The organism is Vibrio rotiferianus, from assembly GCF_002214395.1.
In the GTDB taxonomy this organism is placed as follows: Bacteria; Pseudomonadota; Gammaproteobacteria; order Enterobacterales; family Vibrionaceae; genus Vibrio; species Vibrio rotiferianus.
This window is the reverse complement of record NZ_CP018311.1, coordinates 514,604-629,946: the sequence shown is the minus strand read 5'-3', so window position 1 is coordinate 629,946 and position 115,343 is coordinate 514,604. Positions and strand designations below refer to the sequence as shown.

111 protein-coding genes (2 of these 111 running past the window's edge) are annotated in these 115,343 nt (G+C 44.9%); 68 read left to right on the top strand and 43 right to left on the bottom strand.

Going from position 1 to position 115,343, the window contains the following annotated elements; translation table 11 throughout:
- Positions 1-179, top strand: partial view of a pyrimidine 5'-nucleotidase gene (gene yjjG, locus BSZ04_RS03040; protein ID WP_088879496.1) — the 3' portion only. The gene continues 496 nt to the left of window position 1, outside the view; 179 of the gene's 675 nt are visible here — the last part of the coding sequence; its start codon lies off the left edge, out of view; the stop codon is at positions 177-179.
- A gap of 84 nt (positions 180-263) precedes the next feature.
- On the opposite strand, the gene BSZ04_RS03035 is transcribed toward yjjG, so the two are convergent.
- On the bottom strand, positions 264-755 hold the full coding sequence (locus BSZ04_RS03035) for a hypothetical protein (protein ID WP_071234110.1): 492 nt from the start codon (positions 753-755) through the stop codon (positions 264-266).
- A gap of 259 nt (positions 756-1,014) precedes the next feature.
- Between BSZ04_RS03035 and BSZ04_RS03030 the strand changes: the two genes are divergently transcribed.
- The gene (locus BSZ04_RS03030; RefSeq protein WP_088879495.1) at positions 1,015-1,554 is read left to right on the top strand and encodes an NUDIX domain-containing protein; all 540 of its coding nucleotides are present in this window, start codon (positions 1,015-1,017) and stop codon (positions 1,552-1,554) included.
- Positions 1,555-1,621: 67 nt separating this feature from the next.
- On the opposite strand, the gene BSZ04_RS03025 is transcribed toward BSZ04_RS03030, so the two are convergent.
- Together BSZ04_RS03025 and BSZ04_RS03020 are read right to left on the bottom strand one after the other, a co-directional pair.
- Positions 1,622-1,960, bottom strand: a complete 339-nt coding sequence (locus BSZ04_RS03025) for a hypothetical protein (protein WP_088879494.1) — start codon at positions 1,958-1,960, stop codon at positions 1,622-1,624.
- Between the two features lie 149 nt (positions 1,961-2,109).
- Positions 2,110-3,366, bottom strand: a complete 1,257-nt coding sequence (locus BSZ04_RS03020; RefSeq protein WP_088880229.1) for an SGNH/GDSL hydrolase family protein — start codon at positions 3,364-3,366, stop codon at positions 2,110-2,112.
- A 434-nt stretch (positions 3,367-3,800) separates the two neighbouring features.
- Between BSZ04_RS03020 and BSZ04_RS03010 the strand changes: the two genes are divergently transcribed.
- Positions 3,801-6,176, top strand: coding sequence for a S8 family serine peptidase (locus tag BSZ04_RS03010; RefSeq protein WP_088879492.1), 2,376 nt, complete (start codon positions 3,801-3,803; stop codon positions 6,174-6,176).
- Between the two features lie 9 nt (positions 6,177-6,185).
- Positions 6,186-6,548, top strand: coding sequence for an ATPase (locus BSZ04_RS03005; protein ID WP_088879491.1), 363 nt, complete (start codon positions 6,186-6,188; stop codon positions 6,546-6,548).
- Between the two features lie 85 nt (positions 6,549-6,633).
- Here the strand turns inward: BSZ04_RS03005 and phnX are convergent, their stop codons facing one another.
- From phnX to phnW, 3 genes are all read right to left on the bottom strand, one after another.
- On the bottom strand, positions 6,634-7,449 hold the full coding sequence (gene phnX / locus BSZ04_RS03000) for a phosphonoacetaldehyde hydrolase (protein WP_088879490.1): 816 nt from the start codon (positions 7,447-7,449) through the stop codon (positions 6,634-6,636).
- Positions 7,450-7,538: 89 nt separating this feature from the next.
- A complete protein-coding gene (locus BSZ04_RS02995; RefSeq protein ID WP_088879489.1) occupies positions 7,539-8,918 on the bottom strand; it encodes an aspartate aminotransferase family protein in 1,380 nt (459 codons plus the stop codon).
- A 26-nt stretch (positions 8,919-8,944) separates the two neighbouring features.
- Positions 8,945-10,048: a 2-aminoethylphosphonate--pyruvate transaminase gene (phnW, locus tag BSZ04_RS02990; RefSeq protein WP_088879488.1), complete on the bottom strand. Its 1,104-nt coding sequence runs from the start codon at positions 10,046-10,048 to the stop codon at positions 8,945-8,947.
- 266 nt (positions 10,049-10,314) lie between these two features.
- Here phnW and BSZ04_RS02985 point away from each other — a divergent pair, with 266 nt between their 5' ends.
- From BSZ04_RS02985 to BSZ04_RS02960, 6 genes are all read left to right on the top strand, one after another.
- Entirely contained in the window at positions 10,315-11,325 is a 1,011-nt protein-coding gene (locus tag BSZ04_RS02985) for a putative 2-aminoethylphosphonate ABC transporter substrate-binding protein (protein ID WP_088879487.1), read from the top strand.
- A gap of 188 nt (positions 11,326-11,513) precedes the next feature.
- Positions 11,514-12,551 (top strand): IS110 family RNA-guided transposase, encoded by a 1,038-nt coding sequence (locus tag BSZ04_RS02980; protein WP_088879486.1) that lies wholly within the window; start codon positions 11,514-11,516, stop codon positions 12,549-12,551.
- A 1,547-nt stretch (positions 12,552-14,098) separates the two neighbouring features.
- Positions 14,099-15,205 carry a putative 2-aminoethylphosphonate ABC transporter ATP-binding protein gene (locus tag BSZ04_RS02975; RefSeq protein WP_088879485.1) on the top strand — a complete coding sequence of 369 codons (1,107 nt, stop codon included), beginning with the start codon at positions 14,099-14,101 and terminating at the stop codon, positions 15,203-15,205.
- An 8-nt stretch (positions 15,206-15,213) separates the two neighbouring features.
- Positions 15,214-16,938, top strand: a complete 1,725-nt coding sequence (locus BSZ04_RS02970; protein WP_088879484.1) for a putative 2-aminoethylphosphonate ABC transporter permease subunit — start codon at positions 15,214-15,216, stop codon at positions 16,936-16,938.
- Positions 16,939-16,947: 9 nt separating this feature from the next.
- Entirely contained in the window at positions 16,948-17,652 is a 705-nt protein-coding gene (phnR, locus tag BSZ04_RS02965; RefSeq protein WP_005442366.1) for a phosphonate utilization transcriptional regulator PhnR, read from the top strand.
- 66 nt (positions 17,653-17,718) lie between these two features.
- Positions 17,719-18,624: an EamA family transporter gene (locus tag BSZ04_RS02960; RefSeq protein ID WP_088879483.1), complete on the top strand. Its 906-nt coding sequence runs from the start codon at positions 17,719-17,721 to the stop codon at positions 18,622-18,624.
- 92 nt (positions 18,625-18,716) lie between these two features.
- Here the strand turns inward: BSZ04_RS02960 and BSZ04_RS02955 are convergent, their stop codons facing one another.
- Complete coding sequence (locus BSZ04_RS02955) at positions 18,717-19,268, bottom strand: outer membrane beta-barrel protein (RefSeq protein ID WP_088879482.1); 552 nt, start codon at positions 19,266-19,268, stop codon at positions 18,717-18,719.
- A 20-nt stretch (positions 19,269-19,288) separates the two neighbouring features.
- Entirely contained in the window at positions 19,289-20,197 is a 909-nt protein-coding gene (locus BSZ04_RS02950; RefSeq protein ID WP_088879481.1) for a VirK/YbjX family protein, read from the bottom strand.
- A gap of 435 nt (positions 20,198-20,632) precedes the next feature.
- Between BSZ04_RS02950 and BSZ04_RS02945 the strand changes: the two genes are divergently transcribed.
- The 4 genes from BSZ04_RS02945 (at position 20,633) to BSZ04_RS02930 (ending at position 25,294) form a co-directional block, all read left to right on the top strand.
- A complete protein-coding gene (locus BSZ04_RS02945) occupies positions 20,633-20,992 on the top strand; it encodes a DUF3316 domain-containing protein (protein WP_088879480.1) in 360 nt (119 codons plus the stop codon).
- Positions 20,993-21,483: 491 nt separating this feature from the next.
- Positions 21,484-22,608 (top strand): M14 family metallopeptidase, encoded by a 1,125-nt coding sequence (locus BSZ04_RS02940; protein ID WP_162531024.1) that lies wholly within the window; start codon positions 21,484-21,486, stop codon positions 22,606-22,608.
- A 613-nt stretch (positions 22,609-23,221) separates the two neighbouring features.
- Positions 23,222-24,199 carry an outer membrane beta-barrel protein gene (locus tag BSZ04_RS02935; RefSeq protein WP_088879478.1) on the top strand — a complete coding sequence of 326 codons (978 nt, stop codon included), beginning with the start codon at positions 23,222-23,224 and terminating at the stop codon, positions 24,197-24,199.
- 309 nt (positions 24,200-24,508) lie between these two features.
- Entirely contained in the window at positions 24,509-25,294 is a 786-nt protein-coding gene (locus BSZ04_RS02930) for a phosphotransferase enzyme family protein (protein ID WP_088879477.1), read from the top strand.
- Here BSZ04_RS02930 and BSZ04_RS02925 read toward each other — a convergent pair.
- A complete protein-coding gene (locus BSZ04_RS02925; protein WP_088879476.1) occupies positions 25,291-26,181 on the bottom strand; it encodes a LysR family transcriptional regulator in 891 nt (296 codons plus the stop codon). The two genes, BSZ04_RS02930 and BSZ04_RS02925, sit on opposite strands and share 4 nt — an antisense overlap.
- A gap of 207 nt (positions 26,182-26,388) precedes the next feature.
- On the opposite strand from BSZ04_RS02925, the gene BSZ04_RS02920 reads away from it, so the two are divergent.
- Both BSZ04_RS02920 and BSZ04_RS02915 read left to right on the top strand, forming a co-directional pair.
- Complete coding sequence (locus BSZ04_RS02920; protein ID WP_088879475.1) at positions 26,389-26,625, top strand: VPA0252 family protein; 237 nt, start codon at positions 26,389-26,391, stop codon at positions 26,623-26,625.
- Positions 26,626-26,853: 228 nt separating this feature from the next.
- On the top strand, positions 26,854-28,125 hold the full coding sequence (locus BSZ04_RS02915; RefSeq protein WP_088879474.1) for an Nramp family divalent metal transporter: 1,272 nt from the start codon (positions 26,854-26,856) through the stop codon (positions 28,123-28,125).
- Positions 28,126-28,209: 84 nt separating this feature from the next.
- Here BSZ04_RS02915 and BSZ04_RS02910 read toward each other — a convergent pair whose 3' ends face one another.
- Together BSZ04_RS02910 and BSZ04_RS02905 are read right to left on the bottom strand one after the other, a co-directional pair.
- The gene (locus tag BSZ04_RS02910) at positions 28,210-29,694 is read right to left on the bottom strand and encodes a peptide MFS transporter (RefSeq protein ID WP_088879473.1); all 1,485 of its coding nucleotides are present in this window, start codon (positions 29,692-29,694) and stop codon (positions 28,210-28,212) included.
- Positions 29,695-30,068: 374 nt separating this feature from the next.
- Positions 30,069-31,439 (bottom strand): L-serine ammonia-lyase, encoded by a 1,371-nt coding sequence (locus BSZ04_RS02905; protein ID WP_088879472.1) that lies wholly within the window; start codon positions 31,437-31,439, stop codon positions 30,069-30,071.
- Between the two features lie 144 nt (positions 31,440-31,583).
- Here BSZ04_RS02905 and BSZ04_RS02900 point away from each other — a divergent pair, with 144 nt between their 5' ends.
- Positions 31,584-32,420, top strand: coding sequence for a YdcF family protein (locus BSZ04_RS02900; protein WP_088879471.1), 837 nt, complete (start codon positions 31,584-31,586; stop codon positions 32,418-32,420).
- 15 nt (positions 32,421-32,435) lie between these two features.
- On the opposite strand, the gene BSZ04_RS02895 is transcribed toward BSZ04_RS02900, so the two are convergent.
- Both BSZ04_RS02895 and BSZ04_RS02890 read right to left on the bottom strand, forming a co-directional pair.
- Positions 32,436-33,113, bottom strand: a complete 678-nt coding sequence (locus tag BSZ04_RS02895) for a hypothetical protein (RefSeq protein WP_088879470.1) — start codon at positions 33,111-33,113, stop codon at positions 32,436-32,438.
- Positions 33,114-33,372: 259 nt separating this feature from the next.
- Positions 33,373-33,633: a putative hemolysin gene (locus BSZ04_RS02890; RefSeq protein WP_088879469.1), complete on the bottom strand. Its 261-nt coding sequence runs from the start codon at positions 33,631-33,633 to the stop codon at positions 33,373-33,375.
- 225 nt (positions 33,634-33,858) lie between these two features.
- On the opposite strand from BSZ04_RS02890, the gene BSZ04_RS02885 reads away from it, so the two are divergent.
- On the top strand, positions 33,859-34,377 hold the full coding sequence (locus BSZ04_RS02885; protein WP_088879468.1) for an NUDIX hydrolase: 519 nt from the start codon (positions 33,859-33,861) through the stop codon (positions 34,375-34,377).
- Positions 34,378-34,728: 351 nt separating this feature from the next.
- On the opposite strand, the gene BSZ04_RS02880 is transcribed toward BSZ04_RS02885, so the two are convergent.
- From BSZ04_RS02880 to flgA, 4 genes are all read right to left on the bottom strand, one after another.
- Positions 34,729-35,472: a lytic transglycosylase domain-containing protein gene (locus BSZ04_RS02880; protein WP_231896290.1), complete on the bottom strand. Its 744-nt coding sequence runs from the start codon at positions 35,470-35,472 to the stop codon at positions 34,729-34,731.
- Positions 35,453-35,890: a flagellar export chaperone FlgN gene (gene flgN, locus BSZ04_RS02875; RefSeq protein WP_088879467.1), complete on the bottom strand. Its 438-nt coding sequence runs from the start codon at positions 35,888-35,890 to the stop codon at positions 35,453-35,455. The genes BSZ04_RS02880 and flgN overlap by 20 nt, the downstream gene beginning before the upstream one ends.
- A gap of 22 nt (positions 35,891-35,912) precedes the next feature.
- Positions 35,913-36,194, bottom strand: coding sequence for a flagellar biosynthesis anti-sigma factor FlgM (flgM, locus tag BSZ04_RS02870; RefSeq protein ID WP_088880227.1), 282 nt, complete (start codon positions 36,192-36,194; stop codon positions 35,913-35,915).
- A gap of 163 nt (positions 36,195-36,357) precedes the next feature.
- The gene (gene flgA, locus BSZ04_RS02865) at positions 36,358-37,155 is read right to left on the bottom strand and encodes a flagellar basal body P-ring formation chaperone FlgA (protein ID WP_167381298.1); all 798 of its coding nucleotides are present in this window, start codon (positions 37,153-37,155) and stop codon (positions 36,358-36,360) included.
- A 78-nt stretch (positions 37,156-37,233) separates the two neighbouring features.
- Here flgA and flgB point away from each other — a divergent pair, with 78 nt between their 5' ends.
- Genes flgB through BSZ04_RS02805 form a run of 12 tightly spaced genes read left to right on the top strand, consistent with a single transcriptional unit; the run spans position 37,234 to position 47,291 of the window.
- Complete coding sequence (flgB, locus tag BSZ04_RS02860; RefSeq protein WP_088879466.1) at positions 37,234-37,596, top strand: flagellar basal body rod protein FlgB; 363 nt, start codon at positions 37,234-37,236, stop codon at positions 37,594-37,596.
- Positions 37,597-37,598: 2 nt separating this feature from the next.
- Positions 37,599-38,033: a flagellar basal body rod protein FlgC gene (flgC, locus tag BSZ04_RS02855; protein ID WP_010450822.1), complete on the top strand. Its 435-nt coding sequence runs from the start codon at positions 37,599-37,601 to the stop codon at positions 38,031-38,033.
- A complete protein-coding gene (gene flgD, locus BSZ04_RS02850) occupies positions 38,033-38,716 on the top strand; it encodes a flagellar hook assembly protein FlgD (protein WP_088879465.1) in 684 nt (227 codons plus the stop codon). The genes flgC and flgD overlap by 1 nt, the downstream gene beginning before the upstream one ends.
- A gap of 26 nt (positions 38,717-38,742) precedes the next feature.
- A complete protein-coding gene (gene flgE / locus BSZ04_RS02845) occupies positions 38,743-40,002 on the top strand; it encodes a flagellar hook protein FlgE (RefSeq protein ID WP_088879464.1) in 1,260 nt (419 codons plus the stop codon).
- A gap of 11 nt (positions 40,003-40,013) precedes the next feature.
- Positions 40,014-40,745 carry a flagellar basal-body rod protein FlgF gene (gene flgF, locus BSZ04_RS02840; RefSeq protein WP_088879463.1) on the top strand — a complete coding sequence of 244 codons (732 nt, stop codon included), beginning with the start codon at positions 40,014-40,016 and terminating at the stop codon, positions 40,743-40,745.
- Positions 40,746-40,769: 24 nt separating this feature from the next.
- Positions 40,770-41,555, top strand: coding sequence for a flagellar basal-body rod protein FlgG (gene flgG / locus BSZ04_RS02835; protein ID WP_088879462.1), 786 nt, complete (start codon positions 40,770-40,772; stop codon positions 41,553-41,555).
- An 11-nt stretch (positions 41,556-41,566) separates the two neighbouring features.
- Positions 41,567-42,256 carry a flagellar basal body L-ring protein FlgH gene (flgH, locus tag BSZ04_RS02830; protein ID WP_010450834.1) on the top strand — a complete coding sequence of 230 codons (690 nt, stop codon included), beginning with the start codon at positions 41,567-41,569 and terminating at the stop codon, positions 42,254-42,256.
- Positions 42,256-43,377, top strand: a complete 1,122-nt coding sequence (locus BSZ04_RS02825; RefSeq protein WP_162531023.1) for a flagellar basal body P-ring protein FlgI — start codon at positions 42,256-42,258, stop codon at positions 43,375-43,377. The genes flgH and BSZ04_RS02825 overlap by 1 nt, the downstream gene beginning before the upstream one ends.
- An 11-nt stretch (positions 43,378-43,388) precedes the next feature.
- The gene (locus tag BSZ04_RS02820) at positions 43,389-43,946 is read left to right on the top strand and encodes a rod-binding protein (RefSeq protein ID WP_088879460.1); all 558 of its coding nucleotides are present in this window, start codon (positions 43,389-43,391) and stop codon (positions 43,944-43,946) included.
- Positions 43,947-45,320 carry a flagellar hook-associated protein FlgK gene (gene flgK, locus BSZ04_RS02815; RefSeq protein WP_088879459.1) on the top strand — a complete coding sequence of 458 codons (1,374 nt, stop codon included), beginning with the start codon at positions 43,947-43,949 and terminating at the stop codon, positions 45,318-45,320.
- A gap of 13 nt (positions 45,321-45,333) precedes the next feature.
- Complete coding sequence (gene flgL / locus BSZ04_RS02810) at positions 45,334-46,233, top strand: flagellar hook-associated protein FlgL (RefSeq protein ID WP_088879458.1); 900 nt, start codon at positions 45,334-45,336, stop codon at positions 46,231-46,233.
- 17 nt (positions 46,234-46,250) lie between these two features.
- Positions 46,251-47,291 carry a flagellin gene (locus tag BSZ04_RS02805; RefSeq protein WP_088879457.1) on the top strand — a complete coding sequence of 347 codons (1,041 nt, stop codon included), beginning with the start codon at positions 46,251-46,253 and terminating at the stop codon, positions 47,289-47,291.
- Positions 47,292-47,527: 236 nt separating this feature from the next.
- Here BSZ04_RS02805 and BSZ04_RS02800 read toward each other — a convergent pair whose 3' ends face one another.
- Complete coding sequence (locus BSZ04_RS02800; RefSeq protein ID WP_088880225.1) at positions 47,528-50,209, bottom strand: DUF2339 domain-containing protein; 2,682 nt, start codon at positions 50,207-50,209, stop codon at positions 47,528-47,530.
- 272 nt (positions 50,210-50,481) lie between these two features.
- Here BSZ04_RS02800 and BSZ04_RS02795 point away from each other — a divergent pair, with 272 nt between their 5' ends.
- From BSZ04_RS02795 to BSZ04_RS02750, 10 genes are all read left to right on the top strand, one after another.
- Entirely contained in the window at positions 50,482-52,275 is a 1,794-nt protein-coding gene (locus BSZ04_RS02795; RefSeq protein ID WP_088879456.1) for a cation:proton antiporter, read from the top strand.
- Between the two features lie 249 nt (positions 52,276-52,524).
- Positions 52,525-53,544, top strand: a complete 1,020-nt coding sequence (fni, locus tag BSZ04_RS02790) for a type 2 isopentenyl-diphosphate Delta-isomerase (protein ID WP_088879455.1) — start codon at positions 52,525-52,527, stop codon at positions 53,542-53,544.
- Between the two features lie 162 nt (positions 53,545-53,706).
- Positions 53,707-53,970, top strand: a complete 264-nt coding sequence (locus BSZ04_RS02785; RefSeq protein WP_088879454.1) for a DUF3012 domain-containing protein — start codon at positions 53,707-53,709, stop codon at positions 53,968-53,970.
- 168 nt (positions 53,971-54,138) lie between these two features.
- Positions 54,139-54,540, top strand: coding sequence for a GFA family protein (locus tag BSZ04_RS02780; protein ID WP_071234138.1), 402 nt, complete (start codon positions 54,139-54,141; stop codon positions 54,538-54,540).
- A gap of 141 nt (positions 54,541-54,681) precedes the next feature.
- On the top strand, positions 54,682-55,395 hold the full coding sequence (locus tag BSZ04_RS02775) for a class I SAM-dependent methyltransferase (RefSeq protein ID WP_088879453.1): 714 nt from the start codon (positions 54,682-54,684) through the stop codon (positions 55,393-55,395).
- 299 nt (positions 55,396-55,694) lie between these two features.
- Entirely contained in the window at positions 55,695-55,940 is a 246-nt protein-coding gene (locus tag BSZ04_RS02770; RefSeq protein WP_088879452.1) for a hypothetical protein, read from the top strand.
- 141 nt (positions 55,941-56,081) lie between these two features.
- Complete coding sequence (locus tag BSZ04_RS02765) at positions 56,082-56,534, top strand: hypothetical protein (protein WP_088879451.1); 453 nt, start codon at positions 56,082-56,084, stop codon at positions 56,532-56,534.
- 185 nt (positions 56,535-56,719) lie between these two features.
- On the top strand, positions 56,720-57,142 hold the full coding sequence (locus BSZ04_RS02760) for a hypothetical protein (protein WP_088879450.1): 423 nt from the start codon (positions 56,720-56,722) through the stop codon (positions 57,140-57,142).
- A 194-nt stretch (positions 57,143-57,336) separates the two neighbouring features.
- On the top strand, positions 57,337-57,552 hold the full coding sequence (locus tag BSZ04_RS02755; RefSeq protein ID WP_088879449.1) for a TIGR02450 family Trp-rich protein: 216 nt from the start codon (positions 57,337-57,339) through the stop codon (positions 57,550-57,552).
- 123 nt (positions 57,553-57,675) lie between these two features.
- Positions 57,676-58,053 carry a PH domain-containing protein gene (locus tag BSZ04_RS02750; protein ID WP_088879448.1) on the top strand — a complete coding sequence of 126 codons (378 nt, stop codon included), beginning with the start codon at positions 57,676-57,678 and terminating at the stop codon, positions 58,051-58,053.
- A 338-nt stretch (positions 58,054-58,391) separates the two neighbouring features.
- Here BSZ04_RS02750 and BSZ04_RS25170 read toward each other — a convergent pair whose 3' ends face one another.
- The 18 genes from BSZ04_RS25170 to BSZ04_RS02660 all read right to left on the bottom strand — a co-directional run bounded on the left by BSZ04_RS25170 (position 58,392) and on the right by BSZ04_RS02660 (position 73,576).
- Positions 58,392-58,679 carry a hypothetical protein gene (locus BSZ04_RS25170; protein WP_088879447.1) on the bottom strand — a complete coding sequence of 96 codons (288 nt, stop codon included), beginning with the start codon at positions 58,677-58,679 and terminating at the stop codon, positions 58,392-58,394.
- A gap of 117 nt (positions 58,680-58,796) precedes the next feature.
- Entirely contained in the window at positions 58,797-59,789 is a 993-nt protein-coding gene (locus BSZ04_RS02740; protein WP_088879446.1) for a flagellar motor protein MotB, read from the bottom strand.
- On the bottom strand, positions 59,789-60,646 hold the full coding sequence (gene motA, locus BSZ04_RS02735; RefSeq protein WP_088879445.1) for a flagellar motor stator protein MotA: 858 nt from the start codon (positions 60,644-60,646) through the stop codon (positions 59,789-59,791). Before motA ends, BSZ04_RS02740 begins: the two co-directional genes overlap by 1 nt.
- Before the next feature lie 10 nt (positions 60,647-60,656).
- Positions 60,657-61,385, bottom strand: a complete 729-nt coding sequence (locus BSZ04_RS02730; RefSeq protein ID WP_088879444.1) for a FliA/WhiG family RNA polymerase sigma factor — start codon at positions 61,383-61,385, stop codon at positions 60,657-60,659.
- 12 nt (positions 61,386-61,397) lie between these two features.
- Positions 61,398-61,895: a flagellar basal body-associated FliL family protein gene (locus BSZ04_RS02725; RefSeq protein ID WP_088879443.1), complete on the bottom strand. Its 498-nt coding sequence runs from the start codon at positions 61,893-61,895 to the stop codon at positions 61,398-61,400.
- A 21-nt stretch (positions 61,896-61,916) separates the two neighbouring features.
- Complete coding sequence (locus BSZ04_RS02720) at positions 61,917-63,107, bottom strand: flagellar hook-length control protein FliK (RefSeq protein ID WP_231896289.1); 1,191 nt, start codon at positions 63,105-63,107, stop codon at positions 61,917-61,919.
- Complete coding sequence (locus tag BSZ04_RS02715; RefSeq protein ID WP_143693981.1) at positions 63,104-63,391, bottom strand: LafD; 288 nt, start codon at positions 63,389-63,391, stop codon at positions 63,104-63,106. Before BSZ04_RS02715 ends, BSZ04_RS02720 begins: the two co-directional genes overlap by 4 nt.
- Before the next feature lie 16 nt (positions 63,392-63,407).
- Positions 63,408-63,794 (bottom strand): flagellar export chaperone FliS, encoded by a 387-nt coding sequence (gene fliS, locus BSZ04_RS02710; protein WP_088879441.1) that lies wholly within the window; start codon positions 63,792-63,794, stop codon positions 63,408-63,410.
- A 22-nt stretch (positions 63,795-63,816) separates the two neighbouring features.
- The gene (fliD, locus tag BSZ04_RS02705; protein ID WP_088879440.1) at positions 63,817-65,154 is read right to left on the bottom strand and encodes a flagellar filament capping protein FliD; all 1,338 of its coding nucleotides are present in this window, start codon (positions 65,152-65,154) and stop codon (positions 63,817-63,819) included.
- Between the two features lie 318 nt (positions 65,155-65,472).
- Entirely contained in the window at positions 65,473-66,384 is a 912-nt protein-coding gene (lafA, locus tag BSZ04_RS02700) for a lateral flagellin LafA (RefSeq protein WP_088879439.1), read from the bottom strand.
- Between the two features lie 148 nt (positions 66,385-66,532).
- Entirely contained in the window at positions 66,533-67,330 is a 798-nt protein-coding gene (locus BSZ04_RS02695) for an EAL domain-containing protein (RefSeq protein ID WP_088879438.1), read from the bottom strand.
- Positions 67,323-69,413: a flagellar biosynthesis protein FlhA gene (gene flhA / locus BSZ04_RS02690; protein WP_088879437.1), complete on the bottom strand. Its 2,091-nt coding sequence runs from the start codon at positions 69,411-69,413 to the stop codon at positions 67,323-67,325. The genes BSZ04_RS02695 and flhA overlap by 8 nt, the downstream gene beginning before the upstream one ends.
- A gap of 31 nt (positions 69,414-69,444) precedes the next feature.
- Complete coding sequence (flhB, locus tag BSZ04_RS02685) at positions 69,445-70,572, bottom strand: flagellar biosynthesis protein FlhB (protein ID WP_088879436.1); 1,128 nt, start codon at positions 70,570-70,572, stop codon at positions 69,445-69,447.
- Entirely contained in the window at positions 70,569-71,345 is a 777-nt protein-coding gene (gene fliR / locus BSZ04_RS02680; RefSeq protein WP_088879435.1) for a flagellar biosynthetic protein FliR, read from the bottom strand. Before fliR ends, flhB begins: the two co-directional genes overlap by 4 nt.
- Entirely contained in the window at positions 71,345-71,614 is a 270-nt protein-coding gene (fliQ, locus tag BSZ04_RS02675; protein WP_010450901.1) for a flagellar biosynthesis protein FliQ, read from the bottom strand. The genes fliR and fliQ overlap by 1 nt, the downstream gene beginning before the upstream one ends.
- A gap of 16 nt (positions 71,615-71,630) precedes the next feature.
- Entirely contained in the window at positions 71,631-72,332 is a 702-nt protein-coding gene (fliP, locus tag BSZ04_RS02670) for a flagellar type III secretion system pore protein FliP (RefSeq protein ID WP_086026586.1), read from the bottom strand.
- Positions 72,333-72,410: 78 nt separating this feature from the next.
- Complete coding sequence (gene fliN, locus BSZ04_RS02665; RefSeq protein ID WP_038883746.1) at positions 72,411-72,779, bottom strand: flagellar motor switch protein FliN; 369 nt, start codon at positions 72,777-72,779, stop codon at positions 72,411-72,413.
- Positions 72,779-73,576 (bottom strand): FliM/FliN family flagellar motor switch protein, encoded by a 798-nt coding sequence (locus BSZ04_RS02660; protein ID WP_088879433.1) that lies wholly within the window; start codon positions 73,574-73,576, stop codon positions 72,779-72,781. Before BSZ04_RS02660 ends, fliN begins: the two co-directional genes overlap by 1 nt.
- 491 nt (positions 73,577-74,067) lie before the next feature.
- On the opposite strand from BSZ04_RS02660, the gene BSZ04_RS02655 reads away from it, so the two are divergent.
- From BSZ04_RS02655 to fliJ, 8 genes are read left to right on the top strand one after another with little or no spacing between them, the layout of a single operon-like run.
- Positions 74,068-74,994, top strand: coding sequence for a MotY family protein (locus tag BSZ04_RS02655; RefSeq protein ID WP_231896288.1), 927 nt, complete (start codon positions 74,068-74,070; stop codon positions 74,992-74,994).
- A complete protein-coding gene (locus BSZ04_RS02650; protein ID WP_162531045.1) occupies positions 74,994-76,325 on the top strand; it encodes a sigma-54 dependent transcriptional regulator in 1,332 nt (443 codons plus the stop codon). Before BSZ04_RS02655 ends, BSZ04_RS02650 begins: the two co-directional genes overlap by 1 nt.
- A gap of 12 nt (positions 76,326-76,337) precedes the next feature.
- On the top strand, positions 76,338-76,697 hold the full coding sequence (gene fliE / locus BSZ04_RS02645) for a flagellar hook-basal body complex protein FliE (RefSeq protein ID WP_010450913.1): 360 nt from the start codon (positions 76,338-76,340) through the stop codon (positions 76,695-76,697).
- Positions 76,698-76,700: 3 nt separating this feature from the next.
- Entirely contained in the window at positions 76,701-78,461 is a 1,761-nt protein-coding gene (gene fliF, locus BSZ04_RS02640) for a flagellar basal-body MS-ring/collar protein FliF (protein WP_088879430.1), read from the top strand.
- Positions 78,424-79,443: a flagellar motor switch protein FliG gene (locus BSZ04_RS02635; protein WP_045390968.1), complete on the top strand. Its 1,020-nt coding sequence runs from the start codon at positions 78,424-78,426 to the stop codon at positions 79,441-79,443. Before fliF ends, BSZ04_RS02635 begins: the two co-directional genes overlap by 38 nt.
- 40 nt (positions 79,444-79,483) lie before the next feature.
- Entirely contained in the window at positions 79,484-80,212 is a 729-nt protein-coding gene (fliH, locus tag BSZ04_RS02630) for a flagellar assembly protein FliH (protein ID WP_088880223.1), read from the top strand.
- A 4-nt stretch (positions 80,213-80,216) separates the two neighbouring features.
- Positions 80,217-81,551: a flagellar protein export ATPase FliI gene (gene fliI, locus BSZ04_RS02625; RefSeq protein WP_374982173.1), complete on the top strand. Its 1,335-nt coding sequence runs from the start codon at positions 80,217-80,219 to the stop codon at positions 81,549-81,551.
- Between the two features lie 10 nt (positions 81,552-81,561).
- Complete coding sequence (gene fliJ / locus BSZ04_RS02620; protein ID WP_010450924.1) at positions 81,562-82,002, top strand: flagellar export protein FliJ; 441 nt, start codon at positions 81,562-81,564, stop codon at positions 82,000-82,002.
- A 31-nt stretch (positions 82,003-82,033) separates the two neighbouring features.
- Here the strand turns inward: fliJ and BSZ04_RS02615 are convergent, their stop codons facing one another.
- From BSZ04_RS02615 to BSZ04_RS02605, 3 genes are all read right to left on the bottom strand, one after another.
- A complete protein-coding gene (locus BSZ04_RS02615; RefSeq protein ID WP_088879429.1) occupies positions 82,034-84,232 on the bottom strand; it encodes an EAL domain-containing protein in 2,199 nt (732 codons plus the stop codon).
- Between the two features lie 121 nt (positions 84,233-84,353).
- Positions 84,354-85,403 (bottom strand): S1 family peptidase, encoded by a 1,050-nt coding sequence (locus tag BSZ04_RS02610; RefSeq protein ID WP_088879428.1) that lies wholly within the window; start codon positions 85,401-85,403, stop codon positions 84,354-84,356.
- Positions 85,404-85,489: 86 nt separating this feature from the next.
- The gene (locus BSZ04_RS02605) at positions 85,490-86,386 is read right to left on the bottom strand and encodes a LysR substrate-binding domain-containing protein (protein WP_038882911.1); all 897 of its coding nucleotides are present in this window, start codon (positions 86,384-86,386) and stop codon (positions 85,490-85,492) included.
- 145 nt (positions 86,387-86,531) lie between these two features.
- Between BSZ04_RS02605 and BSZ04_RS02600 the strand changes: the two genes are divergently transcribed.
- The 4 genes from BSZ04_RS02600 (at position 86,532) to BSZ04_RS02585 (ending at position 89,334) form a co-directional block, all read left to right on the top strand.
- Positions 86,532-87,455: a DMT family transporter gene (locus BSZ04_RS02600; RefSeq protein ID WP_088879427.1), complete on the top strand. Its 924-nt coding sequence runs from the start codon at positions 86,532-86,534 to the stop codon at positions 87,453-87,455.
- A gap of 108 nt (positions 87,456-87,563) precedes the next feature.
- A complete protein-coding gene (locus tag BSZ04_RS02595; protein ID WP_038882910.1) occupies positions 87,564-88,004 on the top strand; it encodes an SRPBCC family protein in 441 nt (146 codons plus the stop codon).
- A gap of 87 nt (positions 88,005-88,091) precedes the next feature.
- A complete protein-coding gene (locus BSZ04_RS02590) occupies positions 88,092-88,844 on the top strand; it encodes a phosphatase (protein ID WP_088879426.1) in 753 nt (250 codons plus the stop codon).
- Between the two features lie 100 nt (positions 88,845-88,944).
- Entirely contained in the window at positions 88,945-89,334 is a 390-nt protein-coding gene (locus tag BSZ04_RS02585) for a cytochrome b562 (RefSeq protein ID WP_010450937.1), read from the top strand.
- A 98-nt stretch (positions 89,335-89,432) separates the two neighbouring features.
- Here the strand turns inward: BSZ04_RS02585 and BSZ04_RS02580 are convergent, their stop codons facing one another.
- The gene (locus BSZ04_RS02580) at positions 89,433-90,338 is read right to left on the bottom strand and encodes a LysR family transcriptional regulator (RefSeq protein ID WP_010450938.1); all 906 of its coding nucleotides are present in this window, start codon (positions 90,336-90,338) and stop codon (positions 89,433-89,435) included.
- Between the two features lie 120 nt (positions 90,339-90,458).
- Here BSZ04_RS02580 and BSZ04_RS02575 point away from each other — a divergent pair, with 120 nt between their 5' ends.
- Together BSZ04_RS02575 and BSZ04_RS02570 are read left to right on the top strand one after the other, a co-directional pair.
- Positions 90,459-92,477 (top strand): alkyl/aryl-sulfatase, encoded by a 2,019-nt coding sequence (locus BSZ04_RS02575; protein WP_088879425.1) that lies wholly within the window; start codon positions 90,459-90,461, stop codon positions 92,475-92,477.
- 170 nt (positions 92,478-92,647) lie between these two features.
- Positions 92,648-93,013 carry a hypothetical protein gene (locus BSZ04_RS02570; protein ID WP_088879424.1) on the top strand — a complete coding sequence of 122 codons (366 nt, stop codon included), beginning with the start codon at positions 92,648-92,650 and terminating at the stop codon, positions 93,011-93,013.
- Here the strand turns inward: BSZ04_RS02570 and gloA2 are convergent.
- From gloA2 to BSZ04_RS02555, 3 genes are all read right to left on the bottom strand, one after another.
- Positions 92,993-93,376, bottom strand: a complete 384-nt coding sequence (gene gloA2 / locus BSZ04_RS02565; RefSeq protein WP_010450942.1) for an SMU1112c/YaeR family gloxylase I-like metalloprotein — start codon at positions 93,374-93,376, stop codon at positions 92,993-92,995. The two genes, BSZ04_RS02570 and gloA2, sit on opposite strands and share 21 nt — an antisense overlap.
- Positions 93,369-94,298 (bottom strand): LysR family transcriptional regulator, encoded by a 930-nt coding sequence (locus BSZ04_RS02560; protein ID WP_010450944.1) that lies wholly within the window; start codon positions 94,296-94,298, stop codon positions 93,369-93,371. The genes gloA2 and BSZ04_RS02560 overlap by 8 nt, the downstream gene beginning before the upstream one ends.
- A 77-nt stretch (positions 94,299-94,375) precedes the next feature.
- Positions 94,376-94,849, bottom strand: coding sequence for a hypothetical protein (locus tag BSZ04_RS02555; RefSeq protein ID WP_088879423.1), 474 nt, complete (start codon positions 94,847-94,849; stop codon positions 94,376-94,378).
- A 287-nt stretch (positions 94,850-95,136) separates the two neighbouring features.
- Here BSZ04_RS02555 and BSZ04_RS02550 point away from each other — a divergent pair, with 287 nt between their 5' ends.
- From BSZ04_RS02550 to BSZ04_RS02485, 14 genes are all read left to right on the top strand, one after another.
- Positions 95,137-95,820, top strand: a complete 684-nt coding sequence (locus tag BSZ04_RS02550; protein ID WP_088879422.1) for a spondin domain-containing protein — start codon at positions 95,137-95,139, stop codon at positions 95,818-95,820.
- A 9-nt stretch (positions 95,821-95,829) separates the two neighbouring features.
- The gene (locus BSZ04_RS02545; protein ID WP_088879421.1) at positions 95,830-96,525 is read left to right on the top strand and encodes a spondin domain-containing protein; all 696 of its coding nucleotides are present in this window, start codon (positions 95,830-95,832) and stop codon (positions 96,523-96,525) included.
- A 145-nt stretch (positions 96,526-96,670) separates the two neighbouring features.
- Positions 96,671-97,402 (top strand): response regulator transcription factor, encoded by a 732-nt coding sequence (locus BSZ04_RS02540; RefSeq protein ID WP_162531022.1) that lies wholly within the window; start codon positions 96,671-96,673, stop codon positions 97,400-97,402.
- Between the two features lie 40 nt (positions 97,403-97,442).
- Positions 97,443-99,020 carry a sensor histidine kinase gene (locus tag BSZ04_RS02535; protein ID WP_088879420.1) on the top strand — a complete coding sequence of 526 codons (1,578 nt, stop codon included), beginning with the start codon at positions 97,443-97,445 and terminating at the stop codon, positions 99,018-99,020.
- Positions 99,021-99,552: 532 nt separating this feature from the next.
- On the top strand, positions 99,553-100,953 hold the full coding sequence (locus BSZ04_RS02530; protein ID WP_088879419.1) for an aminotransferase class V-fold PLP-dependent enzyme: 1,401 nt from the start codon (positions 99,553-99,555) through the stop codon (positions 100,951-100,953).
- A gap of 61 nt (positions 100,954-101,014) precedes the next feature.
- Positions 101,015-101,947 carry a transporter substrate-binding domain-containing protein gene (locus BSZ04_RS02525; RefSeq protein WP_088879418.1) on the top strand — a complete coding sequence of 311 codons (933 nt, stop codon included), beginning with the start codon at positions 101,015-101,017 and terminating at the stop codon, positions 101,945-101,947.
- Positions 101,944-104,265 carry a putative bifunctional diguanylate cyclase/phosphodiesterase gene (locus tag BSZ04_RS02520; protein ID WP_088879417.1) on the top strand — a complete coding sequence of 774 codons (2,322 nt, stop codon included), beginning with the start codon at positions 101,944-101,946 and terminating at the stop codon, positions 104,263-104,265. The genes BSZ04_RS02525 and BSZ04_RS02520 overlap by 4 nt, the downstream gene beginning before the upstream one ends.
- Positions 104,266-104,478: 213 nt before the next feature.
- The gene (locus tag BSZ04_RS02515; protein ID WP_088879416.1) at positions 104,479-105,672 is read left to right on the top strand and encodes a glycine C-acetyltransferase; all 1,194 of its coding nucleotides are present in this window, start codon (positions 104,479-104,481) and stop codon (positions 105,670-105,672) included.
- 140 nt (positions 105,673-105,812) lie between these two features.
- On the top strand, positions 105,813-106,844 hold the full coding sequence (tdh, locus tag BSZ04_RS02510; protein WP_088879415.1) for an L-threonine 3-dehydrogenase: 1,032 nt from the start codon (positions 105,813-105,815) through the stop codon (positions 106,842-106,844).
- 393 nt (positions 106,845-107,237) lie between these two features.
- Complete coding sequence (locus BSZ04_RS02505; protein ID WP_161493752.1) at positions 107,238-113,885, top strand: alpha-amylase; 6,648 nt, start codon at positions 107,238-107,240, stop codon at positions 113,883-113,885.
- Positions 113,886-114,119: 234 nt separating this feature from the next.
- Positions 114,120-114,332, top strand: a complete 213-nt coding sequence (locus BSZ04_RS25430; protein WP_088879413.1) for a S26 family signal peptidase — start codon at positions 114,120-114,122, stop codon at positions 114,330-114,332.
- A 73-nt stretch (positions 114,333-114,405) separates the two neighbouring features.
- Positions 114,406-114,822, top strand: coding sequence for an ASCH domain-containing protein (locus BSZ04_RS02495; protein ID WP_088879412.1), 417 nt, complete (start codon positions 114,406-114,408; stop codon positions 114,820-114,822).
- Positions 114,823-114,919: 97 nt separating this feature from the next.
- Complete coding sequence (locus BSZ04_RS02490; RefSeq protein ID WP_088879411.1) at positions 114,920-115,297, top strand: energy transducer TonB; 378 nt, start codon at positions 114,920-114,922, stop codon at positions 115,295-115,297.
- 2 nt (positions 115,298-115,299) lie between these two features.
- On the top strand, positions 115,300-115,343 hold the start of the coding sequence (locus BSZ04_RS02485; RefSeq protein WP_088879410.1) for a DUF6434 domain-containing protein. The gene runs 196 nt beyond the window's last position; only the first 44 of its 240 coding nucleotides appear in the window; its start codon is at positions 115,300-115,302; its stop codon lies off the right edge, out of view.

The following is a 115,343-nucleotide window of genomic DNA, read 5'->3' as shown; positions in this document are numbered from 1 at the left end:
CATGTAAGATGCGTGTATTAATGGTGGGTGACAACCTACATTCTGATATCTTAGGTGGCAATAACTTTGGTATTGAAACGTGTTGGTTAAATACTACAGGCGCAAGTGTGGATGAGCGTATTGCGCCTAGCTACACGGTGGAATCATTGAACGAGCTTAAGAACATTCTTGTGGCTTAAGTGAACAAATAAACGAAAAAAGCGCTGATTTCTCAGCGCTTTTTGTTTTTATCGATGCTGTTTTGTATTCATCGTTCTTGCTTATTAGCTAGCGTTGTTTTCAGCTAATTCACGTTGTGCTTGTTGCTCTTTCTCACCAAGCTTGAAGTAAATCTTACCGACGATGACTTCCGAAATCAGGATGGTAAACACCACCGCAAAGAAGGCGACGACACCGTTCCAAGGACCACTAAAGTCAACCTTGTCACCAAACAGGATGTTAATCGCTTCTAGCATCACGAACTTCGAACCGACTAGGATAACGTACGTAGAAAGACCTCGGTAAATCTTAGGTGCTGTACCCGGCTTCGATTTAAAGTACTCTGCAATTTTGTGTTCCGCTTTGATAGACAGCTTCAAGAGCAACTGAAGCAGCAGTGCCGCAGCAAAAGAAATCGTAAACGAATCAATGGTTACGAAATCCCAATATTCGTCATAGAAGTTCAGTACCGTAAGGTCTACCAATACCGCCAAGGTATAGCCAACAAATAGACGTTGTGGAGTGTTGAAACCGTAGACTTTATCCGATGCGCTCATAAGAACCCTCAATCAATAGTGAACTAGTTTGCAAAGCCATGCTCTGCGTCGATGGGTTAACTATATGAGTTCCTCGAATTGAAAACTTGCCATTTCGCGCCATCGTAATCATTGCGATGAATGATTGTTTTGATGGGATATATTGAATTCCAATAAGCGCGTTGAATTTGAAAATCGTCTACAAACTGACACGCAAACAGCGTTAGAATGGCTTCTAATCCAATAACTAATTTCGAAGAATCAAGCAGTAAGGACTCTCATGGCAGACATCAAGCAGCTCGACAGCAAAGTGGTGTATCAAAACAAATGGATGACGGTACGTGAAGATAAAATCCAACGTCCTAGCGGAGCCGAAGGTATTTACGGTGTGGTCGACAAGCCAGACTGTGCAGCGATTCTGGCGATCGATAACGGCGTGATTCACTTAGTACAGCAGTTTCGTTACACCGTAGGGCAACGTTGTTGGGAGATCCCACAAGGGGCATGGGAATCAAATCCAGATACGGATCATCTTGAGTTAGCAAGAGGTGAGCTTCGAGAAGAGACGGGTATGCAAGCCAATAAGATGGAGTACGTCGGTGCGCAGTTCATCGCTTACGGATTCTTAAACCAGACTTGCCATGTTTATTTCGCTAGTGAGCTGTCTGAAGTGGGTAATCAGCTAGACAGTGAAGAAGAAGACTTGATCACGCGCTCATTCTCAGTTGAAGCGTTCGAGCAAATGATGATCGACGGTGAGATTAAAGACTGTGTGACCATCGCAGCATATGGGTTAGCTAAACTAAAAGGTTTAGTGTAAGAAGGAGCCGCCTGCTGAATACACCCTTATCTTAAATGCTGCTGACTTAGGTTCTGCTTTGATAAAGCTACCAAATCATCATTGCAAGGTTAATGAAAAGGGACGGTAAACCTGCGATAAAAAAGATAAATCCAAGCTGATAGTTTTTGTTTAAATCTGTCTCCAAATGCTGTCGAGCTACCATTGAATGCACTTTATCAGTGAACTCATCATCGAATTCCGAATGGCGGGAGTACATGCCTCCTTCCCAAGTAAACTTCGCTAGTGTCCAAATAACTACAAGGACGAAGAATAGAAAATCACTTAAATGGGTGGATTGAAATTGAGGTATGTAGTGAGATAGCGCAAAAACCACTGCAGCAGCGATGATATTAATTAGCGCCACAATTTGTAATAACCTTAACACGCAGGCTCCTTGTTCTTCTTATCTTTGTTAAACAACGCATTGGCACAATCTATAGACAATATCGCATTGCATTTTAGTTCATTGCGTTTGTTACGCTTGTTGTGAATGTTGGGGAGCCTCTCTAATAAGAGAGGCTCCAATTAAGTAGTTTAGAACGGGTGATTAGATAACTGATTGCTGTGTTCTAGCATTTGTTCTGCTACGTAACGATGTGTCGCCGTGGTTGGGTGAGTCACATCCCAGAACACAAACTTGTCTGAGCCAGAAGAGGCACACTCCGAGCGCAATGCATGATGATATAAGTAATCTGCTGATGAAGATCGGTTGATGTCTTGGCAAGCTTGGCTTGCATTCACAAAGCCATGTTGCTCTGGATTTGCGGTCAGGCTTTCAAACAGCGCGTGCGTATCGTACAAGGTAATGTTGTAACCTTGCGCCGTATAGTATGCCGCTTGTGCTTTAATGAACTCGTTCATTTCTACGATCTTTGCACGGATCTTGTCGATTTCTTCTTGAGTCGAGTACGTAAATTGTGGTGCACGAGTGGCGTCTGGCAGTGTCATCAACAATAAGTTCTTCGCACCAGCATCGGTCAGTTTGATTAAGGCTTCAGCGTAGTCTGATTTCACTTCTGGAACGCTACGGTTGTAGTTCATAAAGTCATTCAAACCAAATTCAAGCGTAAACAAGGTATTGGCTGGCTTGTAGTTTTTTGCCAGTTTTGCATACGCCAAATAAGAGGAAACCTGTTCACCGACCCCTGTCAGTGCGATGTATTGGTTTTCACCGGCAGCACCACCAACCGCCCAGTTGTATAGCGGTAAGTTCTTCGCTTTAGCAATGTATTCCGTCCACACGAAACCGTTTGAGAAGTGCCCTAAGAACCAGCTATTCGGGTTTGGGAAGCGCCATTGTGAAGCATTAAAGATATTGCCTGTATCCGACAAACTGTCACCCAACGCAACCACTTTGTTGATTTGATCTGGTTGCATTACAGGATCGTTGCTCCAGATAGTGTGGTTGTATGAGAACCGGTTATCTGCTGCAAAGAAGGTGATGTCAGCGTTTTCATTCGCGAGATCAAGGGTTTGTTCACAGCGTTGCTTGATGATGCTTTGCGGTGTGTCAGTGTAGAACATGTTCTTGAAAGAAACTGAACTCCACCAGTAGCCATCGATTGTAAAGTAACTGCCGTCTGGATTTTCTGCCCACTCCCAATCGGTCGCGGGCTCGTCAAGTGAATAACTTGTTCGGTACCAACAACGAACATAAGTATACGTTTGGTGGCCTTGAGCACTAGCAACTTGTGCAGCGGTGACCATTTCTGGAGACAAAGAAGGTTCTGCAGCATGGGCAGCAGCGAAAGGGAGTAATGCACTTAATAATGTGATTGTTTTTTTCATGATTGACTCTTCTGTAATGATTATCGTCATGATTTAAGTGAGAATATATCTCATCTACTACCCCATTTTGAGTAAAAGAACTAATTAGTCAAATATCTAAATATTCAAAATGTTGATTTTGGTACCACAATCTAGTTTCAATAGATTTAGTAAATGGGTGGGTTTTATAAAATATAGAATAATTACTCACCAACATTAATTTAACATTCACTTTTTCGTTAATAAGTAATTGCTTTATAAGTTTTTTGTTGTCTTTTTGTATGTTAACTAAATATGTTGTTTTGATGATCTTTTGTTCATTGTTGTGCATTCATAAAACAAATTGTTTGGCATTTTTAATCGATAATCTATAGCTGAGTAGCTCGTGTTAATGACGTGTAATTGATTTTTCATGAGCATAGAGTGAATAAAAATCAGCTCAAAAAGGAATAGAGCAAATGCACTACACAACAACTAAATTAAATGGCTTGTTTTCATTGTCTGCCGTTGCAGTGGCACTGACATTGTCGATGTCAGCGCATGCGGCTCCTCTGACGGGGTTCGACGAATCTAACTTGCCGACTAAATACATCGTCAAATTTAAAGAAGATACGTCCAGTCCTTCAGCATTAGGTGGAAACTCATTCTGGGGGCCGCGCATCGCGCAAGAGTCGGTTTTAGATCAGCTCAAAGCGCGTAAAGTGGAAAAGCTAGGAAACCGCGCAATCTACAGTGTGGAGATGGAAGACTCGGAGTTGGGGCAATTACGTAACCGAAGTGATGTGGAATACGTTGAAATTGACCCTCCGCGTTATCTGTTAAGCGAGACTATCCCATGGGGCTACGAGGCGGTTAACGCTCAGCTTCTGGATGACTCAAATGCAGGTAATCGCACCGTGTGTATCATCGACTCGGGTTACGATTTGGCGCACAACGATCTGAGTGGCAACCGAGTGTCGGGTACAAACGATAGCGGTACAGGCTCTTGGAGTGTTCCGGGGAATAACAACGCTCACGGTACACACGTAGCAGGTACGATTGCTGCGATTGCTAACACGGAAGGCATCAAAGGCGTCATGCCAAACCAAAACGTGAATTTGCACATCGTAAAGGTGTTCAATGAAGCGGGTTGGGGCTACTCATCCAGCTTGGTGAAAGCGGTACAAACTTGTGCTGACAACGGTGCGAACGTGGTCAACATGAGTCTTGGTGGTAGCCAATCGAGTGTGACGGAGAAAAACGCGTTGCAAACCATTTACGACCAAGGCGTGCTGCTGATTGCCGCTGCGGGTAACGATGGTAACACTGCGCACAGCTACCCAGCATCTTACGATTCGGTAATGTCCGTTGCGGCGGTGGATGATAAGCGTGATCACGCGGCGTTCTCTCAAGCGACAGACCAAGTTGAAATCGCAGGTCCGGGTGTAGCAATTCTGTCTACGGTGACAGTTGGCGAAGGTAAGCTTTCAGACATTCGCTTGAACGGTGTTAGCCAGTTCGATCGTGGCATCGTTCCTCACAACCGCTTGATCCAATCGGGTGGCAGTTACGGTCCTGATCCAGTTGCAGGTTCTATCACTGCCACACTAGCAAGCTGTGACGTATCCGGTAGCAGCTTCAGTTGTGGCGATATGTCGGGCAAGATCTGTTTGACCGAGCGTGTGGGCAACCAATCATCTGGTAATTACCCAGAAATCGATGCAGTTCAAGCGTGTTACAACGCAGGTGCGAGTGCAGCGATTGTGTACAGTAACTCCGAGCTACCGGGCTTGCAGAATCCTTTCCTTGTCGATCAAAACAACGCGGCGCGTATTGTGTCGGTGACAGTTGATCGTGCCTTCGGTCAGGAGCTGTTGGGTTACGTTGGTCAAGACATCACGGTATCGACCACTAAGGGTGAAGACTACGAGTACTACAATGGTACGTCGATGGCGACGCCACACGTAACCGGTGTTGCGGGTTTGGTGTGGAGTTACCATCCAACCTGTACCGCAGCGCAAGTACGCAACGCGCTGATCAAGACAGCAACGGACATCGACGTAACAGGTCGTGATAACCGCACTGGTCACGGTTTGGTGAATGCCGATGCGGCGAAGCAATACCTAGATGCTGGCTGTAACGGTCCTGATGGTGGTGGTTCTGGCAACGACAACGTTCTAGAAAACGGCGTGGCGAAAACACAGCTTTCTGGCGGCAGCAAATCAAGCACAGTATTTGTGTTTGACGTCCCTGCAGACGCAACGCAAGCGACATTCAACATGAGTGGCGGCTCTGGTGATGCTGACCTTTATGTACGCTTTAATGGCATACCAAGCACCAGCACTTACGACTGTCGTTCATGGGCGAGTGGTAATGGTGAAAGCTGTAGCTTGAACGTATCTGGCGCAGGACAATATGAAGTATTGGTTTACGGCTACAGCGCGTACTCTGGTGTTTCTCTTGTCGCGACGCATAACGGTTCGGGTGATTCAACTGGTGGCGGCTCTACACCTTCTAGCTACACCAACTCGGATGCGGTAGCGATTCCTGATAACAAAGCGTCTGGCGTTGTAAGCTCATTAGATGTGGCTCGCTCTGGCGATGCAGGTTCAGTGACTATCGACTTGGATATCACTCACACCTACATTGGTGATCTTTATGTCACATTAACGTCCCCAGATGGTGGTCAAGTGGTACTGCACGACAACGCGGGTGGCAGTGCGAACGACATTAAAACCAGTTTCCAAGCGGATTTCTCTGGTTTTGAATCACAAGGCACATGGGAACTTAAAGCGGTGGACAATGCCAGAAGAGACACGGGCACCATCAACAGTTGGACTCTGACCTTTCAATAAGGAGTGACTATGAAGAAGTTGACCTTACTTTCTTTGTCTGTGGTAGGCGCTACCGCACTATTGGCAATCGGACTGAGCTCAAGCAGCTTGGCAAACAATCAAGGATTTCCTCTCGTGGATGAACGCCAAGATCAAGCCGAGCAGCAACCTGCACGTTACTTTGTTAAGTATCATGAAGGAAAAGAGAGCGAAGTGAGAGCGCTTCTTCGTCAGCACAACATTGAAGTAGTCGACGCTCTGGTGAAACAACACGTGTTGGTTGTGGTGGGTGAACAGGCGGAAGTCGAGAAGCTCGCGGAACATGATGCGGTCGAATACACCGAGCAAGAGCCGACAAGAAAGCTGCTATCTAACGGAAGTACGCTTCAATAAGCCAAACCTCCTTAAGATAGTGTTTGAAAGAAAAACGCCCCTCACGTGAGGGGCGTTTGTTTCATTTATTAGTGGAAGATGAAGACTAAGGACGTTCACCTGCCGCTAGGCGACGTTCGATATCTGCAACCACTTCTGGGAAGTCAGCAATGGTGTCGATGAGATAATGCGGCGAGCTCTTTAGCAATTTTGCACGCGCTTTTTCACGAGCAGCATTAAGCGTTGCTTCGTCCGCAGCTTGGTATTCTTCAAACGTTAGACCTGCTTCGTTACCAGACAGCAGCAAACCAACGGTCCACATACCGGCGTTGTGACCTTCATCAATGCCCGGTGCGGCGTCATCCACTTTGATACACGCATTAACGTCGGTAACATTCAGCTCAATCACGTTTTTCAGTGCCATAAATGGTGCAGGGCGACCACCTTGTGGTAGGTCATCCGTTGCTACCACGTAATCTGGTTTGTAGCCGTAATCCGCTGCCACTGGAATCAATACGTCCATCACTTCGCGAGGGTAACCAGAACAAGAACCGATCTTGATGCCTTTGTCTTTCAGAGCGTTCACAACTTCAATCGCATTAAGGATTGGGTCTGCATGGTCTGCCACTTTTGCTTTTTGCAGAGGCATAAATGCTGCGTAGATAGCGTCAATGTCTTCGCTGTTCATTGAGCGACCAAACTTCTCATTCCAACGCTTGTCAACTGCAGGAATACGACCCACGGCTTGGATGTGATCCCACTTACCAAGCCCCATTGGTTCACGCGCTTCTTCTAGGTCGATATCGAAATCAAAGCCTTGTTTGAACGCTTCCACAAAGATACTGGTTGGTGCAAAAGAGCCGAAATCGACGATAGTGCCAGCCCAGTCAAAGATCACTGCTTGAATTGGTGAGTTGCTCATGTTCAATCCTTTTTCTTGCTTGTCAGAGCGCTGCCTACACATTGGAACTGCGCTCAGGATAAATTGGTTTTTGTTGAGGTCTATCGACCCTAAAAGTAGTTAAAGTCTTTGCACACTTTGGCGATGGCTTCTTCGAAGATCGCCAACGCTTCTGTCAGTTGTTCGCGAGTGATGATCAGCGGTGGGCTGAGTTGAATCACATTGCCTTGTGATACCTTGAAGCTCACGCCATTGTTGAGGCATTGGTATAGCACAGCTTCCGCTTCGTCATACGCGCGCGCTTTGCTTTCGTAGTCAGTGACCAGTTCAATGCCCCATAACATGCCGATGCCACGTACATCACCAATCACAGGGTACTTGGCTTTCATCTCTAGCAGCTTTTCACGCATGAACTGGCTGTCGGCTTTGGCTTTATCTAGCAAGCCGTCTTGCTCAATAGCTTCCATGGTTGCCAGTGCCGCAGCACAACCGATAGGGCTTTTCTCATGAGTGTAATGACCCATGGAGATTTGCTCGGCAGTGTTGTATTTGTCTTTGGTTACCATGGCTGCGATAGGCACTAAGCCTCCGCCCAAGCCTTTACCGATGCAGAGCATATCTGGCTCGATGTCGTAGGCTTGGTAGGTAAACCATTCGCCGCTGCGACCCATGCCGTTAGGGATGTCGTCGATGATCAGCATGACATTGTGTTTGTCACAGATTTCACGGATGCGTTTCCAGTAGGCTTTACTTGGCACTTGAACATCCGTGTTGCGAACCGCTTCTGCGATAAACGCGCCCACGCCGCCTTCTTTCTCAATCACGTATTCGAGGTAATCGGCGTAATGCACGTCGCTTCTGTCTTCGGCTGGGAAAGCACCACGATAAGACACTGCTGGTGGAATGCGCTCAACACCTGCCATTAATGGGCCCATACCTTGGCGGAAACACGCTTCGCCGCCCACAGAGATGGCATCCAACGATGCGCCGTGGAAGGAATCCCACAGAGACACCACCTTGTAGTTGCCTGTGATGTGGCGCGCCAATTTAAGCGCCATGCCAACCGCAGATGTGCCACCCGGAGCAAACAGCACGCGGTTCAACTCGCCGCCACAGATTTGCGTGAGCTTTTCGGCACATTCAATCGCGGTCTCGTTGGTAAAACGACGTGGTGAAAACGGCAGTTTGGCAATTTGCTCTTGCACACGTTTAATCACATGCGGGTGACCATAGCCCAACTGGTGGACGTTATTGCCATGGAAGTCCATGTATTTTTTACCGGTAGCATCTTGAATGTAGATGCCTTCTGCTGCTTCCAAGGTATCTAAGCAAGGCGTTGACATGGCTTGATGAAGAAAGACCTCCGAATCACGCTTCAACAATGCTTGTGTGCGTTCGTCGTCCATCGATGCATTCCAAGCTTGGCGCGCTGGCGTCGTATTGACATCGCCTTCGCTTCGAAAGTGGGTGGGTTTGATATTCTGAGTCATAACGCTCTCTCAATCAGAAAGCTGCTTTACGCAACTTGCCAGTATATGGCTTTTTCAATCGCACTGATTAAGCGCTCGATATCCGCTGGGTAAACTTCGCCAATGTTGCCGATACGGAAACAATCTGCGTTCGATACCTTACCCGGATAAATCACGAAGCCTTGCTCTTTCAAACGCGTGTAGAACGCTTTGAACTGGTAATCACTGTGAGTTGGAGAGTAGAAAGAGGTGATGATTGGCGAGTGAAGCTCATCATTCAGTAGCGGTTCGAAACCCAAAGAGCGCATACCTGCAACCAGTGTTTTCTGGTTAGTTTGGTAACGGTTATGACGAGCTTCAATGCCGCCTTCTTGTTCCAGCTCTAACAATGCTTGATAGAAAGCGCGAACCGTGTGCGTTGGAGACGTAAAACGCCATTTGCCGTGGTTCACTTCCATGCAATGCCATTGGTCGTAAAGATCAAGGCTCAAAGAGCGAGCCTGACCTTGGCACTTTTCGAGCTCAGTTTGTTTCGCAATCACAAAGCCAAAACCCGGTACGCCTTGGATACATTTGTTCGCTGAGCTGATCATAAAATCGATGCCTAGCTCAGCAATATCGATAGGAATGCCACCAAAGCTCGACATGGCATCGAGAATCACTACTTTACCGTGTGCTTTTGCCGCAGAAGCAAACGCCTCAATTGGGTTGAGCATGCCAGTGGTTGTCTCGCAATGAACAATCGCCACGTGTGTGATAGCAGGATCCGATGCCAATGCAGTTTCCACCTCGTTCAAGTGTGGCTGTGATGTTTCGCCTGGGGAAACTACATGGCATGGAATATTTAGGTATTCAGCGATCTGAGCGATACGTGCACCGTACGCACCGTTGTCGACAACCAACAATTTTCCATCTTTGCCAATGGCACTGCCAATCGTTGCTTCGACTGATGCGGTGCCGCTACCTTGCATTAGTACACTGGTGTAGCCGTCTTGCTCCGTCGCCAGTTTTACAAGCTTAGTGCGGATCACTTCTACAATGTCTTTGTTGTATTCATCATCCCAAGTACACCAGTCTTTAAGCATGGCTTCACGTACCGTTTCAGAAGTAGATAGAGGACCTGGAGTCAGTAGTAGGTATTCGTTTTTCATCTCGATTTCCATCAGAATAGTCTAATTGGTCTACACCAAATTTCGAGTTCACTCTAGCGAGGAAGAAAAGGGCAGTAAATAGGCGAATCTCCAATTTCATAAAACTTTAATATCCAGAAAGTGGCGGATCAATTGAACGATTATTCATCGATAATTTTCGTAAAACTGCCATTTAATGGTCATGAATTCGTCACAAAGGCTCAGTAGGGTGTATATCGTCAACTGGTACAGACCAAATGAAAACTTAGCCAAATTAACTGGAGAAAATGATGAAAAACCGTTTGATGAAAGGATCGCTGGCTGCACTTGTCTCTCTGCTAGCTACGAATGCAATGGCAGCACAGGAAGTCACGGTTTACACCGCTTTCGAAACTGACATTCTTGCGAAATACAAGTCTGCGTTTGAGAAAGATAACCCAGATATCAAGATTAAGTGGGTTCGCGATTCCACCGGTATCATGACGGCGAAATTGCTGGCAGAAAAGAACAACCCTCAAGCGGAAGTGGTTTGGGGTCTGGCTGGCTCGTCAATGGCACTGCTTAAAGATGAAGGTCTTCTTAAGCCTTACACACCAAAAGGTTTGGAAGAGCTGCACGCGAATCTAAACGACCCTCAATCAAACCAAGCTTGGTTCGGTAACGATGCGTTCTTTAACGCAGTTTGTTTCAACGAAGCGGTAGCGAAACAACTTAACCTACCGAAACCAACGTCTTGGGAAGATCTAACGAAGCCGGTTTACAAAGGTCACATTGCAATGCCGAACCCAGCGTCTTCAGGCACTGGCTACATGCAGGTTTCTGCTTGGCTACAAAACATGGGTGAAGATCAGGCATGGAACTACATGCGTGACCTAGATAAGAACATTGCACACTACACGCACTCGGGCTCTAAGCCATGTGTTCAAGCGGGCATGGGTGAAGTGGCTATCGGTATTTCGATGGCAAGCCGCGGCGCGAAGCTGAAAAAACAAGGTGCACCACTAGCGGTTATCACACCAAAAGGCATCGGTTGGGAATCAGAAGCAGTCGGTCTAGTAAAAGAGTCTGATGCAGCGAAGCGCGTTGTCGATTGGTCAATCTCTAAAGCGGCAAACGAGCTTTACGTAGAAATGTACCCAGTGGTTGCACATAAAGAAGTGAAAGCGACCGTGTCTAACTTCCCGAACGTTCAAGAGAACATGGCGAAGATGGACTTCGCGCAAATGGGTAGCAAGCGTGCAGAGATTCTAACGGCATGGTCTGAGAAATTTGACGCGAAATCAGAGCCAAAGTCTTAATTGAATTTGCTTTGAGCTGAATGTTGAAATCCACCTCGGTTGAGGTGGATTTTTTTGTTTTCTCTGTTATTTCAGAGTTTGCTGCAAGTAGATTCCTAGTCTCACCTAGGTTCGCGATGTATGGACTCCCTCCCTCTGGAGGGAGCTAGAATTTATGGTGTCAAAGCCTAAATCTAAGGAGTCCATACATGAAAAAGTCTACTACTATCGCCATTGATTTAGCAAAGCACTCTTTCCAAGTTTGTAAGCTTCAAGGAAGCTCTGATGAGTTTAATAAAGCATTTACTCGCGAAAAATTAAAAGCTTGGTTAATACAACAACCTCCAACGACCGTGGTTATGGAGGCATGCTCTACTGCCCATTATTGGGGACGGTTCTGCTGCAACCATGGGCATTCGGTTTGCCTCATTGCCCCAAAATATGTCACGGCATATCGAACGGGACAAAAAACAGATAAGAATGATGCAACAGCGATTGCTGTTGCATCTCAGCAAGCTAACGCCCGTTTTGTCGCTTTAAAATCTATTGATGAACAGGCACTACAATCGATCGATAGAATAAGACAGCACTTAACCGATTCGATGACAGCGACAAGTAACATGGTTCGCTCCTTGCTTTCAGAGTTTGGCTTCAATATCCCCAAAGGACATAGCGCCTTTAAAAGGCACATTATTGAAATTCTGGAAGATGGTCAGAACTCACTTCCTGATATCTTAAGAGAGCACATAGCAAACGCATTTCATTTGCATGAGACCTTAGCAAAAAAGAGGGCAGATTTAGAAACGAGCTTAACCCAACACCTCAAGCACCATGATGCATGTAGAAAACTTGAAGCTCTAGAGGGCGTTGGTCCAGTCAATGCTTTAGGGCTTTATCTTTCGTTAGGAGCCAATGGCGGTAACTTCAAAAATGGTCGAGAGGCTTCGGCTTGTATTGGACTTACTCCAAAACAGCATAGTACTGGAGGAAGAGTTACCCTTTTGGGTATCAGAAAAAAAGTTGGACAGAAGAAGTTACGTTCAAGCTTGATACAGGGAGCGCTTGCTGTTGCGAAGGTTGTAGATAAACGAGAGCCAAGGAATGTTAAAGAGACTTGGCTCAAGTCACTGATTCAGCGTGCAGGGTTAATGAAAGCCGCGGTTGCTTTAGCAAATAAGACCACAAGAACAGCTTGGGCATTGCTTCATTATGGCAGTGAGTATCAAGTGCCTCTAACTTACGAGTAGTAAGTCAAAGACGTTATTTACATCTTGATATAGCGAAGAACAGGTAAGACCGACCTTGAAGAGCCAGATCATTCTTTTGGATTATTTCCGCGCTCGCGAAATGGCATCAAGGTGCGAATACATCTAGGGTCGAGTTAGCTACTCATTAAAACCCGAATATACGCATGCATCTAATCTATTCTCGCTAAACAAGTTGTAATAACTCGGGAGTCCATATATGGAATGACGGACTTAAGAAAGTTGGGAGCTTCTATCCACACTCACCACGTCATTCTCGAGAACGACGAAGGAGCGAGTCGGGAATCTCAGGTTCACACGCAAATTATGCTTGTAGTCCAAAAGCAGCAACCCCACCTAACCTCCCCTTGGCTTTAACTTCTGGGGACTACAACAGTCATGCTGGTAAAGGGGAGGGACTAACTGTACTTGTTGTTCGTGATAGTGAAAGCATCATAGTCTGTATAAAGGGGGGCACTAAGCTAACCACGAAAAAGAAAACTCTCCCCCTTGGTAACTACACTCAAATGCTTGGCAAAGCATGCCGAGAAAAGGGGGAGTTGGAGGGGGTTGCAAGCACCTAACTCAACGTTAAACAACCAACCCCACCTAACCTCCCCTTGGCTTTAACTTCGGGGGACTACAACAATCATGCTGGTAAAGGGGAGGGACTAACTGTACTTGTTGCTCGTGATAGGGAAAGCATCAAAGTCTGTATAACGGGGGGCACTAAGCTCACCACGAAAAAGAAAACCCTCCCCCTTGATAACTACACTCAAATGCTTGGCAAATCATGCCGAGAAAAGGGGGAGTTGGAGGGGGTTGGAATCGCACCTAACTCAACGTTAAACCATCAACCCCATCTAACCTCCCCTTGGCTTTACCTGCGGGGGACTACAATAGTCATGCTGGTAAAGGGGAGGGACTGGCTCTGCATTCGCGAAAAATTCAATTCAAAATGCAACATCACTACGCGCTTCAAGTAGATTCTGAATACTCGCCTAGACCCCTTCAGAATGACGTCGGAAAGCTCTGAGCTCACTGTAGCAAAGAACAGCCCTCCTCCTTAATAACAACATTCAAATGCTTGGCACACCATGCTGAGAAAAGGGGGAGTTGGAGGGGGGGGAAACACCTAACCTAACGTTAAACAACCAACCCCACCTAACCTCCCCTTGGCTTTAACTTCGCGGGACTACAACAGTCATGCTGGTAAAGGGGAGGGATTGGTTCTGCATTCGCGGATAATTTAATTCACAATGAAATATCACTATGCACTTCAAGTAGATTATGAATACTCACCTAGGCTCTTTCAGAATGACGTTGGGAAAGCACGGAGCTCACCGTAGCAAAGAACAGCTCTCCCCCTTGATAACCACATTCAAATGCTTGGCAAAGCATGTCGAGAGAAGGGGGAGTTGGAGGGGGTTGCAAGCGCAGAAACAAACTTCACCTCCCTTCATCTATTTGTCATCTTCTGGCTATAAATTTGTCATTGGAACGTAACACTCCAAAACTAAAGTTGGTATATACCATTTGGAGCGTGTGTTATGTCAACTAACCAACATTACCTAAATATCGAAAATGTAGTGAAGCAATTCGGACAGTTCACTGCATTAAAGAAAATCTCGCTAGCGATTGAAAAGGGCGAGTTCGTTTGTTTTCTTGGTCCTTCTGGCTGCGGTAAAACCACTCTGCTACGTGCCATTGCAGGTTTAGACTTGCCAACGTCTGGTGCAATCTTTCAAAACGGTCAAGAGACCACATTCCTACCACCAGAGAAGCGCGATTTCGGTATCGTATTCCAATCTTACGCGCTGTTTCCGAACCTAACTGTGCAAGAGAATATTGCGGTGGGTTTGAAGAACCAAGGAATGTCGACCAAAGAAGCGTTAGAGAAGGTGGATTACTGGTTAGAAACCATTGGTCTTCCAACCTCTGGCGAGAAATTTCCTAACCAACTTTCTGGTGGTCAGCAGCAGCGTGTTGCTTTGGCTCGTGCATTGGCGCTATCTCCGGGTCTACTGTTACTTGATGAGCCGCTGTCAGCGCTGGATGCAAAAGTACGTGTTCACTTACGTGACGAGATTTGTAATCTGCAACGCAAGCTTGGCATTACCACCATCATGGTTACGCACGATCAGGATGAAGCGTTGTCGATGGCGGATCGTATCGTGGTAATGAACCATGGCGTGATTGAGCAAGTCGGCACACCTCAGGAGATCTACCAACAACCAGCTACGCGCTTTGTTGCTGAGTTTGTCGGCAGCATGAACTTTATTGAAACCTCAGTCGCAACCGACTCCCAAGTGCGCATTGCTGAAACCCTGATGCCAGCGCCCAACTTGACTAATCGTAAGATCCAACGTGGTGACCGCTTCGACCTTGCAGTGCGTCCTGAAAGCATCAAGTTTGTTGAAAACTACACCAACTCTTTACCAGTGCGAGTTACGGCTACCGAGTTTTTGGGGGCGTTTTTCCGCATTGATTGCGTATTGCAAAACGACAGCTCAACGAAAACCATCGTCGTGGATGTGCCTGTGGAAACGGTTCAAAAACTCAATATCAAGGCGGGCGATGTACGTTACATCCAGTTTGCTGAAGAAAGGCTGCATGGTTACGCCGTGCCCTCGGTTGATAAAGCGCTAGCGGCGTAGGTGTAAACATGGATGCGAAGACAATGACGATGAATAGCCTGACCACACAAGACAAAGCAAAATCCTTACTCGGACGTGTCAGCCGCGATAACCTAGTGTTGTTCGGTTTGCTCGCTGGTTTGTCGACTATGATGGTGCTGTTCATCTTAATGCCGCTTTGGGCAATGTTGACCAAGAGTGTGCAAAATACCAATGGCGAATTTGTCGGATTGGCAAACTTTGCGACATACTTTTCCTCTTCAAGCTTGTGGGTATCGGTAGGCAACACCTTCACTTTGGGCGTGATAGTGACCTCGGTAGTGGGTGTGCTTGCATTTGGCTATGCCTACGCGCTGACTCGTTCATGTATGCCATTTAAAGGTTTGTTTCAAATCCTAGGAACTGCACCAATCCTTGCGCCTTCGTTGTTGCCGGCGATCAGTTTGATCTTCCTTTTCGGTAATCAAGGCATTGCCAAAGAGATGTTGTTAGGAAACTCGGTTTACGGCGTGATTGGTATCTCGATGGGTTTGATTTTCTGGACCTTCCCTCATGCTTTGATGATTTTGACCACTTCGCTGCGCACTTCAGATGCCCGCTTGTATGAAGCAGCCCGCGCACTCAAAACCTCACCCATCAAAACCTTCTTTATGGTGACGTTACCTGCGGCGAAATACGGTTTGATCAGTACGCTTATTGTCGTCTTTACTTTGGTTATCACGGACTTTGGTGTGCCGAAAGTGATTGGTGGCAGCTACAACGTTCTGGCGACTGACATCTTCAAGCAAGTTGTGGGACAGCAAAACTTTGCCATGGGTGCGGTGACCAGCATTATGTTGCTATTTCCTGCGGTAATGGCATTCGGCGCAGACCGCTGGGTTCAGAAAAAGCAAAAAAGCTTATTTGACACTCGCTCGGTGCCTTATCAGCCAGAACCTAACAAAGCGCGCGACAGCATCTGTTTGGTTTACTGCAGCATCATTTCTATTGCAGTGCTGGCTGTGCTTGGCATGGCGGTGTATGGCTCGTTAGTGACGTTCTGGCCTTGGAACAAAGCGCTGACACTAAACAACTACAACTTTGCTGAAATGAGCACTTACGGTTGGAGCCCATTCTTCAACTCGCTAACGCTGGCAGGCTGGACGGCAGTGATCGGTACAGCCATTATCTTTGTCGGTGCTTACTGCATTGAGAAAGGGCGTGCGTTTGGTCCAGTTCGTCAAGTGATGCAAATGCTCAGCGTGGTACCAATGGCGGTTCCGGGTATGGTGCTTGGCTTGGGTTACATCTTTTACTTCAACGATGCCAACAATCCTCTGAGTGTGCTTTATGGCACCATGGCATTCTTGGTGATTAACACGGTAGTGCATTACTACACGGTGGGTCACATGACAGCCCTGACAGCGCTAAAGCAGTTACCATCGGAGATTGAGGCCACGGCGGCATCGGTGAAGCTTCCTCAATACAAGTTGTTCTTTAAAGTGACATTACCTGTGTGTTTACCTGCGATTTTGGACATTGCGACTTACTTGTTTGTTAATGCATTGACCACCACTTCTGCGGTAGTATTCCTTTACTCAACCGATACTATTCCGGCTTCGGTCTCGATTCTGAATATGGACGATGCAGGTCAAACTGGCGCTGCAGCGGCAATGGCTGTGATGATCATGATGGCTGCCGCAATTGCGAAGATTGTTCAGATGACTTTGGGTAAATTGTTAGAGAATCGCACACAAGCTTGGCGCAAAAGATAAGGACACTTCGTGCAATACGTAAAAATTAAAGATTCGATTGTTGAACAGATTGAAGCGGGCATGCTATCGCCGCGTCAAAAACTGCCAGCAGAGCGTAAGTTGGCGGAGTCGTTCGATACTACACGCGTCACTCTGCGTGAAGCTTTATCACTGCTAGAAGCGGAAGGTCGAATCTATCGCGAAGATCGCCGAGGTTGGTTTATCTCACCTGAGCCATTGCGTTACGACCCTACCCAAACGCTAAACTTCCCGAACATGGCGAAAGCGCAAAATCGTGTGCCAAAAACGGAGTTGGTCGCAGCAAAAGGGACGTTGGCAAACAAACAAGCGGCGCGCTTGCTGGACTTGCAACCTTTCTCGGATGTGTATCGAGTCGACCGTGTGCGATACCTTGAAGACAGACCTGTGGTATTCGTAACAAACTACATTCGTCCAGAGCTGTTTCCGAACCTGCTGGATTACGATTTATCAAATTCACTGACGGACATTTACCGCGATCATTATGGCGTGACGTATCAAAAGATTCGCTACCGCATTTCAACCAGCACTTTGTTGGGTGAAATGGCTCAGGCACTGCGTGCGACAGCTGGTACGCCAGCGATGGTAGTGGAGCGTATCAACTACAACCAGCACGGTGAGTTGATTGATTGCGATATCGAGTATTGGCGACACGATGCCATCAGCATTGAATCTCTGGCGGAACTCAATCGTTAAGTGGATTTTCTCATTATCTAAGGCTCCATCTCGGGGCCTTTATTTTATTCAGACAGGAACATTGAAATGGATTTGTTGGCGATTGGTCTCGTCGTTTTCTCTGCTGTTCTTCATGCGGGCTGGAATATCCTTGGCAAAAGCAACTCTGGGTCAGGGCTCGCGTTTACCATGGCCGCCAGCTTTTCTGCCTGTGCCATTCTTACCCCTTATTTGATTTGGTATTTGGCAACCATTGGCTGGACATCATTACCGAGTGAATTTTGGGGATTGCTGTTCATTAGCGGCATTTCACAAATGATCTATCTGGTCGGTTTGATTGTCGCTTATAAGCACGCTGACGTAGGTGTGGTTTATCCGATTGCACGGGCACTGCCAGTGATGATGGTCGGCGCAATCAGTGTGGCATTGGGACATGAATTATCTAGTCAGCAGTGGCTTGGATTCTTGCTGATTACCCTTGGTTGTATGCTGGTACCACTGACGAATTTTCGTCAAATGACATTGGGCTCTTATTTGAACGTTGGTGTGTTCTGGGCATTGATTGCCGCAATAGGCACAACGGGTTACTCCGTGGTCGACAAAGAAGCGCTGAGTTTACTCACTGGGCAAGCGTCAGAGATCTTTAATGATCAGTACAGTGCAATCTTCTACTTAGGTGTGCAATTTTGGGCGATAGGTATTCCTGTTCTTGTGTGGTGCTTAGTTACGGGTAAGCCAGATGAGATTAAGACTGCGTGGCAGATCCGCAAAACCGCCAGCATGGCAGGGGTAATGATGGCATCCACCTACGGTTTGGTGTTGTTTGCGATGACCATGACAGAAAACGTCAGCTTGGTCGTGGCACTAAGGCAAATCAGCATTGTGTTTGGATTGTTTATGGGGATTTGGTTTCTTTCAGAGAAATGGTATCTCACCCGAGGGCTTGGGATTACTTCGATCGTGGCGGGGATCATTCTCGCGCTGACGAACTGACCCATATTGATGAAAGAAAAGGGCAACGACTCAGGCAACCGCTGCCTTTTTCTTTTTTTAGTTTTTGGGGGAAGGGGTAGGTATAGCGGACGTCAGAAACGCAACTGTGCTCCGAACATCACGCCACCAGAATCAAAATCGCTGTTTTTCGAGTACACATACTCAGCATTCAATCCAAAATACTTGTAGCTCCAACCTAAGCCAGCGGCTGCTTCACCGCCTAGGCTCGATTTCTCAATATCACGGCTTTGATCGTTAACTGAATAGGTGTACGCCAGCGTGTAATAAGTCACGCCTGCTTTTCCGTATATCTCGAATCCAGCACCAAGCGGGTAACTGGCGTAACCACTCAAACGAGGTCCAGAGAAACTCGTATCAGTGACTTCCGAAATCGGACTCACGAGTATCGAGCCGATACCATCAAACGCCCCTTTATAGCCTGCTTCGATACCAAAGTTATGCGTTGGCATGTAGCGGTAATAAATTTCACCTAAGAACATGTCTCCAGACTCTTCGCTGGTAGGCGCGTCGTAGTTCACACCGCCATAGCCAATGTTTGTACCGATTATGTGTTCGCTGGTGGTTGCGTTGGTAGACAAAGAAAGCGTCGACAACACCAAAGTAGTAATGAATGAATAACGCATGGGACGTTTCTCCTTAGCTTTTAACCGTTTCTTAGGACCTGTTCGAAAGTGGCTTTGGTGTTGTCTAGCCATTCATAGCGACGACGGTACATTGAACGTTTGGAGCGCGACATATGTTCAATATCGCGACGCGGTGTATTGACGTCTATAGAGTAGAAGTTACGGTCGTAGTCCGAACCACCAAGTTCTAGCCATAACGCGTCATAATCGGTCTTGATTCGTCCTTTGCTATAACGTTTAGCGGCATAAGTGTGCGAGTGGGTTTTTACGGCTAATATTGTGTCTATTCCCCAGGTTTTTGCCAAAAGTGTTAGTAGGCTTACCATTAAGCTTTTCGGCCTTTGACCATAAAGTTTGCGTGTTAATTTCTTTATTTTAAGGTTGTTACTTTCACTGCTTGGTGCTCCCTGTAATCCCCCAATCATAATGATGCGAGCTCCTTGCTGAACCCCTAAAGTAAATGAAAGGGTGTAAAAGTTACCATCTTCCTCACTAAATAGAACGAGGCTCATATCACCTTCTTTCTGGTAACGTGGTTCGTACACTAACCGTACAGAATATGCGATGTCGTCAATCATAAATTCGGTAAGCATTAACCCTGCGACATCCGTGTAAATTTGTTGCACGTTCGATGCAGAAAAAAGCTCTGACACTTGATTGTAATGGTTTACTACAAGGTCTGAGCGGTTGAATGCGGGGCTACTTTTCACTATGTAGGGACGAAATGGCTTTTCTAAGAATCGGTGTGTCCGCGAACATAACATTTCAAGTAGTGGAGCTTCTATATTGTTTGTAAGGTGCATTAAGGCTTTCCGATAAAAAAGTGCCCGAGCGATAAATTTAATTCGATATACCCAAATAGGATTGTAGGCTGCGGCGTATTCATCAGTGTAAATGGTCTTAGTGTGGTGAAGGATGGATGTCTTCATGTTTTTTTACTCCAGACTCCTCGTCTAAACTTTTTTGTTCCGGCATTGGCAAACCGGAAACAACAGCTGTACATAGAACGCTTGCATGGGTTTGCTTTGACATGTTGATTTTGAATGGTGTTTTTTATTTATCTTAAGAGAAGACGAACACATAGTATTGTATGGGTTGGTAAGGGTATGTCGGAATTGAGGTGATTTGCTTAGATGAGTTATAAAGAATCGGTACCTATAACTAATTAGAATATTGATAAACGCTCGTTGTGAGCTTAAATACAAATTTTTCTGCTAAATATATGGATTGAAATATATTTCTCATCTTTGATGAAATAATTTATTGGATTTGAAATTAAACTGAATGAAAAAAGGTCTCTATATGTACCCTAAATAAATCGACTTCTATGAATTCGATATTTATAGGTAAGTAAGGAGAACATTATGAAGCGTTTAATTTCTTTAGTAAGTATTATCGCATTGGGTACAGTTCCAATTATCGTCCAAGCAGGTGGTTATCATTGGGAAAATAATATTGAGACTATTCATGGTATTATCGTAGATAGCAAGCAAGCTGCTTATGATGAAGGCTTTGAAATGATTCAGAGCTATCAAAGTAAATCATCACCGCAGCTTCGTGATGAACTTAAGACTCCATTCGAACTTGTCGATCGTCAATCGTTTAAAGTTATCAATGCAAAAGTGACCGTTGATGAGTTCCTCCAATCCAATGGACAAATATCATATCAGCCAGTACTAAGTTTAAAATATAAGTATCGCATGCGAGAATCAGGTAACCGATAGTCATAAATAGAACATTAAGTTATATTTTCTATCCTTACTTCATAATATATAAGCTTTTTGGCCTTGGCCACTAAAGCTTATATATTATTTAAATCGAATATTGTTAACGAAGCATGCGAACCGAGGCAACTCGCCTTTCGGGAGCGTGTCACTGAAGTACGTTCTTTGCTAAATAAATAGCTTCGTCAAACAACTTGGAAAGAGCTAACTATTCCGCTTCGTTGTTTTCCTTGCTTACTTTTGGTAAACAGAGAATCAGTGACAACGCTCTGAACGCTGCATCTTGAAGTCACTCGAGTATAGTGTATATGTCTGAAGTTATTACCAACGCTGAATAGTGTACTTCTCTATTTTGAAACCCCTAGTAATTCTGAGTGAACAGCATGTTTTTCTCGCAAACAGATGGTCTAGAGGTAAAAGTAATAGGGGCTCTTGTTGCCTTTGTGTTAGCCTCACTCTTTCAAGCTCAGATGCAAAAGGTGAGTAATAGAATGAAAGTATTCAGCAACTTCGATAGCGGCAGCATTCACGTAGTGAAAGCGGACGATAAAAACGACATCCAACTTAAAATTCCTAACGACAATATGTCGGAATTCTACCAGTGGTTTCACTTTCGTCTTGAGACTGAAGCTGAGCAATCACACACCATTAAACTACTAGACCTAGCGAAATCAGCTTACCCAGAAGGCTGGCAAGGTTACGACGTGGTTGCGTCTTATGATCGTGAAGAGTGGTTCCGTGTTCCAGCAGAGTTCGATGGCGATACGCTGAGTTTCACTGTTATCCCAGAGCGCAACTCAATCTACTTCGCGTATTTTGCACCATACACCTACGATCGTCACCTAGACCTGTTACACATGGCACAAAGTGCCCATCACTGCCAATTGGAAACTTTGGGTCATACGCTTGATGGTAACGATATGAGCTTATTGACCTTTGGTGAGCCAGAAGATGGTAAAAAGAAAATCTGGATGATCGCCCGTCAGCACCCAGGCGAGACCATGGCGGAATGGTTTATGGAAGGTATGATCCAACGTCTGCTAGACGAAAATGATACTGTAGCGCGAGCACTGCTAGAAAAAGCAGTACTTTACGTGGTACCAAACATGAACCCAGACGGTGGTATTCGTGGTCATTTGCGTACTAACGCTGTGGGCGTAAACCTCAACCGCGAGTGGCAAACGCCATCAATGGAAAAGAGTCCTGAAGTATTCCTAGTTCGTGAGCGAATGCTAGAAATTGGCGTAGATATGTTCCTAGATATTCATGGTGATGAGGCGATTCCTTACAACTTCGTAGCAGGTTCTGAAGGAATTCCTTCATATGATGAGGGGATGGCTGAGTTGGAAAGTGCGTTCAAACAAGCACTCCTAACCATTACACCAGAATTCCAAGACGAGATTGGTTACGACAAAGACGAGCCAGGTAAAGCGAACCTAACTGTTGGCTCTAACTGGGTGGCGGAGCAATTCAAGTGTTTGTCTTACACTATCGAGATGCCATTCAAAGATAACAACAACTATCCAGACCCACTTTACGGGTGGTCACCTGAGCGTAGTGTGCTGTTTGGGCAAGATGTTTTGGCAGCCACATTGGCGGTCTCAGACAAGATTTAAGCCATTTCGTTAACAGCCCGCACTTCGCGGGCTGTGTTCTTTGTAGGACTTTTCCTCACCTTATGTGTGGTTTGTGTCAATTTTTTCGCCAACTAAAACAAAAATCCTTCAGTTTCTGGTGCTTATCTGGCTATTGATTAGAATAACTAATCGTTACGATAAGAAATCTAATTTACGATAAAGAGAGTTGTTCTGTTAAAGTCGCTTTTGAGATTTACGTCACAAAAGTTATCTAATCTCAACCATTTATAAAGCATATGTATTCGATGTGTATGTTGGCACTCACTACTGCCAAAAGCTTCTCTAGTCGCTATCTACACATGAGGCTCAAGTCGGATAGCCCTTGTCTTGGAAGTGAATGATCCGAGAGAACTGTTCTTTTTTGTTTTTAACTGACTTATCAGTGCAGGAAGAAAATAGAGACCGTTGTGGGTCAAGATCCTAGCCATGGTTTTGGATGGGGAATACTTACTTAAGGCATCATTTAGATGAGTATGGTTGTATTGTTGACGTAATTTTTAATCACTTGAAACAGTGTAGGTTCTGACTGTCGTGATGACCGCTATAGGTGGTAGAGAGTAGTCGGGTCACCTTCGTATTAAAGGTAAAAATAATGAAAAAAATCGCACTTGCAGTGGCTACCGTTCTAGCTGGTGGCGTAATGTCGAATGTTGCTCTTGCAGACACTTACATCGGCGGCAAGCTTGGCTACAACTCTCTAAATGATGCATGCCACCTAAATGCACCATGTGACGATGATAGCGTTGCTGCTAGCATGCATATTGGCTACAACTTCAATGAATACGTTGCAGCTGAATATGGCGTTGATTACCTAGGTAACTTTAAGGCTAACTTCAACAAGCCTGGTCTAAATACAGTAGACGGTGACCTATGGGCACTGACTCTTGCTCCTAAGTTCAACTTACCACTAACTGATTCTTGGAACCTATTCGCTAAAGTAGGTGCTGCATACATGATGGCTGGTGACGAGAAAGATTTCGTACCAACTGGCTCTCTAGGTGCTGAATACCAAATCAACTACAACTGGAGCCTGCGCGCTGAGTACCAACGTTACCAAGATATGTCTGATGACATTATCAACGATATGGATGCAGACTTCTTCGGTATTGGCTTCAACTACAAGTTTGGTTCTGAGCCAGTTGTTCAAGAAGAAGTAGCTCAAGAAGTAGTTGAAACTCGCCCAGCGACTCGTATCGTTGAAAACGAGTTCCCTGCTCAAACAGCAACAGCGCAATTTGGTCTAGAAAGTGCTGAACTACAAGATGCTTCTGCGTTCAACGGTACTGTTGAGCTAATGAACACTTACCCACAAGCTCAAGTTGAAATTTCTGGCTACAGTGATACAACGGGTTCTGAAGCTTACAACCAACAGCTAACAGAGAAGCGTGCACAAGCAGTTGCTGAGTACTTCCAAGCTGAAGGTATCGCAGCAGACCGTATGACAGTTAAAGGTATGGGCGAAGCTAACCCAGTAGCAAGTAACGAAACTCGCGAAGGTCGTGAAGAGAACCGTCGCGTAGAAGCGGTTGTTCCTGCATTCCAATACCAAACAACTGAAGAAGTTAAATAATTCGTTATTAACTTAGTATTTTTTAAAAGCCAGCGTTTATCGCTGGCTTTTTTATTTGTTAGTGATCATGAACTATCGCTTATTTTGGTTTTCAGTGTTTAGTGGTTGAGACATTCGGACGGTGGGGCATTTAACAAGTATCCCACCCAACCCTAAGCGAGAATTACTCTGCCCATTAGACGTTAACTCTATCTTACAACCTGAAACACTATTCCTCTCCTAGAGAAAAAATTGGGTGCTAAGATATTTTGGATCGTTTCATTTCCTCATCATTCAAAGAGCGCGCGCTCTGGCTATTAAGGAGTCGTAATGGAAGCGTTACAAGGGGGCAGAGAGAATGCCATTTATCGTAAAGGGGAACTGGTCAGTCGGCCTGCAAGTCACTGGACTATGACGGTTCATCAATTACTCAAACACTTGCACAGTCATGGTTTTACTGCTTGCCCACAGGCGATCGCCATTGAAGGTGGAAAAGAGTTGCTGACTTTTGTTGAAGGGGAAACTTACAACTACCCCCTCGAAGGTCAACTAGCTTCGCTTAGCGCATTGAAGTCCGCTGCAAAGTTGCTTCGTCGTTTTCATGATGCATCAGAAAGTTTCCTCAAGAAAAATACACAAGATGTGCATCATTGGATGCTACCCGCCCGCTCGCCGCAAGAGGTGATCTGTCATGGTGATTTCATGCCTTATAATGTGGCGTTAGAGGGTGAAATAGTGGTTGGTGTGTTCGATTTTGATACGGCTCATCCAGCTCCTCGCATCTGGGATATTGCGCTGTCTGTTTATGGCTGGGCACCATTTAAGACCGATGAAAATGACAAAATGGGCAAGCTTGAGGAGCAAATTTGTCGAGCAAAAATCTTCTGTGATGCCTATGGTTGTACCCGATTAGAGCGTGAAGAATTGGTGGAAATGATGACGCTACGGCTGACGGCGTTGGTGGACCATATGCGAACGATGGCCATCAATGGGGACAAACAATTCCAAGCTAATATGGAAGATGGCCACCACACAGCTTATTTACATGATATTGAGTATATAAATAAACATCGTCAAGCGATCACGCTCGGCGTGCTTGGCCACTTCAAGTACTAATCAGGCTTGGTGTGCTGTTTGATAGTAGATTTAATGACATCAAACAACCATTGGTTTTGTGGATCGTGTTGTTGAGAACGACGACAGCTCATGACAAAACTAACACCGAGCTCTAGTCCGTTTGGCAAATCGATGCTGCGACATTCTTCAGGAACGTTACCACTCATGGTGATGCCGAAGTGATCGGTTTGCATGATGATGTTGTGGATCATAGCTGGATGCTCGATTTCCACTTTTGGTGTGACATTGAAACCGATGTTCTTTAAGCGCTCCAAAAGAGGGTATTTGTGGTCATTCCAGCCCGGTGTTTTGAATAATAACAGGGTGTATTCACTGAGCGATTGGAAGTCTCGAGCAGGGTGATCATTGCGCACAAAGAAGACGGCTTTGCCTTTGCCTAGTTCTTTTTGGGCAACAGACTGTGGCAAGTCTTCGTCAAAATAGTGGATCGCGATTGCATTCTCACCATCAATGATGCGACTTCGAGCATCGGCGCCCCATCTTAAGAATGTGTATGTGGCACTCGGGGCTTGTTCTATTAACTCTAAATAAAGTTTATCCCCAAAGCGATCCCAGAAGAGCGTATTGGCATAGATTGAGACTTCGCCGGAAAACAGTGCGGGTGAAAATTCTTTTGGTTTGATTGCATCTATGCTGGCGAGAATTTGCTCAAAATGTGGCATGTTGACCTCAACGAAGGAAGTTGGTTCAAAGCCATTCTTCGTTTGAATAAAGAGAGGATCATTGAGCTGGGCTTTCAATTTTGTGAGGGTCTTACTGATTGCTCCTGACGTTTTGCCTAAGGTATCTGCTACTAAGCGAACGTTACGCATCTCATACATACGCTTTAGTACCAAGACATTTTGCATATCCAGATTGATTGTCATTTTTATACTCCAGCTAATATTGCCAAGGAATCATAACTCCGTCCCTCAAGACAAAAGACAAGGGGTGGTCAATTCTAAGGTTATGGCTGAAAAGCGTTTTTGACCTAGGGTTTCCATTTGGTAAATCCGAGTTTTCCTCGTGCTACTCAACGTGCATTGCTACAGTTTCTGCATCGAAACGATGTACCACAGAAATCGAGGTGACGTATGAAAAAACTAATCGCACTAGGCTTAATGGTTTGTTCTGTAAATGTAGCATTCGCTGGTGATGGGTCATACACAGGTACAATTGATATGACAATGGGCCAAGCAAACCAAGTTGATGTGGAACGCGCGGATTCAAACCTAACGCTTAAAGGTAGAAACGACGCTACTTACGGTGGTGTTATGATCCAGACCGACGCTTCTAACCAACCGATTCAATTACGTGGCCGTCGCGACTGATCGACAGCACACGAAATTATCCCCACTCTCAATGCCGCGTTTACCGCGGCATTGTTGTTTTTGGTCGATAGCAAGGAAAATTCAATAGAATGGTTTGATAGCTTTTGCTTATCGATGATTGAAAATTAATTGCTGAAATCTTAATTACCGTTTTTGTGCACCCAAATGATATTGATTATCATTTGGGTGGGCGTATGATTCTCTCATCGACTAGAGAGGAATATCGCCATGAGTAATGTATCGATAAATAATGCATCCATACATTTAGATGCAGCCACAACATCAAAAGTTTCGGCATTCAATAAAATCAAACGCAAAATGATGATGCTAGGCCCGGCGTTTATTGCGGCGATTGGTTACATCGACCCAGGCAACTTTGCGACGAATATTGAATCCGGATCTTCATTTGGTTACCAGCTACTTTGGGTAGTGCTATGGGCAAACCTAATGGCGATGTTGATTCAGTATTTGTCCGCCAAGCTCGGTATCGTCACGGGCAAAAATCTCGCAGAGCATCTACGCGACCACTTACCAAATAAATGGGCGGTGGGCTTCTACTGGATTCAAGCTGAAATCATCGCGATAGCGACAGACCTTGCCGAGTTCATCGGTGCAGCAGTCGGCTTTCAGTTGGTGTTTGGAATTAGCCTAATGGAAGGTGCGATGATCACTGCGGTAGCAACCGTTATGATTTTGATGCTTAACCAGAAAGGTCAAAAACCGCTAGAGGTCGTGATTGGTTCACTTTTGATGTTGGTGGCGGTTATCTACATTGCTGAACTGTTTTTTGCACACCCTGCGGGCGGTGAAATGGTCAAAGGTCTGCTGACTCCAACGTTTACGGATTCCCACCAAATCTACCTTGCTGCCGGTATTCTGGGCGCGACCGTAATGCCTCACGTGATCTATCTTCACTCGGCATTGTTCAAAAACAGTTACGGTGAAAGCACAAAAACTCGCCTTCGTACCACTCGTTTTGATGTATTGATTGCGATGGTGATTGCTGGCTTTGTGAACATCGCAATTGTGGCGATGGCAGCTGCGGTTTTCCATTACTCGGGCAATCAACATGTGGCGGAAATTGAAACAGCATATATGACGCTAACGCCATTGGTAGGTAAAGCTGCTTCTGTGTTGTTTGGTGTGTCTCTGATCGCTTCTGGTTTATCCTCGACGGTAGTAGGCACAATGGCAGGCCAGGTGGTGATGCAAGGCTTTGTGCGCTTCTCTATCCCGATGTGGGTACGTCGCTTTATTACTATGGCTCCTTCGTTTGTCGTTATTGGTTTGGGCATGAACACCACCGATATCTTGGTGATGAGCCAAGTGGTATTGAGCTTTGGTATTGCGCTGGCGATTATCCCATTGCTTCTCTTTACCAACAGCGAACGCTTGATGGGCGAGTTCAAAAATAACAAATGGGTGTCTTATGCTGGTGTGGTGATTGTTTCTTTGGTGTTGGCATTAAATGCTTACTTAATGGTAACGCTTACAGCATAGCAATGGCGTTCTGATAACAAACTCTGTCGATAAAAAAACGGAAGCCAATTGGCTTCCGTTTTTGTTTTTAGGCTAAGTAGAAAATTAGTTTTGCGCGCTTGCTTCAACCATTTCCATTTCTGCTTCGCTGCGTTTTGCTGCTTCAAGCATCTTACGAATAATGAATGATGCACCTAGTGCGATAGCAACCATCACAACCGCTAGGATAGTCAGCAGTTGGAAGTAATCGCCGTACACGTGTTGTACGATCTCTTGTGTGATTTCTTGACCTTTTTCTAGAGCGATAGAAGTCGAGAATGCGGCGCCAACGATACCGCTGAGCGCGATGGCTACAGAGAACAAGCTTACTGAGAAGTTTTCAATGTGCTTAGGAGCTACAGATAGGATGAATGCTACGACCATTGAACCTACGATAACTTCTGCGATTGCTTGGAAGAAGTGAATCGCTAGGAAGATTTCAGGCAGGATAATCACATCTTCACCAACCGTTGTTACCGCGAAAGTCAGAATGCCGAACGCGATAGCGGTTAGAACAAATGCCAATGCAATCTTAGTCGCCGTTGATAGGTGAATGTCGCGTTTTTCTAGCATACCGAAGAAGCCGGCAACGATAGGGCCACCAACCATACACCATAGAGGATTCATTGCCATTGCAGCTTCAGGCTCTAGTGGAATGAAGCCAAATAGAGAACCTTTCAGTGTGTTGATTGCTACCATGTTCATTGAGGTCATCATCTGGCCGTAATAAACGAAGAAACACGTGGTAAGGAAAGTCACGATCAGGATAGTGCCCATCTTCAATGATTCGGCTTTGCTTGCTTTCATCATCAAAGAGATGAAGTATAGAATTGCGGCGCCGCCGATGGCATAAACGATGTTTTGACCGATATCCATGTTAGAGAACATGAAGAATACCAATGCGATCATCGCCACAGAAATAATCGCAAAGAAGATCCAGTTCTTCATGCTAACCGTTTTTTTGTCTAGCTCAGAAGCAACACCAACCAAGCCTTTGCGGAACATAAGTAGCATGACCAAAGCTGCGCCCGCCATTACGGCAGAAATAGTGAAACCTCCGTTAAAGCCAATCACCAATACAATCATTGGGAACAGGTATTGACCTAAGAAGGCACCTACGTTGTTCACCGAGTAGTTGATCGGGTAGCCTTTCTCAAAGTCTTCTTGAGACTTGAAGGTACGTTTGTACAGGCTAGGGTAAGAAGGAGACATCAAACCACGACCATAACTTGCTAGTGCGATACCACACATAGAAAGCGGTACGTTGGTTGCAGAAGCGCCAAGAACAAGCAGTACGTAACCAGATGCGAAAGCTAGGAAGGCAATCGATAGAGAACGGTAGGCACCTAAAAATTTATCAGCGATGAAACCGCCAGCAATCGCAAATAGGGGGCCAATTGCCGAAAAGGCACCCACGATCATCATGGTATCAGCTTCGTTGTAATTCAGATCCTCTAAGAAAAAACGCGTTAGACTGACCAACACGCCATAAAATGATAAGCCAAACATCATTTGGCAGAACATCATAGATTTATTTAGTTTATTCCACATAATTAAATACTCACTATTGCGAGAAAGGTAGTTATTATTTCTGTTAAATGTTACTTAAACGGTATGTTACATATTGAAACAATTGTCGCATAAAACGAATTTAATGCACTAAATTTTCTAATGCGAAACGTTTGCCTTACTAATGTGTTGTTCTAGATCAACTGGTAATTATGTGAATAAATGACCAAAAAATAACATTTTCTAAGATTAATATTCTTTGTTGGTTTTTAAGATTTTGAAAAGTAGCCGAAATAATAGGCGATGTTAAGTAGGGTATGAGATAGCGGAATTTTTATGGAAGAATAAAGGCGTTGGCGGAATTTTGTCCGCCAACAATGAGAGTTATTAATTAGTAATAGCTGATATAAAGTATGCTATTCGCACGGTGGCGCCATATGAATCACCGCGAGACCACCAAGTGATGTTTCACGGTATTTCTTATTCATGTCTTTACCAGTCTGGTACATGGTTTCGATAACTTTATCTAATGAAATAAGACATTTGCTGGTGCGTTTCAGTGCCATGCGTGATGCGTTGATTGCCTTCATCGCGCCCATCGCATTTCGTTCGATACACGGAACTTGAACCAAACCGCCAATTGGGTCGCAGGTCATGCCTAACGAGTGCTCCATGGCGATCTCTGCGGCAATACAGATTTGTTCATTACTGCCACCGCGCAGTGCGGTTAAGCCTGCTGCTGCCATCGAAGATGAAACACCGACTTCACCCTGGCAGCCGACTTCGGCGCCAGAAATAGAAGCATTGGTTTTGTATAAAATACCAATCGCACCAGCTACGGCCAAGAAGTCTTTCAATTGTTTGTTGTCTAGCTCTTTGATAAAGCGGTGGTAATACATCAATACTGCTGGGATAACACCGGCAGCACCGTTGGTTGGCGACGTAACTACTTGACCACCGGCGGCATTCTCTTCACTCACGGCGAAAGCAAATAGGTTAATCCAATCCATGATCTCCATTGGATCGTTTTCCACTGCCGCATTTGCTTCGAGCTTTTTAAGTAGGTTTGGTGCACGGCGTGTTACGTTTAAACCGCCTTCGAGAATACCTTCGGTATCGAAGCCACGCTGCATACACAGCGACATTACTTTCCAGATCTGTTCGGCTTTTTGGTCGATCTCTTCCTGCTCACGGAACGCTCGTTCGTTTTGCAGAATCATTCCACCTAAACTCAAGCCATTTTGTTCTGCTTTCTCTAGCATTTCATCGGCTGATTTGAACGGGAAAGACACTTGCACTTCCGCTTCGTCACTGCCGTTTTCCAGTTCGGCTGCGGTTGCAATAAAGCCACCGCCGATGGAGTAATAAGTCTCAAACGCGACTTGATTGCCAGCTGCATCAAAAGCCGTAATGGTCATGCCATTTTCATGTAATGGAAGGTTGTCACTGTGGAACACAATATCGTGATCATAGCTAAATACGATTTCATGTACGCCCGCGACAGAGAGCGTGCCATGTTCAATCGTATATTGTAGTGCACTCTTGGCGCTGGTCATCTTAATGGTATCGGGTTTATTTCCCATCAAGCCAAGCACTGTTGCCCGGTCAGTGTGGTGGCCTTTGCCAGTCAGCGACAAAGAACCGTAAAGGTCAACTTGCACCTTGTGTACTTTCGCCATAGAGTCGCTAAGTAGTTGAGTGAAATGGTAACCTGCGAGCATTGGGCCATTGGTGTGGGAACTGGATGGACCAACACCGACCTTAAAAATATCGAAAATCGACAGCATAATTGACTTCCTTTCTCTACGGACCTTTATCCAGGTCTCTAGAATGACATTGTTAATTAGATGTTAATATCAGAAAGGGTATTGGCAAAGCAAAACTTTGTATACAAATTGTTCGCTAATGTATGAGTAATTGAGATCTCGGTAATGAAGTTAAACAAAGTAGTGATCATTCTAGGTAAGCGTTTGGTGCACGATAAGCTAAGCGCTGAGGGCCGTTCGCGTGTTGAAGCGCTATTCAATGTTTTAAACGAGCTGTGCTTTGATACTACGGTATTGGTGTTTTGTGGTGGGATAACCCAAGGGCAGACGGTTTCCGAAGCGGACGCAATGTATTGTTACTTTCGTCATCTGATGGAGGTAAAAGGCGTCGACTTTCCTGAGCATCAAATGATCATCGAGAACCGTTCATTAAATACTGTACAGAACATGCAGAATGCTGCTGTAGAACTGTTACAGAGCGGTCTTTGCCAAACAGGGCAAACCATTGAAGTAATGCTGCTCTCTAACGATTACCATTTGGAACGGATTATTGAGATTCAAACGCTGATGGACGAGCAAGGTCTGCTGAGAGTGTTAAAATCGCGTTGCACGGAAATGGGAATAAACCTCAGTATTCCACTCAAACTGTCTAAACACATAAGTGTGCCTTACCCAAATACTGGTGTGTTAGCCGAGGCATTTCTGCTGTTTGATGAGCTTACGACCTACCGAGTGTATCTAGAAGGCGTAAAGCGTGACGTATTTAAGCGTGATTTGGCTGAGGTACGAGAAAAGCCTTTAGCAATCGCTCGTCAAGCTATAGAGAGGCTACAAGTGTTGCAGTTAGGACAAGATGTTCAAAAGCAAATTGCAGACATGAAAAAGGCCATCGAAATGACGGCCTTTGATGATTCAGTTGGTGCAGCAGAGCAAGCGCTAGCAGTATTTCATCCGATATTAACGGCGTTGAACCTGCAACTTGACCCTGAAGCGTATGGCTAGTTAAGCAACTTCAACTTACTGACGCTTAAGTTCGCGACGTGTGCGTACCGCACTAAGCGCGATTAGGCTGTAACAAAGTAACTCGATGCCTTCTTCAGAGATGTTTTTCACATCGCGTACGTAGTGCTCACCCATTACGTGCTGCCAGAAACTGCCCATGCCGTATAGGCGAGAGAAAACCAACAACAGGATCACAGAGCCGATAAGCAACTTCATGTACGGCGATTGTAGAATGGCTGCCATCTCATTCACTGTACCTTTACCACCTTGGTACGCTTTGGCACACGCTAAAGCAGTCACTGCGAGGGCAGGGAAAACCCATGAACCATGACGAATCATATCAAACCAGTAATCCAATTCACGGATCATCAATACAGCAAAGAAACCTGAGATAAGGATCGCTGCGTGCGACACATGGCTTTCTTGTCTAGAAACGCGAAAGAAAGACCAAGACGCAACGGCTAACATGATTAGTTGAAGCGTTTCAGTGACGGATGTTTCACCTAAGCTTGAGCCTAAGAGGACGTAGTCTACGCGAATGCTCAAGTTCACTAAAATACTAATCGCAATGATGGTCAACGCACTCAACATCGCTTTGTAGATGATGCGCTTTGACTCTTCAGTGATTTTTGAGTTTGCTGTAACAAGGTTGGATTGTGCCGATTCGGCTTGTTTGACTGTATCTGTTTTCATCCTGACCACCCGCTCCAATAAAAATGTGGAAAAAACGTGAAATTTCGTGATGTGCGCGAGAAATTTTATTGACCGGTTGGAAAGTAATGTCAGGGGAGTGTCAGAAATAAAACGCTGTTCGATATGGTGTGGTTATGCGGTAAGTCAAGGACAAGAGGGCTAACCACAAGAAATTTCTGATGTTTATGGGAAGGAAAAAGGAGCACGAGGCTCCTTTTATTGTTTTTTGTAATCTTAGATTGCGCAATTGCGAATGAACTTATAACTCAGCGTCTTCTTTGTGATTATTTCGGTAGTATTCCCACTGCTCAACACGCTCATTTTCAGACAACAAACAGTAAGTTACGCGCTCACCATTTTCAGTCACTGTATCTAGTTCGCCACCTTGCTGTACACAGTACACCGCTGCTGGGTTTGCTGCGGATGTGTATTCGTTTGAGCGAGTGGCACCGTCATAAGTAGAGCAACCTGCCAACACCATTGCTGCTGCCACTGACATAACTAAAGTAGTCTTTTTCATTCTTGATCTCCGCATGGGATTTACGATTAGTGTGTTGATTATAGGAGAGTTTAATAAAAATACTGTCTTATGTTTGTTAAATGCACGACGCTTGTAAGCTAATTATCCGTAATTTTAGAATTGGCTCACTGTTCACACGATACGAATTTCTGGCCGAAATTGAAACTTGGGAAAGTGGATGAATTTCGGTAGTATGCGCGCAAAACAATCACTGCGGATCCTGCGATGAGACACCTGAAAACTACCACGCACCAAGACATTGAACATCTGGATGACAAAATCATCTTTCAACGCAACGCAGCGCGTGCCATTGTACTCGATGGCGAAGATGTTCTTCTACTCTATACCGAGCGCTATCATGACTACACACTGCCGGGCGGTGGTATTGATGACGGTGAAGACGTGATTGCGGGTTTGGTTCGTGAATTAGAAGAAGAAACAGGCGCAAAAAACATTCACAACATTAAGCCGTTCGGTATTTTTGAAGAGTTCCGCCCTTGGTACAAAGACGACGCAGACGTAATGCATATGACGTCATATTGTTACACGTGCAAGATTGATCGTGAGCTAGGTGATACTTCCTATGAAGATTACGAAGTGAAGAATGGTATGCGCCCAGTTTGGATGAATGTATACGATGCGATTGCGCACAATGAAAAGACAATGGCAGAAAGCCCCAAAAAGGGAATGAGTATCGAGCGTGAAACGTTTTTACTTCAGTTAATCGCAAAAGAGCTGCTGTAAATTACACCGACTAACGCTATAAACCCCGCCCAATAAAAAAGTCCGAGCTCCCCCCCGGAACCCGGACTCATTCCAGACGCGCAAGCGAAGCGTCATCTTGAGTTATCTACTGTTAAAAACAATAGCTGTTTTATATTCATTGTGTAAATAATTATTAGGTCTAACCTGATAGATTACACACCAATTACATCTCTATAGTGACAGATATCATAAAGCTAACTGCTAGAATCTGAGTACTTTGAATCTAACCACTGCTAATTCTTACTTTCGAGATAAGATACCGTAACTTTTTTGAACATGTTTGCACCAAGATCACGAGTTGGAATATACGCACGTACAAAATATATAGCACTATAGGTTGATTAATGGCGGAAGAGGTTTTAAGTCAACTAATGGCTGATTATTGGCTGTAAAGTTGGAGCCGAACAAAGCATACGACTTCAGTCGTTGGGGGATCACTTCTCCTAAATTGACGATCTGGTTCAATGCATAAAATCGTGCAACATATTGAGTGGTTTCCGTTGGTAATGTTAACGATGAATAATGATTAGTTTTCGCTCGTCGTATTGCTCTGTCAACACGTCCTTCCCCAGCGTTATATGCCGCTAAGGTAAGGGAAAGATCTTCACCAAATTTGTTGTACAAAAAGGCTAAGTAATCGAGTGCAGCATCTGTACTTTCATGAGCGTTAAATCTTTCGTCTTTCGTTGCGTCTATTTTTAGGCCAAAACGTTTAGCGGTGGATGGTATTAGCTGCCATAAACCAGCTGCACCAGCGTGAGATACTGCTTGGGTGTTATAAGATGATTCGAGCATAGGAATGAGAATCAAAGATTTAGGTAATGATTTTTTCGTTAAGCGCTCGGCAATGTGCCCGACAAGAACTTGAGAATGTGTAAGACGTTTATTTATCTGTTCTTGATAGGGTTGAAGTAGTGCTACCTGCTGTTGGATCGCTTGAGTTTGGGGTTGGCCATAGACAACTTGAGAGATAAGTAAGCTAGCTATGAATAAAAAAGCGCTCGCCCTTCGGTGTAGGAATGGTAGCAATGAGAGCGAGCGAATCAAACTGACGTTAGAAGGTGTGTTCTTCATAGGTATGTTGAACAGGATGTTTGAGTTGACTCATTAGCTCATGAAACGCCGCTGAGCTTTGTCCATTGCGTTGATTAAACGTTTGGCACTGCTTAATTAAACCCTCAAGAGTATTCCATTGAGCTCTGGCTTGGACGTTCAGTTTTGCAGGAAGCGCATTAAATATACGTTGCACACTTTGTTCATTCGTAGGGAGGTGCAATTTTCTCATGCACAGACTTCTTTCTGTAGCATGAGTCCCGAGTTGATTGAGGATGGGCATCTGCTTCGCGATGTTGCTATTTAATGCCTCACTATCAAACGTTAGATAGATTGATGCTTGCTCCTGAAGGAGTCTTAATAACTCTTGATAGAGCTTTATATCAACCGCAATAGTTTTTACAAATGTTTGAATTAGCTGAGACGTTGGTGATGCCATGCAGGTTTCCTCGTTAGTCGGTTTATTCGTGACCAGTATGGAACTGCATTAAAGCTTTCGATAAAGCCTTTGTATCTAGGCTCAACTCACCTTTCGTTAAGGCACTTCGAATCTGTTCCACCTTCTCCATATCAACGTTAGGAAGAGAGGCCATCTCTTTTTGAGCTTTATCGATAGCAGAAGTATCAGCTTGGAATTGGTGCTCTTGAACTTGCGCTCTTACAGGGGTTTCGAGAGGCTTTTTTGTTGTCTGCTGTAAACTTGTTTGCGGTACGTGTCCGCCAGCAACTTTATCGATTTTCATTTTGTAATCCTCAATCATCGTCTTCTATTGAACTTAGGCGACCATAGATTGACGATAGTTAAATCAAATTTATGATTTTTTATGCTCAAAACCTTTTCATCTTGAAACGTATTTTATTTCTTTACGAGTGCTCTTACTTAAAAGTGATAACTGGAGTCCAAAATCAAAATTGTGTGTGTGCTTGATTCAGTCCGGTAACAATAGCGTGAACGACTTTACCAGAAGTTTTATTTTGAACTTCGATTTGCTCTCCTCGATAGCCGGTTTCTAGCGCGATGCCTTTCGTCGTTGCTGTAAATCCATCTTTATTGGCTATCAAGACAATTTCATTGCCTTTTTCAATCAATGCTGGTGTTTCAACGTTACTCTGACTTAGTAGCTGGCCACTGCGAATGCGTCTTGCTGCTTCATTGCCGCTGACTTTAGTAATTTCGGTAAAGAAGCCGTCCTGTTTTGAGAGTGTCCTGCGTTCGATTTTTAGGTCGGCAGCAGATATCAAAGTGCCTCGGTTGATGGTGTTGTTCGCTACAACAACATCTAACGACACACTAGACTTTATAGTTACATTTATACGCCAGCTATGTGTTAAGTCATCACAACTAACTGAGCGCTTTAGGTTACCAACAGGTTGTGATTGATGATCTCGTGTAGAAATAACAAGTGGTTGGCTGCATTTAGGTAAATGATTTACTGATTTTGGCACCCATAAATCATAATTCAGCTGGTAGTTACCCCATCCCGCGTTGTCGGCATATCGCGTTACTTCCTGTTCAAACTGAGTGGAAACATGCTGCCTGATGATGTCTTCATTAGGTGCACCTACGGCTATGTTTGGAGTGATAGAAAGCCCTAAAATCGTCGGAAATATTATACGCGGAAGCATCATTTTCCCTCGTTTCCTAGTTCTATTGTTTTCTTCCGTAAGGCGGAAGTTTGATTTCCTGTTATCTCTATAAAACATTGATTGTTAAGCTTTATTTTGTTGGCATGTATTTTGTTTCTTATTTATCAGAATTACAACGACTTAAAGGAAACTTGAATGGCGATCACATTTGATAGTGCTCTAGGCGTTCACCCAGACGCACTTAACTTCCGTGTTCAGCGTACCAAAGTACTCGCCAGTAACCTAGCAAATGTTGATACCCCTGGATACCTGGCAAAAGATTTGAGTTTTACCACTGTTATGAGCCAAATGAGCACCGGTGGCGTGAATAAACCTGTTCCGAAGTTTCAGGTACAAACACAGTACACGGTGCCATACCAAAATAGTAAAGATGGGAATACGGTGGAGCTTGGTGTAGAGCAAGCAAAGTTCACCCAAAACAATATGGACTTTCAAACCAGTTTGACGTTTCTGAATATGAAATTTAATGGACTGGCGAAAGCAATTGAAGGACGTTAAATATGTCATTTACTGATATTTACTCAATTACTGGCTCGGCGATGAACGCACAGACTGTGCGATTGAACACCGTTGCGAGTAACTTGGCGAATGCTGATGCGGTATCCGCTAATCCAAATGATGCCTATAAAGCGCTAAAGCCTGTTTTTGCTACGGTTTATAACAAGACTCAAATGGCAACAGAAAACGGTGCGTACCCAAATGCAGAAGTGCGTGTTGTAGATGTAGTGCAGAGTGCAGGACAGGCAGAGAAGCGATTTGAACCTCATAATCCTTTAGCAAATGATGAGGGTTATGTTTATTACCCTGATATCGATGTTGTGGCGGAAATGGCCGATATGATGTCTGCAACGCGTAGTTTTGAAACCAACGTTGAAGTTCTTGCTAATGTGAAAAGTATGCAACAAGGTTTACTTAAGCTAGGGCAGGGCAGCTAATGAGTCTTGCACAATATACCGCTCTATCAGCGGATACCCCTGTAGCCGTGGCTTCAAATGACACACCAGCAGTGTCCAATAACCCTAGAGACACAAGTAACCCCACTTCATTGGAGAATGAGTTTATCACTCTGATGGTCGCGCAAATTCAAAATCAAGATCCTCTGAACCCATTGGACGGCACTGAATACGTTGGCCAGCTTGCGCAGTTCTCGCAAGTTCAGAGTATGGAAAACATGTCCGGCTTGATGCAAAACAGCATGGTATTGCTCGATAACATGCAGGTGCTATCTACCGCTGGCTTGGTTGGCCAAACAGTTTATGTCTCATCCAACGAGTTTGAGCTCAACGAAGGCGTGCAAAGTGGACGTATTGAGCTAGGACATGCATCGAACCAAGTCACGCTTGTCGTTAAAGATGAGTATGGTCAAAAAACAAAGGTGCCACTTGGTGCACATGCTGCTGGGGATGTGGACTTTTCTATAGACCCAGAAAAACTCGGTTTAAAGCCTGGCAAATATTCGGTTTCAGTTGAAGTAGAAGAAGGTCAGGCTAGCCCAAATGTTTTGTTGGCAGGAAAAGTAGAACAAGTGCGTATCCCAAGTACTGGTGGCGCAGCTCTCGTTAAAGTTGACGGTGTCGGTAGCGTCCCGTTTTATCAAATCTCTCAGTTTGGTGCTTAACCCAATAAGGAAAATATAGGTCAGTTATGAGCTTTAATATTGCACTAAGTGGCTTAAATGCTACTAACTCGGAATTGAATACGATCAGTAACAACATTGCGAATGCGTCGACATTCGGCTTTAAAGGTGCTCGAACCGAGTTCTCATCGGTTTACAGTGGAATGCAGGCTAGTGGTGTTGAAGTGGCATCAATTTCGCAAAACTTTGATAAAAACGGCACAGTAACCAGCACTGGTCGTGCGATGGATCTTGCGATAAACGGTAATGGCTTCTTTGTGACTAAAGATCACTCAGGGCAAACACTGTACACTCGTGCAGGCATTTTCGCTCCCGATAAGAATAACTATGTTGTCGCTAACAATGGCGCAAAGCTGCAAGGCTACAGCGTTGATAGCAATAACCAGCTTATGTCCGGTACTGTTGGTGACATTAAAATTTCCAACGCTTCTTTAGGGGCAAAAGCGACCGATAAAATGGACTTTGTTGCTAACTTTGATGCGACGTCTTCCACAACAAACCTTGTTCCTAAAGGTGACCCTAAGCTAGATAAAACAAATCCAGCTTATGACCCAACGGCCGTTGCGTTTGATTCAACAGATCCAAAGAGCTTTCACTCGTCTTATACAACAAAAGTACATGATTCGTTGGGTAACTCACATACAGTAACTCAGTACTTTACTAAAACCGCGGATAATACTTGGCAAGTGAATATTGAAGTTGATGGTGGCTCGACAGCTTTGACTGCTCCTACTACAGCGCAAACCGTTACGTTTGACAGCGATGGTAAGTTAGCGACGCCAACAACTCCTTTCAACATCGCATTTAAAGCTCCTGGAGCACAGGATATGAGCGTCAAAGTTGATCTAACGGGTACAACTCAGTTCGGTGCGGCATTCGGCGTAAGCACAAACAGCCCTAATGGGTACGCATCAGGTGAACTGACAGGCGTTCGTGTTGAAGATAATGGTGAAGTTTACGCTACGTACACGAATGGGCAGTCCCTTCTACAAGGCCAAGTAGTTTTGGCTGATTTTGCAAGCCCTCAAGATCTTAACAAGGTCAGTGGCACTGCTTGGACTCAAAGCTTTGGCTCCGGCTCACCTGCGATTGGTGTTCCTGGTACAGGGGTTCTTGGTAGCTTAACTCCTGGTGCCTTGGAGGGCTCAAATGTCGATTTGACTAACGAGTTGGTGAGCTTAATGACGGCTCAACGCAACTATCAAGCAAATGCGAAAACCATTTCGACCAGTGACAAGCTTACTCAAGCCTTATTTAACGCTGTTTAACGAGGTCTGATATGGATAGCTTGTTATTTACTGCGACGTCGGGAGCTAGCCGAGTACTAAAAGCTCAGCATGTACGCTCCAACAACTTATCAAATGCTGATACTGCAGGCTTTCGTGCAGATATGGAACGAGTGCAGAGTGTCCAAGTGCAAGGTGCTGGCTTTGATGGTCGAACAATGGTCGTCACTAACTCTGCTTCAACTCGTTTTGATGCCGGGGACCTGATTAAAACAGGCCGTCCTCTTGATATCGCAATTCGAGGAGATGGCTTCCTCGCAGTTGAAACTCCTGGTGGTGAAGAAGCTTATACCCGAGCGGGTAATATCAAGGTCGACACTTTTGGTGCCATGAGTATCAATGGCTTTCCTTTGCTCGGTGAAAACGGCCCTCTCGTATTACCTGACTACCAAAAAGTTGAAATCAGTGAACGAGGAAGAGTGTCAGTTACTCCACCAGGTGGTGGCGCTGAAATGGAGGTAGGCACTCTGAAAATGGTAAATCCACCGCAAGGGCAGCTGCAAAAAGAGAGCGATAGCCTTTTGCACAATGTCGACGGTGGAGCATTTCCTGTTGATGAGACGGTACAGATAGCCCCAGAGCATCTAGAGGGCAGTAACGTATCTGCGATTGATGAATTACTTAGTGTTATGTCATTGACGCGCAACTTTGAAATGCAAGTTCGCATGATGAAAACCGCTGAGACTCTAGCTCAAGCTGGCAACAAATTAATGGCGGCGAGATAATTTCGCCTTCCAAGGAGATAAGCAATGCACTCTGCATTATGGGTAAGTAAAACAGGCATGGCAGCCCAAGATACCAAAATGACTGCCATCTCGAATAACCTTGCAAATGTCAACACGGTCGGCTTTAAGCGTGATCGAGTTGTGTTTGAAGACTTGTTCTACAGTATTCAACGCCAGCCTGGTGCACAAGTAGACCAAGTTAACGAACTACCAAGCGGTGTTCAATTGGGTTCTGGTGTTCGTGTCGTGGGCACACAAAAGGTATTTACTCAGGGCAATACGCAAAATACTAACCAGCAATTTGATATGGCGGTTATGGGACAAGGTTTTTTCCAAATCGAAAACTCTGATGGCCAAATCATGTATACCAGAAATGGTCAGTTTCATATCAACTCTGAAGGTTTGATGGTGAATAGCCAAGGCTTGCCACTAGAGCCACAAATTCAGATTCCAGACAATGCTGCGGCTATTTCGGTTGGTGTTGATGGCACAGTAACCTCTGTAAGTGCTGATGACCCAACGCCTCAACAGCTTGGTCAAATCACACTGGCTAAGTTTATTAACCCTGCTGGTCTAGAAGCGGTAGGCGGAAACCTGTTCAAAGAAACGGAAGCAAGTGGCGCTGCTGATGAACTCGTAGCCGGTGAAGATGGTGTTGGTAGCATCAAGCAAGGTGCATTAGAAGGCTCTAACGTACAAGTCGTTGAAGAAATGGTTGATATGATCACGACACAACGTGCTTACGAAATGAACGCTAAAGTTGTATCTGCTGCTGATGACATGCTGAAGTTTGTCGCACAATCAATGTAAGTAATGTGGTGATGATGAAAGACAAAGCAATAAAAACGCTTTCCCAAGCTTGGGTCTTAATCGCGGTGTTGTTAGTTGGCTGTGCTGGAAGGCAGGAATTTGTACCTCCCTCTCCAGACAGTGAAGAGTATGCGCCGCCAAAATTAGACTACACGTTACCAGAAGCCAAGTCCGGTAGTCTTTATCGTCACCAATATACGATGACGCTTTTCCAAGATCGTCGTGCTTATCGTGTCGGGGATATTCTTACGGTTCTTTTGTCTGAAGAAACGGAGTCGAGCAAAAAGGCTGGCACTCAATTTGGTAAGAAGTCTGGCGTTAATTTTGCTGCCCCGACAATAGGCACTCAAACCATTGACGAGTTGGGTGTCAGCATTGATGGTAGCCGAAGTTTTGATGGCAGTGCTTCTAGTTCTCAAGGTAATAAACTGCAAGGGGCAATTACCGTTACAGTTCATGAAGTATTACCAAATGGTGTGCTTCGAATTAGCGGTGAAAAGTGGTTACGACTCAATCAAGGTGACGAGTTTATTCGTCTGAGTGGCATTATCCGGGTTGATGATATCAGCCGAAATAACCAAGTGTCATCTCAGAGAATCGGTGACGCACGAATCACATACTCAGGCCGTGGCGCATTGGCTGATAGCAATGCCGCGGGTTGGTTGACTCAGTTCTTTAATAGCCCTTGGGTACCATTCTAATGAAACAACACAGAGCCTTTTTATCTTCACTCCTAATGGTGTTGTCTTTAGGAGTTGTCACTACGACTCAAGCGGAAACAGAAATTAATTTGATGGATTTGGTGGATGTGCAAGGCATACGTCAAAACCAATTGGTGGGTTATGGCCTAGTGGTTGGCCTCAATGGGCAAGGTGACCGTAACCAAGTTAAATTTACCTCCCAATCAATCACGAATATGTTGCGCCAATTTGGAGTACAAATTGATGACAGCATGAACCCCAAACTAAAAAACGTCGCATCAGTGAGTGTGACGGCATCGGTAGACCCAATGGCAGGCCCAGGTCAAACCATAGATGTGGTTATCTCGTCTATAGGCGATGCTAAGAGCTTACGAGGTGGCACCCTACTATTGACGCCACTGCGCGGTATTGATGGTGAGGTTTACGCGGTCGCGCAGGGGAATGTCGTGGTAGGCGGGTTGTCAGCTGAGGGAAAAAGTGGCTCCAAAATCAACATTAATATTCCAACGGCGGGTCGTATTCCTAACGGTGCAACGCTGGAGCGAGAGATCGCTACTGATTTCAATGAACGTGAAGAGATTACCCTCAATCTACGCAAACCAAGTTTTACTACAGCGAAAAACATAGCTCGCGAAATCAATAATACTTTTGGTCCTAATGTCGCGAAAGCTATTAGTAAGGCGCGAGTGGAAATGCGTGCGCCTATGGATACTCAGCAACGTGTAGTCATGATGTCCATGTTGGAAGAAATGAGTGTTGTAGAGGGAAGAAAGCCAGCTCGAATCGTCTTCAATTCACGTACTGGTACTGTTGTGATTGGTAAGAACGTCAAGGTGGGTGAAGCTGCTGTCAGTCATGGCAACCTCACAGTACGTATTTCAGAATCACAGCAAGTGAGCCAACCAAACGCATTTGCTGATGGCGAGACTAAAGTGGTTGATCAAACTCAAATCGACATTGATGAGGAGCAAGCTCAAATGGTGATTTGGCCTCCGGGCACTGAATTGAACACGATTGTTAACGCAGTAAACAGCTTAGGTGCGACGCCAACTGATTTGATGTCAATTTTACAGGCCCTAAATGAAGCGGGTGCACTCAATGCTGAGCTAGTCGTCATCTAAGGGGAATCAAAATGAAGTTAGATAATGACCAAAATCAACTAACGAATGTACTGTATCACGACAATAGCGCGCTAAATAAAATTAAAAATAGTCATGATGATGAAGCGACGCTTGAGGCGGTAGCAGGCCAGTTTGAAGCCATGTTTCTGCAAATGGTACTGCGTCAAATGCGCAGCAGTAGCGATGTTCTAGCAGATAAAGACAGTCCTTTTTCTAGCCAACAGCAAGGTGTTTTCCGAGACATGTACGATGGCCAACTCGCGATTGAATTAGCGAAAAAACAAAACTCAGGCATCGCAAATATGTTAGTGCAACAATTGAGTCCTTCAATGCGCGAAGTTGAACTCAGAGGGGCGTTAGCGGTTGGCTCTGCAAATGATATTAAGTTCCAAACGATGGGATTGAAAGAAGCGGAATCTACATCACAACTTTATCAAGATGGTGCCCTAAAAATGGATGATGCTCTTAATTCTTCAGCTGAAGCAGTCGCCTCAGTAAGACAAGTACTAAGTGAGGCTGGGATGACAACGGCGTTTTCTCAGCCACTTAATCGAAAAGTGGAGCTGTAGATGAACCTGGTTAATATTGCACTATCAGGCTTAAATGCAAACCGAGTTGCACTGGATGTGACAGCTCAAAACGTCGCAAATATTAATACGCCTGGATACAGTCGTCAGCAAGCGGTTAATGCGGCAGTAGGCGCTGGAGCCTATGATCGTCTCAGCCCGGGAGCTGGTGTTGAAGTAACGAGTATTCGACGTGTAGCAGATCAGTTTTTAGTCAAACAGACTTGGTCAACCAATAGTCTCGCAGGGTACGCTTCAAACTATACGGCTAGCATGAGCTTGTTAGAAAATACCTTGTCTGCGGATGGCTTCAGCCTTTCTGCGGGCTTAGATACATTATTTGCTTCGTTAAATGATGCGACAGTAAAACCCGAGTCTATTCCCTATCGCCAGCAGATCATTAATGAGTCGGAAGCGCTTTCGCGTCGTTTTAATACATTAACAGAATCACTTCATAATCAACATAAAGACATGAGTGATCAGCGTAATGCGGCGACTTCACATGCTAACAGCCTACTGAGTAACATCGCACAAGTTAATAAGCAGATCACGGAAATGCAGGGAACCGGAGGGAACCCAGCTCATCTTATGGATGCTAGAGATGCTTTAATTGGTGAGCTATCACAAGTGATCGAAGTTAAAACCACAAATCAACCTGATGGCACAATCCAAATTACTTTAGCATCTGGGCAACCTTTAGTGATGGGTTCTGAGGCTGGGAAAATCAAAGCGAACCCAGATCCTGCAGATCCGTATATGGCTACCTTAAATGTTGAATTTGGCAAACAAGACTTTGCTATCTCAGGCGCTGTAGGCGGTAAGCTAGGTGCGATTACCGATTACCAAAATGACGTATTGAAGCCAAATCAAGTGGCTTTAGATGATATGGCTAGATCCTTGGCCGATGAGTTTAATGCCGTACTGGCGACAGGAAAGGACTTAAATGGTAACGCGGGCAAGCCTTTGTTTAGCTATGATCCAGCAAACCCTTCTGCAAGTTTAACCATTACAGATATTCAGCCAGATGAGTTGGCGTTCTCGAGTGATGGCACGCCCGGAAATTCAGATGTGCTGAGTAGCATTATTGAGCTTGGTAATAAGCCTGTAGCGATTACTGGCTATGGAACGTTGAGCTTAAACGACGCCTTTACGGCAATGGTTGGTGAGACTGCAATTAAAGCGCGCCAAGCAAGTGCAGACTTTGACGCCAAGTTAACGGTGAATAAACAGGCTCATGCTGCTAGAGATAATGTGAGTGCAGTAAACAGTGATGAAGAAGCCGCAAACTTAATGACATTTGCCAATGCTCACAATGCCAATATGAAAGTGATTAGCACGGCAAATGAGCTTTTCGACTCCGTATTGCAGTTATTCTAGAAAGGAAGTAATGATGCGAATTAGTGACAGCCAGTTTAGTCAAATGATGTTACAAAGCTTGCAAGGTAATAATGCAGGCCTTGGTAAAGTGCTGCAACAAATGTCGACAAGTGACCGTTTGACAAAAATATCAGATGACCCGATGGCTTCAATTAAATTGCTTAATCTGGAGCGCGAAGGCAGCGCCATTAATCAATATCAATCAAATATTGCCAACGTCAAAACCACTCTTTCTAGTCAAGAAACGCACTTAGATTCGGTGAATGAGAGCTTAAAAAGCATTCGTGATCTTGTACTGTGGGGCTCGAACGGTTCGTTAACGGATGCTGACCGTGATGGCATGATTACCGAGCTCAAGAGCTTACGAGATTCCGTTGAGTCATCATTTAACGCTCAAGATGAAGAAGGTCATTATCTGTTCTCAGGGACGAAGACAGATACTCCAGCAGTTAATAGTGCTGGTGGTACTTACGTAATCGATGGTAACAGTGATAAGCGTGTCGTGACAGTCGCGAAAGGCGTTACTATGGAATCGAATATGACCGCCAAGGACATACTAGAATTGGGCGGTGGTAATAATGTACTCGATCAAATTGATGCATTAATTGTGGAATTTGAGACACCGAGTCCTAATTTTAGAGCAACAGTAGACGCAACACTTCAAGTCATCGATGATACTTCTGCCAATGTTCTAGGAGCAATGACAGAGATTGGTGGCCGTCACAACAATTTAGACCTCCTTGATAGCGCTCATGGAGAGAATAAATTGTTTGTCGATAAAGTGAGCAGTGACCTTTCCGCGTTAGATTATGGTGAGGCTTCTGTTCGTTTGAGTAACTACCTTGCAGCTTTACAAGCTACCCAAGCGAGTTACGTGAAGATCAACGATCTTAATTTGTTTGACCGTCTATAAGGTTAGGAAGTTATTTTATGGTAATGAGCACAGTAGAGGTTAGGCCGCATAGTATTCGACTAGGTGGTCAAGAGCAGACCTCTATCATGCCAACTCGGTCAGCGGACTCTAGTAGTAAGATAACACCGCGACCACAACCCTCTCAGGCTGGCACAACGTCAGCCTATTCTGTTTCTGGGGTACTACTGACCCAAGGGCAGCAACAAGCGACGTCGGTGCAAATTGCGTCTAAGTCTTTGCAAGTTATTGGCAAAGAGCTTACCGCGATCAAGCGACATCTGTCGCAAGCCTTGAATGTGGGAGCTCAAAATGTATCGGGTTTACAGGACAACTTAAGTCGTTCAAAACAGAACTTACATATCGCTCTCGAACAAGCTAGGTTTGACGGTAAAAAAGTAGTAGACAACGAACTGAATCTAAAACTTGATAGAGCTGATATTCGTCGTTTTTCAATTCCAGGGTTAAATGTTCATAGATTGAGTGAAAAGCCAGAGCAGATTCGTTTAGATTTTCCGCAAGGTCAGTCGGTAATGATTCAATTCGATGGGCAAGCCGATGGGAATCGCACAGTAAAAATGCTCGATCGCAGTTTAATTGCTATGGGCATGCGTGCTGCGCTTGCCGAAGACGGAACGATCTTATTCGAGGCTCGAGAGGGAGCATATAGCCAAATGCAACAGCGTGTGTTTGTTACTGGTGAGGGGCATCGTTTCCCCGCAGGACAGGCAAACGCCTTGAATTTAAAAGCTGAGCCCGATGGTATAACAGAGCTCAGTTTTGATTTGGGTTCACGTGATGGCATCAAACAGTCTATTGCTAAGGTTAACAAGCATTTGCAACACGTACATAGCAGTTTGGATCAAGCCAAGTCATTTCATGGCGAGTTACAAACCCAGATGCAGTCGATCCAAAGCCAGGCAAAAGTACTGCCAGTGGACAAAGTAAACAGTACATTGGACAGCTTTTTAGCATCATCAGATCAATTTACATCAACGTTCCAAGCACTTAATGCACAAGCAAATGTGCGCCGGCATACGGTAGTGGCACTGCTGAAATAACGCATCAAGAATACAGCAAGATTCCCTTCTTGGTTTTATACGTGGTTTCAAAAATTAGAAAAGAGTTGGGTATCGCCTTTCTAGATCGTTATTAAAAAGAGATTCCAGACACTTCGTTCCTCTGTTCTGGAATGACGGTTATAAGGCGAGTATCTCGCCTTATATTTTTCAATCGCTCAATGTTCTGTGGGTCATTCTCGAGAGCGACGTCGGGAATCTCTTTCTTATCTAAAACCTTATTCCACTTGCTCGACAGGTTCCGCGACCGAGCGATGGAGTTTTTGGAATAACCATCCCAATCCAATCAGTGATGCACCTAGGCCCAAGAAACTGATCGCACGCCAGAAGCCATCCAATGAGCGGACATCCCACAAGAACACTTTAAGCGCGACGCAAGCCAACACGGCTAAGCCAATGCGTTGAATCGTCATTGCTTTGCGGGTTGCGCCAACCCAAGTCAGTAAGCCGCCGACAATCAAACCAGCAATCGAGTAAGTAAACAGCTCTGCCATGCCAGTCGGCTGAACTAGCGTCATAGAGATAGGTTGCCAGAACTGGCGAATCGACATACCTAGCCAAATGGCTGCCAAGATAAGACCAAAGCTGGCGACCACAGGGCGAGGGATCTGCAACGTGTTCCAACGCTTGTAAGTGGTTACTAGCAAAACAATCGCAGGCAACAACCAGCCAAGAGACAGCATATTGAACACAGGCATGGATTCAGCGGAAACATTATTGACCATCAACGGCGATTCGAGGCTATTGAGCAACATCATCAGCACAACAAAAGCGCCCCAAAGTAGATAGCTGTATGCTTGATAAACGCGTTCTAGTTGCTGCGCAAACTGGCTGCGATAGCTGTAAACCAACCCCATCACTAATGCTTGGTTAGCAAACACAATCGCCGAAGTGAAATCGATGTAGCCAAGGTAGCCGTATTGCCCTGTGAGCCAGTAGTTGGTTTGGGTGAACACCGCCATCAAGAAGACGTGTAAGAACGCCCCTTCAAACCAATTGGCGAGCTCTGTATCTGAGCGATGTAACACAGTACGAGCGTAAGCAAGAATCGCCAACGACGGCAGGTAACTGATCAGCACCCAAGCCCAGTGTCCCGCATTAACAGGCTGCCACTCTGGAATAAATGGTAATAGCGTCAGACGTACGACTAAGATGCCCATTGCGACTTTGACTGCCCAACTCGCTGGGCGGAAAACATTGGCTTGAGTCTGCAACGCCATAACCGCCACTTGAATCGAAATGGCAGTGGTGAGCCATGTGTCATTCAGCCAAACGAAAGCCGTTCCGGCAATGATGGCATGCATGATGGCAGAGCATTCCAGTGCCAGCGTTTTGAACCTTTGTCCGAGTAAGGCGTAGTAAATCGCAATCACGGCGGTGAAGAGCGTCCAACCTAAAACATGACCGCTCATGAACTCGTAAGTGTAGAGCAGGGTAATCAAAGTCATCGCAGGGGCGAGCACAAGGAAGAGGACACCTGTCAGTTGAGAGCGGTCACCTGCCAGTGTCTGGAATAATGTTCGCAGTGCAATCAACACAATACTAATGCCGAGCGCGAGCAGTACAGGCGTTTGCCCTTCAGCCATGTAGATAGATTCAAGCGCAATAGAAAGCAACATGATCGCGGTAGAAGGCACCAATATCGATGGTAAATAGACTCTTAATGACCAAGTTTTACGAAGGGCGGGTAGCCAAATCATGGCAGTAAAGAAGGCATAGAAGTAAATCATCTCAGCGGTATCAATGCTAGACATGCGAGCTAATGCCGACAGCACTAATAATGTCATCGCGAGAGCAATACCTGTCGGTGGATGCGTCCATCTGCCTTGGCAATGACGGTAACGCGGTTTGAGCATCCAACCCATTCTTGGCACCGCAAACAGCAAGTACAAACTCAGAGAAAGGAAGATCGTAAGCCATGAGAAAAGTTGTTCTATCGGCATGCTCTCAATCAGCAACAGCATCCACAGAATATGCGGCACGGTAATCGATGGTGAAATCCAAGCGTGTCTGATCTTTTGCATCAGTAGCGTTGCGGCAATTGAAATTGCAGTGATGTAGCCAGCGAGTAAGTAATAGTTAGGCTCTGCACCGCCAATCCAAAGTGGTGCTGAGTAACCACCGATTAAGCCGAGCACGGCCATCAAAGGCCCTTGACGTAGAGAAAGCGCTAAGCTCGAAAGTGCCGCGCCCGCTAAAATTACCAGTGACGCACCTGGTGATAAGAGCTGATAAAAGACAAACGCAAAGATCACCGTACAGTAGATACCAGTTAACCCTGTTCCGGTAATAGCGGCAGGGACGTAAGTAAAGCCTTTCGCTCGTCCTGCTCGGTCTGGGGATTTCTGCTCGCGGCGATGGAACCATTCACCTGCTATCACGGTAGCAAGAGAAATAGAGAATGCGATGGCCACGCGCATGATTGGTGAGAACTCAATGTGACTGCCAATCACTTGTACAAGGTAACCACCACCAATCAACATGGCGAGCGCGCCAACCCAAACCAACCAGTTTTCTTGGATGTTGGTCAGCAGTTTATTGGCTTGTTTCTCAAATACGGATTCACTGCTTTGCGCCAGACCACCGATGTGCACTTCATCGAGTGACGGGAGGCTCGGCTCGACAATTGGCGGTGGTACTTCTTTGGCAGCTAGAGGCGCAGAGGTAGGCTCTGAAACCAACGTTGGCTCTGGACCTGATTTAAGCGTTGGAGCACTAGGTTGTGCGGGCTGTTCTGGCGACGCCTGTTGTGGTTGAGAAGCGTGTTGCTCGGGTTCTGGAGTCGGCGGTGTCTCTCTCTCAAACCAACGCGCACGAAGCTCTGCCAGCTCTTTATGAAGCTGAGACACTTCGTCCTCTAGCCTCGATATTCGACTGACAGCTTTCAACGTGATGAGCATGGCGAAAATCGCCAAGATAACCGCTAATGAGATAAACAACTCTGCACTCCCTATCCGTTGTTTGAGAATCCTTAACTTTGAGCAACTTAGCTAAGCTTAGTTCACTGTGTGACAAGCTAACGGGATATACAACACTGAACAAGAAATTTGAGAGGAAGTCGCATATTTGAACGAAAACTGGCGGAGCATCCACACTAAACTAATCTTTTTTATAGAGTTAATCGGTTTTGGGTGAAAGCTCACCAGAACAATAACAAATTAGGTGATGATAAATGCAAGTGGGCAACGAAGCGCTGGTGCTGTCGGCGGTTGGGGTAATAGGTTTAGGTTGTCAGTGGTTAGCGTGGCGAATGCGTTTGCCTGCCATTCTCTTCTTACTGTTAGCGGGCATCATTGTTGGCCCGCTCCTGCAATGGCTCAACCCAGACGAGATTCTTGGGGATTTGCTTTTCCCCTTAGTTTCCCTCGCGGTGGCAGTGATTTTGTTTGAGGGCAGTCTAACCCTGAATTTTAAAGAGATTCGCGGCGTTAGTGGCTCCGTTTGGAGCATCGTCTCTGTTGGTGCAATCATTTCTTGGGTGGCCACCAGTGTGGCAACGCACTACTTTCTTAATTTTACTTGGGAGCTCTCAATCTTGTTCGCCAGTTTAACCGTGGTTACTGGTCCAACAGTGATTGTGCCGTTGCTGCGAACCGTGCGGCCAACCTCAAAACTGGCCAATATTCTGCGTTGGGAAGGCATACTCATTGACCCGTTAGGTGCTCTGTTTGTGGTGATGGTGTACGAGTTTATTGTTTCGCACAATGCGGTTAATAGCGTTGAAGTGTTTGCTACTATCATTGCGGTGGGTTTGATTATTGGCGCTTTGTCTGGTGCTGCTGTGGCCACCATTCTGCGTAGAGCTTGGTTGCCGGAGTACCTTCAGCCGTTTGCGGTATTGATGGTGGTACTCGGGGTGTTCTCGATATCTAATCAGATGGAATCGGAAGCGGGCCTACTGACGGTCACCGTGATGGGGATGTGGTTAGCAAACGCTAAGGGCATCAACATTCAGCAGATCCTTCACTTCAAAGAGCACTTAACCATCTTGTTGATCACCGGATTGTTCATCTTCCTAGCGGCACGCATCAGTCTGGATGATTTCGCGGCGCTTGGTAGCGGTGCGGTGTTGCTGTTTGTTTTCATGCAGTTGGTATCGCGTCCACTTTCGATTTTCGCTTCAACTATTCGCAGCAACCTAACCTTCAAAGATAAGTTGTTCCTCTCTTGGGTTGCGCCGCGCGGTATTGTGGCCGCGTCCATCTCATCCCTGTTTGCTATTAAGCTGACGGAATACGGCATTTCAGAAGCTATGCTGTTGGTGCCAATGACCTTCATGGTGATCATTGGTACCGTAGTGCTGCAAAGTGCGACGGCTCGGCCTGTGGCGAAAGCCCTAGGTGTGGCTGAGCCTGCACCAAGAGGCTTCCTATTGATTGGCGCAAACCGAGTCGCGCAAGAGATTGGTATAGCGCTGGCGCGATACGATCGCAAAGTTTTACTTACCGATTCGAACTGGGATTACATTAGCCAAGTTCGCATGCTGGGCTTAGACCATTACTACGGCAATCCGATTTCTAGCCACGCCGATGAAAACTTGAACCTAATTGGTATCGGTCAAGTCGTGGCAGTGACGCCAGACCAACATTTCAACATCATGGCTTGTATGCAATTTGTCGGCGAGTTTGGCGAAGATAAAGTACATTGCCTGCAGAAAAACAAAACCAACGGCAGTGAAAAACACTCGGTTGCGGAAGAGTATCACGGCAAATTATTGATGGGCGGCAACGTCAGTTACACCCAAATGGCGAGTTTGCTGAGCCAAGGTGCAGAAATCAAACACACTAAACTGAGTGAGAGCTTCACCTACCAAGATTACCTTGAGCACCACAAAGACAATTTGGTGATTCCGCTTTTTCATGTTGAAGAGAAAGGCAAAATTCAATTCTGTGATGATCCGGACCAGTTCACACCACCTACAAACAGCACGGTGGTGGCGCTTATTCAATCCGTCGAGACTCAATAGCCTAAATGACATAGAGAACTGCCACTCTTGGCACATCGGAGTGGCAACATTGTTAATCGCTACCCAAGCTTAATAGAGCAGTGAGACGCAGTGTTTTAAACGCTGCTCCTTAATATGATTCCTTAGTCATAAGGCCAGAGCCCACAAGGCTCGATTCGGTAAATAAATTGTTCAATTTCCGAATTTTCGCATTGACGGCAATGACAAGGATCGCAATACTGCGCGACTGTTTTACTTTAGGGTGACATTATGGCTCCGCAATCTAATCGCAAAGACTTACATCTTGACGCTGTTTTACATCATGACATGAACATGAAAAGCAAAACGGCGGGCTTTGAGTCTGTCGAATTCGAGCATTGTGCTCTGCCTGAATGTGACTTTAACGCCGTCGATCTTTCGAGTGAGTTCCTTGGTCACTCATTGGCACTGCCATTTTTGATCAGTTCAATGACGGGCGGCGCAAAAGATGCAGAGATCATCAACTGTCGTTTGGCAGAAGCGGCCAGTGAAATGGGCATTGCGATGGGAGTTGGCTCGCAACGAGTGAGCCTAGAAGACAGCCTACATTCGGGTTTGGGCAAAACCATTCGTGATCTCGCCAAAGGCGTGCCTTTGTATTCCAACTTAGGGGCCGCTCAACTGAGAGACAAACAACGCCTCGACAACGCCCAACGTGCAGTCGACTTTATCCAAGCGGACGCTTTATTTGTGCATCTCAACCCTATGCAAGAAGCCTTTCAGCAGAATGGTGACCATGATTGGATTGGCGTGCTCAAATCGATTGAACAGTTAAAACAGCGAGTCGATGTTCCAATGATCATCAAAGAGGTTGGCTTTGGCATCAGTGGCGCAGTTGCCAAGCAGCTTGTGGACGCAGGTGTAGATGCTATTGATGTTGCTGGCGCTGGTGGCACGAGTTGGTCTGCGGTTGAGGGGTACTGTCAGACAGACAATAAAATGCAGCGCGCAGCCGAATTGTTCCGTGATTGGGGCATTCCAACGGCTACGTGCTTAGAGCAAATTCGCACCCAATACCCAGACTTACCTTTAATTGCATCCGGTGGCGTGTATAACGGCTTAGAAGTAGCGAAAGCGGTGCATCTTGGCGCCAACCTTGTTGGGCAAGCTGGTGCGGTATTAAAAGCCGCAACAATCAGCACAGAATCTATCGTCGATCACTTTGAACAAATGGCATTAGAGCTGCGTTTAGCGTGCTTTGGTACGGGTTCTGCGAACCTTCAAGCCCTGACTCAAGCTCGTCGTATTTAAACTAAATTACTCACATTCACTCACTTATCGATGCAGTTAGATTGAACTTGCCGAATTTTGCCTCTTTTACAGAGCAAGAGTCTATAAATTGTCTGAGTCTTAACACTTGCACTGATATTTTGGGTATAGTCCATTCATCAATTGAAAGTGGAACCTAAATTTATGAAAAAATTGGTAATGCTACTGTTAGCGGTAACAGCGCTAACAGCGTGTTCTGACGAAGTGGGTACGGAAGCTTGGTGTAAAGACATGCGCGAAAAGCCAAAAACGGAATGGACAGCGGACAATGCGGTTGATTTTGCGAAGCACTGTGTTCTGCAAGATGGCATCGGTAGCGAACAGTGGTGTGAAGACCTAAAAGAAAAACCAAAAGGTGAATGGACGGCAAACGAAGCAACAGGTTTTGCTAAGCACTGCGTGTTCTAAATTGACCGAACAAAAAAGAGAAAGCCGAGCATTACGCTCGGCTTTCTTGTATCTGTCTGTTGACTCTCAATTTTTCGTTCCATTTTTGCAAACCTGATTTACTTATCTTTATTTCGTCTTATTGGGCTGGCATGGTTGTCGTTATTCCAATAAGAGAAGGACTAAAAAATGGAAGTACTCAAAGGCTCATGTCTGTGTGGCAAGGTGAAACTCGAAGTCGCGGATGAATTCAAATACATGGGCAATTGTCATTGCTCTGAATGCCGAAAATTTACCGGATCCGATTACTCATCGGCGGGTGGCGTTGCACTGGATAAACTGATTGTTATTGAGGGTGCAGAACATATCCAAACCTATCAGAAGAGTGCCAATACCGAACTTTCATTCTGCCGTTACTGCGGCTCTAGCCTTTATTCGAAGAAGAACAACGGTATTGTGAATATTCGTTTAGGTATCCTTGATGATACCCCTGCCGACAAACCGAGTTTCCACATTTTTGTAGGTTCGAAAGCGCCATGGAATGATATTACTGATGAGCTGAAACAGTTTGAAGCGGAGCCTAAGCTATAAGCTAGTTTCAGGCTGAGCACAGTACCACATCAGAAAGCGGTTAAAGTTGTGAGATAGAGCCACTCAAATGAGTGGCCTTTTGCTTTTGAATGGCAGTAATATCCGGTTGCATAACATCGACTGATTTTTGGGAGAACATCAGTGAGCGAAGAATACAACCAAGCCATCTCTAAGCATTACGCAGCTTATCGCCCGCCGCTGCATCAAGTCATCCTACAAGCAAACTTAGGTACGTTACCCCAGTTCCAATTGGGATTAGATATTGGTTGCGGTACGGGCGTATCAACACTGGCATTGGCTAAATACTGTCAGCAGCTACATGGTGTGGATCCAAGCACGTCAATGGTTGAGAAAACCAAACCATCGGAAGGTATTGAGTATCATGTCGGCGATGGTGAGCATGTACCCCTGTCAGACAACAGCGTAGATGTGGTGACGTTTGCAGGCTCACTCTCTTACGCGAAATCTGCGGCTTTGGTGACTGAGCTTCAACGCGTTTGCCAATCTGCAGCGCACGTTGTGGTGTACGATTTTGAAGTACTGCTAGAAAAGCCCCTCAAACTACTAGGCATAGAGATGGAACTTATAGAATCCAACTATGACCACGCTATCAACTTTAGTGATTGTGGTACTTTCCGAGCGATGAAGGTTTACAAAGAGACAGTAGAGCTAGAAGTCAGTGCTGAAGAGTTGGCGCATGTGCTGTTCTCTTCCTCTAAGCGTTACATCAAGTTAGTAAAAGCTTTCGCAGGAGACGACCCGTTCGCAAACGTTGTTGAGGCTTTGAAGCAACTTAGCCAAAAACACGTTATTCAAGCCGACACCTATTTCGCGATGTATCAGATAAATGCGTGAAGCTCACACCAATTAATGACGGACCAAGGCCGCTATCACAGTGGCCTTTTTGTTCCCTGAAGCTGTGAAATAGGCTCCGTTCTTCTTTTGTATGTGAACTTACAGTCAGTTTTGGGTAAACGATGGCACTTGAAAGTTAATCGCAACAAAAGTGAGGGGGAATTCAAATTCTAGATACAGAAGCTTGTGATAGTCTCATTTCGATTGTGGCTCAACTCATCATTTATGAAGCACTTCTCCTTCACTTCATATCGAATTGCTGCTCCATCATAAACCTTTATTGATACCGGGAACTTATCGTGGCAAAAGCATTAAAAATTGAATCAGGTCACTATTTAAATATGGAGCATGTCGTGAAGTTCTTACTCGCGAGTGACTCTATTGAAATTATATTATCGATTGATACTTTACCTATTTTTCATATTGGCATTGAAGGCAAGACGGGGTACGCCGAGTGTTTTGTCTCAGTGCAAGAGTTCCACCGAATTAAACGTGAGCTGTGTGATTACATGGGAATCGATGAGCCAACGGCATTAGTTGATTAATTACCCAAAAATGACAGCAAAATTACGAGAACAGTACGCGGAGTCGCAACTTATAGTCTAACTTTTAACAATTACTGGCTAGGGTGAGCAAGAACACAGCGGTGAAGGTCGCCCGTTCCACTAAATACAATAAGGGACTTTATGTCTGACAATTACCTACCTATGATCCAAGACTTTTTTCAGGTATTCGAAGCCCTGAATCAACATGTATTGGACTCTTACGGTGAATTAGCAACGTGGGAAACCCAATTGGTAAGGCTTGATGTTAACCAAGGTGATAAAGAAAAGTCGTATGATGTTGCGCAGATTGCAAGCATGCTGAACGTTTCTGAAGATGCAGTAAAGTCATTCTTAGTGATATACAGCTTCCTAAGCAACAACCTTTACGATCTCATTGGCAACCGTGAATACGAAGATTGGGGGACTGACGGCGACAGCCTGCAAGTTGAGTACTCGGATCTTACTATCGAATCGTTTGATGCAGACCAAATTGCTCCGTTAATGGAACGCCGCGTCTACTTCGAGTGGACGTTTGATGCGTTACAGCGATCGTATGATGAAATGATGGCAATTAAACACGGTAGAATAGCTTAACCAGGTTAACGTATAGCTAGACAAGTCACTTTACATAAATAAAGACAAGTGCCGCTCGTTGTAGCGGCTTTGTTTTTTGGGGCTTTCAAGAGTTTCTGTTTCCTCTTCTTACAACTCTTGAATTAAAATCTCTTTGTTAATCACGTATTGTGATGATTAGCGATTTACTTGTTAGAAGAACAAATATGAAAAAGACAATCTCAACAATGGCTTTAGCAATGGCACTTGTCGGCTGTGACGACGCAAGCAAAGCCATCGACCAAGCACAAGAAGCCGCAAACAAAGCGATTGATACGGTTCAAGAGCAGATGGATTCAGTAGAGGAAGCGTTCAACCTGGACCAATTTGGTGATGCTGCGGAATCTGCAGAAGAACTTGCTGCATCGGTTGAAGAAGCAATGAATGTGGATTTCAGCGACCCTGAAGCGCTTATTGAAGCGAAAGAACACATTGCTAATGCGTACGCTTGTTTGGTGGAAGCATCTTCTGAATCGACAGTGGATAAGGTGATGGACAAAGTGATGTCATCTATCGGCAGCGAAGAAACCAAATCTTTGATTGAAGAAAGCATTGAGAAAGCACAAGCAGCGAAAGAATGCGTGATGTAATCGCTTTCAGTGAATCAAACCGATGAAAAAGGGGATAGTGTTATCCCCTTTGTTGTTTAGAAGCGACTTAATAATCAACAAAAATAGATAGAGGCAATAGCAAATACAGCTTTTTAGTATCTTAGCTTTATGGTGACCACTTTCGTCAGTTGCTACGTAATAAAGTTCGTTTATTGTATGAATGACGGTGCATCATGAATCGAGTTCACCCTAAAAAGTTACTTCGCAGTAAATGGACAGCGACAGAACCGGTAAACAGAGAAAAGCACTTCATCATTTCAGAAATGGAGTTTGATGAGGAAGGAAATGTCGTGAGATGCGTGATTGAAGCTGTCATGACCAAGCAAGAGCGCGAGTTGGATTGGCATGAGTTAAAAGACACACAACAATGGCGGCCAGGATGGAAATAGCATCGGTGCGATGACCAAAAACGAGATGGAGTTAGAAAAGTCACCAAAATCAGTAGGCTCGTGGTAGAGACTTTGCTATTAATTGGTGGGTGATTTTATTTATTCATGTTCTGAGGTAATGCCATGATCGATTTCGACAGCTCATCGGTTTTCAAACTTAAACCGATTGAAGTTTCTAATGTACGTGAAGACTTCCACAAGTTTTTGATTGATGGTGAGAGTATTTTCGCTGGCTTCAAAACGGTACGTGACCAAGTGGTGTTCACCGACAAGCGTGTGATAGCGGCGAATGTACAAGGGATCACGGGCTCAAAAGTCGACTATACTTCACTGCCTTACAGTAAGATCAATGCTTTCTCGATTGAAACATCGGGTACGTTTGATTTGGACTGTGAGATCGAGTTATTCCTGAGTGAAGTTGGGCGAGTGCGCTTTGAGATAAGAGGTTCTTTCGACTTAGTGTCGTTCAACAAAATGCTCAGTGAGCACGTCCTCGGATAGATATTAGTTAAGGCGTTAATTAGCCAGAATGGAAGGCCAAAGACAAGGAGTCAGCATGGCGAAGAACAGTGGATTGAAAGGGAAACAAAGTAAACCAAGCTCAACCTTATTAGCTTTATTGGGGTTTACGGCAGGTGTTCTCTTTTATCTGATGATCCGGTAATCCAACTCCTAATTTTTACCTTCAAAAAAGGAAGCGTATTATGCTTCCTTTTTTATGCCTTTCATGGTGGGTTTATCAGGTAGGAGAATGACATTCCAAAGCCTTCGCTTTGTATAAATCCCTTATAAACTGCCGAAAAAATCAGTTCCATAGAGCAACAGATCTTAGTGTGCCATCAAACCAAAAAGAAGAAATATAAGAAGCAGACGAACGCGAGTAGCGTAGCTGAGATAATTGGATAGATAATATAAGAGTCTTGCTTACTGGTTCTCTGGAAGCAAAGAAACGTTAGCAGTACATTATAAATGACCAGCAGCATGCTGATCATGGTACCGCTATTGAGAGATAAGCTCCACAATTGGGTGAGAAAGAAACCCAGCAGAATATAGTCAAATACGATCAACCAGAGAAAGGCTTTTTTAAGGCCATCCTTTTTTACAAGCTGATTCGGTTGTTGATACATATTGGAGCTCAGAAAGAGAGTTAATAATGGTAACTATAGGTTACCAGGGCCTGTTGACCTTTCGCGGTTAAATAAGCTCAAAAGTTCAATAGACCCTAAGTTTAGTGACCTATATTTTTATAGCTTTTGTAAAGCGGTATTAGATTTAGTCCCATCTGACGAATAAGAAATAACTTCCTGGCGAATGACTGGTTGGTTAAATTCAGCCTTCTCTTTTGCCTTTTGCAGTTCAGAACCATCTTGATTTCCAAAAAACGTCTCTAAGACTTGCGCCGCAGGCGTTGTTAGAACAAATAGTTCAATGCGACGGTTCTCGCTTGAGTCCGGCTCTTCTGGATTTAGTAAGGCTCGATCTGACATACCAGTCACTTGCATCACTCGAGCATCCGGCATTCCGCCAGAGACCAAGGTCTTTCTCGCCATATCTGCTCGGGTTGCAGATAGAGCCCAGTTAGATTGCTTGCCTGCACGTTGCTTGAATGGCGTTGCATCTGTATGACCACTGATGATGAGAGGGTTCCCTACGCGCTCAAATATAGGGGCTAATGCCAGCAGCAAGTCCTCAAAAAACGGTGTGAGCTCTGCTCCGCCACGACTAAACATGTGTTGCTTGTAATCATCTTGCAATACCACTCGAAGGCCTTGTGGTGTAACGGTGACATTTACGTTTCCTTGGGCACTTATCTGGGCCATCATCTCTTCAATGACTTTTGCCAGTAGAGCCAGTTGCTCTTGCGTATCAAAGTTACCGGGGATAAGAGAGTCAATCTCTGGTCCATCACCATCACCTTGAAAGTATGAGCTCACAACATGGTTTGAGTTATGTCTGCTTGGCACAGATGAATCCTGCGCCAAGTCGATAGGTGAAATGCTCTGTGATGTGTCAAACGGGTTACCATAACTTTGGTCAAATACACTTGAACTGTGTAGATGAGCAACAATGGCTTTACGCTCTTCTTTATCAACAACCTGCATTACCCATAAAACGAGAAACAGAGCCATTAACGCGATCATAAAATCAGCAAACGCGACCTTCCATGCACCACCGTGGTGTTCATCATGGCCGTGATTTTTAGAACGCTTAAAGACGACATGTTCTTGTTTTTGCATTAACCCTCCTGTTCAGCCAACCATTTTTCCATTTGATTGAAAGTTGGTTTTATATCGAGCTGAATGTGTTTACGCCCAGCGTCAATCGCAAGAAGTGTCGGCTTTTTCGCGATATAAGCAACAAGCGTCGCTCTAACGCATTCAAAGGCGGACATATCGCGTTTTACACGCTGTGCCATAGCATTGCTGGTTGGATCTAAAAAACAGTAACAACCAAAAATACCAATAAATGTACCAACGAGGGCCGCTGCAACGTGATAACCAATCAGGGCAATTGAACCGTCAATTGCTTGCATCGTGATAATGATGCCACCTACGGCTGCTAAAATACCGAACCCTGGTAGCGCTTCTGCTGTTCTTTGTAATGAACGAGAAGGGAGCAAAAGGTCGGTCTGTATTGCTTCGATTTCCTGTTCTAACAGTCCCTCTAATTCATGAGGCGACATTTGTCCCATTGCCATTAAACGCAAATTGTCCGTAATGAAAGAAACAAGTCTAAAGTCACGGGCTACTAATGGGTATTTAGCGAAAATTGGGCTTTGCTCTGGGTTTTCAATATGTGAATCCAGAGATTTGAAACCTGTGCTTCGAATCGTCTCTAGTAGCACTTGCAGCAGTGCCATCAGCTCCATGTAGTATTCACGTTCATCTTTAGGCGCTGACATGATCGAGCGGAGTTGAAGACGCATTTCTTTTAATACTTGAGGAGGATTGCCGACAATGGTTGCACCAATGGCAGCACCACCAATAATTAAGATTTCAGCGGGTTGCCAGATAGCAAGAAGACTGCCACCTGCCCACATGTAACCACCAAAAACACTCATAATGATAATGAGTGCACCGAGGAATTTTTGCATTATTGAACTCCTAAGAAGCCAGGTAATGATTGAGTTGTTTGAGTGCTTGTTTATGCAATTGACATATCCTTGGAGGAGTCAGGTCCAGTACCAAGGCTATTTCATGTAAGTTGAGCTCATGCTGGTAGAACAATGTCAGTAAAAGTTGGTCTCGCTTGTTTAGCTTTTGAACTGCAGACTCAAGGCTTCGACGAGTGTGTTCGTGCTCCATACCGTCGTAATCACCACCAAACTGAGCATGGCTGTTTGCTTCGAGCAGTTGATCGAGACTTTGCATTTCACCTGCCAAAGCCGCATTTTGGCGAGCGTAATAATCCTGCTCGTTAGTCCCAAGGGCTTTGATGATTTCCGCGTCACTAGGTGGTCTTCCCAGTGACTTAGTGAGGTCTCTGGTTACATCGTTGAGCTCATGAGCTTCCTGACGGGTTTTCCTAGAGCGCCAATCTAGGCGACGAAGTTCATCCAAGATTGAGCCACGTATTCGACATACTGCAAAAGCTGGGAAGTTAGGATCTTCAATATCCCCATATCGCCTGCCAGCTTCAATCAAAGCAATGAGACCAATTTGCTGCATATCTTCTATGCTGCAATGCGTTGTCGCGTGTACTCGAAGTTGATTTACGATACGCTTAACCATGATTTGATGTTTCTGGAGTAACTTGTTTTCATCAATCTTATGGGCTGGCGTTTGTATCTGCTCAGCAGTCGCATAATCGTCTTGGAAGTTCATATCTAGCATAAATGAACCCCGTTATTGCACGACGTATTTTGTCAGCAGTACATCATCGATATCGCGAACAATGCTTGTTTCAGCAAAAGAAAGTAATAAGGTCTCTTTGACTTCCTTTTGGAGTGCTTCTATTGCACCTGACTGTTGAAGTTCATCAAACGTTTTATCGCTGAACAGTTTGAGTAGCGAGTTTTGAATCATTGGCATGTAATTATCAATATCTTGAATTCGCTCTGGGTTACGGGTTTCAACCGCAAGTTCTAGCATGACAAAGTGTGTTTGCTTTTTGCCTTTGACTGTCAACACAACCTTATCTAAAGGATGAAAACTTGGACCTTTCACTACTTCCTCTTCTTTGGTTAAGAATGAAAGCGGAGAGTTTTCGATTAGGTTTTCGAAGTTTTTCTCTTCTCCAGAATGTTTCAAGTACCAGATTCCGCCTACTACCGTGCCAGCGGAAACTAGAGCACTAGTGATGATCATTGCGAAAATTATGGTGATCATTTGTGGTTTGGTCATAACCTTATCCTCGATAACTAATTAGGCTTGGGTATTGAGCCAGTGCTCTGAGCTCATTGCTGTGAATGTATGTTGGCCGTTTGATGATTCTCTTGCTGAGAAAATTGGAGTATTGGCTTCCTCTTGAGATTCACTATGGTTTTGTTGACTTCCCCCCTGATCTGAGCCTACGTTAACGTCCACATGAACGAAGTTCTGCTGTTGAAGCTCAGCTCTTAGGCGTTCAGAGATTTGAACCAATGCTTCTCTTGTCGCGGCTGCGTTCGCATTGATTTGAACATTAAGTCTGTCGCCCTCTACGCGAACCAAAAGATCTAATTTGCCTAGCTCAGGAGGGTCGAGGCGGATCTTCGCTTCTTGCATATTCTGCTGGGCTTGTAAGGTCACTCGGTCATGTAAAACTTGCATCATTTGTTCACCCCACTTACCGGCTTTGGTATCAATTTGCATTGATGCCCATTCGGTACCTGACGCTGGTGTTTTCAGTGTACCTGAGCTAGATGAGTGAGTTACTTCAACGGGCTGCGGGTTGCCGACCACTGTAGGGGCTGTAAGTGGTGTTGGTTGAATGCTGCTAGTGGCAATCTGAGTTGGTCCTTCAACTTGAACTGGCTTGGCGGTACTGTTAACTAGTGCTTGCAAAGACCCTGATTGAATACGCTGATTGCCGTCGAAAGAGCCTTCATTGACTGATGTATTTATCATGTGTTGTGACACGGTCACTTTTTCAGGGGTGAATAACCGATTGCTAGGTACAATAGCACTAGAATCATTCGTATAGGGCAAAGAGCTCGAATGGTTTTTGAGTTCAGAATTCAGCTTTTGTAAGTGTTCTGATATTCGAGCTAACTCAGAGAGGTCGGACGCTTCTGAGTGGGGAGCACCTTGCACAGAAGGCAGCGGTACGCCTGTTTCCTCCTTCAATGATGAAGGAGTCGAAATGTCATGACTTTTAGGTTCGAGACGTTGTTCTAATAAGGTGTCCGAATGAACGATAGCCTCAAAGCTCTCTGATTGAGGTTCTCTTTCTTGACCGCCGACTTTCTCTGGTGCACTTTCATCAATTGGTTGTTGGGCATGAGAAAGATGCACGTACTGGCCAAATGCGATGTTCGGATCTGCGGATGGCTGGTCAACAGTACTTTGCCCAATTTTAGTCGCGCCAAATGGTTGAGGAGACATTGACCCTACAAGTGATTGAACATTGATCATGGCATTACCTCCAATGACATCGCGAGTTCATAAGCGATTGCTCGTTCTTGTTGAGCATCGACCATTTCCATTTCTTGTTTTAATTGTTCGGTTGCTTTCCCAAGCGTTGCATATGCCTCTCTATAGGCGGATTTGAGATGCTGCAACTCATCTTGAAAATACGGGTCTCGGATTAAAGTTGGATTTGCTGATAAAAGTTGTCTTAGCTTGGTGTCGTAATCTTTTAAAGCCTCCCAATCAGAGGCTTTACCAGAGGCTTCTATTTTTCGAGCAAACTGACTCAAATAGCCGGCCGGAACTTTATGCTTGCTTACCAAAGTTAACCCAGCCTTCTCGAATATTTCCCATTACACGCTCTACATTAATTAAGCGTTCAGTGTCATTCTTTACGCTCGCTGTGTAGAGTTCCATCTGGCAAAAGTCGTAGAGTTGTTGAAGGTTTTGTGCAACTTCGCCGCCGTTTTCCTCATCCAAAGCGCTGGTTAATCCGATAAGAATGTTCATGCATTTATTAATGCCAACACCCTTTTCCGCTAGACGGCCTGCAGTCATATGGCCTCTGACACGCTCCAATTCGTCAAGCAAACCATCAATTAGCATCACCACCAATTGATGAGGGTTAGCGGCAGCAGCTTGTGCATCAAGATCGACTTGTTGGTATGAGTCATAGCCTGAGTCCATTAGCATAAATAGTTCTCCTAAAAGCGTTTTAACCAAACATCGACATGGTTTGGTTCATTTGAGTCATTAATGTGTTCATTTGCGTAAATTGCTTTAGATACCGCTTGTAAGAGGTATCGTATTTACGCTCTAGAGTTGCTTGCTTGTCTTCAATTCGGTCGATACTCGAACGGAGTGCTTCTTTACGAGAACTAAACAAGCCTGATGAGAATTTGAGAAACGGTTCGGCCATTTCATCAAGAGTATCGAGTAGGGCACCATCACCATTAAACATGGCCTCAATCCCTGCGCTATTTGTTTTTTGCGCTTCTTGGAATTTCTCACTGTCTACCGATAATTTCCCGTTTCGGTCTGGAGTGATACCGATTTCGCTTAATCGCATGCCGTTGAATTCACCGCGTGTAATGGCCGTTAATTGACTCTCAATTGAGCGAAGGGTAGGATCATTTGCCAATGCTCCACGCTGCTTGTCTTCTCCACCTACTTGGGTGTATTCATCAAGGGTTGAAAGAAGGTTGTTGTATGTTTCAACAAACTTATCGATTTGCTCTTTTGTTCCTTCACTATCAGGACCAACAGCCAAGCTAATAGGAGATTCACCGCTCACCTGTGCTTTGCTTACCGTCAGGTCTACGCCATCAATTACGCCCTCAAATTTGTTACTTGAGTTAGTAAGTTTGAGGCCCGTATTCTGAGCGCCCAACCAGATCACCGCATCCTGTGGAGCTGTGATTTCTTTTGTATTGGTGAAAGCATCTTCAAACCATGCTTGCCCTGTGCCAGTCGCGCTCACATTGATCGTATTTGCAACGCCTGTTTCGGTGCTTGATAGCATAAAGTGAGTTTGGCCATTGGAACGAACTAGAGTGGCATTGACTCCGGGATTGTCATCATGGTTATTGATCGCGGTGACCAACTCGGACATCGTTGCTTTTCCGTCACCGTCGTTATCAACAGTGGAAAGATCGACGCTCATGCTTTTACCGTTTATCGTAAAATCAAGAGTTCCGGTTGTTGGGATCTCTGTGGTTGCTTCTAGGTCAGCAGGCATGCCTGTAGACAGCTGATGGGCGGTTGCTACTTGCTCTACGAAAACTTGATAGTTACCTGACAGTGCATTCGCGTTTGCATCTGCACTAAAAAAACCTTCTTGAGAGAGTGTCGCCGAGTTTTTCACTATGCCGCTCGTACTGCTGTTCATCTCATTAACCGCTGTACGGAATTCGCGAAGCGCGTTTTCAACCTTTCCTAGTGCAGTCAGTTGAGCTTGGTAGCGGTCAGACTGCAGTTTGTAACGTTGTTGAAATGGTTGTACATCGTAAGTTGCCAATTGAGTGGCCATAGAAATTGGATCTATTGAACTCATGAGGTCATTCCCTCTCTCATCGTTTTCGTACCATCTAGAGATAACAGTAAAGTGAATATTTACTAATGATATAAAGGGTTATCGCAAGATGCGTGCCGATAGTTAATTTTTAATAAAAACAGTTGTTTATGTTTGTTTTTACATTCTGGCGGAAGCCAAATTTCCGCTGTTGGCATTCCGCTTTTCCTAGGCGCCAGGTATAGCGCTTCCTTATTTATAGGCGACCTAATGGCGGGTAAAATTAATCACCTTTCGCTAGTCAGGCTAAAAAAAAACCTCCCAGCGGGAGGTTTAATGGTGAAGGTTACTGTCGCTAAATTAGCGAAGTAGAGACATTGCCATGCCTGGAAGTTGATTCGTTTGAGACAGTACAGTTGTACCAGCTTGCATCAACATTTGGTTCTTCGTCATGTTAGAAGATTCAACAGCAAAGTCAGCGTCCATGATACGACCTTTAGCAGCAGTGGTGTTCTCAACCATGTTACCAAGGTTAGTCATAGTGTGCTCTAGGCGGTTAATGTTTGCACCTAGGTCTGAACGCACAGCACCAAGTTGACCGATAACACCTCCATCAGCAGCAGTACCAGCAGTACCATCAGCTTTAGTGTCAGAGTTGATTGATAGCGCATCCATCATAGATTGAGGAGAGTCGCCACCAGCGGCTGTGAAGTCAGCAGCCTTTGCATCTGCAGCAAAGGCTTTTAAAGCTGCTAATCCGTCAGTACTTGCAGCACCTGCACCGCCAATACTTAATGTTTCTGCTTGCGAAGCACCGATTTGGAATGTTACACCTGTGCTGATTGCGCCGCCTGCATCAAGTAAGTTGTTACCACCAAAGTTAGTGTTTGTAATGATATTTTCTAACTCTGCGCCTAGCGCTTGGAACTCGGATGATAGAGAAGCTAAATCTGCATCTGAGTTTGTACCGTTTGATGCTTGGGTTGCGAGGTCGTTCATGCGGTAGGCGATGTTCGTCATTTCGTCCATCGCACCTTCAGCTGTTTGCATCATAGAGATGCCGTCTTGTGCGTTTCGCATCGCTACGTTCATACCACGAGACTGAGCTTCTAGGCGGTTAGCGATTTGCAGGCCAGCAGCGTCATCAGCAGCAGAATTAACTCGGAAGCCTGTGCTCAAACGCTCCATTGCCGTGTTTAAAAGACCACTTGTGTTGTTTAGCGTGTTTTGCGTAACAAGTGAAGCGTAGTTAGTATGCATAGATAAAGCCATCTTAAGTCTCCTTGGTTTCTCAATATCTTTTTCAGGCTTCGGGAAATTCCCTTGCTCACTAACTAGAGGCGGATGGTTGTTGGTGAAGATTAATTAAAAAAATAAAAAATTTTTCAATTAGGTGTATTTTGCTCTGTTTTAGTGATGTCTATTCCAAAGTTGGGGCTTTGAAAGAGATGGACGTCGGTAAGTCGCTGAAATAGCCAAAATAGTAGCTTGCTCCAAGTAAGCGATAACGATTAAGTTCACTTTGATTTGCAACTCGGCTTGCTATCCATTTATAGCGGTACTTCCTTAAAAAACGCGCAACGGGTAAGAATGCTTCTCGATGCTCTTTGTCTTCTAAGTTGACCACCAATTTGATCATATCTGGTTTAAATGAATGCACCATATCCAAGTCAAGATCGGCGGTTGATACCTCAAACCACAGCGAAAAGGCATGCTCGCGAAGTTTTTCGACCAGCTCGGAGCTTTCTTGGGTGGAGCAAGATGGTTCATCAAATTGTATCGATGGAATAATGTGTTTGAACGCTTTACCGTGATGTTCGATAACTCGATTAAGATAGCGATTCCCGTTTGCCCATAGCAGTGCACTCATTCGAATAGGAACAACGACGTTACTGATCAAGTCAGGGTGGAAGGTTTCCATTTGAAACTGAGTCTGACGGATGGCTAGATAGATACTGTAAAGGTCTAAACACAGAATCATCGTTTCCGATAAGTCAAAATGGTAAACGCTTTGTTCACCTGAGTGGCCAAAACGCAACGTGAGGTGCTGAAACTCGATATCTCCGGATTGCACGTGCCTGATAGCTTGGCAAGCGTGCTTGATGTCTTGTTTCGTGAAAGCGTCATAAACAATTTGATCGTCATCCGTGACGACGCTTTGCTTCATTAACTTACACAAGTGCAAATAAATTGCTTGTGCTGAAGTGAGATTAGCCAAGGTTTCCTACCACATTAATTTGTTTATTTTCAGGGATTTCATTATATGACAATACCGCAAGACCTTGCGTGAAGGTGCGCGCGTATCGTGCAAGTAATGGTCGCAATTGAGGCATTACTAATAGGATCGGTGCAAGCCCTTGTTGCTTTAATTGCTGTCTGATCAAAGGTAAATTCTGCTGGAACTGCCCCAATATATTGGGCTCAATAGGGAAACTATCTAGCATGACTGGCCCGTTTGCTTGTGCTTGCTGGAGTGACGTCAATAACATTTGTTCAAGTTCATCAGAAAGCGCGTAGACGCTAATCTCTACTTTTTTCCCTGCAATTAGGTTGACCAAGGTTCTCCGTAAGGTACAGCGTACATCGGAAGACAACAAAATAGGATCTTTAGTATTTTCGGAAGACTCCAACATAGTGTTTGCAATACTACGGATATCTTTAAGTGGCACCTGATCGAGCAGTAGTTGACGATACACCTTGAGTTGTTGAGCTGGTGTTAATGCCGCCCCCAGAGCTTCTGCTAGTTTTGGAGCTTGTGCCATCAAACGTTGGTTCATTGCTTCAACGTCATCATGGTTGAACAAATCTGCCAGATTGGTTTTCATCACTTTGCTGATGTGAGTCGCGATAACCGTTGAATCGTCGACAACTTGGTAACCCATATTGAGTGCTTTCGCTTTATCGTTGTGCTCAATCCAAACCGCTGGCAGCTGGTATGCCGGGTCACTGCCTAAAATACCATCGACTTCCCCATATGTTTCACCAACTGCAATGGCCATCAGTCTATCTGGTTCGATAAAACCTTCTTCTATAACTTCACCATTGAGTGAAATGGTGTATTGATTTGGCTTAAGGGCTAGGTTGTCGCGAATGCGCACTTCAGGAAGCAGAAAGCCGACTTGTTCGGAAAGGTTTCTCCTCACACCACGAATACGTTGTGCTAATGGAGCGCCTTGGTCTCTATTCACAAGGTGAACTAAGCGATAACCAAGTGACAATGCAAGAGTATGTACATGTGGAATATCATCCCAAGTAAGTGGGGTTTCCTCCTCTTGCATTGCTTGCGAAATAGCTTCTACTTGATCGAGTTGATGGTCTTGAACTGGTTTTTTTAATTGGCGCCACCCTGCAAACCCAAGTACAGCCGCAAACGTAAAGAAAGCAAGATGTGGCATGCCTGGAACAATACCAATGATGACCATAATGCCAGCAACCGTAAACAAGGTTGCTGGGGTCGCCAATAGTTGCTTGTGCATAGTCTCTGACATGTCATTGTCAGTATCATTAATGCGAGTAACGATGATAGCGGCAGCGGTTGCAAGTAGTAGGGATGGGATTTGTGCGACTAGGCCATCACCAATGGTCAGCAATGCATAGGTTTTGAATGCTTCCGAAGCGGGCAGGCCGTGTTCAAACACACCAATGCTGATACCGCCAATGATGTTGATAAATAGAATCAAAAGACCTGCGACTGCGTCACCACGAACAAATTTTGATGCGCCATCCATTGAACCGTGGAAGTCGGCTTCATTCGCAACTTCTTTACGTCTTAGTCTAGCGGTTTCTTGATCAATTAAGCCAGCGTTCAAGTCGGCATCAATAGCCATTTGCTTACCCGGTAGGGCATCCAAGGTAAAACGCGCTGATACTTCTGAAATACGTTCACCACCTTTGGTGATCACAACAAAGTTAATGATCATTAAGATGATAAATACCACCATACCGACGACATAGTTACCGCCGATAACGACCTCACCGAAAGCTTGAATAACTTTACCAGCTGCGTCACCGCCGTTGTGACCTTCAAGTAATACAATACGAGTCGAGGCAACGTTTAACGTTAGGCGCAGAAGGGTCGCAACCAGAAGAATTGTGGGGAAGATAGAAAAGTCTAGCGGTCTCTTCGCCGTAGTGCTTACTAATAAAACCAGTATTGCAAGTACGATATTAAAGGTGAATAGGGCATCCAATAACAATGGAGGCAATGGCAAGATAACCATTGCTAACACCATCAGCAGTACAACGGGTATGCCGATGTAGCCTTTTGTCGAAGTTTGGATCTGTTTTAACCGGTTAAGCATGCTCTTGTATCCTTGGGTAAACGCTGGTTAATCAGTGCTGCAAATGTTTAGGAATAGAAAAAATAGGCAATGGGTGTGGCTTTTTGCCCGAGCCTTTACGAAAAGCCTTCAGTTGCAATACGTAAGTCAGAATATGCGCCACTGCAATGTAGAGCTGGCTTGGAATCGCTTGTTCAATAGCAGTGGTGTAATAGATTGAACGCGTCAGAGGTGGTGAGTTAATAATTTCGACTTGGTTTTCTCTTGCTATTCTTTGAATGTGCATTGCTGTTTCATCGACGCCTTTAGCTACTACAAATGGGGCTTCTGAGAGGCTCATATCGTACTTTAACGCCACCGCGTAGTGGGTTGGGTTGGTGATCACAACGTCCGCAGTTGGCACCATCTTATCAATTTTACGTCGGGCGAATTGTTGTTGAATCTGGCGAATACGTTGTTTAACTTCAGGTCGCCCCTCATTATTTTTGAATTCTTCTTTAAGCTCTTGCTTTGTCATTTTGAGCTCTTTTAAGTGCTCCCATCGTTGGTAAGGAATATCGATGACACCAAAAATGAGAAGTGCAAAGCCCATCAGGAGTAATCCTTCAAACAAAATAGACATGATCATCGTTACCCCTTGATTTAGAGGCAGACTTTGCATCCCTAGCAATGGCTGAAGGTGGTTGTCTAGATAGCCGTAAAGGACGGCAAAAATTACAGTGACTTTGAGCGTTGACTTAATTAACTCGACTAGAGATCGAGTCGAAAACATGCGCTTTATACCTGAAAGAGGATTCAGCTTACTTAACTTGGGCAAGATGTTTGCTGGACGAAACATCCAACCACCTAGCACAAGTGTACTGGCGACGGTAACGATGATGATGACAGCAAACATAGGTACTAGCATTTCGATGATCATCGCTAGGCTTTGCCCGATTTGTTCCACCATTTGATTCGGTGATGCGAGATCGTCTTTGGTCAATGCCATATTGTAACGGAAGACACCCGTCATACTCTGCCAAATATTGGAGAGCTGAGAGTAGAAATAGAGAGCGACAGCCAAAAAAATAACTGCGGTCGTAAACTCTTTTGCTCTTGGGATCTGCCCCTCTTGTCTCGCTTTCTTAACTTTCTGCGGGGAGGCTTTTTCGGTTTTGTCTTGTGACGATTGATCGCTCATGTGCCCCCCATCATGAAGCTGTTTAAATAACGCAAAGTATCGTGTACTAGAGCGGTATACCGACTAGGCACGCCTGAAATTGAAAGCAGAACACTAAATAGACCAAGCATCATGGTCATCGGAAAACCGAGTGCGTATACGTTCAGTGAAGGCGCTGCTCGGTTCATTACACCAAAACTGATGTTGGCGAGCAGCATAGAAACGATCGCGGGTAGGGCGAGAGCGAGAGCAGATGTAAACATCCAGCCAAATACATTTACGACCCCTTGTATAGAGAGCAAAGAGATCCCCGACCCTACGGGCCATATTACAAAGCTCTGAATCAAAATATCAATGATGAGTAAGTGCCCTTCTAAAGCCAAAAACAATAAGGTTGAAAACAGTAAGAAGACACGACCTAAGATTGCAACGGAGAGGCCATTGACCGGGTCATTCATCATCGCCATACCAAGACCCATTTGCAATGAGACGATCTGACCTAGCATGGTAAAAATGGTAAAAAGCATATGTAGAATTAAGCCGAACATTATGCCCCAAATTGCCTGTTCGAATGCAAGGAACAGAGAGGTGAGAGAAAATAGCTCAACTTCAGGCATTGCGGGCATCAATGGTGCCGTGATGACGACAATTGAAAGTGCGAGTAGGCTCCTGACCCAAACAGGGATAAGTGCATCCCCGAAAAACGGCATGGAAATGAAGACGGCGCCAATACGAAAAAATGGCCACCAAAGTTGACCAAGTATGACGGAAAGCTCGGCAAACGTAATGGCCATTAGCCAATCATTCCTGGAATGTTATGGAACAGATAATCAAACAGTTCCATGATTTTACGTAACATCCAATGGCCAGCAAAAATGACCATAAGTAGGGTGACCAATAGTTTGGGAAGAAAGCTTAAGGTTTGCTCATTGATCTGAGTTGCTGCTTGAAATACTGCTATTCCGAGACCGACTACAAGTCCTGGTACGACTAAAACGGCCACCATTAAGATAATGAGCCATACCGCGTCAGAAAACAAAGTGACCGTCATTTCAGGAGTCATGATTCATTTCTCCTTGTTATCCAAAGCTGGCAGACAAGGTGCCTACCGTCATGGCCCAACCATCAACCAAAACGAAGACCATTAACTTGAATGGTAAAGAAACGATCAGCGGTGATAGCATCATCATGCCCATTGCCATCAAAACACTGGCAACGACCAAGTCAATAATGAGAAATGGAATAAATAGCATAAAGCCAATTTGAAATGCCGTTTTTAGCTCACTTATCACAAAGGCTGGGAGTACCACTGCGAAGGAAATTTCCTCGATATTTTGATCGATAGGCTCATTAGCGATTCGCAGCATTTGCTCCAAAGCACTTTGATGGGTCTGAGCTAGCATGAAGTTCCTAACGGGCTTTTCAGCAACAGAGAATGCCTGAATCAGGGTTATTTCACCATTATCGTATGGCTGAAAAGCATTGTCGTAGATGTCAGACCATACTGGTCTCATTATCAAAATAGTCAGCGAAAGTGCGATACCGACGAGAACGCGGTTAGGAGGACTTTGTTGTAAGCCTAGTGCTTGTCTTAGTATCGCCAAAACAACGATAATCCGAGTAAAACTGGTTGCCATTAAAATAAAAGCAGGCAAAAAGCTTAACGCCGTCATTAACAACAGAATTTGAAGTTTAACGCTGTATTCTTGCTGTGTCTGACCATCTGTCACTGACAAAAACGTGAGACCACTCTCTGTTGCAAATGTTGGGAATGACATCATCCCCAACGTGCACAGTGCGATAAATGCGGCTAAGAGTGAAGGCTTTTTAAAAATGCACATGCTTTTAGGTACCACTGTTTATCGACCGACACCAGATAAGGCAGAATCAAGAACGTCGATAAGTCTTAAACCGTATTTTTCATTGATAACAACAACTTCAGCATGACCCATCAATGCGCCATTGACTTTCACGTCTAGCGGTTCGCCATTGAGCTTATCTAACTCTAATACCGTACCTTCGCCCGCTTTCATCAAATCTCCCAGAGCAATCTCTTTACTTGCGACTTCTAGAGTTACTGTCACAGGAATGTTCTTGAAGAAACTCAGATCTCGCTCAGCGAAAACCGGTGCATCTGTGGATACCTCGGTGTCCAAATCTTCAAGTTGGAAGTCGTCAAAGTTAATATCATCACTGTCGAAAGCAGTGTTTTCAAAAGATTCGCTCATTAGTGCGATTCCTTATTTTGGTTAAAAATCAATACGAGTTGGCCGTCGTTTTCTGCCACGCGACCTGAGAAAAGTGTTTGGTTACCGATGCTTAAAGGGACATTGGCAAACAACTCAATTGGAAGAATGTCTTCCGGCTGCAGTTGTACAACATCGCTCAGTGACATCGTCTTTTTGGCCAGTACAGCATTCAAACGAACAGGGGTGGAGGTTAACGCCTGCTTAAACGGTTCGTTTAGATCGGACTTTGACTGAAGCTCTAGCTCGTCAATTAGGGTCTGTACTAGTTGACCGTCCAACTTCATGTGGATGGAGCCAGCATGGTTTTTGAACGTGATGGTTAACTGCACATGCAGGCCCACGCCGCTGGTAGGCTCAAAGCGTTCGGTTTGCCACATTTCTGAAGGTGCTAACCAGTTCCCCATCAGTTTACTGATTTTTTCTTGAATTCGGATATCACTACTGGTTAAAGACGTTGTAGAACGTTCAACAGTTGCACCATAAAATCGATCAGCAAGTTTAATCAGAGTTTCTGTCTCAGTGTGTATGTATATAAGGCCACCGCTTTGGTGCCTTAGCGTCGATGTCGTGTTCGCTTCCATTTCCGATGGCGAAAATGAATGCAACTCGACAGAATGAATCTTCGCTTCGACTTTGTTGGTTTTAAGCCAGTTTTGCAGCTCGTTAGTTAAGCCATTACAAGACTCTGAAATTAGGGCAAACAACTTTTCACGTATGATATGAATAGGTTTTCCTAACAATTCTACATTTAAAATCTGCACGTCTGAATTAGCCATTTAAACTCTGCTTCTTTATATATTTTACCTTGCATTAACAATTGGTATTAATCACCAGTTGCAGCGACAGTCTACACACGGTTATTTATTATTTATTAGCACGGCATTTTAATAATGTGATTTCGGTTCATATGTTGACATGGAGTTGACAAAGCTATCTTCAAATAAAACCTGAAAACAGGTACTTTGATTTATAAATAAGTTAATAATAATAAATATTAGAACTAAGCGGGCTAAGCTCGTTTTTTATGCTCTCTATTACTTATAAAGAGCTGCTCAGGAAGTTATGTGGCTAGTAAGTCTAACTTGTTGTTTTGTTGGTTTAAAATCGTTGATCGACAGGCTTTTTTTGCTTAAATAACGCACGATTTGTAGTGAGTGATGTTGTTTCAAAGTAGGGTTTTTATATGGTTTCATATGCCAAATGTTTTAATGGTACGGCATATCTAATTAAATTTGTTCGGTCATGGAAATGTCAAGAATATAGTAATGTGAAACGTTTTCGTCGCAGATTTTCTATGTTTTTGATTCTCGGCTTATTTTCTGTACCTCACCTGAATGCCTCAGAATATATTAATGTTCCAATGGATTTATCTAGTTGGTCATTTAAAGAAGGTAAGTTTGAATGCAAGTTAATTCATTCAACAGTTCCGCAGGGGAAGTTTTATTTCCGCCTATTGCCAAATGATAATGTTTCTTTTGTCGCAGAATTAAGTAGTTATGATGACAGCTGGAATAGAGCTGCACTTCAGAGTGTTACTGCGCCATGGCAGAAGGGGCGTGAATCTATTGTCATTGATACGCTTGAAGTAGCAAACGATCAGAAGAGCTTAGTCTTTCAGCATGGTGTATCAGAGCTTTTAGAAAGTGTGCATCAAGGTCGATGGGTTACGTTGTCACTAAGTGGAAGTAATGGTTCCTTAGAACTAACGATTCCGACAATACAAATGAAGGCATCCTTAGACTCCCTTGATGCATGTCGGTCAGAGTTGCCCAAAATGACCTTTGCGCAGGCTCGAGATGTTGTATTGCCGTTTGCTTTTGGCCAATTGTCCCTAACAGACGCTCAAGCATACCAACTTAGAGCATTGAAGAGTTACATCATTAAAGATGCTCGTATCACTAGGATATTAGTTGATGGCTATACCGATAATGTTGGTTCCTCGGTTGCCAACCTATCTGTATCACGAAAGAGAGCGGAAAAAGTCGCAGATATGCTTGCGGACCTAGGTATTGATAAAGGCCTGATTGAAGTAAGAGCACACGGAGCCCGATACCCAGTTGCTAGCAACAGTACTGCTGATGGTCGAGATAAGAATCGCCGCGTTACATTGCGATTGGTTCGCGATAACGAAGAAATTGTCCCACGTAATTCACGTAACACTGAGATCAACAAGAATAAGGTAATAGTGCAATGATGGCGAAAATGGAAGTTCTGTTGGTTGAGCCGAATGATGTTATTGCTCAACCAGTTTTGCATGTCTTGCAGAAGGCGGGTTATTTCATTCGTCATGCTCGTACAGGACGAAGTGCATTATTGGAAGAAAGAGCAAAAATCACCTTAGTGAGCTCAAATCTTCCGGATATGTGTGTCCGTGAATTTGTCGCTTGCCATCAAAAGCAGCGCAATTCTGGCGTTGTGATTGCGATTGTCGATCAAGAGCAAGGCATTCTTGCAGCAGAGACAATGAAAGCCGGGGCGACAGATTATTTGTTGCGCCCGTTTGAAAGTAACCAACTTTTGAGTTTACTTACTCGTGTTGAGGCTCTTGAAAAGCCACTTGCGAACATTGTTGCGGAGTCTTGGCGCAGTAAGCAGGTACTTCAGTTGGCTCATCGAGCGGCGTGTACAACAGCAAGTGTATTGATTACCGGGGAATCTGGAACTGGTAAAGAAGTGCTTGCCCGTTATGTTCATGAGCACAGTTCATGTGCTGATGGGCCTTTTGTCGCAGTTAACTGCGCAGCAATCCCTGAATCTATGTTGGAAGCGGTGCTTTTTGGTCATGTGAAGGGAGCGTTTACCGGAGCGAGTGCTTCACAAAGTGGTAAATTTGAAGAGGCCAATGGCGGTACTATCCTTCTTGATGAGATAGGAGAAATGTCTCCTGCTGTACAAGCGAAGCTATTGCGCGTGCTTCAAGAGCGTGAGGTCGAGAGAGTTGGTAGTCATAAAGCGGTTCAGCTAGATATCCGCGTCATTGCTGCAACGAACAAAGATCTGCGAGAAGAAGTACAAAAAGGTACTTTCCGTGAAGATCTTTACTATCGATTAGATGTACTCCCACTTCATTGGCCACCACTGAGAGAGCGCAAAGAAGATATATTGCCTATCAGTCACTTCTTCATCGAAAAGTATCAAGATAAAAGCCAATGCTATTTGTCTCACGATGCTGTGACTGCCTTAAGCCAATATCACTGGCCAGGAAATATTCGTGAACTAGAAAATGTCATTCAACGAGCGTTGGTTATGCGTCACGGTGACTACATTACGGCTCAGGATCTAATGTTACCGATTGAGTTAGTGACTTCAGCCCAGCCTGTAGAACCGACATCTAGCTTTGGCCATGTTGAGGCGAAGAAGCAAGCAGAGTTTCAATTCATCCTAGATAAGTTACGTCAGTTCGGCGGCAATCGAACAAAAACAGCAGATGCGTTAGGAGTTTCGACTCGTGCATTAAGGTACAAGCTTGCGGCAATGCGTGAGCACGGAATCGATTTACAGTCGGCACTTGGCTCAGCAGCCTAAAGGAGAGAGATGATGGCTAGTCAACCACTAAACAATGCGGTATCAGCGGAGCAACTCATGCTCTCTAAGATGGAAGTCATGCGCACTCAAGTTCAGTCACCTGAATTTGTTGTCAGCGCGAATCCACTTGACGTTAAAGAATTGAATGCACCTATGTCTTTTTCTCAAGCAATGACAAGTGTTCTCGATACGGTGAATCAACATCAGTCCGTTGCGAGTCAGAAAATGACAGCAGTTGAAACAGGGCAAAGTGATGATTTGACTGGGGCGATGATTGCAAGTCAAAAAGCCAGTCTGTCGTTCAATGCGTTAATGCAAGTACGTAACAAAGTAGTTATGTCATTTGAAGATATTATGAAGATGCCGGTGTAGAGAATGTCTGAACTATCGACTCAAGTGGCAGGCAACGCCACCATTCAACCTTCTGTGAGTACAACCCCTCAAACTAGCACTATAAAAGGGATGGATGACATCTCTTTTAAACTCAAAAAACTGTGGTCTAGTAGCCAACGTAATTTGGTGCTTTCTGCGGTATTGGCCGCAATCGTGGCTGCCATTATTGTTGTTGCACTCTGGAGTTCTTCACAGAGCTTTAGACCTCTCTACAGTCAGCAAGAGCGTTTTGATATCGGTGAGATTATTTCTGTGTTGGAAACGGAAGGGATCAGCTACCGTATGCAAGAGCAAAATGGGCAAGTACTCGTGCCTGAAGGTGATGTTGCCCGCATCCGAATGTTGCTCGCGGCAAAGGGAGTAAAAGCTAAACTTCCGACAGGTTTGGACTCTCTGAAAGAAGACAGCTCTTTAGGCACTAGCCAGTTCATGGAAACGGCGCGCTACCGACATGGATTGGAGGGTGAGTTAGTACGCACTATCATGTCACTGAATGCAGTATCAAATGCTCGTGTGCATTTGGCGATTCCTCGTCAGACACTATTTGTACGTCAGAATACTGAGAACCCGTCAGCATCCGTGATGTTAGAACTGAAACCTGGTGAGGATTTAAAACCTGAGCAAGTTGAAGCCATTATCAACTTGATCGTAGGTAGTGTGACGGCGATGAAGCCTGAGTTTGTTTCTGTTATTGACCAATACGGACGATTACTAAGTGCTGATGTAGCTTCGCTAGAGGCGGGTAAAGTTAATGCAAAGTACTTGGAATACCAAAAGAACGTCGAGAAGCAAATCATTCAACGAGCGTCTGACATGCTTACACCGATAGTCGGGCCAAGTAACTTCCGAGTTCAAGTTGCCGCTGATATGAACTTCAGCCAGGTAGAGGAAACTCAAGAGATATTGGATAGCACGCCAGTTGTACGCAATGAACATACGATTCAAAATAATTCCATTGATCAGATTGCGCTAGGTGTTCCTGGGTCTCTGAGTAACCAACCTCCAGTGACAGGTGATAAGCCAAATACAGAAGATAGCCAAAATACCAATGCTCGCTCCGAGATCAACCGCCAATACGCGGTGGGCAGTAGCGTGCGTCGTACTCAGTACCAACAAGGTCAAATTGAGAAATTGAGTGTCTCTGTTCTTCTAAACTCTCAAGCAGCTCCAAATGGCACTGCTTGGACAGACGCAGAGAAAGCACAAATCACGACCATGGTTATGGATGCTGTCGGTATTACAGAAAATAGAGGGGACAGCTTAAGCCTAATGAGCTTTAACTTTACCCCAATCGATATTGATGCGCCGTTGGCACTACCGTGGTGGCAAGATCCGACAGTCCAGCAGCCGATCCGCTATGTTATTGGTGGCATGCTGGGTATGGCGATGATTTTCTTCGTGCTGCGTCCTCTGATTATGCATCTAACGGGTGTCGATAGAAGAGATCAAGAGCTTGATTTTGCGGAGCCACAAGAAGAGCCGGTTTATGACAATGTTCAAACTCGAGAAGAGCGTGAACGTGAAGAAACACTCAACCGACGTTTGTCAGAAAAAGGTATCGCGGTGTCGTCTGGCTTAGACGTGAACAGCGATATGTTACCGCCTCCGGGTTCGCCGCTTGAAATTCAATTGAAACATCTACAGCTCATCGCAAATGAAGAGCCAGAACGTGTAGCGGAAGTACTAAAACAATGGGTAAACGTGAATGAACACAGCACAGTCGAAGCAAAAGCAGACGCTTAGTCATGTAGAGCAGACGGCTCTTGTCTTGTTAGGTATGGGTGAGGACGCTGCAGCTAAAGTATTGCAGCACTTCAGTCGTGATGAAACCCAACGAGTGACCAGAGCAATGGCTCGGTTAAGCGGCATTAAGAGTGATTCTGCACACGGAATTATCCAGCATTTCTTTGAAGATTTTCGCGAGCATAGTGGTATTCGTGGTGCTTCTAAAGAATATCTTTCGAACACGTTGCGTAAAGCACTTGGTAATGACCTAGCGAAAGGGCTGCTGAATAACCTATATGGCGATGAGATTCGAAACAACATGCAACGTTTGCAATGGGTAGATGCAGAAATTTTAGCTCGTTTTATTACCAATGAGCACCCGCAGATGCAGGCTATTTTTCTTGCTTACTTACCCGCAGACAGTTCTTCTGCAGTGTTGAAACATCTACCGGAAGATTATCATGATGAGCTGCTCTTTCGCATTGCTCGATTACAGGATATCGACCATCAGGTAGCGGCCGATCTTAATGACCTTATCGAGCGCTGTATCGAGCAGGTATCGACCAGTCAGAGCGCGCCAATGTCGGGTGTGAAGCAGGTTGCCGATATCATTAACCGCTTCGAAGGAGATCGTGCTTCGTTGATGGAAATGCTGAAGCTTCATGATGAAGAAGTTGTTCGAGAGATTGAGCAAAATATGTTCGACTTCATGGTGCTGGGGCGTCAGAAAGAAGAAACCATGGACCTTCTGGTACAACAGGTGCCAATGGAACTGTGGGCTGTTGCATTGAAAGGTGCAGAAATTACCTTACAACAAGCTATCAAGCGTTCTATGCCTCAGCGCATGGTTAAGGCATTAGAAGATGATATGCAGGTACGTGGTGCTGTAGGCTTGAGTAGTGTTGAGCGCGCTCGCCAAGACATTATGGAATTGGTCCGTGAACTGAGCGAGGCTGGTGAGATTGATTTGATCTTGTACGAAGAGCCTACAGTGGAGTAAAGCTATGGCTGATTTTAACAACGTACTCGTTTCTAAAAAAATGCGTTTACCATCTTCTGCGTATCGCGTTCATCGCTTTCCACCATTGGCTCAACCTAATCTTATTGATGAAAACTTGGGATTAGACAATGAGTGGCAAGACACCCAAGTCGATCTTCAACAGCGTTTAGAGGCTGGTTTTCAACAAGGCTTACAACAAGGCCATGAAGAAGGTTTTCGCCAAGGTGTGGAACAAGGCCAGCAACAAGGTGTACTTGAAGGGCAAAAAGAGGGCTTTCAGAAAGGGTTTGTATCAGGGGAGCAATCTGGTAAGCAAATGTTCAGTGAAGCCGCAAAGCCAGTCAATGAGCTATACCAAGCATTGGCACGTTGGCAAGCAGAAAAAGAGCAGCAGCAGCGTCATGTGATTTGTGAATTGGTACAAAAAGTAGCTCAGCAAGTTATTCGTGCAGAATTGACGTTGATGCCACAGCAAATTCTAGCTCTGGTCGACGAAACCCTAGGAGCTATGCCAGGTAAGCATGAGACAGTGACGGTTCACCTGAACCCACAAGATCTTGAACGAATTACTCAAATAAATGCTGACTTACCAGCGAGCTGGAAACTTGTCGCAAACCCAGAATTGCAGACCGGTGGATGCCATTTAGTTACTGATGATGCAGAGGCAGATGCAAGTTGTGACTCTCGGTTAGAAGCTTGTATGGACAACGTAAAGCAACACCTTTTAGAAGAGGTGGCACTGCCTCAAGTTGAAGGTATTGATGAGTAATGCAATGCCACGAGGCCTATTAAGCGAACGAATGAGTGATGCGATCGCGTCACTCGATTCTATCCCTGTTGCGAGAGTGACTGGGCGACTGGTCAAAGTGAATGGTTTAATGCTGCAAGCCGTAGGGTGCCGATTCAAATTGGAGCAGCGTTGCCTCGTCGAGACGGATGAAGGCGATATGATTGAAGCCCAAGTTGTCGGGTTTGATCATACCGTTGCGTATTTAATGCCGATTCGCCGTTTAGGTGGTCTGTTTGCAGGCGCAAAAGTTATCCCGCTTGATGGTGATAGTACCGTACAGTTAAGCAGTAACTGGCTAGGTAGAGTGGTTAACGGCCTTGGTGAAGCGCTGGATGATGGTCCAGTGCTGAAAGGAGGAGAGCGAGTCTCTCTCGAACCAAAGCAGATTAACCCACTGAAACGCCGTCCAGTTGATACACCACTAAATGTTGGAGTGAGGGCGATAAATGGTTTGCTTACTGTTGGGAAGGGGCAACGTATTGGCTTAATGGCGGGAAGTGGCGTCGGCAAAAGTGTTTTAATGGGAATGATTACCCAAAATACAGAAGCTGATGTCATTGTTGTTGGCTTGATTGGTGAGCGTGGCCGAGAAGTGAGAGAGTTTGTCGAACGAAACTTAACGCCTGAAGCTCGTCAGAAAGCCATCATTATTGCCGCACCAGCCGATGAGTCACCTTTGATGAGATTAAGAGCGACCTTACTGTGTCATCGTGTGGCAGAGTACTTTCGTGACCAAGGTAAAGATGTTCTGTTGTTAATGGATTCTTTGACTCGCTACGCCATGGCACAACGTGAGATTGCCCTGTCTTTGGGGGAACCACCAGCTTCACGTGGCTATCCACCTTCTGTTTTTAGTGTACTCCCGCAACTACTTGAAAGAGCAGGTAACAGTGAAAACCCACACGGTAGTTTGACGGCTATTTATACGGTATTGGCGGAAGGCGATGATCAACAGGATCCCGTGGTCGATTCTGCTCGAGCCATCCTTGATGGTCATGTGGTGTTGTCACGTCAATTAGCCGAGCAAGGACACTATCCAGCGATTGATATCAACGCATCAATTAGTCGATGCATGACTGCGTGTACGCAAGAGGCTCATAGCACAATTGCCAATCAGTTTAGGCAACTTTACTCGAGTTACCTTCAAGTCAAAGAACTGCTGCCTTTAGGTGGTTACCAGCCAGGTCAAGATCCAGAGCTCGATCGCTCGGTGGCGATTTATCCTCAATTGAGAAGTTATTTACAACAGTCAGCCACTGAATCCGTTGATTACCCAACGAGCTTGACCGAGCTTGCTCAATTGTTCCAGGTACAATGAGGGCTAAGTTGTGGAAGCAAAATTAAAAGCGGTCGGTAAACTACAACTGATGGAAGAAAAGCAGCGTGATCGCGTTGGGCAGCAACTTGACCAGATGCGTCAGCAGCATGTTCATTTGCAAACACAACTGCAGCAGCTTTCTGCGCTAAAAAATCACGCGGGACAATCGGCATTGATGGCGCCAACATTGAACAGTGCGACGCTAATGAACTTAAATCGAGTTGATCAGATGCTGCAAAAAATGTTGCAGCATCACGAGCATGAGCAAGCAGTAATGCAAGCCCGTTGCACCTCAGTTCAAAAGCAATTGGAACACAAACACGCTCGCGTTCAGGGGCTAGAGAAAGTACTGGAACGCTGGCGAGCCAAACAAAACTATGAGAAAGCGAAGAAAGAACAAAAGCTCATAGAGGATATTATTAACTCACGATTGAAGAGAAAGGTACTTTAGTTTAGTGAGAGCGAGCCATACGAAAGAGTCTTTACGCCACGGTCTTTACTCCCTTTTTTGCCATACCTTTTAAACAAGCAACCAATGGCATTGGCTTCGCAACACCATAACCTTGTGCATAGTTGATTCCTAATTCAGATAAGATCTGAATGTGGGCTTCACTTTCGACAAATTCTGCAACTGTCTGAAGTTTCATCTCGCGCGCTACAGTGCAAATCGAGCTTACGATCAATCGATCGGTTTCGTTGTAAGGTAGGTTTTTAACAAATGCTCCGTCTATTTTTAGTACATCAAGTGGCAGTCTTCTTAAATACTCAAAACTTGCATATCCAGTACCGAAGTCATCGATGGCAACTTTGCAGCCCGCCTCTCGCAGTTTCGTTAGTGTTTCTATTGCTTGTTGCTCATTGCTTAATGCTGATGATTCGATGATTTCGAAACAAACTTTCTCTAAAGGAATCTTCAACTGCGCTGCCTTGGAGATTATTTGCTCGGCTAAGTTTGGTACACCAAGTGTTTTAGCGGTTAAGTTGATTGAGCAGTAATCGATTTGGGTCCAATCTTCTACGTGAGCATCAAGCATTAGAAACGTATGGTCAATTACCCATCTATCGAGTTGAGTTTCCAAGCCAAATTGGTTAATCAAAGGAAAAAAATCGGCAGGAGCAAGTATTGAACCATCCGAGTTTATTACTCTCAATAAAACCTCAAAGCTAGTTGGTGTATTGGCTGTAGGTGACAGAGTCTTATATGGCTGACAGTAGAGTTCGAACTGATCATTTTTGAATATTTGTTGGATGTAGTTCAGTTTGTCTACTCGATCTGAATGCGCAGAGTTTAGTTTGACCCAATGTATGGTTTCATCGTATCCCGCTCTTTGGTCGCAAAGTACCGAGGCAACTTTTTCTATGTCCATCGTTGGATAGATACGAGCGCAGTGCAAGACAGGATTAACTAAAGATACTGATGTCCCTTGCCAATAAAACTGGAATTTTGCCAGATGCCGAGAAACTTCATAGAGTTCACCATGTATGCCCTCAGACATTTCAGTAAAACTAATGACTCCCGTTGAAAAAGGGGGGCGATAGCAGCGGTTAATCCCTTCATTTCTTGAACTTAAATAATCACTAAGTTGCTTAATAAGTTGAGATTTTCCTTCATGCCCTAACCCTGTCAGCATTGAAAGAGTTGAAGTTAGATCTAAGTAGATCAAGACAGATTGTGACTGGGTAAATACGTCTTCTTTTAGCTGAGCAATATTGTATAACTCAGTATAGGGGTCTATCCGCTCGGCTTGAATCTGCTTTTGAGACATCTCATAGTATTTGATGGAATAGCCAGCGAGCAGGTAGGCTAGGGTAACGAGTACGGAAACAATGATCATTAATCCCAGCAACTTTTCTTGGTTATGCGGGGCGGCGTTGAATGCATGTATGGCATCGTAGATGATGAGTAATGTTGCAAATGAGCCAATTACTAATGGCTGAATAATGCCATGGCGAGATAAACCGGAGATTACAATAAGAATTAAGCAAAAACTCACCGTATTGAGTAGGAAGGAGCTCGGTGCATACGCTGCTAAACTCAGCAAACCGATACTGCCAAATAGCCAAAAAAGATAGCGCTTATCCGTGTTTCTGGAGTGACGTAAGCTTCGGTCTAGGGCAATAAAGCGTTGTTGATCAGTACCGGTTAGCAAACACGTTGCAACGTATAGGGTTGGCGTGACAAGTAACTGTGTCAGGTATCCACCTAATGTTGCATAGACGAGGAAGTGGGTGTCAAAATAATTGCTTCCTATTACACCACTAACTATCAACATCATCATTGTATTAGCCAGTGGGTAAAAACATCCGGCCGTTAAGAAAAACACGCTTAGCCTAGTGGAAGCGGGTTTATCTAGTGCTCTATCATTATAGGTATGAAACAACCATGCGGTTAGAAATGGAACAATGGGAAGGAGCAGGCTATAAGTTGCACTGAATTGAACTCCTCTCCCCGTTAGCCAGTAATAAAAGAACAACCCAAGCACGACGCTGGGTATCGCTTTTGTTCTATAGCGAAGAAAGCTAACTAACGCCGTAGCGCCCACGATAGAGATGATTTGGAAATTGTCTTGTTCTAAAACGAAAAGAGAAGATAGCCCATAGCTGACGAATATCATCGACACAATAGAAAGCGATAATATAACGTAGGAAAATACTCCGTATTTTGAAGTATTGATGCTCATCTCATTACTCTGCAAACGATTTACTACGCATCATAACAAGTTTTGTGATTTCCAAATAATGGAAAATCCACAGGATACGGTTGTTTACTTCACGTTTCCTGTGGAAAGTAACAACATTAAATCAGGCTGCGTAACGTCCGCGTAGGTAGCTGAAAGGGAGTAGGAAAATAAACAAAAATGGGGAGAGACCGCCACCACTGCCACCTCCTGAATCTGTTTCTGTCACGACTGTATCTTGCGGTTCAAATCCTGAGTCACCTTCGCTGTAGTAATCCTCAGAGGCAGCCTTTGAAGCATCATAGACAGTTTTTGTTCCACTACTAGTAAGTCGTTCAATCCAAGTTGTATAGTTTAACACCTCGGTAAACACACTCGGGATGGATGGAGATTCACATACAGAAGAACCATAACTAACAATGCCAATTTGCTGATAGCTTCCATCGTTATCTAGGTAAGTCAGAGGCCCTCCAGAGTCGCCACGGCAAATACCGGTGTAGGGTTTGTTTGGAAAGCCGTTAGCGCAAAGGGTTTCTTGGCTATGGTATCCTGATACAAGGCTTGCGCACTGGCTGTCTGTCAATGGGCGAACATCGGCTGTGAGTAAGTAATCTGCGCCAGACGTATCATTTGATGATGTTTGACCAAGGCCGAAGATTTGGTAAACGCTTTGTGCGCTGTAATCGCCGAAGTCTTGTGGCAAGGTAATCGATTGGACATTATCAGTAATAGGGTAACTGAGTTCGAGAATGGCAATATCATTAATCCATAAATCGGATTCATTGTAGTCTGGGTGCTGCGTTATTGTTTTTACATCTTTGAACTCTTGGACATACACATCTGAGCCTGAGGGGTTTTTGACTAAGACTCGTAGGTCATCTTCTGACCAGCCGTTAGAAAAGACATCTCCGCCAACGCAATGCGCCGCAGTCATGATGTATTGGTCATTAACGATGGTACCACCGCAAACGTCAGCAAAAGTATTTGAACCTTGTCTGTGAAGTATGAGTCGAGCGAAGAAAGGGGCTTGATTCGGAGTGATCCTCTCTCCATTGATCACGGCTGTTGAAAGCCCTGGCTGGTTGTTTGCTGTTTTGACTGTTACCTCGGAGGCAAAGACTTGTAGCCCGAGCAGTAAAGAGATATTTGCAACGATAACTGGTGATAACTTCATGCATGCCCCCTGTTGTTATCTTCATTAATTAGTATATGCAGTGATGCTAAGTTATGTTCTTTCTATTTTTAGCTTTTAACCAGTTCTCACTGAGCGTTAAGCTCTTTTTTTAGCCATGCTCTTAGTTGATGCATCGACTCTAGCTTAAGTTTATGGGGAGGACAGACAAAATAGAATTTCTGATAAGGGTTTACGACTGGCTCTCCTAGCTCAATTAACTGTCCATACTTGATGTCGTCTTTAACAAACAATCGGTGTGTTACTAGCAATCCTAAACGTCTTGTCGTGGCTTGAACTGCTTGAATCGACATATTAAAGGTCATCGGTTTGATGTTAGTTGGGCGTTGAAGTCCAGTTTCCTCTTGCCAAACTTGCCAGTCACGCTTGCGACGATCATTCGTCACCTCGATGATAGGGTAAGCCGACAAAAGGTGGCGGATGTCACGACTTTCTGATTGCTCTAACAGTTCAGGGCTGCACACTAGCACTAACTCATCTTCGCTGAGCATTTCACAGTAGTAATCTTGCCACTCTTCTGGGCTGCCATGTACGACAGCGACATCAATCCCTTCTTGCTCCAAGCTAAACTGCCCAACTAGGTTCGACAAACGAATATCCAACTGGGGGGCGTAGTCTTGTAAGCTCGACATGCGAGGTATCCACCAATGCAAGGCGAGCGAATTAACCATGTTGAGCGTAATTCGCATGGAGTTTTGATCGTGAATCAAAGCCTCTGTCGCATCGACGATTTGCTCAAGAGCTGGTGAGACTTTTCGATAGTATTTCTTGCCGTCATTGTTGAGTATGACTTGGCGGCCGATGCGGTCAAACAGAGGTTTGTTGACCTGACTCTCTAAGGATTTGATGGCCTGGCTGACCGCCGAATGGCTAACCGAGAGTAAATGGGCGGCTTCTGTCATGCTACCTGTCTCCGCTACGGCGACAAATGCGTAGATGGATTTTAGCGGTACTAACTTGCGCATGCTGCTATTACTCTCTCTTTTGATGGGGTGGATCGTATCTGGATAATTTAAATCTGTAAGTTTTTCTTACAACTACGTTTAAAATTACTCGCTATTTCTCATTTGTTTACTTTCTTAAAATACTCCGTGAATTAAGGAGTATCTAATGAAAGAAGAAAATAAACCTGTCACCTTCATGTTAATGTCGACATTAAGTTTATCTGTTACAGGACTGTTAGCAAAGCAGCTCAGTAACGATTTATCCGTGACCATGTTCAGTTTCCTCCGCTTCTTCACTCCGGCTCTCATTTTGTTGGTCATATTGCGCTTTAAGAATCTTACTTTGCCTACTGTAGGAACCATTAAGCCGGTTTTGCTTCGTGCTCTTTTCATCGCAATGTGTCAGTTGTGTTTTATCGCGTCGCTGCAAACGCTGACTCTGTTTGAAGGTGTCGTGCTATTTGCGACTGGGCCACTGTTTATGCCAATCGTCGAGAAGCTGTTTATGCGTGGTCAGATTCGAATGTCGACCATCGTAGCGCTCGTTATGGCGTTTTCAGGTGTGATTTTATTGGCTGGTTCGGATGGCGAGTTTACATGGCGTATCGATTTGCTGTTTGGATTAGCTGGTGGGCTGTTTAACTCTGGTTCTCAACTGACGCTCTACAAAGCAAGTAAGAGCGGCTTATCACCGCTTGAAATCAACTTTTGGACCTTTGGCGCAGCAGCTCTGTTTATCTTGCCACTGGTCGTGGTGAACGACGCCAGCATGTTGATGAGCTCAATGTCGATAAGCATTTTTGAAACGCCCAATACGGTGCTCGTATTTCTGATGTCGTTACTTATTATTAATACGCAAGTATTTCGTTCTAAAGCTTACCAACTTGCAAGTAGTGGTTCACAGCTCGCTCCACTTATATTCACTAACTTACTGTTTACAGCAATATGGCAATGGGCGTTCTTTGAAGACCAAATGAGTGATAGTCAGGTTATGGGTATCAGCTTAATTGTCCTAGCGACGGTAATGAATACCTGCTGGATTAGGTTGTCGGCACGCCGTATAGGTTTACTGCGACCTAAAACACCTTAAGGATAGGTTTAGCCTAGCAAGCTGTGACAAATGAAGTGTAAACGTCAGTGCCTGTTTGATTTTTAATCAGAATGAGCTAGCGTCAAGAAAGATGCAGGGAGAGAAAACATGCTGACTTTAAACTATCACGTCGAGATTACTGCGACACCTCAGCGCGTATGGAGCGTGCTGACCGATGTCGAACTATACAAACGATGGGCGCAAGCCTTTTCGCCTCAGTCTCAATTTGATGGCGCATGGGAAGAAGGTTGTGACATGACTTTTTTTGACCCAGATATGGGTGGAACGAGAGCGATAATTGACACGGTACAACCGTTACAAAAACTGGAGTTTCATCATGTTGCCATTTTTAACCCAGATAATCGGCAGCAATTGGATGGAGACTTAGCGTCCAAGTGGATCGGATCGCGAGAGATCTATCAGATCGATACGTTGGATGATCGCTTGTTGTTGAGTATAACCATTCACACTCACAGTGATTTTGTGTCAATGTTCAACCACGGCTGGGAGAAGGCTCTGCCTTTGATCAAAACCATCAGCGAAGAGTAAGGTGAGGTTGCAAGCTAAGATTGGGCTGACGACAGGTGAGTTGTGGGTATACAATAGCCGCCAATTTGCGCACCAAGAGAGTTGACGATGGAATTTAAGGTTGATACCCACACGCATACGTACGCTAGCGGCCACGCTTATAGTACGTTGATTGAAAACGCGAAGTCGGCACAAGAGAACGGGCTTGATATGTTCTGTACGACCGATCACGCTGAATCCATGCCGGGTGCGCCTCATTACTGGTTTTTCTCTAACCAGAAAATTCTGCCTCGTTTTCTTGAAGGGGTTGCTATCATCCGTGGGGTTGAATCTAACATCCTTAATACGGAAGGTGAAATTGATATTCCACCGAGTGTTGATCGCAATCTAGATTGGGTTATCGCAAGCTTTCATGAGCCGGTGTTTAACCCTGCTAATAAGGCTACACACACTGAAGCGCTTTTAAATATCATCAAAAATGGTCGCGTTGATGCCCTCGGTCATCTAGGAAACCCAAACTTTGACTTCGACTTCGAAGCGGTCTTGAAGTGCGCGAAAGAGCACAACGTCGCGATTGAAATCAACAACACCACACTGAAAGGTAATAGCCGTGTTGGCAGTGTGGACCGTTGCCACGAGATTGCGCAAATCGGTAAAAAGTTGGGTGTGTTTTTTACTACTGGCAGCGACGCACACTTCTGTCATGACGTGGGTAACCTGAGCTTAGTAGGTGATTTAATGGATAGAGTCGGCATCGACAGCAGCAAGGTTATCACTCACTCAGCACAACAATTCTTATCCTTCTTAGAGCTGCGTGGTCGCAAGCCAATTGCAGAGTATGACGAGATTCGCAACGCATAAACTTGATTACATTTTTGGTTATGCAAGTGTTAAGGGATTGCTTTACACTGCTCGCATTAAAAAACCGACTCAGAATTCGGTATTCAATGGAGAAGTGAAGATGTTACGTCCTTTAGTATTGGGGTGTGTTATTGCGTTGGGCTCAACATATGCAATGGCAGAAGCCGTCGATTTAAAACAAAACATGAAGCAGATGAAGATGGATTTCAAACAGGCGGCAGAAGCGTCTGATGTAGAAACCATGAAATCTGCCATTGATAGCTTACAAGCGATCGTCGAGCAATCTAAGCGCGGTAACTACCCGCCAGAGAAGTTCGATCTCTATCTAGAAGGCTTCAATAAGTTGACGGTAACGCTAGACAAGATTGAAGCAGATCTTGATGCGGGCAAGCTACAAGAAGCGCAAGATCAACTGCGTGAAATCGATAGCCTACGTGAAGAGTATCACGACAAGCGTAACCCAAGCATTTGGAGCAAGCTGTTCGGCTAATCGCTCACTGAGTTACTTGAAGGAATACGATATCAGCCTGCCACTTCGGTGGGCTTTTTTCTGCCTTTGACTCTTTATCTCTATTTGATTCTCTATCTCTAAGACTCTGCCGCGAAATACGACCTGAGCTTATCTCTCAGCCAAATATTTGCAGGGCTGTGCTTCATTCGGTTATGTGCAAGCAGTCGATATTTGATAGGGATATTGGTGAAAGGCGCATCCAGCACTTGTAAGTCCAGCCGTTCGGCAAATTGATTGGCGATACTTTTGACGGTTGCCGCTAAGCAATCACTGTTCGAGATCATCGTCATCTGCGACACCAAAGAGTCACATTCTGCTGCGACTTTACGCTCTTCTATCGATTCCTCGGTAAACAAGTCCGCGAGATAGGCGTCTTCGCGACGAAGTTTTAGTGTGACGTGCTTTTCGCGATAGAACTGCTCAAGTGACAGCGTTTGCTGAATCCTTGGGTGACCTTTTCTGGCAATCAGACAGATCTCATCATTTAAAAAGAATTCAGAGAAAAAGGAAGGAGCAGAGTAATGAGCGAAATCGATCGCCAAGTCTGCTTTCTGTTGATTGAGGTTATTGATCAGCTTTGTTTCACTGGACAGCGTCGGGTGCAATTCTATCTCAACGTTACCGAGCGTGTTATCTGCTTCAATCCTAGGAAGCAGCATTAACATCACTGGCTCGGAGGTATAAACCACAAAACGACGGGAGTTCTCAGTGGAGAAGCTTTCTATTCCTTCCAATGCATTTCGGATTTGATTCAGTGCTGGCTCAACTTGACGGGCTAACTCGTGAGCCTGATGTGTAGGCTCTATGCCTCGCCCTGAGCGAACGAAGAGTTGTACGCCTAGCTGCTGTTGCAGTCGTTTCAACACGCCACTGACCCCTGGCTGGGTTAAACCCATGGTATCCGCCGCAACCGTGATTGAACGGTGTTGATAAACCGCGATAAACACTCGAAGGAGATTAAGATCGATATTGGATGGTTGCACAAGCTTTTCTCAATACATAACAAATGGTGATGTTTTAAATAAAGTTTCATGCATGTATTTTGATGTGTCAACGAAATAAAGTGAACGCATATCCAATAACGAGACACCACGAGGCTCACTATGACAAACCGTTTTGCACCCTCAGCGATTTCACTTGCACTGTTCGTTTCTTTTTCTGCAACAGCGGACTACGCCAGCTTAGATACTTACCAAGGTAAGCCTGCAACGGAGCATACTCAGCGTGCAAATGCGACGCTGGCGAAAGATCTACCTTGGCAAGACGTCAGTGCATTTGAACGTACAAAGAAAGGGCTCATTGCCGAGTTTGGCACTCACGAAGCAGGCGAGTTGAAAAATCGCTTTGAATACATGTCAGAGATGAGTGTGGAGCAATTACCAGCGTCGGTGAATCCATCGATTTGGCGTCAAGGCATGCTGAACTACGCCGCTGGTGGTTTGTATCAAGTAACGGATGGGGTGTATCAGATTCGTGGTGCAGACTTGTCTAACATGACTATCTATCGCACTGACAATGGTTACGTGATTCACGATCCTTTGCTGTCAAAAGAAGCAGCAGCCGCGTCATGGGCATTTGCTAAAATGCATCTGCCAAAGATCAATGGCGAACATAAAATTACGGGCATGATTTACTCGCACATGCATGCGGATCATTTTGGTGGTTCTCGCGGTATTTTTGAATCGGGAGACTTTGTTGAAGGTGCACCAATCTATGCTCCTAATGACTTTATCAAAGAACTCGCGGATGAAAACGTGATTGCGGGTGCTGCAATGGGCCGCCGTGCAAACTACCAATACGGAACCACGTTGGATAACAACACTCAGGGCATCGTCGATAACGCACTTGGTCTCGGCACTTCTCGAGGTGAAGTCACCTTGGTTGCTCCGACACAGGAAATTGAAGAGCGTGAAAAAGTCGTCACCATCGATGGACTAGAGTTCCACGCGATCAATATGCCAGGGGCTGAAGCACCTGCAGAAATCGTCCTTTATATTCCAGAGTATCGATCACTGAACACCGCGGAACTGACCTATGACGGTATGCACAATATCTATACCTTCCGTGGAGCAAAAGTGCGTGATGCGTTGGTTTGGACTAAGTATCTGACAGAGCTTAAGTTGCGCTATGTTGATAGTGGCTTGGTTGATAACATTCATGCTGCTCACTCTGCACCAGTGTGGAATGATGCCAAGACAGACACCAACGAAATTTCGGATTATATGACACTCCAACGTGACAACTATGGATTTATCCACAACCAAGCGATGCGTTTAGCAAACCATGGTGTCACTATTCATGATGTTGGGCGTGAGATTGAAAAAATCGTCCCACAATCTCAAAAAGACACTTGGCACACCAATGGCTATCACGGCTCCTACAGCCACAATGCTCGCGCAGTAGTGAACTTGTACCTTGGTTACCATGACATGAACCCAGTAAACACCAACCCACTGCAAACCAAAGCGAAGTCGTGTGTTTACGTAGAAGCAGCAGGTGCGGATACCTTATTCAAAGCAGGGCAAACGCACTTTAAAAAGGGCGAGTACCAAGAGGCATCACAACTGTTCAATGATCTGGTTCAGTGTGACCCAAGCAATATCGACTACCGTTTTGCATTAGCGGATAGCTTCGAGCAGCAAGGCTACCAGTCTGAAACGATGGCTTGGCGTAACTCTTACCTGCAAGGGGCGGTTGAGCTTCGTACTGGAGACATTCAGCCATCGATTAAACTCGCATCTCCAGACGTTATTGCAAATACCCCAACGGGTATGTTCTTGGACTTCCTTGCGGTTCGATTAAATGCGGAAAAAGCAGAGCAGGCGGGATTAGACTTTAGCTTTGGTATTCACCACCCAGACTTAAATGAGTCTTACTTTGGCGAAGTTTCTAATTCTAATATGGCGAACATCCAAGTAGATGAACTGCCAACTACAGATGTCACGTTGCAAATCAGCAAAGCGGATATGACGGCGATGGTACTCGGGCAAGCAACGCTTGATGACCTATTGAAGTCTGGTGAGGCGAAGTTAACAGGCAATGCCAAACTAGTTACTCAACTGGTGAGCACATTAGATGACTTTGATGGGATGTTTGAAATCCTACCAATGCCTGCGAATTAAGTAATTGATCTTAGACTAACAAAGCCTCGGTGTTTTCCACTGAGGCTTTTTGGTTTCTATTCCATAATTACTTGCATGAAAACCTGTGAAGTAGCGTTCACTTATTGATCCTCTTTTTGAGCTAACAATCAGAATTGGTTACGCTGTGTGAAATTTGTTAAGTCACCGTTATGCGTAGATTAATTCCTTTTTATCGCTCAATGCTAGTTACTAGTGCCTTAAGTTGGGTACTAGTAACGCTGATGCCTGTTATCAATGCTCATGGTAACAGCATGGGCGTGTGGGCGATGCTATGTACACTTAACGGTTTTGAATTGGTTCAGATAGAAAAGGGCGACAACTCTGTCAGCCACAAAGGCAAGCCTTGTCCTTTTAGCCATTTCTCGACTTTTCATCACGATACACTTCCAACTGCACTGATACTTTCACGACTGAGCTCGGTTATTTCGGACAGCTACGCTTATTTGGCTCTAAGTGTGCGATTTGAAATGCCAGTTCCACGTGCGCCACCGAAGTTAGTTCTGATAAACCTCTAAAGGTAATCCATCTGGATCTTGGAAGAAGGTAAATGCTTTGCCTGTGAACTCGTCAATCCGAATTGGCTCAACTTCAACGTCATTCGATTCGAGGTAGGCTTTTGCTTGCTCAACATCATCAACCAAAAACGCGAGGTGTCTCAACCCTTGTGCTTCGGGAAAGCTTGGTCTTTTAGGTGCGCCCGGAAAGCTAAACAGCTCAACTTGGCTTCCATCAGGCAGAGCAAGGTCAAGCTTGTACGAGTCTCTGGCTTCACGATAATTTTCAGCAATGACTTTTAGCCCCAAGACTTGGGTGTAAAAGTGTTTTGATGTTGGGTAATCACTGCAAATGATTGCGACGTGGTGAATGGCATTAAACATGGTTAACCTCTCCGGAGACTAGGTGCTCCTTAACGAAGTCAATAAACACGCGCAGGCGAGCAGGCATGTATTTGGTTTGCGCATACTGCATCGCGATAGCGCCGTGGTAGTTACTTTTGATCATCCAATCAGACAGAACTTCCACCACTTCTCCTCGTTCTAACGCGTCTTTAATCACGAAGTCGTGGAAGATCCCAATTCCTAAGCCTGACTTCACGCCATTCAAGCGCATCTGAGAATGGTTAACGGCGTAACGTCCACTCACGGCAATCGAGTGGAAAGCTTCTTCTTTAAAGAAAGACCAGATGTTGTCTTTGTCGTTCTCAGCAAGATAAATACAATCGTGCTGCTCAAGCTCAGTCGGATGCTCTGGCATACCGTGTTTGGTAAGGTAATCTGGAGAGGCGCACAAAACAAGATTGGTCTTGCTGATCTCTTTGAGTACCAGATTCTCATCGGGTTTGTCGGTGAGCTTAAACGCGACATCGATACCTTGGCGGAAAAGATCAATCTCACCATCAGCGGCACGCAGCTTAAGCTGTATATTTGGGTAGCGATCTAGGAATGGCAGCACAAATGGCTGAAGCACCGAATTAAGAAACGCTTCGGGCGCAGCCACTGTGAGTGCCCCCGTGGGTTCGGCATGATCTTCCGCCGATAATTCAACCGCTTGCTGCGCTGCATTCACCATTGCGACGCTTTGGTCGTAAACCTTTTGCCCGGCTTGAGTGATGATCAATTTACGAGTCGTCCGCTCGAACAGTTTCACCGAGAGGGCTTGTTCTAACCGTGTGATCAACTTACTTAAAGCTGATGGCGTCACGCCGAGCTGTTTGGCTGCAGCGGTAAAACTGCCCTCGTTTACCACTAAGATAAACGAAGCAAGATCAGGAAGTAGGGCAATGAGTTTTGGGTTAACCATATTTGTTCAGTTCTGCGCAGCGGAATAACGGTATTGTCTGGTACGGTTTTGTTCGGTTCAAGTGTCACTGTCTCGCTTTAGCGATATTTTGCTAAGAAGGCATTCAGGGCAGGCAAGCCAGATTCACCAATATGGTAGTGCTGCCAACAGTGATAAATAGCTGTTTCGTGGTCCGCAATCAACTCGATAGCTTCTCGCTCAGCGATTGAATACTGCTGTGAAGCTTTCACTTCTTCATGCCACGCTCGGTACTTCGTCTCATAAGGTTCTACCCACTTCAGCAGAGTTGCCACCAACTCCAGCCATGGCAACTCTATCCACTTGGTTGCGTCTGCCAAGCCTTTATCAAGCATCTCTTGGTGTCGGTTTTCGATATCCATGCCATTTGCCAGTAATACCGGCTTGAGCTTTTCTGCGGTGAGCTCTTCTACTTCAATCAAGGTTTGCCACAGCGTTTGTTGTTCACCATGGGCGTAATGGTTCAAGTAGTGATTGAAAAAAGCGATGCCGTAGATTTCGCCGTAGTAAGCAGCCAGTACGTTATGAATCATGCTGAGAATCGTGATTTAAACAGGAAATACCGCATTGTAGGAGGGGAGCGTACGAAGTGTAAATAGCTGATTAAGAGTAAAAATTGCTGCTGAAAAAAATCGAACAGAACTTGTGAGAATTTTATGAGAATTCGATGAAGTTGCTGATAGATTTGCTCGTCATTCTTAGAGGCAAGAACACAAAACGTTCAAAACGTAATGCTTAACCTACTCAAGTTACAAACAAAGAAGTAAAGCCGTAAACATGGACTTGAGTAGTTCAACCCTCATTAAAGGATGGAATCACAATGAAAAAACGTACCCAACTCGGACTCGTCATGACTTCAGTCGCTATGGCACTAGGCTCTGCATCAGTAAATGCAGCAGAACTGGAAATCACCGTGACTAACGCGACAAAAGGCATTTACTTTACGCCACTGATTGTCGCAGCGCATGGCTCTGATCTTAAGATGTTCAGAACCGGTGAAGTCGCTACCCCAGAGTTAGAAGCAATGGCGGAAGGTGGTGATATCTCGGGTCTTGCTAGTGTCATTGGTAATGCTGGTGGTGTTGTGGTTGAAAACCCGGCTGGTGGTATTTTGAATCCGGGTGTCGCAACCACCTTTACGATGAACAGTGGTGATCATGGATACTTGTCTCTTAGTGCGATGCTTCTGCCAACCAATGATGGTTTCGTGGGGCTAGATAGCTGGAAAATCCCAACGGAAGCTGGCACATACCGAGCAACGCTAAGAAGTTATGATGCAGGTACAGAAGCCAATGATGAACTAAAAGCTAGCATGCCAAACCCACCTTTCATTACCTTTGGTACTGGCAGCACAGGCGTTGAAGCTGCAGTGACTAATGACAAAGTTCACGTGCATCCGGGTAACCTTGGTGATAGCGATCCAACTGGCGGCATCAGTGACCTAGACAGCAGCAGCCATCGTTGGTTGAACCCAGTTGCAACCATCACAATTGTTGTGAAGTAAGGGGGATGTATGAAATACAGAATCTTACTCGTAGCAGCTTCAGTCGGCTTACTCGCCGGTTGTCCAAGCGATGATGATAACGATGTGGTGAAGTCATACCGTTACACGATTAACGTTGCAAACTTGACCGCGAATCAACCAATGTCGCCACTTGCGATTTTGGCTCACAATGACAAATACAAACTGTTTGAAATTGGCAAAAGCGCTTCTGTTGAACTTGAGCATCTTGCAGAAGGGGGCAGCAATGCCGAGCTGTTAGCGCTAAAGGATTCCAATGACTATATTTACCAAGCGTTGTCAGGTAACGGTTTAGTGCTTCCGGGTGGAAGTGATTCCGTAAGCTTTACAGTTGACCCACATAAAGCGGGCTACGTTTCAGTCGCTTCCATGTTTGTGAACACCAACGATGCGTTTGTTGGGGAAACGGGCCTATCGCTTAAATCATTGGCGGTGGGTGAAAGCTACGAAATGATCATGAACGTCTGGGATTCCGGCACGGAATTGAACGATGAACTTGCGGCCACCATTCCGGGACCTGCAGGCGGTGGGGAAGGCTTTAATGCCGCTCGTAACGACACAAATGACGTAGTGGCGTTTCACGCTGGAGTGGTAAGTAAAGATGATGGTTTAGCCAATTCTGCGCTTTCTGCGAACCATCGCTTCCTGAATCCTGGAGCGAAACTCACTATCACCCGAGTCGAGTAATACAGGCTCCGATGACGTCTCCTTTCCAAAGCGTTTGTAGCCGAGCGCTTTAACCCTCATGGCGTCATCGGAACCTTTTTGAAAGAAATTTTGATTTGTTCCGGTCATGTGCAAAGTGAGGATTCTCAGACGCAGGGAAAGGACCATGGAACAGCAGGCAATCAATTTAGTCGCGAACATTTTGCTGGTAGAAGACGATGATGATTTGGCAGAACTGGTTCAAATGCATCTCAAGTTTCAAGGACACCAAGTGTCGCGGGTAACGAATGTCGCCGAAGCCAAAGCGCAATACCAACAACAACCTTTTGATTTACTCATTCTTGACCGAGGTTTGCCAGACGGTGATGGCCTAGATATCTGCCATTATTTACGTCAGCAACAAGATTGGATCCCTGTACTCATGCTGACTGCTAGAGATGGTGAGATGGATAAAGTGGATGGCTTGGAGGCGGGTGTGGATGACTACATTACCAAGCCCTTTAGCGTATTAGAGTTTCAAGCTCGAGTACGTAATGTATTGCGACGGGTGAGTCAAACCGTTGAAGTACAAGTTGAAAGAAGCGAACTTGAAGACAGCATGAATTTTGGTCCGTTAAGAATTATTCCAGAATTGCATCAGGTATCCCTAAATGACAAGGACGTCACTCTTACCGCGACAGAGTTTACCCTACTGCAGTTTCTCGCGACGCGCCCGGGTAGAGTCTACAGTAAAGATGAATTGCTCGACCATGTGTGGAATACCAGTCATTCTGGTTATCACCATACGGTGTGCAGCACCATCAATCGTTTACGCAGTAAGTTGTCTTTACCTGAGACTGATCATCATTTTATCCAGACGGTATGGGGCGTTGGGTACAAGTTTCAACCACGACAGTAGTTTTATTACCCAAGTAATGACTGTTTAAGGAGGCGATAGGATGAGCTTCAAATCTCGCTTAGTGGTGTTCACAAGTCTATGGTTTTGCTTAGCTGCGATCGTAATTGCGCTGACATACAACTGGCAGAAAGAAAATATCGAGTTAAGTACTAAGCAGAGTCTGCACAAAGAGCTGGCAAGCCACATGCGTGATGACAATCCGTTAATGATAGGGACGGATTACAACCCGAAAGCGCTTAAGTCGATCTTTCATACCCTTATGTTGATTGGTCCGGATTTTGAAATCTACTTTCTTGATAGCCAAGGCAACATCACTACCCATGCAGCACCAGAAGGTGCAGAGATCATGGGTAAGGTGGATCTTACCCCAATTAAACGATTCTTGAATGACGAGTCATTCCCAATCTTAGGCGAAGATCCTCGTAATCGTGGCGAGCACAAAGTGTTTTCCGTAGCAGCGATTGAAGAACTCGGCTCAACCGTGGGTTATCTCTATGTAGTGATTGGCAGTACCAGACATGATGCGATTGCCAACGCCCAAGTAGACACACCTTATATTGCGCTCGCTGGGTTAGTTTTAGTGTCTATTTTAGGCTTTGCATTAGGGGCTTATGTGCTGGTGAAACGCAGTTTATTGAACCCGATTGAGCGTGTGACTAATCAGCTTCAACAGCAAGCAGAACATGATTTTCGTCTGCAACCCGATTTTACCCGCCAAGTTCCAGAATTAGTACCGATAGCCAATTCCTATCAGATGATGGCGAAGCATATCCAGCAACAGTTTTTGCAGTTGGAGTATCAATCTTCTCATCGTCGTCAAAGCTTATTGCAGCTTAGTCATGATTTAAAAACGCGTGTGACTAATCAGCTTCAACAGCAAGCAGAACATGATTTTCGTCTGCAACCCGATTTTACCCGCCAAGTTCCAGAATTAGTACCGATAGCCAATTCCTATCAGATGATGGCGAAGCATATCCAGCAACAGTTTTTGCAGTTGGAGTATCAATCTTCTCATCGTCGTCAAAGCTTATTGCAGCTTAGTCATGATTTAAAAACGCCATTATCGAGCGTACTTGGTTATTTGGAAACGTGGCGTCTGCAGCACCCCGATTCTGATCCTTGGATTGACGTCGCTTTCCGAAATTGTGAGAAGCTGTCTACACAATTGCACTCTTTGTTGGACGTAGCTCGAAAAGAAGCGCCCATACCGAATTACGAATATCGACCAGTGGATCTTGGAGCCTTGATGGCAGAGTGCGCCGAGACGATGCAAAGCCAGTTTGCTCGCAAAGAAGTGCTGCTGAAAATAAACGTCGATAGCGACATTCAAACCGTGGGTGATAAAGGTCTTTTAGAGCGGTTGGTGTTTAACTTGCTTGAAAATGCGCTGCGTCACAGTCCAATAGGTTATCAAGTCTATTGCCAAGCGCATCTGAGTGAGGATAAATCGCGTATCCACTTCACCTTCGTCAATCATATCCAGAAAGAAGCGCAGGGCGGTTCTTTGGGGATAGGGACGAAGATTGTACAGTCGATACTCATGCTGCATCACAGCTACCTAGAGACCAGCACCACACCATCTCAGTACCAACAAAAATTTACCCTTCGAGCAGTGTAGCCTCAGAACTTACCGCACCTAATTTTCTTACTAGGTGCTTTCATTTCTTTATTTCTAATATATATATACATTTCCATTCATATATCAAGGATTCGAGCGAAGTCCGAAATAGATTTTTTGTTAAATGATTTATTGTGACTTCTATTTTAGTTAAGAAAGATAGCCTCAGTGAATTGATATCTTCTGCTACATATTTAACGTGTTAGAACATAATATTAACCATATTTCTATAAACTGTGGTCTTAATATTACAATTTACGAGCTTTAATCATTTTTTCGTTATAAATTTATTTTTTCTCCATGTTGATACTAAGTGCTTTGATGAATATTTTAATGCGCATTTAGTTGTTTATTTCCAAATGGAATAGCTGCTGTTTATATCATCAAAATAACTAAAAAAGTGGAACTAAAGTCACTTAATTGTCGCCAAAAAATCTAAACTGCGAATCTATTTGCTAATAATGTTTAAGTAACAGTTAGTTACGGATTCATAATTAATAATATGGCTAAACTTCCGACAAGGATCGAAAAGATGAGCGACAAGGAATCTACTAAGACTAATCGTAGCCGCCGCAATTTTTTAAAAGGTGCAACTGGTGCAGTTGTGGCTGGCGTCAGTGCTTCGGCGTTTTCTGGAGCTGTTCAGGCAAAGGAACAGAATATTGATTGGAGCAAGCTAGGTAAAATAAATGAGAAACGCTTCTGGCGTAAAGTTCAAAAGCAGTTCGTGTTAGATAAGCGGACGACTTATATGAATGTTGGTACTACCGGCTCAATGCCAAGGCATGTTCTTGAAGGATATGAGAACAACAACAAGGTGGTTGCGAAACACCCGTGGGACATGAAAAACAAATTTGGTTCATGGCCTTATGTGTCTGAAATGGTAGCGCAAGTTGCACCGGGCTTTGGTGCGAATACGGATGAAATCATCCTAAGTCGCAATACTACGGATGGCTTATGTTCGATTATCAACGGCCTTCATTTTGAACCAGGTGATGTGATCTTAACTACACATCACGAACACGTTGCGGCGGCTTCGCCTATGAACGTGGCCAAACATCGTTTTGGTGTTGACGTGCTGGAGATTCAACTTCCGGTCTTCACAGGTACAGAAAATGTGACAGAAGAAGACTACATTCAAGCGTTCAGTAATGCGATTCAAGCTCACCAAAATGTTCGCCTAATTGTGTTCTCTCATATCACCTACAAAACAGGTACAACACTTCCTGCAAAAGCAATTTGCTCTTTGGCAAAACAACATAAAATTCCAACCTTAGTTGACGGTGCGCACACTGTTGGCATGTTCGATCTTGATTTTCACGATATGGATTGTGATTTCTATGCAGGCTCTGGCCACAAGTGGCAGTGTGGCCCGGGCGCTACGGGTATCTTATATGTACGTGATAACGGTAAACGTTTGAATGAATACTGGAGCGATCGTGAAAACCCATTGTGGTTGATTAACTCATCTTTATCTCATGCCGATTACCTAGGTAAGCAATTGCAGATGCAGTACATTGGCAATGATAACTATCCGGCAAAACAAGCTCTTGCCGATAGTTGTAAGATGTGGGACGAGATCGGGCGTGACCGTATTCAAGAACGTATCCTAGAATTAAGTGAAATGTGCAAGGTCTTGCTTAATGAGGCCCTGCCGGATGCGCATATGTATTCACCTAACGTAGAGGGTTTGACCAGTGGTCTTACTACGTTTAACCCGTTTATCGATGTAACAGATGAAGAGCGACTGACACAATTTCGTGATCGTCTTCGTGAAGACTATGGCTACATTATTCGTACAACAAGCTTCAAGTTGTACAAAGACGATTCGTACGAGACACATGCGTTACGTATCTCGACTCATTTATTCCATGATGAGAGAGACGTAGAAGGTTTGGTTGAAGCGATTGCCGACCTTTATTACTCATTCTAACGTTGTTTATCGTCAAAGCGCCCTTGTGTGGGCGCTTTGTTAAAGAGAGGGATAATTCACCATGCCAGTGAAAATAATCAAGCGGACCATAACAGCAATTGCTATTGGTACGACATCAATGCTCTCTGTTTCTGCGTTTGCTGGTGATCTTCAAGACATCAAGGATAGCGGTGTTTTGCGTCATATCGGTGTTCCTTACGCGAATTTTGTTTCCTACATCGACCAAGGTGAAGTGCAAACTTTGACAGGGTTGGACGTCGATATTATTAAGGGATTCGCGCAATCACTAGATGTTAGATATGAATACGTGCCAGCTCAATGGAGCAACGTGGTGGGTAAGTTGACGGGTCAACAAGTCGAGTACAAAGACGCACAGCTTCAGGTTGGTAAAACGATGGCTATTGAGGGCGATCTGATTGCGAATGGTGTCACCATTCTCGATTGGCGAACTCATGTTGTTGATTTTTCAGATGACTATTTCCCATCAGCGGTTTGGTTGGTTGCTCGCACGGATTCTACGCTCACTCCAATTAAACCAACAGGCTCTATTGAGAGCGATATCTCGATGGTGAAATCACTCATTAAAGGTCGTGAAGTTTTAGCGATGGAACACTCATGTCTAGATCCAAATCTTTACAATTTGTACGACACTGGAGCGAAAGTCATTTTGCCTGATGGTCAGCGCAGGTTAAATGAAATGGTACCAGCAATTATGAAGAATGATGCAGAAAGTACGTTACTTGATGTTGCAGATACACTAATTGCATTAGAAAAATGGCCTGGCGAGATCAAAGTGATTGGCCCTGTGTCCGAAAATCAAAAAATGGCGGTTGCCTTCCGTAAGGACTCTCCTGAATTAAAAACCGCATTTAATCAATATTTGCAGTCAATTAAGAAGGATGGAACGTACCAGAAGTTGGTCGAGAAATACTACCCATCCATTTACTATTTTTATAATGACTACTTCTTAGAAGATAGTAAGAACGATATATGAGAAACTCTGTAAAGAAAATATCAAGCCAGAAGATCATCACCGTCAGTGCTATTTTGGTTTCGCTGTATTTGGCGATGATTATTACTGTGACGAGTTTAGGCCAAAACAAATTAAAAGATTCTCAACACCGTGAACTTGACCTAAAAGTAAAGAGCTATGCGGGCACCCTTGATAATTTATTTACAATAGCCAGTGAAGATGTCGACCATTTGTCCACTGACAAAACGGTGCAGACCTTTTTTGCTAACCTAGCTTCAGGGATGTCTATGGAATATGGCTTGGGTGCCAGTTTGATTAACCTGAAGCGTAAGTTGCAAGAAAAATTAGAAGCGAAAACCGTCAACAACCAAATCATCTATCAAAAGCTGACGTTAGTAGGGCTGGATGGTTCAACTATCGTGACTACAGGCGTAAAAACGGGTCACCGTATAGATACGTCTCGATTGTTTAACGACCATCCTGAAGAGGTAAGAGCGATACGAGAGGGTGGCAAAGTCCTTATCCAAGTAGTTAAGCAAGTGATGTTTTCCGGTAAACCTGTTGGTTATTTGATCGCAGACATCAATAAAGAAATTGTAATTTCCCAGTTGACGAATCAGGAGCATGAAGGCAGTTATAGCCGCATGGTTTTAAAAATCAATGATGTAGAAATGGAAGTTTGGGACTCCATCGGTCGCAAGTTGGAACAAGAAAACATCACCAACCCAGAAGAGCTTGCTCAAGAGTTACAGCACAAGATCTACTTTGAAGTACCCATTGAGCATCATCACTTCAAACTGATGGCGTGGTTTGAATCGTTAAGTGAGCGCGATATCTATACTTCGCGCGTGTTTATTACGGGATTGAGTATTCTTGCCATTCTGATAGTGATTGGATTGCTGTATGCCTTTGCCTTAAATAACACCCGTGTTGAACTGAAGATCAAACTGGAAGAAGAGAAGAAACGCAAAGACTTCCTGTCTCAGCAAAACGAGCGATTAACCAGTGAAATTGAACGTCGTAAATCGTCAGAGATGGAACTGGCCTACCAAGCAAAACACGACGCTCTCACTGGCTTACCAAACCGGGTCTATGGCTCTGAACGTCTCGACTTAGAGCTTTCACGTGCCGAGCGTATTGGCTCGAATGTGTTGGTGATGTTTATCGACCTTGACCACTTCAAGCAAATCAATGATTCCATGGGGCATTTCGTCGGTGATGAAGTTCTAAAACTGGCAGCAGAAAGGCTGCATCACGTGGTTCGAAAGACTGACTTACTCGCGCGCATTGGTGGCGATGAGTTTTTGTTAGTGATTCCTGACTTACACAATGCGGACAGCGCGAAGCGCTTTGCGACAACTGTTCTGTCAGTGTTTAACGAGCCGTTTGTATGGCAGAACCATGAATTCTTCCTCTCGGCGAGTGTAGGGATGTCAGTGTTCCCAGAAGATGGCGATAATGCAGAGCAACTATTGGCTTGTGCGGATATGGCGATGTATCGTGTTAAGCAGGATGGTCGTAATGCTTTCTGTTTCTATGACCATAATATGAACCAAGATCTACAGCGCTTCCTAGAATTAGAAAACCGCCTTCGTAATGCGATTTCGCAGGACTTATTGGAGCTTTATTACCAACCGATTATCGACTTAGATAGTGGTGTAATTGTCGGTGCTGAAGCCTTGATGCGTTGGAATGACGACAAGTTTGGCTTTGTGAATCCAGAAGAGTTTATCTCTATTGCCGAAAAGAACGGGTTGATTCATCAACTAGGCGATTTTGCAATTCGTCAAGCGTGCCACCAAGCTGCGAAGTGGCAGGTGGGCTCGCCTTTATTTATATCGGTAAACTTCTCTAGCGTGCAGTTTAGGTATTGTGACCGCCTCTTTGAGCAAATCAAGCTTCACCTTGAGGAGTCGGGGTTGCCGCCAGAATTGTTAGATGTTGAAGTAACGGAAAGCCTTCTATTCAATCACAGTAATGAACTGATGGGCATGTTCGATAATTTACGTGCGATGGGAGCGAGATTAACGATTGATGACTTTGGTACCGGTTATTCGGCATTGAGTTACTTACAAAAGTTCCCATTTGATCGCCTCAAGATTGATCGTAGTTTCCTACAGAACATGTTTGAGAATGAATCGGATCGTGAGCTGGTGAATGTAATTATTGCGATGGCGAAAGCGCTAAACCTTAAGATCGTCGCTGAAGGGATTGAAGAACAGCGTCATGTCGATTACTTGAAAAATCTAAACTGTGAGTTCGGGCAAGGTTTCCACTATAGCCGACCATTACCTGCTAAGGACTTTGAGGCACTTTTAGCTAAGCCGACTTGGCAATAACTCCTTTCATTACAGCCTCATAGAAAAGCATTAATTGGATTCGTGCCTAGAATTCATTAATGCTTTTCCACCTTGAGGGATAATCGTTTTTCCTTCCTTGAATTACACTACACTTAATTGAGAAGTAATCGCCTGTGACCCCCGTCACATAAAGGCTCAACCTAATTCTGATCGAGTAAAAACTCGACAAAAATAAATAGGAAGGAATTGCGCATGTCTTCTGCATTTTACCAACAGATTGAACAGCAAATTGAAGAAGTGAAGGCGGAAGGTCTTTACAAAGCAGAGCGTATCATTACGTCTCAACAGCAAGCGGCTGTTAAAATCTCTACTGGTGAAGAAGTACTAAACTTCTGTGCGAACAACTATCTTGGTCTTGCTAACCACCCTGCGCTTATTGAAGCGGGTAAAGCAGGCATGGATGAGCACGGTTTTGGTATGGCTTCAGTACGTTTCATCTGTGGTACTCAAGACATCCATAAAGAGCTTGAGCAGAAGCTTTCTAAGTTCCTAGGTAAAGAAGACACGATTCTTTACACCTCATGTTTCGACGCAAACGCGGGTCTATTTGAAACTATCCTAGGCAAAGAAGACGCAATCATCTCTGACGCACTAAACCACGCGTCAATCATCGACGGTGTTCGTCTATGTAAAGCGATGCGTTTTCGTTACTCAAACAACAACATGGAAGAGCTAGAGCAGCAGCTGATCGCTGCGAAAGAAGCAGGCGCTCGCCATATTCTTATCGTAACTGATGGCGTGTTCTCAATGGACGGCGTAGTGGCAAACCTTCCAGCGATCTGTGACCTAGCAGAGAAGTACGGTGCATTGACGATGGTTGATGATTCTCACGCTGTTGGCTTCATGGGTAAAACAGGTGCAGGTACACACGAGCACCACAACGTGGTTGACCGTATCGATATCATTACTGGTACGCTAGGTAAAGCAATGGGTGGCGCTTCAGGCGGTTACACATCTGGTAAAGCGGAAGTGATTGACTGGTTACGTCAACGTTCTCGTCCATACCTATTCTCTAACTCTGTTGCACCAGCAATCGTAAACGCTTCTATCCGCGTTCTAGACCTGCTAGAAGAGAGCGGCGACCTACGTGACCGTCTATGGGAAAACGCAGCACACTTCCGCACTCGTATGGAAGGTGCAGGTTTCACAATGGGTGGTGCTGACCACGCAATCATTCCAATCATGCTTGGCGACGCAAAAGTAGCAGCAGAATTTGCAGAGCGTGCTTTAGAGAAAGGCATCTACGTAATCGGCTTCTCATTCCCTGTAGTACCAAAAGGTCAAGCGCGTATCCGTACTCAAATGTCTGCGGCGCATTCTCGTGAGCAACTAGACCGTGCAATCGATGCGTTTATCGAAGTTGGTAAAGACATGGGCATCATCTAAGTTAAGAGACTAAAAGATAACAAAGGCTTTCCCAACTCTTCTGAGTCGGCTCATGGGTAAAGCCTTTATTTCTTCTTTAAACAGAGTAGATGAAAGAATTTTTTGTCACGCATAGAGCGGGGCAATATTTGGTGAATACTATGAAAATTAAAGCATTATCAAAGCTAAAGCCTGAACAAGGCATCTGGATGACTGAGGTTGAGAAACCAGAAGTGGGTCATAACGACATTCTGATCAAAATTAAGAAAACCGCTATCTGTGGTACAGACGTACACATCTACAACTGGGATGAATGGTCACAAAAGACAATTCCAGTACCTATGGTTGTGGGTCACGAGTACGTGGGTGAAGTGGTTGAAATTGGTCAGGAAGTTCGTGGCTTTGAAATCGGTGACCGCGTATCTGGCGAAGGTCACATCACGTGTGGTCACTGTCGTAACTGTCGTGGTGGCCGTACTCACCTGTGCCGCAATACTATCGGTGTAGGCGTAAACCGTGAAGGTGCATTTGCAGAATACCTAGTGATTCCAGCTTTCAACGCGTTCAAGATTCCTGAAGGTATCTCTGACGATCTAGCGTCTATCTTTGACCCGTTTGGTAACGCAGTACACACAGCGCTTTCTTTCGACCTAGTCGGCGAAGACGTGCTGATCACTGGTGCTGGCCCAATCGGCATCATGGCAGCTGCGGTAGCGAAACACGTTGGTGCTCGCCATGTTGTTATCACAGACGTAAACGAATACCGCCTAGAGCTTGCTCGTAAGATGGGCGTAACACGTGCAGTAAACGTTGCTGAAGAGAAATTGGAAGACGTAATGTCTGAGCTAGGCATGACAGAAGGTTTCGACGTAGGTCTAGAAATGTCTGGTAACCCAGCAGCATTCAACTCGATGCTAACCACAATGAACCACGGTGGTCGTATCGCACTGTTAGGCATTCCACCATCAGACATGGGTATCGACTGGAACCAAGTTATCTTCAAGGGCTTGGTGATCAAAGGTATCTACGGTCGCGAAATGTTCGAAACTTGGTACAAGATGGCTTCACTAATCCAATCTGGTCTGGATCTATCGCCAATCATCACGCACCACTACAAGATTGATGACTTCCAAGAAGGCTTCGACGTAATGCGCAGCGGTATGTCAGGCAAGGTTATTCTTGATTGGGAGTAGATAAAGCGGGTAAAACTAATCCTGTTTAATCCAGTTTTACTTTCAACAGTCTAATACAACTACAAACTCCGAAAAACCAAACGTTTTTCGGAGTTTTTTTATCGATAAATTTTATTAGCTTCACGAACTACTTTAGCACCTTCCGTACTGTTTCTGATTCGTCTTTTTACCGCTATTAGCTATTTTTGTAACGAAAGTGCTCAATCTATTTATTTTGGTAATGTTATTGGTTTTGTGAATGTGTGCGTTACGCACGTTTTGTGCAGACTCTTTTGCCGTATTGGTCTCAAAATGTACTCTATTGGCTAAGTTATCATCCCCCGGCGTTTTTTTTAATTTTGAGAGATTTATCCCAAATATTTCATGGGGAAGAATGTCGGGGGGGGGAAGAACATGACATTTAAACTCACCAAGCTGGCATTGGCTACCATGCCGCTGGTTACTTTATTGTCTGGTTGCTGGGAGGGAAGCAGCCAGATTCATCAAGACAAAGAATCCCCATCGTCAGAATCACTAGAGATCAAAGCGATTGATGGTTATTTGCGTGATGCCCAAGTCTGGCTGGACCTTAATGGAAATTATCAAAGAGAACCAGATGAACCATCTTCAACATCAGGGGAAGGCGGCCTTGCCATACTGGATGTATCTGGGGTAGGTGGTGATATAACTAGCTACCCGGTGATGGCTCGCGCTATAGCAGGTCGGACGGTAGATGAGGATAACCCAGGAGTTCCTTTAAGCGATGGTTATCTGATGACGGCTCCGCCAGGCTCAAGTGTTGTAACTCCAGTTACAACATTAGTAGCTCTTAAGATGACCGAAGGCAAAAATAAAGAAGAAGCCATAGAAGAAGTAAATCAGTTACTTGCACAACCAGAAAGTAACCTCACCAGTGATTATTTGGCAGATGGAAACGAGCTCTTGGCAGATAGCGCCAGAGCATTAGTCCTGTTATTACCACAGCAAGTGGAAGATATAGATAACTTTGAAGCGTTAGAAGTTCTGGTTCAAGGCGCGGAGCTGCTAGGAGACGAAGTACGCCAACAGGAATCTAGTGGTCAGGAGCCTACTCTCGATAAAGTCGTTTTGACTGAAATAGACGGTCAGGCGAAGTTAATTTTTGACAAGGATGGGGATGGCGTTGAGGATGAGCAGGATGCTTTTCCTGATAACCAGTTTGAAAGCCTAGATACTGACAGCGATGGCATTGGTAATAATGCCGATGATGATGACGATAATGATGGTTGGAGCGATGCGGATGAACAGCGTCTAAACACAGACCCTCTCAATGCTGATGAGGTGCCTGCCGATTTAGATGGCGACCATATTACCGACAGCGAAGACTCTGATCGTGATGGTGATGGTGTAGAGAACTCGCAGGATGCATTTCCAGACAATAGTACGGAGAGTGTAGATACGGATGGCGACGGTACCGGTAATAATGCCGATAGTGATGATGATAACGACGGCTGGAGTGATACGGATGAAGTGCGTCTGAACACGAATTCTCTTGACGCAAATAAGAAGCCTGCTGATCTGGATGGGGATCATATTGCCGACAGCGAAGATTCTGACCGTGATGGAGATGGCACAGATAATGTCCATGATGCTTTCCCGAACAATAAGCTAGAAAGCTTGGATACAGATGGTGATGGCATTGGCAACAATACCGACCGTGATGATGATAACGACGGTTGGAGCGATGTGGATGAAGTTCGCCTGAACACGAATTCTCTTGATGCTAACAAGAAGCCAGCCGACTTGGACGGTGACTTTATTGTTGATAGCGAAGACACTGATCGTGACGGTGATGGTGTTGATAACGAGCAGGATGTGTTTCCCGACGATAATGCGGAAAGCCTAGATACGGACGGTGATGGCGTTGGAAATAATGCTGATACTGATGATGATGGTGATGGAGTTCTGGACGTAAATGACGCGTTTCCTTTAGATAAGGATAAATCTGCTACTGACACTGACACTGACACTGACACTGACACTGACACTGACAGCGACGGTGATGGTGTTATTGATAGCCAGGATGCTTTCCCACTTGATCGTTTTGAAACCAAAGATAGTAACAAGGACGGTTGGGGTGACTTTGCTTCCAGTGATGACGATGGTGATGGGACACCGGATTCTTTGGACGCAACTCCGCAGGGGGAAGGCTCAACAGGAGCGATTTCCGCATCGGTTAGCTTAGCTGTTGATGGCGCCTCTGCTCACTGGCTGAGCCTAGATCAGTTTGTCTACAACGGTGCCGATGGAGCAGTTAAAAATGAACTTTGGGTAAGCAATGCCGATGGTGCATTGGAGTTCACCGATAAGTCGCAGTTTACCGCTTATGCATTGAGTTATAGCAAAAAAGTGGATGATGGACGTGTACCGCATCTGACTGGCCGCGATGAATACAGCACAGGCTTAACCGCTGAGGTAGTGAAAGGTCTTTTGAAGCAGCGCGTTTATGCGGTAGCTGTGAGCGATAGTGGTGAAGCAGTAGCAGTGACCAAAGTGCAGACACCGTTCTTGTTGGATAGCCTATATACTGAAGGCGATGCCGATGCTGATGAGGCGAATCAGGGTGCATGGTTAGAAGATGGTCTGGCCCAGTTCCGTTTGTGGGCGCCAACGGCGCAGGAGGTTGAGCTCTACCTGTACGATGGAAATAAACGTCCGATGGATAATGCTCCAGTTGCGATGACAGAAGATCCTGTTAGCGGTATCTGGTCCTATACTGGTGATGCGTCATTAGAAAATAGCTTCTATCGTTACCGTGTGAAGGCTTACCATCCTGCAACCGATCGTATTGAATGGATGATGACGACTGACCCTTACTCTGTGTCACTAAGTACCGCTAGTCGCTATAGCCAGTTGGTTGATTTAAATAGTGATGCGAGTAAACCCGAGGGCTGGGATAGTCAGTCTATTACTCCGCTGAATAAGCCAGAAGATAACATTATCTATGAGTTACATATTCGTGACTTCAGCGGATCAGATACTGCTGGTACGGCGGACTACAATGGTGGCTATCTGGCCTTTACGGAAGCAGAACGTGACAGTGTAAAACAGCTGCAATCGCTTCGTGATGCGGGCCTGAACACCATTCACCTGCTGCCAAGTTACGATATTGCCACTATTCCAGAAGAGGCAGAGCGTCGTGTTGATATCACCGACGATGCTAGCAAGTTATGTAATGCTGACACGGGTATCGCGCCAAGTGCTCCCCTATGCGATATCGCTAAGACAGGTACGATCTCCGATATCTTGACAGGTCTGGATCCATCCACTGCTAAAGCTCAGGAAGTGATGGCAGACATCCGTGTGCGTGATGGATTTAACTGGGGCTATGATCCGTATCATTACAATGCACCGGAAGGCAGTTATGCCTCCCAAAGTGACGGAGTTAGCCGCATTAAAGAGTACCGTTCTATGGTAAAAGCTCTACACGGAATGGGGTTTCGTGTGGTGCAGGATGTGGTGTTCAACCACACCAGTGCCTCTGGCTTGTACAACAACTCAGTACTGGACAAAGTGGTACCGGGTTATTACCACCGTCGTAATCCAGATAACGGTTATGTGGAGAGTTCAACCTGTTGCGATAACACCGCTTCTGAGCACCGCATGTTTGAGAAGCTTGTAGCGAACAGCTTGGTGATGTGGGCTGAGAACTACAAGATTGATGGTTTCCGGTTCGATCTAATGGGTCACCTGATGAAATCAAGCATGGTTAAGGCATATGAAGAGGTTAGAGCTGTCGATGCCGACACTTGGATTTACGGTGAAGGCTGGGACTTTGGTGAGGTGTACAAGAATGCTCGCGGCATTAACTCTAGCCAGTGGAATATGGCTGGTACAGGTATCGGTACCTATAACGACCGGATGCGTGATGCAGTGCGAGGTGATCATAACGATCCAATGAACGACGTTCCTGGCTTCGCCAATGCTGGAGATCGATTTGACACTATGGGTGGAAAAATGGATCTGATCCGCCTAGGGATGGTTGGTAATCTGCAGGAATATCCGGTCCCGACCGCTAGTGGTGCGGTTGTTTTGGGGCGTGACTACAATTTTGGAGGTCATGGAGCAGGTTATGCAGCAGATCCGCAGGAAGCAGTGAACTATGTTTCCAAGCACGATAATCAGACTCTGTGGGATATTAATCAGTACAAAGCCAAAGGAGAAGTCTCTCCAATGGATCGAGCACGTATGCAGATCTTAGGCCTTGCTCCTGTGATGTTGGGACAGGGGGTGCCGTTTCTACATATGGGAACCGAGTTACTGCGTTCTAAGTCCATGGAGCGTGACAGCTACGACTCTGGAGACTGGTATAACCGGGTTGACTTCAGTAAACAGTCAAACAACTGGAATGTTGGTCTTCCGCGTGAGGATAAAGACGGCAAAAACTGGGACTGGATCAAGGCTATCGTTGCTAATCCGAATAACCAGGTAACTTCTTTCGAAATCAATTGGGCGGATGCTCGTTTCAAAGAGATGTTGAGTATCCGTTCTGAAAGTGAACTGCTTCGCTTGGGTGAGGTAGATCAGATCCTTAAACGGGTCCGATTCCACGCCACAGGAGACAAAGGCAGGCCAGGTACCATTGTGATGAGTGTGGACGATGGCATTAGTGTTGGTGAAGATTTGGACCCAAACAATCAGGCTTTGCTTGTGGCTATAAACTCTAGTATTTGGGAGCAGAGAGTCGCTATTCAAGGAGCTGACGGCTTTGAACTCCATCCGGTGTTGAAGGCTGGTAACGATGAACGAATTATTGCTGCCCGTGTAGAAAACGGAGAACTTGTGATTCCCGGCCTGACAGTAGCCGTGTTTGTTAAGCCACAGGAGGCAGAGCAGGGGCAGGGAATGGATGTTGGCCCGCTGGACGAAGCTATCTATCTACGAGGAGAGTTTAGTGGATGGGATACCTCGCTAGAGATGGAGTACCAAGGTCAGGGGCGCTATGAAACTGAAGTTAAACTGGGAGCTGATAGCAATTACCAGTTTAAAATTGCAGCGAGTGAGTGGGATGCTCCGCATCCTCAATATAACAGCTTTAATCTGAGTCTTGCTGGAGGGGGATATGCCTGGAACAAAGAGAGCAATGGCAACCTGAGTGTTTCCATCGTTACTAAGGGGACATATCGCTTTATCCTTGATCTCAGTGATATAGGCAATGCAAAGCTGAACATCGTTGCACCACAAGATGCTGTCATTATCTCAACGCCGTCATATGGCGATGAAGCTATCTACCTGCGTGGTACTTTGACCGATTGGGATAGTGGCAGCCGGATGAGCTACGTTGGTGACGACAAATACCAGACTCAGGTGCGTTTAGTAGAGGGAGAATATCACTTTAAGCTTGCTTCCAATGATTGGAATACCGTTAAGCTGGGCATTGGAGAGCTGTCTTCAGTTGATGGAGGAATCACACTGGAAGATGCGTCAAATGACAATCAGATCTTGGTTCGAGTGGTCACACCTGGACAGTATTTGTTTGAGTTGGATGCGGCCAATAAAACTCTTTTGGTGAAGTTGGTGGAAGCCGCGGATATCAATGGCGTAATGATGCAGTACTTCCACTGGTATAACAGTGAGGCCGATAACCTTTGGATTAAAGTGGCTGATGAAGCGTCAACCCTTGCTAATAATGGTATTACCGCGTTGTGGCTGCCACCAGCCTATAAAGCTATGAAGCGTGATGATGGGACCTTGGGCGTTGGTTATTCGACTTATGATTTGTACGACCTAGGTGAGTTTAACCAGCAGGAAACAACCCGCACCCGTTATGGTGATAAGGATCAATACCTTGCTGCAATAAGTAGTGCGCATGATGCCGGGATTAAAATTTATGCTGATGTTGTTCTGAACCACAAGATGGGGGCTGAGGGAACTGAAGAAGTCGATGCTGTTCGGGTTAGCTGGGACAACCGTAACCTAGAAGAAGGGGATAAAACCATCGCAGCTTGGACCAAGTTTGAGTTCCCTGCGAGAAGCGGTATCTACTCTGATTTTAAATGGAGTTGGTATCACTTCGATGGCGTCGATTGGGACCAAAATGACGGTGAAAAGAGGATCTTTAAGTTTCGTGGTGTAGGTAAAGCTTGGGATAGTCAGGTCAGTAGCGAGTTTGGTAACTATGACTACCTGATGGGAGCGGATTTGGATATGGATCATCCGGATGTAGTTGCGGAGCTGAAGAGATGGGGCGCATGGTATGTAGCATTTGCTAACTTGGATGGTTTCCGTCTGGATGCAATTAAGCATATCAAGCAGGACTTTTTTAGTGACTGGCTGGATTCAGTTCGAAGTAAAAGTGATAAAGGGCTGTTTACGGTTGGAGAGTACTGGGACCCAAGTGTCAGTAAGCTACAAGATTATTTGAAGCGAACGGGATATCGGATGTCGTTATTTGATGCTCCGTTACACTACAATTTCCACAGCGCCTCAAAAGGTAATGGTGGCTATGACATGCGTAACTTGATGAATAATACCTTGATGGCATCAAATCCGACTCATGCGGTAACGCTGGTTGAAAATCACGATACTCAACCACTGCAAGCTCTGGAGTCACCAGTTATGGACTGGTTTAAACCGCTTGGCTACGCATTTATTCTGCTTCGTGAAGAAGGGTACCCAAATATCTTCTATGCCGATTACTATGGCGCAAGCTATCGGGATAAAGGTAAAGACAATAATTATCACGACATAACGATCAGCTCACAGAAAGAGGTGTTGGACAAGTTATTGGAAGTCAGAAAGAAATACGCATACGGTACTCAGCGTAATTATCTCGACCATTGGGATGTGATTGGTTGGACTCGCGAGGGCGACAGCGAACACCCAGAGGGGGTAGCTGTAGTGATGAGTGACAATAGCGAAGAAACCACCAAGTGGATGGAAATAGGCTCAGCTCATGTTGGTAAATGTTATGTTGATGCCTTGGGTCGTTATGATGTGTCAGATGAAGTATGCGTCAACGAACATGGGTGGGCCCCATTTAAAACTAAGCCAGGAAATGTCTCGGTGTGGGTAAGGAAATAACCGATAGTACAATTATAGAGGCATTTAACCCGCCATAAACTGAAATCGGCCTGCTAATATTATTGATTAGCAGGCCTTTTATGTATAAATCGAATGATAGGTATAGCGGGGGATGAAATGGGACTTTCTGGCTGTGGGATATTTCTGAATAGTAAGAAACTACACCCTACTCAGGCCTTGCTTGATTCATCAAATGAAATAGAAATAGAGCAGCTGGATAGTAACACTCACTGAATTAAGTATAGTAGTAATGGTCACTTACCAAATTTTAACGGTAGTTTTACTGTGACTGGAAGCAAATATTTTGTACTCGGAGATCACCGAAACAATAGTGTTGATTCACGTTATTGGGGGGAACGTAACAGCATCATTGGGAAAGTTACCTACGTCGCATTTTCAATTGCAAGTGAACGTTCCTCCGAGCGGTTTGCGATAGCCGTCGAATAAGTTTGTGGTAAAAATAGAACTTCCAAACGTAGGGGTTTCATTAAAAGTAGTTCCTATAATTAGGTGAAATAATATGGCCATGGAGGACCGTTTGAAAGCTCTATCCGTTGTAGAACCATGGGGTAGCATGATCGCCGATGAGATAAAATTACTCGAAATTCGATCTTGGGAGCCCGAACAACTTCCAATGGTAAATGTTGCGTTAGTCCAAAATACAAAGCGCTTAACAAAAGATGGGGACGAAGATTTTGATGGTCGAGTTATTGCTATCATTGATATTGTCTCTTGTGCCCCTTGGGAAAAAGAAGATTGTCGACATTCCGGTTGCGATGAGTCAGATTTTGAAGAAGGGTGGTTTGCTTGGGAGCTGGTTAATATCAGGAAACTAGATAACCCCGTTAGTGCAACAGCGAAAAGGAAGTTCTACAACCTAACAAATGAAGAAGTAGTTGCAGTTAAGCAGGAAGTAAAAGAGCACAAGTTGGTTTAGTTTTGATTTGAAACACGTGGTACTTTACTGCGCTTGTATTTTCTAAAATAAACAAACTATATCTTAAATGTTGGATGCTATTTGATAAGGAATGTCTATGAATATTTTGAAAGCTTTATTGCTAAGTCTGATCACTTTGATTGGGTGTTCTTCATCTCCCAAAGTACACTTGACACAGTCCCCTATTGAAGTTGAATCTCAAGATTTAGACAAATATTGGGTTCAAGATTCGGGTAAGTTTAAATTCACATCTCGTGCGAAGCTACCAAAGACTAGTGGCTATGTTTTGATAAATTATTTAGTCGATTCTAATGGGGAAATATTTAACCCTACGATTGTGGAGTCTTCTCCGAAAGGAGAATGGGAGCTAATTGCTTTAGAAGCGTTGAGCAGAATTAATTATCTCCCATCTAAATCAAATTCAGCTAAAATACCCGTTTATGTGACGAGTGAGTTTAAGTTCTTGGATCAGTAAGAGTGAAAGAAAATAAAAACTCAAATGTCAATAAGGTAGATTGGCA

Excerpts from the sequence above, each read along its gene's own strand:
- fliE (WP_010450913.1), top strand. The coding sequence starts at position 76,338 with ATGGCTAGTCAACCACTAAACAATGCGGTATCAGCGGAGCAACTCATG.
- fliI (WP_374982173.1), top strand. The coding sequence starts at position 80,217 with ATGCCACGAGGCCTATTAAGCGAACGAATGAGTGATGCGATCGCGTCA.
- BSZ04_RS02535 (WP_088879420.1), top strand. The coding sequence starts at position 97,443 with ATGAGCTTCAAATCTCGCTTAGTGGTGTTCACAAGTCTATGGTTTTGC.
- BSZ04_RS02820 (WP_088879460.1), top strand. The coding sequence starts at position 43,389 with ATGAAGTTAGATAATGACCAAAATCAACTAACGAATGTACTGTATCAC.
- BSZ04_RS02785 (WP_088879454.1), top strand. The coding sequence starts at position 53,707 with ATGAAAAAATTGGTAATGCTACTGTTAGCGGTAACAGCGCTAACAGCG.
- BSZ04_RS02985 (WP_088879487.1), top strand. The coding sequence starts at position 10,315 with ATGATGAAAAACCGTTTGATGAAAGGATCGCTGGCTGCACTTGTCTCT.
- tdh (WP_088879415.1), top strand. The coding sequence starts at position 105,813 with ATGAAAATTAAAGCATTATCAAAGCTAAAGCCTGAACAAGGCATCTGG.
- fliF (WP_088879430.1), top strand. The coding sequence starts at position 76,701 with ATGTCTGAACTATCGACTCAAGTGGCAGGCAACGCCACCATTCAACCT.
- fliR (WP_088879435.1), bottom strand. The coding sequence starts at position 71,345 with ATGGCCATTACGTTTGCCGAGCTTTCCGTCATACTTGGTCAACTTTGG.
- BSZ04_RS02520 (WP_088879417.1), top strand. The coding sequence starts at position 101,944 with ATGAGAAACTCTGTAAAGAAAATATCAAGCCAGAAGATCATCACCGTC.
- BSZ04_RS02960 (WP_088879483.1), top strand. The coding sequence starts at position 17,719 with ATGGATTTGTTGGCGATTGGTCTCGTCGTTTTCTCTGCTGTTCTTCAT.
- BSZ04_RS02905 (WP_088879472.1), bottom strand. The coding sequence starts at position 31,439 with ATGCTGTCGATTTTCGATATTTTTAAGGTCGGTGTTGGTCCATCCAGT.
- BSZ04_RS02650 (WP_162531045.1), top strand. The coding sequence starts at position 74,994 with ATGGCGAAAATGGAAGTTCTGTTGGTTGAGCCGAATGATGTTATTGCT.
- BSZ04_RS02600 (WP_088879427.1), top strand. The coding sequence starts at position 86,532 with ATGAAAGAAGAAAATAAACCTGTCACCTTCATGTTAATGTCGACATTA.
- BSZ04_RS02925 (WP_088879476.1), bottom strand. The coding sequence starts at position 26,181 with ATGACAATCAATCTGGATATGCAAAATGTCTTGGTACTAAAGCGTATG.
- BSZ04_RS03035 (WP_071234110.1), bottom strand. The coding sequence starts at position 755 with ATGAGCGCATCGGATAAAGTCTACGGTTTCAACACTCCACAACGTCTA.
- BSZ04_RS02610 (WP_088879428.1), bottom strand. The coding sequence starts at position 85,403 with ATGAAGTTATCACCAGTTATCGTTGCAAATATCTCTTTACTGCTCGGG.
- fliQ (WP_010450901.1), bottom strand. The coding sequence starts at position 71,614 with ATGACTCCTGAAATGACGGTCACTTTGTTTTCTGACGCGGTATGGCTC.
- BSZ04_RS02660 (WP_088879433.1), bottom strand. The coding sequence starts at position 73,576 with ATGGCTAATTCAGACGTGCAGATTTTAAATGTAGAATTGTTAGGAAAA.
- BSZ04_RS02950 (WP_088879481.1), bottom strand. The coding sequence starts at position 20,197 with ATGAAGACATCCATCCTTCACCACACTAAGACCATTTACACTGATGAA.
- phnX (WP_088879490.1), bottom strand. The coding sequence starts at position 7,449 with ATGAGCAACTCACCAATTCAAGCAGTGATCTTTGACTGGGCTGGCACT.
- flgN (WP_088879467.1), bottom strand. The coding sequence starts at position 35,890 with ATGGCATCACCAACGTCTCAGCTAATTCAAACATTTGTAAAAACTATT.
- BSZ04_RS02605 (WP_038882911.1), bottom strand. The coding sequence starts at position 86,386 with ATGCGCAAGTTAGTACCGCTAAAATCCATCTACGCATTTGTCGCCGTA.
- fliP (WP_086026586.1), bottom strand. The coding sequence starts at position 72,332 with ATGATGTCATTCCCAACATTTGCAACAGAGAGTGGTCTCACGTTTTTG.
- BSZ04_RS25170 (WP_088879447.1), bottom strand. The coding sequence starts at position 58,679 with ATGTATCAACAACCGAATCAGCTTGTAAAAAAGGATGGCCTTAAAAAA.
- BSZ04_RS03030 (WP_088879495.1), top strand. The coding sequence starts at position 1,015 with ATGGCAGACATCAAGCAGCTCGACAGCAAAGTGGTGTATCAAAACAAA.
- BSZ04_RS02540 (WP_162531022.1), top strand. The coding sequence starts at position 96,671 with ATGGAACAGCAGGCAATCAATTTAGTCGCGAACATTTTGCTGGTAGAA.
- BSZ04_RS02575 (WP_088879425.1), top strand. The coding sequence starts at position 90,459 with ATGACAAACCGTTTTGCACCCTCAGCGATTTCACTTGCACTGTTCGTT.
- BSZ04_RS02975 (WP_088879485.1), top strand. The coding sequence starts at position 14,099 with ATGTCAACTAACCAACATTACCTAAATATCGAAAATGTAGTGAAGCAA.
- BSZ04_RS02750 (WP_088879448.1), top strand. The coding sequence starts at position 57,676 with ATGATCGATTTCGACAGCTCATCGGTTTTCAAACTTAAACCGATTGAA.
- BSZ04_RS03005 (WP_088879491.1), top strand. The coding sequence starts at position 6,186 with ATGAAGAAGTTGACCTTACTTTCTTTGTCTGTGGTAGGCGCTACCGCA.
- BSZ04_RS02490 (WP_088879411.1), top strand. The coding sequence starts at position 114,920 with ATGAATATTTTGAAAGCTTTATTGCTAAGTCTGATCACTTTGATTGGG.
- BSZ04_RS02945 (WP_088879480.1), top strand. The coding sequence starts at position 20,633 with ATGAAGCGTTTAATTTCTTTAGTAAGTATTATCGCATTGGGTACAGTT.
- BSZ04_RS02880 (WP_231896290.1), bottom strand. The coding sequence starts at position 35,472 with ATGAAGAACACACCTTCTAACGTCAGTTTGATTCGCTCGCTCTCATTG.
- BSZ04_RS02805 (WP_088879457.1), top strand. The coding sequence starts at position 46,251 with ATGGTAATGAGCACAGTAGAGGTTAGGCCGCATAGTATTCGACTAGGT.
- BSZ04_RS02725 (WP_088879443.1), bottom strand. The coding sequence starts at position 61,895 with ATGACCAAACCACAAATGATCACCATAATTTTCGCAATGATCATCACT.
- flgG (WP_088879462.1), top strand. The coding sequence starts at position 40,770 with ATGCACTCTGCATTATGGGTAAGTAAAACAGGCATGGCAGCCCAAGAT.
- BSZ04_RS02825 (WP_162531023.1), top strand. The coding sequence starts at position 42,256 with ATGAAACAACACAGAGCCTTTTTATCTTCACTCCTAATGGTGTTGTCT.
- BSZ04_RS02730 (WP_088879444.1), bottom strand. The coding sequence starts at position 61,385 with ATGCTAGATATGAACTTCCAAGACGATTATGCGACTGCTGAGCAGATA.
- fliD (WP_088879440.1), bottom strand. The coding sequence starts at position 65,154 with ATGAGTTCAATAGATCCAATTTCTATGGCCACTCAATTGGCAACTTAC.
- flgL (WP_088879458.1), top strand. The coding sequence starts at position 45,334 with ATGCGAATTAGTGACAGCCAGTTTAGTCAAATGATGTTACAAAGCTTG.
- BSZ04_RS02915 (WP_088879474.1), top strand. The coding sequence starts at position 26,854 with ATGAGTAATGTATCGATAAATAATGCATCCATACATTTAGATGCAGCC.
- flgD (WP_088879465.1), top strand. The coding sequence starts at position 38,033 with ATGAGTCTTGCACAATATACCGCTCTATCAGCGGATACCCCTGTAGCC.
- BSZ04_RS02910 (WP_088879473.1), bottom strand. The coding sequence starts at position 29,694 with ATGTGGAATAAACTAAATAAATCTATGATGTTCTGCCAAATGATGTTT.
- BSZ04_RS02930 (WP_088879477.1), top strand. The coding sequence starts at position 24,509 with ATGGAAGCGTTACAAGGGGGCAGAGAGAATGCCATTTATCGTAAAGGG.
- BSZ04_RS02940 (WP_162531024.1), top strand. The coding sequence starts at position 21,484 with ATGAAAGTATTCAGCAACTTCGATAGCGGCAGCATTCACGTAGTGAAA.
- BSZ04_RS02595 (WP_038882910.1), top strand. The coding sequence starts at position 87,564 with ATGCTGACTTTAAACTATCACGTCGAGATTACTGCGACACCTCAGCGC.
- flgK (WP_088879459.1), top strand. The coding sequence starts at position 43,947 with ATGAACCTGGTTAATATTGCACTATCAGGCTTAAATGCAAACCGAGTT.
- BSZ04_RS02530 (WP_088879419.1), top strand. The coding sequence starts at position 99,553 with ATGAGCGACAAGGAATCTACTAAGACTAATCGTAGCCGCCGCAATTTT.
- BSZ04_RS02935 (WP_088879478.1), top strand. The coding sequence starts at position 23,222 with ATGAAAAAAATCGCACTTGCAGTGGCTACCGTTCTAGCTGGTGGCGTA.
- BSZ04_RS02570 (WP_088879424.1), top strand. The coding sequence starts at position 92,648 with ATGCGTAGATTAATTCCTTTTTATCGCTCAATGCTAGTTACTAGTGCC.
- BSZ04_RS02800 (WP_088880225.1), bottom strand. The coding sequence starts at position 50,209 with ATGCTCATCACGTTGAAAGCTGTCAGTCGAATATCGAGGCTAGAGGAC.
- BSZ04_RS02895 (WP_088879470.1), bottom strand. The coding sequence starts at position 33,113 with ATGAAAACAGATACAGTCAAACAAGCCGAATCGGCACAATCCAACCTT.
- BSZ04_RS02590 (WP_088879426.1), top strand. The coding sequence starts at position 88,092 with ATGGAATTTAAGGTTGATACCCACACGCATACGTACGCTAGCGGCCAC.
- flhA (WP_088879437.1), bottom strand. The coding sequence starts at position 69,413 with ATGCTTAACCGGTTAAAACAGATCCAAACTTCGACAAAAGGCTACATC.
- BSZ04_RS02795 (WP_088879456.1), top strand. The coding sequence starts at position 50,482 with ATGCAAGTGGGCAACGAAGCGCTGGTGCTGTCGGCGGTTGGGGTAATA.
- fliH (WP_088880223.1), top strand. The coding sequence starts at position 79,484 with ATGCGTTTACCATCTTCTGCGTATCGCGTTCATCGCTTTCCACCATTG.
- BSZ04_RS02760 (WP_088879450.1), top strand. The coding sequence starts at position 56,720 with ATGAAAAAGACAATCTCAACAATGGCTTTAGCAATGGCACTTGTCGGC.
- fliN (WP_038883746.1), bottom strand. The coding sequence starts at position 72,779 with ATGAGCGAATCTTTTGAAAACACTGCTTTCGACAGTGATGATATTAAC.
- BSZ04_RS02560 (WP_010450944.1), bottom strand. The coding sequence starts at position 94,298 with ATGGTTAACCCAAAACTCATTGCCCTACTTCCTGATCTTGCTTCGTTT.
- flhB (WP_088879436.1), bottom strand. The coding sequence starts at position 70,572 with ATGAGCGATCAATCGTCACAAGACAAAACCGAAAAAGCCTCCCCGCAG.
- gloA2 (WP_010450942.1), bottom strand. The coding sequence starts at position 93,376 with ATGTTTAATGCCATTCACCACGTCGCAATCATTTGCAGTGATTACCCA.
- BSZ04_RS02505 (WP_161493752.1), top strand. The coding sequence starts at position 107,238 with ATGACATTTAAACTCACCAAGCTGGCATTGGCTACCATGCCGCTGGTT.
- lafA (WP_088879439.1), bottom strand. The coding sequence starts at position 66,384 with ATGGCTTTATCTATGCATACTAACTACGCTTCACTTGTTACGCAAAAC.
- flgE (WP_088879464.1), top strand. The coding sequence starts at position 38,743 with ATGAGCTTTAATATTGCACTAAGTGGCTTAAATGCTACTAACTCGGAA.
- flgM (WP_088880227.1), bottom strand. The coding sequence starts at position 36,194 with ATGAAAATCGATAAAGTTGCTGGCGGACACGTACCGCAAACAAGTTTA.
- phnW (WP_088879488.1), bottom strand. The coding sequence starts at position 10,048 with ATGAAAAACGAATACCTACTACTGACTCCAGGTCCTCTATCTACTTCT.
- flgB (WP_088879466.1), top strand. The coding sequence starts at position 37,234 with ATGGCGATCACATTTGATAGTGCTCTAGGCGTTCACCCAGACGCACTT.
- BSZ04_RS02740 (WP_088879446.1), bottom strand. The coding sequence starts at position 59,789 with ATGCAAAAACAAGAACATGTCGTCTTTAAGCGTTCTAAAAATCACGGC.
- BSZ04_RS02970 (WP_088879484.1), top strand. The coding sequence starts at position 15,214 with ATGGATGCGAAGACAATGACGATGAATAGCCTGACCACACAAGACAAA.
- BSZ04_RS03010 (WP_088879492.1), top strand. The coding sequence starts at position 3,801 with ATGCACTACACAACAACTAAATTAAATGGCTTGTTTTCATTGTCTGCC.
- BSZ04_RS02900 (WP_088879471.1), top strand. The coding sequence starts at position 31,584 with ATGAAGTTAAACAAAGTAGTGATCATTCTAGGTAAGCGTTTGGTGCAC.
- BSZ04_RS02555 (WP_088879423.1), bottom strand. The coding sequence starts at position 94,849 with ATGATTCATAACGTACTGGCTGCTTACTACGGCGAAATCTACGGCATC.
- flgA (WP_167381298.1), bottom strand. The coding sequence starts at position 37,155 with ATGTTTTATAGAGATAACAGGAAATCAAACTTCCGCCTTACGGAAGAA.
- motA (WP_088879445.1), bottom strand. The coding sequence starts at position 60,646 with ATGCAAAAATTCCTCGGTGCACTCATTATCATTATGAGTGTTTTTGGT.
- BSZ04_RS02765 (WP_088879451.1), top strand. The coding sequence starts at position 56,082 with ATGTCTGACAATTACCTACCTATGATCCAAGACTTTTTTCAGGTATTC.
- flgF (WP_088879463.1), top strand. The coding sequence starts at position 40,014 with ATGGATAGCTTGTTATTTACTGCGACGTCGGGAGCTAGCCGAGTACTA.
- BSZ04_RS02525 (WP_088879418.1), top strand. The coding sequence starts at position 101,015 with ATGCCAGTGAAAATAATCAAGCGGACCATAACAGCAATTGCTATTGGT.
- BSZ04_RS02755 (WP_088879449.1), top strand. The coding sequence starts at position 57,337 with ATGAATCGAGTTCACCCTAAAAAGTTACTTCGCAGTAAATGGACAGCG.
- BSZ04_RS02955 (WP_088879482.1), bottom strand. The coding sequence starts at position 19,268 with ATGCGTTATTCATTCATTACTACTTTGGTGTTGTCGACGCTTTCTTTG.
- BSZ04_RS02545 (WP_088879421.1), top strand. The coding sequence starts at position 95,830 with ATGAAATACAGAATCTTACTCGTAGCAGCTTCAGTCGGCTTACTCGCC.
- BSZ04_RS02995 (WP_088879489.1), bottom strand. The coding sequence starts at position 8,918 with ATGACTCAGAATATCAAACCCACCCACTTTCGAAGCGAAGGCGATGTC.
- BSZ04_RS02615 (WP_088879429.1), bottom strand. The coding sequence starts at position 84,232 with ATGAGCATCAATACTTCAAAATACGGAGTATTTTCCTACGTTATATTA.
- BSZ04_RS02885 (WP_088879468.1), top strand. The coding sequence starts at position 33,859 with ATGAGACACCTGAAAACTACCACGCACCAAGACATTGAACATCTGGAT.
- BSZ04_RS02635 (WP_045390968.1), top strand. The coding sequence starts at position 78,424 with ATGAACACAGCACAGTCGAAGCAAAAGCAGACGCTTAGTCATGTAGAG.
- BSZ04_RS02920 (WP_088879475.1), top strand. The coding sequence starts at position 26,389 with ATGAAAAAACTAATCGCACTAGGCTTAATGGTTTGTTCTGTAAATGTA.
- fliS (WP_088879441.1), bottom strand. The coding sequence starts at position 63,794 with ATGCTAATGGACTCAGGCTATGACTCATACCAACAAGTCGATCTTGAT.
- BSZ04_RS02495 (WP_088879412.1), top strand. The coding sequence starts at position 114,406 with ATGGCCATGGAGGACCGTTTGAAAGCTCTATCCGTTGTAGAACCATGG.
- BSZ04_RS02720 (WP_231896289.1), bottom strand. The coding sequence starts at position 63,107 with ATGATCAATGTTCAATCACTTGTAGGGTCAATGTCTCCTCAACCATTT.
- BSZ04_RS02890 (WP_088879469.1), bottom strand. The coding sequence starts at position 33,633 with ATGAAAAAGACTACTTTAGTTATGTCAGTGGCAGCAGCAATGGTGTTG.
- BSZ04_RS02780 (WP_071234138.1), top strand. The coding sequence starts at position 54,139 with ATGGAAGTACTCAAAGGCTCATGTCTGTGTGGCAAGGTGAAACTCGAA.
- fni (WP_088879455.1), top strand. The coding sequence starts at position 52,525 with ATGGCTCCGCAATCTAATCGCAAAGACTTACATCTTGACGCTGTTTTA.
- BSZ04_RS02585 (WP_010450937.1), top strand. The coding sequence starts at position 88,945 with ATGTTACGTCCTTTAGTATTGGGGTGTGTTATTGCGTTGGGCTCAACA.
- flgH (WP_010450834.1), top strand. The coding sequence starts at position 41,567 with ATGATGAAAGACAAAGCAATAAAAACGCTTTCCCAAGCTTGGGTCTTA.
- flgC (WP_010450822.1), top strand. The coding sequence starts at position 37,599 with ATGTCATTTACTGATATTTACTCAATTACTGGCTCGGCGATGAACGCA.
- BSZ04_RS02515 (WP_088879416.1), top strand. The coding sequence starts at position 104,479 with ATGTCTTCTGCATTTTACCAACAGATTGAACAGCAAATTGAAGAAGTG.
- BSZ04_RS02980 (WP_088879486.1), top strand. The coding sequence starts at position 11,514 with ATGAAAAAGTCTACTACTATCGCCATTGATTTAGCAAAGCACTCTTTC.
- BSZ04_RS02550 (WP_088879422.1), top strand. The coding sequence starts at position 95,137 with ATGAAAAAACGTACCCAACTCGGACTCGTCATGACTTCAGTCGCTATG.